The sequence below is a fragment of the Achromobacter sp. GQ309 genome, assembly GCF_059759315.1.
Window position 1 is genome coordinate 950,572 of sequence record NZ_JCAXDP010000001.1, and the last position, 112,782, is coordinate 1,063,353.

A 112,782-nucleotide genomic window follows, 5' to 3' on the forward strand; every position below is an offset into this window, starting at 1 on the left:
CCGGTCGAAGTAGGGCGCTTTTTCCAGTTCGGCCAAGGTCGATTCAAGATACGCGTGGATCAGCGGGAAGCGAGGACCGTGCTCGGCTTCGCCCGCCGCCATCTTGATGGCCAGCAGTTCATTGATCTCGGCGCGCAACGCGGCGTCGGTGATGATGACGTCGGCCAGATCGGCAAAGCGCATCGGCGGAACGCCCCGGCCTCTGTCGATCCATTGGGCGGCCAGCACCGGCCGCAGGACGTACAGATACTTCTTCAGGCGAACCGTGTCGCCCTGCAGCGATTCGCGGAAGTTGCGGCCGGCCATGGCAACGTAGTGCCAGCGCCCCTTGGTGCTGGAGAAGTACGCGCTGCGGAAATGCCGCAGCCACGCGCTGACGGCGTCGTCCTGGCGATAGATGATGGGCGAATCCAGCCACTCGAAAAGCGTGGGGTTCGAGCCGCGCAAGAGTTGCAGAGACTTGCGCAGCTCCCAGCCCGAGACGTCCAGTTCGTCGTCAATCGGCAGCTCGATAACGTCGCGTTGCGGCGCCACGCGCAGATACCAGTCCAGCTTGTGTACGTACAGAAAGCGCACGTCGTAGTCGCTGTCGGGCGAGGCAAAGCCCCAGCCGCGGCTGCCGGATTCGCAGGCGAGCAGGACGCGCACGTCGTGGCGCTGCTCGATGTCTTGCAGGGTCGCCATCACGCGTTCGCGGACGGCGGGGTCGATGGGGTGGGCGTGCAGGATCGAAGTCATGCCCCGCATCCTAGCACCGCCCGGCCATCGGCCCGGCGCCGGTTCAAAGCTGGCTCATCCCGCCGTCCGCAATGATCTCCGTGCCCACGATGAAGGCCGATTCGCGCGCAGCCAGATGCAGGACGGTTGCGGCGATTTCCTGCGGCGTACCGAAGCGGCCCAGCGGAATCTGCGACTGGATGCTGGCGGCTGTCTTCTCAAGCGTGTCGGCGTCCAGGCCCAGCTTGCCGTAGATCGGCGTCGTGACCGGACCGGGGCTGACGACGTTGACCCGGACGCCTCGCGGCAGCCATTCGGCCGACAGCGTTTTCGCCAGCGAGATCAGCGCCGCCTTGCTGGCCGCGTAGATCGACGACGCCGGCATGCCGATATGGGCATTGATGGACCCGTTGAGCACGATGGACGCGCCCGCATTGAGCAAGGGGTCCAGCGCCTGCAACTGAAAGAACACGCCCTTGACGTTGGTGTCGAACGTCTGGTCCCACAGGTCTTCGGTGGCGTCGGCCAGCGTGGCGAACTTGGCGATGCCTGCATTGACGAAGACGGCGTCCAGGCGCACGCCTGCCGAGGCCAATGCGTCCGCCAGGGCCGCCGCCGCGCCGGGCGCGCCAGCGGTGTTCTGGATGGCCAAGGCGTTGCCGCCCAGGGTGACGCGGGTCTTTTCCAGCGCCGCGGTGTCGCGTCCGGTAACGATGACGCGGGCGCCTTCGGCGGCGAAGGCTTGGGCGGCAGCGAGGCCGATGCCGCTGGTGCCACCGGTGACCAGGACGGTCTTTTGTTGAAAACGGTTCATGACGGGTTCCTTTGGTGTGGAGGTGAGGTGTAGCCATGTTGCGCCTGGCCCGGTGGTTTGTCGTACGATCTGACGCACAAACACGTTCGAAGAAATTGCACATGTTTGGCCCGGAACGTGTATCCCCAGAGGTACAGCCCACTATGTTGAGCCCGCGATGCTGACTGCCAATGAACTCTCGCTGCTGGAAGCCATCCGCGATAGCGGCAGCCTGTCCCGGGCGGCCGCCCGGCTGGGCAAGGCGCCGTCTTCCGTGTCGCACGCCGCGCGGCAACTGGAGGAACGCTTCGATGCCCTCTTGTTCGACCGCCGCGGGTATCGGCTGCAACTGACGCCCGCCGGCCAATTGCTGGCGGACGAAGCCGCGCGGCTGGCGCAGGATGTCAGCCGGCTCACGCAGCGCGTGCGGCAAGTGGCCAGCGGCTGGGAAGACCGCCTGCACATCGTCAGCGACGAGATCCTGGAATTTGAACTGATGGCGCCGCTGGTCGGGGCCTTCGACAAGCTGGATTCAGGCGTAAGGCTGCGCTTCACGCACGAAGTGCTGGGCGGCACGTGGGAAGCGCTGCGCGAGGGACGGGCAGACCTGATTGTGGGCGCGACCAACGAGCAGCAGACCATGCCGAACCTGCAATGGGCGGCGTTGGGCGAGATGGAATGGCTGTTTGCCGTATCACCGCGCCATCCGCTGGCCAAGGCAAAGGGGCCGTTGCGCCAGGACCAGATCCAGCAACATCGCGCCGTCGTCGTCGCCGACACGGCGCGCGGCTCGTCGGCGCGCGGGTACGGCAGGGTCGGCGGGCAGGCGACATTGGCCGTGCCCAGCATGCGCGCCAAAATCCTGGCGCAACGCGAAGGCCTCGGCGTGGGCTGGGTGCCGCGCCACCGCGTGGCCTCGCTGCTGGCGCGAGGCGAACTGGTCGAGATGGCCACCGAGACGCCGCGCGAGCCCAACCTGCTGTATCTCGCCTGGCGCGGCGATCACGACGGGCGGGCGCTGCGCTGGTGGTTGGACCAGTTGCGCCAGCCGCGCATGGCGGCGGCGCTGATGCGGGGCATCGACGGGTTCGCCTGACGCGTTGTAGTCTTGACCGCGTGCGGCAACGCAGGCCTTCGGCCGACCAGACCGCAAACAACAGTCCAAAGGACGAACATGGAAGAGACAAGGCAGGAAACCGCGCTCGACTGGGCGGCGCTGGTCGACGACCTGAACCGGCTGCTGCGGCTGAAGACCACCGTCATCGGCATGAAGCTTTACGAGCACGAAGCCGACATGGCGGGGGTGAAGGGCCTGCGCCGGCCCAAGGCCACGCACACCACGGACCAGATCGTGGGCATGGCGGCAAGGCTGGGCTGGACGGTCGGCATTACGGGCGACGATCTGGTCGGCGCGCAATGCCGCGCGGTCATCGGGCTGGGGCCGCAGGACGAAGATTGGAAGCGCGGCAAGGAATATGTGGGGGTCTGGCACGCGACCGAAGCCGATGCCCGGGCGCGCCAGGAGGCGCTGACCTGTGTGCCGGCGGGCAAGTACCGCGCCATGGTGGTGTCGCCGCTGGCGAACGGTCGCCTCGACCCGCCGGACATCTGCCTCGTGTACGCCACGCCGGGCCAGATGATCATCCTGATCAACGGCCTGCAATGGAAGAACTATCAGCGCTTTGACTGGAGCGTCGTGGGGGAAACCGCCTGTGCGGATTCCTGGGGCAGGGCGCTTGCTACGGGCGAACCCAGCCTGTCCTTGCCCTGTTTTGCCGAACGCCGCTATGGCGGCGTGCCCGACGAAGAAATGCTGATGGCGCTGCCTCCCCGCTATCTGCCGATTGCCATCGAAGGCATGAAGGCGCTGGCGGCCAATGGCCTGCGCTATCCCATCGCGCCCTATGGCATCCAGAACGACGTGCGCGCCGGCATGGGGGTGAGCTACGCGCAGCCGCCCAAGGCTCAGGGGTGAATGCCAGCGTGCAGCGCCGCGGCCAGCGCGCGCGCGGCCGGTCCCAGCGGCCGGTCGATGCGGTGCGCAAGATAGGTTTCGGTGGTGACCTGGCTGTCGCGGCCCAGGCTGGCGGTGGGCACGCGCAGCAGGCGGCCCTCGGCCAGGTCGCGCTCGACCTGCCACAGCGGCAGCCGGCCCCAGCCGAGCCCGGACAGGATCAGCGCGTGCTTGGTGTCCTGGCCGCTGACGCGGCAGGTCTGCGGCGACAGCACGGCAAAGTCGCGGCCCTCCGACAGCGACGAGGGATCGGATTGCACGATCTGAAGGTGATCCGCCAGGTCCGCCGCGGTAAGCGCGCGGCCGGCGCGCGCAGTCTGCGCCAGGGGATGCGAAGCGCCGACCACGGCCACCATCTGAATGGCGCCAAGCGCCTGCACCGCAATGCGCGGATGCCGGAAATGCTCGCCTGCAAGAATGCCCAATGTGTGCGTGCCGGCCAACAGCGCGTCGACCGGTCCGCCCAAGGGCAGCACCGAGACGCGCATCGCCACCGAGGGATACGCGGTGCGCATGTGGTTCAGCGCCGCGCCAGCCCGTTCGATCGGAAAGAGCGTATCCACCACCAGCGAAAGCTCCAGCTCGACGCCTTCGCCCAGGCCCTGCGCGCGAGCGCGCATCGCATCGACCCGCAGCAGGATGTCGCGGGCGTTGGCAAGCAGCGCCTGGCCCTGCGGCGTCATGACGGGACGATGGCCGGTGCGGTCGAACAGCGGTACGCCCAGTTGCGCCTCCATGTTGGCAATGGCGTGGCTGACGGCGGACTGCACACGGGACAAGCGCCGGGCGGCCGCGCGAAAGCTGCCGGTATCTGCGACGGCGGCGAACACACGCAGTTGGTCCAGGGTCAGCGCGTCAATCATGGGACGGTTGATCTATTTGTTCGATCAAGATCGTCGAAAGGTTATCACTTCGCGGAATCAATTTTGCGAGGCATGATGCCGGAATCTTGGCGATAGCGAGGGACGGGATGGACAAGGTTGAAGGGGCGGAAGGCGCCATCGGGCACCCGCATTGGGGCGCGGTGCTGGCCATCGTGGGCGCGGGCGTCGTGGCGGCGTTGCAGGTGGGCAAGGTCATCATCGCCGCGCCGCTGCTGCGCAAGGACATGGGGCTGGACCTCGCGTCCATTGGCACGCTGACGGCGGTGTTTTCGATATTGGGCATGGTGGGCGGCATCGCGGCGGGCGGGGTGATCGCGCGCTTTGGCGCCCGGCGCATGCTGATCCTGGGCCTGGCGGCGACCGCGGCGGGCACGGCGGTGGGCGCGCTGGCGCCCGGCTATGGTGTGCTGCTGGGCTCCCGGGTGATCGAGGGACTGGGTTTCCTGATGATTACGGTGGCGGGGCCTGCCGCGCTGCAGCGCATCGTCACTGGCGGCAGGCGCGATTTCGCCTTTGCACTCTGGAGCTGCTACATGCCGGCCGGAATGGCAATCGCGATGCTCGCCTCGCAGGCGTTCGATGACTGGCACGCCTATTGGTGGTGCGCGGGCATCGCTGCAGGCGTGGCGCTTGCCAGCATCGCCGTGCTGGCGCCGCCCACGCCTCGCGGCGCGGCCCTGTCGTGGCAGGGGCTACGACAGGACACGGTCGACACCATGGCCGCGGCCGGCCCGATGTTGCTGGCGCTGTCATTCACGCTCTACAGCCTGATGTTCTTCGCGTTGTTCACCTTCCTGCCGGTGCTGCTCATGGAGCAACTGGGGCTGACGCTGGCGGCGGCCGGGCTGTACAGCGCCATCGCCAGCGCCGCCAACGTGGTGGGCAATCTGGGGGCGGGCGTACTGCTTGCACGCGGCTGGCGGCGGTCCACGCTGATCGCCTGCGCCAGCGCGGTGATGGCGGCCGTGTCGCTGCTGATCTTCGGTTCCGCACTGCCGGCCATGACCACCTTTCTGCTGTGCGTGCTGTTCTCGGCCGTGGGCGGGCTGATCCCTGCGACGCTGCTTGGCACCGCGCCGCAGGCGGCCCCGCGTCCGGCGTTGACCGCGGCGTCGGTGGGGCTGGTCATGCAGGGCAGCAATCTGGGGCAGGTCATCGGACCCGTGGCGGTGGGCGGCGCGATCGACCGCTTTGGCTGGTCCTCCGCGTCGTTCATCGTGGCGGCGGCAGGACTGGCGGGCGTGGCCGTCGCCTGGCGGCTGCGGCGCGTCGGGGGCACCAACCTTTGACAAGGCCTGGCAGCGCGCGCCGTCGGTCACTCGGTGCCGGTCATGAGGCGGGCGCTTCGCTGTAACCGGGCTGGCCTATCATGGAGCGGCCGAACACGTTGGAGGTTACATGCACACGCCCGCCCCGCGCCTGGTCATCTTTGATTGCGATGGCGTCCTGATCGACAGCGAAATCATCGCCGCGCGCGCCCAATCCAGCGCCCTGGCCGAACACGGCATCGCCATCACGCCCGAAGAGGCCGCGCTGCGCTTTGCCGGCATTCCGGATGCGGACATGTGGCGCACGTTGCAGGAAGAGCACGCCTGCGCGTTGCCCGAAGGCTTCGCGCGCCAGTATGCCGATCGGCTGGATCGCACGTTCCGCACCGAACTGCGCCCCTTGCCGCACGTGCACGAGACGCTGAAGGTATTGAAGGAACGCGGGCTGGACCTGTGCGTCGCGTCCAGCAGCATGCCGACCAAGCTGGAGGCGGCGCTCAAGATGGTGGGTCTGTGGGAGACGTTTGCACCGCATGTGTTCAGCACTGCGCAGGTGGCCAAGGGCAAGCCGGCGCCGGACGTTTTTCTGTACGCAGCGCGGCAGATGCGGGCCGCGGTGCTGGATTGCGTCGTGGTCGAGGACAGCGTGCCGGGTGTGCGCGCTGCCCGTGCGGCGCGCATGCGGGCAGTGGGGTTTGTGGGCGCCTCGCACAACGGACCGCAACAGCGGCAGCGGTTGCTGGACGAGGGCGCCTTTGAAGTGATCGATGATCTGCGGCGGCTGCCGGAGATCATCTGAGAGGGGCTGCTGATCTATGCCGCGGCGGGCATCTCGCCGTGCAGCAGGTAATCCATCAGTTCGCGCACGGAACGCATGGCATTGCCGAATGGCAGTTTGGACGCGCCGCGGAAGAAAAGACCGCGGCTGACTTCGCCACGCATCGCGGCCGCGAGTTTCAGGTCGATGCAGAATTGGCCGAACTTGGCGATGCCGTCGCGCAGGCCGCATTGCGTCAGGCAGTCCATACGCTGGCTGCAGCGGCGCGGGTCGGCACGGGTGTTGGCTTGCAGCGTGCCTTCCTGGCGCAGGTAGCGCGTCAGCCACGGCGTGGCGACCGCACGTGCCGGCAGGCCGGCCACGCTGGTGAATTCCGCCAGTTCGGCGGGGTCGGCGTCGATCAGGACGCGCTTGAAGTTTTCGTGGGCGTCGCCTTCGTGGGTGACGGCGAACGCGGTGCCGACCTGCACGCCATCGGCGCCGTTGCTGAGCCAGTGGCGGACCTGTTCGTGGCTGCCGACGCCGCCCGCGACGATCAGGCGGGGGGCGTCACGGCCCAGTTGCAGTTCAGTGAAAAGGGCGTGGCAATCGGCCAGCACCTTTTTGAAATCGAAGCGTTCGCTGTGCAGGTCGTCGATTCGTGCCGCGCCCAGGTGGCCGCCCGCGTAACCCGGGTGTTCGATGACGACGGCGTCGGCCAGACGGCCCTTTTTCATCCACTTTTTCAGCACGGCTGCAACGCCGCGCGCTTCGGAGAGAATGGGCACCAGCGCCACTTTGGGGAAGTCGGCCGTCATTTCAGGCAGGTCGAGCGGCAGGCCTGCACCCATGACGATGGCCTCGGCGCCGCTTTCGCAGGCTTGGCGCACCAGCGCGGGATGGTCGCGCACGGCTTTCATGACGTTTACCGCCACCAGGCCGCGCCCTTGCGCCGTATCGAGCGCGGCGCGGACCTCCCGATGCAGGGCCTCGCGGTTGGCGGTGTCGATCGTGTCGCGGTCATTGCATTTTTCGGTTATTTCCACGAGATCGGCGTGGTGATGGCGCAAATCGACGCTGGCAATGGTGCCCACGGCGTTCTGGCTGGCAACCGCGCCGGCCAGGCGATGGGCGGATACGCCAACGCCCATGCCGCCCTGCACGATGGGCAGCAACTCGCGTCCGGCGAGGGTGAGTGATTTGAACCACGTCATGATATGAGTCTTTCCTCTGGTCAAGAGAGCAGAGGCTAGAGCAACGTGGGGAGCGCCGCCTTGCGAAGGATCAATTGGTGCGGCAATGGGCGGGGGCCAGACAGATCCCGCCCATCCGTCACGTTTTTATCCCAGCAGCTTGATGATCGCCGGCCCGGACAGCACGGCGGTGTAGTAGCCCATGAACTGCACGCCGGTATTGAAGCCGAACAGGCGCGACAGCAGGCCGCCGATGAGGCCCATGGTCAGGATGACGAGCAGGCCCAGGAATTGGCCTTCCCAGACGCTGATCACGATGATCAGGCCGACAAACGTGGCGATGATGGCCTCGTGGCTGACGCGGCGCGACACGAACAGCGCGGCGCGGCGCGCGAAGTTCATGGCGAAGGGATAGGACACCACTGCCGCCAGCAGCACCGCCAGCATGCCGTAACCCAGGAATTCCCAATGGTTCAGCAGGTTGTGCAGGTTGTGCGTCTGGCCGGTTGCCGAATCCACCGTGAACCGCGGCGGCGCGTTAAAGAGCGGCGCGGCCGGTCCCGCCGCCACGGGGCTCAGGGGCAGGCCGAAGGCGATCAGCGGAATCAGGGCCTCGGCGATGTAGGTGGCCTCGGTCACGCCGTTGCGCGCGCTCAGCACCGTCGTCAGCCGGTGATAGGCGTGCTTGACGCGCGAGCCCACCAGCTCGCCCAGCACGACGGTCATGGCGACCGGGCTGAACACGAAGGTGGCGCTGGACACGGCTGCGGTGGCAAGCGTCCAGCGCGTCTGCACCCGGTCCATGACTTTCAGCGGGTTCGGAAAGTAGCCCGACCAGCCTTTTACGTCAGGCGCCAGCGAGAACGTGCGCACCTTGTCGCGCATCATCTTGCCGCGGCCTTGCGGCGACAGCACGGTGAACAGGTCGGCGATCAGCGGTCCGATGGCGATGCCCAGGAAGTAGCTGATGCTGAGCTTGACGCCGTACTTGGCCGTCAGGCTTTGCAGCGCAATGATCACCATGACGAACGGCACCAGCAGCGCCACCGCCGCCCAGCGTCCCGCGGAAAAATACGCGATCAGCAATGCGGCGGCCAGGAAGATCCATGGGGCGGACTTGGTGATGGCGGCGCCGAACGGCGCCAGCAGCACGGCGAACAGCACCGCCAGCGGCACCGCGACAAAGGCGGCGACGATGGCGCCGGACACCATCTTGCGCAGCGCAATGTGCGGCACGCCCAGCTTGCGCAGCATGTTCGCGTCCTGCAGCAGCGGCGTGGCCAGGGTGTCGCCCGGGATGCCCAGCAGCGCGGTCGGCACGGCGTGCGTCATGTGCTTGGCCACCGCGCCCGCCAGAAAGAACGTGAAGACGCCGGCGGGCGGCACGCCCAGCAGCACGACCAGCAGCGTCAGCGGCGCGAGCGTCGTGGTTTCATCGGTGCCGGACACCAGGCCGATGGCCGCAAACACGACCGCGCCCAGCAGGCCCATGCCCGCGGCCACCATGATTTGTTCAAGCAGTTCGGGGCTCATGCCAAGGCCTCCTTGGCGGCGCCGCGCCGGGGGTCGGCAACATCGGCGGCAGCGGCAGAGATGGCGGGCGCCGCGGGCTGCGCGAACAGGTCGTACAGGTCCAGTTCCTTCAGCTCGCGCACCACGGCCTCGGGCAGGTCCGCCAGCGTGCCCAGGCCGCCGGGCTGTTCGGCCAGCTCGGCCAGCACTTCGGCGCGCCAGGCAGGATCGTGCGTGGCGCTGTGCTCGACGACCTCGCGTTTGGGCGGGAACAGTCGGGCGCAGATCACGCCAGCCAGCACGCAGCCGGCCAGCCCGGCCAGCATCGCGTATGCGTGCGCGAGCTCGGGTGACGCCACCACGCCGCGCAGCCAGCGGCTGGCGGCAAAGAAGCCGGCCACGCTGACCGAGATCCCAATGCCGATGGCCCAGGCCAGATGCCTGAGATCCACGGTGTCGCTCCAGACTTCAGCCAGGCGCGTGGACGGCGCCTGAGGGCTTTGTTTCATGTCTCTCTCCTGTGTTTATCGGACGGCGCGCGGGGTGACCGGCGCCGCCTCGGGTACTCGCCGTGCGGGTTATCGGGACGCGCGCAGCTCCTCCAGCAAGGCCAGCGCGCGGTCGGTGCGGACGTCTTTTTCCGCGGCCATGCGCTTGGCGACCTCGTCGATTTCCGCGCCCGTGGCGCCGGCCACCAGCGCGATGTTGCGGGCGTGCAGCGCCATGTGGCCGCGCTGGATGCCTTCGGTGGCCAGCGCCCGCAGCGCGCCCAGATTCTGCGCCAGGCCGACGGCCACGGCGACTTCGCCCAACTCCTGCGCCGAGCGCACGTCCATGATCTTGAGCGCAAGCCGCGCCAGCGGATGGGTCTTGGTGGCGCCGCCGACCAGGCCCACAGGCATGGGCATCTCGATGCTGCCGACCAGTGCGCCCGACGTGTCCTTTTCCCAGTGGGTCAGCGACGTGTAGCGGCCCGACCGGGCGGCGTAGGCGTGCGCGCCGGCCTCGACCGCGCGCCAATCGTTGCCGGTGGCGACGATGACCGGGTCAATGCCGTTCATGATGCCCTTGTTGTGCGTCGCGGCGCGGTACGGGTCGATGGCGGCGAACGTGTACGCGTCCAGCACGCCTTCGATGATCTCGGCGCCGCTGCGCTCCCTGGTGTCCAGCGTCTGCGGCGTCAGGCGCACGCGGGCGCGGGCCAGCCGCAGGTCGGCCAGGTTGGACAGGATACGCAGGCGGACCGAGCCGCCGACAATTTCCTCGACCAGCGGGGCCACGGCCTCGGCCATGGTGTTGACGGTGTTGGCGCCCATGGCGTCGCGCACGTCGACGATCAGGTGCATCACGATCATCGGGCCGCGCGGCGTGTCCGGGAACACGTGGACCTCGATGTCCTGGCAGCCGCCGCCCAGTTCGATCAGCACCTTGTCGCGGCTGTTGGCCAGCGTCAGGATGCGTTCGCGTTCGCGCAGCAGAGCAAGGCGCGCGCCATGCGGGTCGGTCAGGCCCAGGACCTGCACCTGTGCGCGCATCAGCGGGCGGGTGCTGGACGTCTCGAAGCCGCCGCCTTCTCGCGCCAGTTTGGCCATGAACGAGGCGGCCGCCACCACGGACGGCTCTTCCACGGCCATCGGCACGAGCACGTCGCGGCCATTGACCTGGAAGTTGCCCGCCACGCCCAGCGGCAGCTCGAACGTCCCCAGGACGTTTTCGATCATGCCGTCGGCGCGGGCCAGGTTCAGCGCGCCGGGCTCGGCCAGCATTTGGCGCTCTTCATCGGTAAGCGAGGCGGCGTCGGCAATGAAGGCCAGGCGTTGGGCGGGGGTGAGGGCCCGGAAGTTGGGCAGGCGTGAATCGGCCACGATGGCGTGTCTCCGTATAAGAATCGAGTGGCCTGATTCTAGGTAAACTGTACCGCTATTCAGAGGTACAGTTTGGGCAAACAGTACCATCGCACTGCACCAATTTTGGCAACGACAAGACGGGGATCGCAACGTGGATGACGCCAATTCGCCGGGCAGGCCGCAGCGCGCGGCGCCCATCGCCGAGAGCCTGGCCAACCTGATCGGCCAGCAGATCGCCGACGGCGTCTACCGCGCGGGCGACAAGCTGCCGTCCTTGCGCGAGCTGGCGCAACTGCACCGCTACGCCAAGAACACAGTCGTGGTGGCGTTTGAAATGCTGGTGGCGCGCGGGCTGGTCGAACCCCGGCGTGGCTCGGGCTTTTACGTGCTGGACGTCGATCACGCGCGCCCGGCCGCGGACGAAGAGCCGGGGCAATTGAGCCGGGCGATGGACATCGTGTGGCTGATGCGCGAACAGCTCAAGACCCAACCGGATGCGGTCGCCGTGGGCGACGGCTTTCCGCCGGTGGAGTGGCTGGCGGACATGCGCATGGATCGGTATCACCAGAAGGTGGTGCGCACGGGGCTGGGCGCGCTGTTCCGCTACGGCAGCCGATTTGGCTATGCGCCGCTGCGCGAAAGCCTGGTCCGCAAGCTGGGCGACGTGGGCATCAACACCACGCCGTCGCAACTGGTGCTGACGCATGGCGCCAACGAGGCAATGGATCTGGTGATCCGCTACTTCCTGCCGCCGGGGTCGACGGTGCTGGTGGACAATCCCGGCTACTACCCGCTCTTTGGCAAGCTGAAGCTGGCCGGCGTGCGAATGCTGGGCGTGCCGCGCCTGCCTGACGGGCCGGACGTCGTTGCACTGGAATCGTTGCTGCAGCGCGAAAAGCCGCGCCTCTTCTTTACGCAGTCGATCGCGCACAATCCCACCGGCTCGGACATGTCGCCCGCCAAGGCCTACAAGATCCTGCAACTGTCAGAGCGCTACAACCTGATGGTGGTCGAAAACGACCCCCTGGCGGACTTCAAGCCCACGTCGTCGGTCAGGCTATCGGCGCTGGATCAGCTTGAGCGCACCATCTACATCGGCAGCTTCTCGAAGTCTTTCTCGGCGGCGTTGCGCGTGGGTTTCATCGCGTGCAACGCCGCGCTGGCAAGCGACCTGGCCGATCTGAAGGCGCTGGTGCACGTCAGCAGTTCTGAATATTGCGAGCGCATGGTGGACGTGATGCTGCGCGAGGGCCATTACGAGCGGCATCTGGTGCGTCTGCGGCAGCGGCTGGAAGCTGCGACCGGCCAGGCGTTGCAGGTGCTGGATTCGCTGGGCGCGCAGGTGTTCACGCGGCCGACCAGTTCGTTGTATCTGTGGGCTGCGTTTCCCGGCGTGGCGGATTCGCTGACGCTGGCCGCGGCGCTGATGCCCGAGAAGGTCATCATGGCGCCGGGTCGCGTGTTCAGCGTGGATCCCACGGCGGTGTCGCCGTGGTCCCGCTGCAATGTGGGCGCCGTGGTGTCGCCGCGCTTCCACGCCACCCTGGCTGCGCATCTGGATCAGCGATAGGAGAATTCCTGAAAGGCCTGCCGCAGCTCGCCCTGCGCCTGGTTGCTGAGCGCTCGCGCGACGGGTGCGCCGGGCGCGGCGCGCGCGGCCTGCACCGCAAATTGGCGCACGCCGCGGCGGGCCAGTTCCCGCGCCAGCGCCATCAGCCGCGATTCGTCCAGCCAGTCGGGATGCCACGTGATGCGGCATTCGAAATCCAGTCCGGCGGACAGCAACTGCGTCAGGCACGCCAGCGCCGGTCGCTGGGAATCGCGCCGGCCCGTGATGTCGTCGTAACCCTTGGCGTCCGCCTTGATGTCCATGCCCACCCAGTCCAGATGACGCAGCACGTCGGCCAGCCGTAGCGGGTAGATGCCCGCGGTGTGCAGGCCCACGCGGTAGCCCATGCGTTTGACGTCGCGGATCATGGCGGGCAGGCGCGGCTCGCTCAGCGGCTCTCCGCCTGAGAACACAACGGCGTCCAGGAGGCCCTTGCGGGTTTCGAGGAAGGCGCGGACCTCGCGCCAGTCATAGCGGGCGGCGCGCGTCTGGAGTTCGACGTTGTGGCAATAGTGACAGCGCCACGGGCAGCCCGAAATGAAGACGACCGCGGCCAGTTGGCCGGGCCAGTCGACGGTGGAAAAAGGCACCAGCCCGCCCACGGCGGGCGAGTGCCGGGGCAGGGGCTGGATAACCGGCTGCGGCGGTGCGGCATAGGCCGGCCGATCCGCCAGCAGGCGAATGGCCTGGGCGGCGGGCCGGCCGGCGCCGCCGGCCTGCGAGTTGCCCTGGGGCGATCCGCCTTCAGGCACTGCGTTCGACGAAGAAGCGGCGCTCATTGAATTCGCCCTGTTTGCCGGTGTTGAAGGAAGAAACCGGGCGGTGGTAGCCCATCACCCGGGTCCAGACTTCGCAGCGCACGCGCTGGCTGTCGTCCAGTTGGACAGCGGGAGCGGACGCGGCGACGGGAGCGGTCAAGGTTTGCATAGGTTTTCCTCGGAAAGTGATGCCGGACGCTTGCCCGGCGGGTAAAGGACGGCGCGCGCCGGAAGGTTGCGCACCGCCCCGGATCCCGGCAACGCTAGGCCGGGGTGCAGCAAGACGATTGCTTGGCCAGCAGTTCGGCGTCGCACTTGGGGCAGAACTCGTGGTGCCCGGCCAGGTAGCCGTGATTCGGGCAGATGGAGAACGTTGGCGTGACCGTGATGTAAGGCAGGCGGAAGTTGGTGAGCGCGCGGCGCACGAGTTGCTTGCAGGCCTCGGCGGTGGACACGGCCTCGTTCATGTACAGGTGCAGCACGGTGCCGCCCGTGTACTTGCTTTGCAGCGTTTCCTGCAGTTGCAGCGCGTGGAAGGGATCGTCCGTGTAGCCCACCGGCAACTGGCTGGAGTTCGTGTAGTAGGGCTGGGCGTCCGTACCCGCTTGCAGGATGCCGGGGTAGCGCTTGCGGTCTTCGCGGGCGAAGCGGTACGTGGTGCCCTCGGCCGGCGTGGCTTCAAGGTTGTAGAGGTGGCCGGTTTCTTCCTGGAATTCGGTCATGCGCTGGCGCACGCGGTCCAGGAGGCGCACCGCAAAGGCGTGGCCGGCGGGCGTGGTCACGTCTTCGGCATCGTCCGTGAAGTTGCGGATCATCTCGTTGATGCCGTTCACGCCCAGCGTGCTGAAGTGGTTGCGCAGCGTGCCCAGGTAACGGCGGGTGTAGGGGTAGAGGCCCTGGTCGATGTAGCGCTGCACGACCTTGCGCTTCGTTTCCAGCACGTCGCGGCCCAGCGCCAGCAGGTAGTCCAGCCGCTCCAACAGCCGGGCTTCGTCGCCGCGGCAGGTATGGCCCAGCCGGGCGCAGTTCACGGTCACCACGCCGACCGACCCGGTCTGCTCGGCCGAACCGAAGAGGCCGTTGCCGCGCTTGAGGAGTTCGCGCAGGTCGAGCTGCAGGCGGCAGCACATGGAGCGCACCATGTGCGGCTCCAGGTCGGAGTTCAGGAAATTCTGGAAGTACGGCAATCCGTAGCGCGCCGTCATTTCAAAGAGGCGCTCGGTATTGGGATGGTCCCAGTCGAAATCGGGCGTGATGTTGTACGTGGGGATGGGGAACGTGAACACGCGGCCCTTCGCGTCGCCGGCCATCATGACCTCGATGTACGCGCGGTTGATCATGTCCATCTCGGCCTGCAGGTCGCCGTAGGAAAACGGCATTTCCTCGCCGCCCACGTAAGGGATCTGGTCCTTCAGGTCTGCCGGGCAGGTCCAGTCGAACGTGAGGTTGGTGAAGGGCGTTTGTGTGCCCCAGCGGCTGGGCACGTTCAGGTTGAAGATGAGTTCCTGGATGGATTGCTTGACGTCCGCGTAGGTCATCGCGTCGCGGCGGATGAAGGGCGCCATGTAGGTGTCGAACGAGCTGAACGCCTGCGCGCCGGCCCATTCGTTCTGCAGCGTGCCCAGGAAGTTGACGATCTGGCCGATAGCGGCCGACATGTGCTTCGGGGGCGTGGACTCGACCTTGCCGGGAATGCCGTTGAAGCCTTCGGTCAGCAACTGGCGCAGCGACCAGCCGGCGCAGTAGCCGCTGAGCATGTCCAGGTCGTGGATGTGGATGTCGCCTTCGCGGTGGGCCTGGCCGGCTTCCGGCGTGAAGACGTTGGAGAGCCAGTAGTTGGCGGTGACCTTGCCGGCGACGTTCAGGATCAGGCCGCCCAGGCTGTAGCCCTGGTTGGCGTTGGCGTTGACGCGCCAATCGCGCTGTTCCAGATACTCTTCCATGGCGCTTTCGACGTCGACCAGCGTATGGCGAAGCGAACGCAGGCGGGCGTGCTGCTCGCGGTGGACGATGTAGGCGCGCGCCGTGCGCCAGTGGCCTGCCTGGACCAGCACGTCTTCGACGCGGTTCTGAATGGTTTCGACGCCGGGGCAGACGTTGCCGTCCAGCTTTGCGATGACGGTGCCGGTCAGCGCGCGTGCGCCTTGCAGGTCCAACTCCCCGGTGCTTTGGCCCGCCGCCGCCATGGCTTGCGCGATCTTCTCGCTATCGAATGCAACGACGCGGCCGTCACGCTTGAGGATGTGTTGGATTTCCATTGTTGGCACCATATGTAGTGGAGTGCGAAGACTCTATCACCACATATGGTGCTGGAACCGCTGGATCTGGATGCCGGTTGACCCGCATCAAATGGCCGAAAACCGTCGTGAATTTGCGCAATGCGGCGATCGGTCGCACCCGGCGCCTGCGGCCGGCCCGGCCGGATCAGAAGCCGATGCTCACGCCCAGCAGGGAAATCGCCACCGCGACCGCCGCCGTGCCGGCGGCCGGCCGCGGGGCCCATGACAGCAGGCCGAACCACAGCAGCGCGCCTGCGGACAGCCAGCCCAGCCAGACCACCATCCCCAGCACGTCGCCCCACAGGCCCACGCAGGGAAGGATGGCCAGCCCCATCAACAGGACCCCGGCGCCGCGCAGGACGCGCGTGTGGCCGGCGTGCGGATTGCGCGTCCAGACCTGGTGATAGTGACGGGGGGTGGCAAGCGCCAGGCAAGCCATGCCGGCGTAGGTCAGCAGCAAGGCCATCGCGATGGCGCAGAGGTCGTTCATGGTCATGCGGCTGCTTTGTTGCGCGGGTCGCTGTGCCTGCCGGGTGGCGCGAAGCCCTTGCGCTGTTGTGGGTAATGCCCCCGATTCTACGGGAATCGGCGCGGCGTCCGGCTTTGGAGCGCTTTGTATTTTCTGCACAGCTTCCGGGCCGCCACTGCTCTCACGGCGGCAATCGCCTGCCCGGTTCGGCGGACGCAGCCTCGGGAACGCGAATTGCTGTGTTCGCGCCTCCATCGGAAGCGATCGCCCGCCGTGCGCATCGTTGATGACCTACGACAAGGAGCCCAACCATGAAACGCAAAGCCGGAAACGCCCGCCAGATCAAGGAGCTGCTGTACCAGGCGCTGGAAACCGAGATCGGCGGCCTTGCCATTTACGAGACTGCGGTCAGCTGTGCCATCAATGAAGACCTGAAGAAAGAATGGCTGGGGTATCTGGAAGAAACCCGCACCCATCGCCGTGTGTTGTTGACGGTGTTCGAACAACTGAAGCTGGACCCGCAGGCCAAGTCGCCGGGCCGCGACGTGGTGCGTCACCTGGGCGAATCGCTGGTGCGGGCGATGAAGATGGCCATCAACGCCGGCGACCCGGCCGCGGCTCAACTGGTGGCGACCGAATGCGTGGTGCTGGCAGAGACCAAGGACCACGCCAACTGGTCGCTGATCGGGCTGATTGCCGAGCAGCAATCGGGCGAAGAAGCCAAGATCCTGAAACAGGCCTATGACGCCGTGGCTACCGATGAGGACCATCACCTGTATCACACGCAAGGCTGGTCGCGCGAGCTGTGGATCGAGTCGCTGGGCTTCCCGGCCGTGCTGCCGCCGCCCGAAGAGGTAAAGAAGGTGGAAACCGCCATTGGTGCGTCCCGTGCCGAGCAGGCGCGCGAAACGATGCTGACCCATTAAGGAGAAAAAAATCATGGCAAGCAAGAAGCCAGCAAAGGGCGGCGCGCTCGACACCGCCTACATGAATACCGACAGCGGTCCGGCCACCGGTCCCGCCGGCAAGCCGACCCACCCCGCGCTCCAGCGCGCGGCTGCCGTGGGCGCCACCACAGGCGCCATCCCCCATAACGCCAACAAGGAAGCGGAGTACGGCGAGCAGGCCGCGCGCTGTCCCTACGCTGGCGCACACGTGGGCACGGTGGACCCCGCCGTGGGCGCAAGCTCGCTGTCCGAGAAGGAAGTCTCGGACAAGACGGGCGACGCCGCCACGCCGGGCGTAAACCAGAATGACGGTACGTTGCCCCGCGTGCGCGCGGACGGCGGCGGCCAAGCCCTGACCACCAACCAGGGCGTGCGCATCAGCGACAACCAGCACTCGCTGAAAGCAGGGCTGCGCGGGCCGGCGCTGCTGAAGGACTTCATCCTGCGTGAAAAGATCACGCATTTCGACCACGAGCGCATCCCCGAGCGCATCGTGCACGCGCGCGGCTCGGCTGCCCACGGCTACTTTGAGTGCTACAAGCCGCTGACGGACCTGACCGCTGCGTCGCTGTTTGCCGAGGCCGGCAAGCGGACCCCGGTCTTCGTGCGATTTTCGACCGTGGCTGGCGAGCGCGGGTCCAAGGATACGGCGCGCGACGTGCGCGGCTTTGCCGTGAAGTTCTACACGGACGAGGGCAACTGGGATCTGGTCGGCAACAACATGCCGGTGTTCTTCATCCAGGACGCAATGAAGTTCCCGGACCTGGTTCACGCGGTCAAGCCCGAGCCGCACCATGGCATGCCGCAGGCGGCTTCCGCGCACGACACCTTCTGGGACTTCGTGTCGCTCATGCCCGAATCGACGCACATGCTGATGTGGGCGATGTCGGACCGCGCCATTCCGCGCAGCTACCGGATGATGCAGGGCTTTGGCGTGCACACGTTCCGCTTCGTCAACGCGCAGGGCGAATCGCGGCTGGTGAAATTCCACTGGAACCCGATCCTGGGCACGCATTCGCAGGTGTGGAACGAGGCGGTCAAGGTGTCGGGCGCGGACCCGGACTATCACCGGCGCGATCTGTGGGAAGCGATCGACGCGGGCCATGGCCCTGAATGGGAACTGGGTGTGCAGGTCTTCACCGAAGATCAGGCCGAAGGTTTCAGCTTCGACGTGCTGGACGCCACCAAGATCGTGCCCGAGGAACTGGTGCCGGTCGTGCCGATTGGCCGCATGGTGCTGGACCGCAACCCCGACAACTTTTTTGCCGAGACCGAGCAGGTGGCGTTCTGCGCCGCGCACGTGGTGCCCGGCGTGGACTTCACGAATGACCCTCTGCTGGCTGGCCGCATCCATTCCTACGTCGACACGCAGATCTCGCGTTTGGGCGGCCCGAACTTCCACGAGATTCCCATCAACGCGCCGCTGGCGCCGGTGCACAACAACCAGCGCGACGGCATGCACCGCCAAGCCATCCATCGCGGCCGGGTGGCCTATGAGCCCAATTCGCTGGCCGGCGGCTGCCCGTTCCAGGCGGGCATGGACGGCTTCGTGTCGTTCCCGGAACCGGTGACGAGCGACGAATTGCGCGGGCATCCCGAAAAGTTTGCCGAGCACTACAACCAGGCCACGCTGTTCTACGACAGCCAGACCGCCTGGGAGCGCAAGCACATCGTCGATGCCTTCGCGTTCGAGCTCAGCAAGGTGACCGTGCCGCAGATCCGCCAGCGCATGGTGGCGTCCCTGCGCAACGTGTCCGACGAGTTGGCCCAAGGGGTGGCCGATCAGCTCGGCATGGCCCTGCCGGACCCGTTGCCGCGCGCCATAAAGAACCCGCCCAAGCCCGAAGTGCAGGTGTCGCCATCGCTGTCCCTGACCGCGCGGCCGGGCGACGGCAGCGTAGCTACGCGCAAGGTCGCCATCCTGGCGGCTGAAGGCGTGGATGGCAAATCCGTATCCGCGGTGGCCGACGCGCTGATTCAGGCGGGCGCCGTCGTGCGGCTGGTGGGTCAGCGCATTGGTCCCGTCCAGACCGCCGACGGCGGCGCGTTCGATGCGGATGCGTCGCTGGACAACCATCCGTCCGGCGTGTTCGACGGGGCGGTGGTGGCGGGCGGCGCGGATGCCGCGGCGCTCCTGGCTGCCGACGGTCGGGCGCTTGAGTTCCTGCGTGATGCCTACCGGCACGGCAAGACGCTGATGGGTATTGGCGACGGCGTGCAGGTCTACGCGGCCGCAGGCATCGATCCCGATCCGAACGATGGCGGTCTGCTGCTGGGCGGGGAAGATCCGCAGGCGTTCATCGCGGCGCTGGGCAAACACCGCCATCCGGAGCGGGAGACCACGCCTCCGAAGGTATGAGGACGCGCCCGCACGGGTAAGAACGGATCATTGACACGTGCGGGGCGGCTGCGAATACTGAGCCGGCAGGTCGGACGCGCGCAATCGGCGCGCGTCCTTCTTAACCGGGGAGGCCGTATGAATCGCGCGTCCGTGTTGCCTGTGAAGTTCCTTGGCTGGCTCTGCGCCAGCCTTTTGACTTTTTCCGCCCTGGTCAGCGTCTCACCGTCCGCGCGGGCCGCGTCGGCGGCGGAGATCGGCGCCGACGCGATGGCGGCGCTGGAGCAGCTTTACTCCCAGGATCCACGCATGCGTGAACTGGGCAAGCAGGCTGTCGCGGTGCTGGTGTTTCCCGACATCATCAAGGGCGGCTTCCTGGTCGGCGGCGAGCGCGGCTCGGGCGCATTGATCCGCCGCGGCCAGGTAGAAGGGTTCTATTCGATATCTGCACTGTCTTTCGGGTTCCAGGCCGGCGCTCAGCAGTTTTCGTACGCGCTGTTCTTCATGAATGAGCCGGCGCTGGCGTACCTGGATCAGAGCGACGGGTGGAGTCTGGGGGCGGGGCCCAGCCTGGTCGTGGTGGATCAGGGCTACGCCGCCAGCATCTCGACCACCACCTTGACGCAAGACGTGTACGCGGTGCCGTTTGGCGAGCAGGGCCTGATGGCGGGGATGGGTCTGCAAGGATCGAAGATCAGCCGCATGGATCCGAACTGAGTCATTTGCAGAAATGGGGGCGGGACCCCGGTTGGCGTCCCGCCGGCCGTCATTCCAGCGTTATGCCGGCACGCTGGGCGATGGCGCTGAAAGTTGCGATTTCTATCGCAATCTGCTCGCGGAAAGCCTGACCTGGCAGGAAGACCGGATTCAGTGACAGTTCCGATACGCGCTTGCGCACCTGAGTGTCCTGCATGATTTCCGCCATTACCCGGTTCAAGGTGTGCATGACCGGAGTCGGCGTGTTCGCCGGCGCGACCAATCCGTACCAGCCGACGAACGACACCTCCGGCATGCCCGCTTCGGCGAAGGTCGGCACGTCCGGCAATTGCGGCATGCGTTGCTCGCCGGTGACGGCCAGTGCGCGGATCTTGCCGGCGCGCACGTGGGCGGCGGACGCCGACACCGTATCGACGGCCAGCGCGATCTCGCCGCTGATCAGCGCGGTCATGAGTTGCGCGCTTCCCTTGTACGGCACTGGCGTCATCTTGGCGCCGGCAGCCTGCGCGAACATCTCGCCGGTGAGGTGGGGGGCGGACCCGGAGCCGAACGTGCCGTACATCAGTCCGCCTTTGGCGCTTTCCTGTCGGGCGAGCTCCGCCGCCTGTTGTGGCGTCGCCGCGGGCAGCGCGTTTTTCGCCAGCAGCACGACGGGCGCCATGGCGACGATGCCGATGTGCTCGAAGCTGCGCACGGGATCGTAGGGCAGCGACGGTTTGAGTGCGGGCAGGACGCTGTACGTGGTGCTGCCCGACAGCATGAGCGTGTAGCCGTCGGGCGCTGCGCGGGCGACGGCCTCGGCGCCGATAAGCGTGGAGGCGCCGGGGCGATTCTCGACGATGACGGGCTGCCCCAGCTTGCCCGTCAACTTGGTGGCGAGCAGGCGCGCCACCGCGTCGGTGGCGCCGCCCGGCGTGAACGGGACGACGATCTTGATGGCCTGGTCCGGATACGCGGCGTGGGCATTCGCGGCGGCAAGTGTCAACGCCAACAGGGCGGTGCGAAGTCTGGCGGTCATGATGGGGCTCGGTCGGATCAGGCGTAGGTGGACGATTGGGAGCAGGCTTGTTCGAGCAAGTCGGCGCCCTGGGTGCCGAGGTCCCAGAAAAGGCCGGCCATGATGGCCAGGCCTTCCCGGGCGACGCTGCCCAGCAGGTGTTCATTGGGCGCGTGCTGCGCGCAAGCGGGATAGGAGTGAGGCACCCACAGGGTGGGAAGGCCAAGTTGGTCGGCAAAAATGTCGTTGGGCAGGGAGCCGCCCAGGTTGGGCAAGAGGGCCGGCCGTTTGCCGGTGGTGCGCTCCAGCGAGGCGGCGGCCCAGCGCACCCACGGGGTGTCGGGCGACAGGCGCGTCGCGCCCGCCTGCATGCCGACACGAACCTCGACGTCGTCGAAGCCGCCCTGATGCAGGTGTTCGACCACGTGTTCCTGCAGGGCACGCCAGTCGGTGCCGACCACGAAGCGCAACTGGCACCAGGCCGACGCTTCCGGAGGAATGGCATTCACGGGCTTGGCGGGGTCGCCGGCGCCGAATGTCAGGACGTCGAGACTGTTCCAGCCGAATACCTTTTCCGGCGAGGTCAAGCCGGGTTCGCCCCACCAGTCGTTGATGTCCGGATCGTCGTCGCCACCACCGACTTCCAGGTCTGCCAGCGCCAAGGCGACCGCAGCGGGGATGGGCGGGGGGCGCAACCCAGGCACGGCGATGCGGCCGTTCGCGTCCACCAGCGAACTGATCGCATGCGTCAGCCGGATGGCCGGGTTGGAAAGCAGTCCGCCCCAGTTGCCGGAATGGTAGCCGCGTTCCCGAGCCCGTACCTTGAGTTCGAAATTGACCGCGCCGCGCGAGCCCATGAACAGCGTGGGCCGCGCGGCGTTCAGGCGCGGCCCGTCACTGGCGATGAAGACGTCGGCGGCCAGAAGATTGCGGTGCGTCTTGCAGAACGCGGCCAGGCCGGGCGAGCCCGCTTCTTCGCCGGTTTCAATGAGCCAGATCGTATTGAACCCCAGCACGCCGCCGCGGACGGCGATGACGCGCGACAGCGCTTCAACGTTGATGGAGTGCTGGCCCTTGTTGTCGGCCGTGCCGCGCCCGTACCAGCGGTCGCCCTCGACCTGCAGGCGCCAGGGGTCCCGGCCGGCGTCCCATTTGGCGGCGTTGCCTCGCACCACGTCGCCGTGACCGTACATGAGGACGGTCGGCAACTCGGCCGCTTCGATGCGGCGTGCGACCAGGATCGGCAGGTCCACCCCGGCAGGGTTGCGATGCACTTCACAGGAAAAGCCCAGTGCCGACAGGCGCGGGACCAGTTCGATCGACAGGTAGGCATGCTGGGCCGGGCCCTGGGTGGAGACTTCGCTTTCGGTGGTGTACGCGATGCGGCGCGCGAGGGTGTCCTGAAGGACGCCGCTGTCATACGCTTCTGTCGCGTGGAGAATGGCTTGTTCGCGGGTCATGGCGGTTCTCGGGGCAGTACGGAAAAACAAAAGTATTACGGTTCTACGCGTGCCACAATTAGATATTTCGCACCTTTGCGTTGCCATAAAGGCATCTCATCCAGGAGCCATCCATGATCTCCCTCGGCCTCAGATATTTCCTGGAAGTCGCGCGCTGCGGTTCGATCGCAGGCGCGGCGGCCAGCCTGCACGTGGCGGCATCCGCCGTCAGCCGGCAGATCGCCAAGCTGGAAGACAGCCTGGGCATCGTGCTGTTCGAACGCCAGGCGCGCGGCATGGCGCTCAGCGAGGCCGGGCTTCAACTCGCGGCATACGCCCGGGCGGCCGCGCTGGAGGCCGAACGCGTCACCAAGGAGATCCGGCGGCGCAGCGCGCTAGGCGACGTCACGATCCGGCTGGCCTGTAGCGAGGGATTCGCACACCGATTCCTGCCGCTATGCATGGCCGACTTCAAGCAGGTCCGGCCCGAGACGCGTTTTCATCTTCAGGTGGACCGGCCGGAGGAGGTGATTCGCCGGATTCTCGAGGGAATGTCCCAGATCGCGCTGCACTACACGGTGGCGCAGGACGATCGCCTGAAGACCGAACTGCTGACGCGCGCGCCGGTTTACGCGGTGATGTGCCGGCAGCATCCGCTTGCCGCGCGCCGTGCGATCAGCCTGCGTGACCTGGCCGAAGTGCCCGTATCGGTTGGCGATAAGGGCACCACCGTGCGGCAGCTTTTCGATACCGCGTGCGCCAATGCCGGCTTGCATATCGAGCCGGCCTACGTGTCCAACAATTCGGCGGCCTTCCTGCCCATGCTGCCGGGCAGCCGGATCGTGGCGCTGACGGGCTACCTGACGTTGATGGGGGATCCGCAGGGCACCGCGCTGGCCGCAGTGCCGTTCAGCAACCCGGAAATGCGCCAGCGCAGCATCCAGGCCGTGACGCTGCAAGGGCGCACCTTGCCGCCGCTGGCCAAGGAGTTTCTGGAATTCATGGCGGCGCGGCTCACTGCGGCGCCGCGCGCGCCGGATCTGGACAAGGGCGGCACGTGACGGCTGATGACTAGACCGACCGCACGAACAGTGCGCGCAGCTTGTTCCAGAAATCGCCGCCCAACACGAAGAAGCTGGCCACCAGCATGACGTCGCCCAGCAGTTGCGCCTGCCACAGCCGCGGCCGGAACCCGGGCCAGATCTGGTCGACATAGGGTTCCAGCATCGATGTGAGCAGCGGCAGGATGAACATCACCATGCCGATGGCGTGGCGCACGGGGCCGACCTTCTGCACGGGCGCCAGCTTCCTCGCGTGACCGCCGATGATGGCCTTGAGTTGCTGGAATCCCTCTTTGCCCATGACGGCGATGCAGGTAATGAGCAGCACCTTGTTGGCGATGAAGATGGCGCCGGTCAGTGCCGCGATGCGCGATCCGGGGATGTCCATCGCGGCGCCGATGGGAATCAGGAACCAGAGCGCGAAGGCCAGGATGAAAATTCCGATTCCGCACTTGAAGCGCCAGCCCATTGCCGGCGCGGGTTGGGTTGGCAGGTCTTGGACACTCATGGCGGTCTCCTTGCAAGGGGTGGAATATGAGGCGGGGGAATTCAAGGCATGTGAATCAAGTTCCGGAAATACGGCGGCGTGAGGAAAATACGCCCGGCTTGCGGGGCGCACGCGGCCGGGGTTCAAGCAACTGCAGCATCAGGCAGGCATACAGGGTGACGGCGATGAACAGCCCCATGCGCACGGCGAAGGCGGTGTAGACGTCCTTGCCCGCCACGCTGTCCTGCACCGACTGGCCCAGCAGGATGATGAGCGTGATCAGGGTGTTCAGCCAGAAAGTGGGCGCATGCGGCGTGGGACTCAGCCGATACAGCTTTCTGGCCATCATCAGCCCGAACAGCAGCATCCACAGGAAGTACATCCACAGGCTGGGAAAGGGCCGCAGGGCGATCCAGAAGCCCACCGCAAGCACGCCGGCCAGCAGCGTCGATCCCAGGATCTCGCGCGCCGCGCCATGCGCCGCCGTGACGCAGCTTTGGCGGCCCAGGCTGACTGCCTTCAGGATGATGGGCATGTAGCCTAGCGGATCGGTCATCGCCAGCAGAAAGGCCGGCAGCACGACCAGCGCCGCGCGCAGGGCCATGCGGCTTGCCTCGGCGGCCGGCAAAACAGGCGGGGGCGGTGGCGCGGGCAGGCCAGGCGGTTCGGGAAACAGCGCGTGGCAGACGCCCAGCACCAGGGCGGCCAGCAGCAGCGCTTTGACCAGGGCCTCGATCACCGTTACCGCCAGGCCGAAGTCCAGTGTGCCTGCCGCAGAAATCATGGTCAGGCCGATGATCAGGAACGTCGACACCAGATTATTGCCGCCGCGCAGCCCGTGGCGAAACGCCAGAAACAGGCACAGGCCGACGATCAGCACCCCGCCGGCCGGGTAGTAGCGAAGCAGCGGAATCAGCAACAGCCCACTGCCCGTGGTGAACATCGCCACCAGGGCCAGGCCCAGGCCGGCTTTCAACGAAAGCGGCCGGTTCATCTGCGCCAGCAGGAACACCCCGAGCACCGGCGCGATCATCGGGATCGGCATGTCCAGCCCGAAGCTGATGGCCAGGCACAGCGCCGTCCCCACGCCCAGGCGCAGGGCGCGCTGGCCGCGGGGGTCGCGAGGGGCGGGGGCCGTGTCAGTAAGCATAGGACAGCCAGCTCATCAGCCGCAGGTACAGGCGGCCCAGGGGGTTGAGCGGATTGCCGGGGTTGGGAAACGCCATGACTTCGGCCTGGCCGCCCACCCGGATGCCGCGCAGGGACGGAAGCTGTCCGGGATCGAGGTCGATGGCGACCGGGAAGCGTTGGGCGGGCCGCAGCCAGTCGCGGCTGTTCTGCACTGTGGGAAGGCTGCCGGGCTGCGTGGGCGTGCCGACGTTAACGCCATAGCCCACGCTGCGCACGCGGCCCTCGAACACCTGCCCGGGCAGCGCGTCCAGGATGATGGCGACCGGCGTGCCGGGGTCGACGTGCCCCAGGTTGTTCTCGGTCATTTCCGCGTTGATCCACACGTCGTGAATGGCGATCAGCGTCATCACGGGCTTTCCCGCCGCGGCGAATTGGCCGGCGTCGGTCCGCAGGTCGGTGACGAGGCCCGCAGCGGGGGCGCGCACCTGCGTGTTGGCCAGGTCCAGTTCAGCCTTTTCCACGGCGGCGGCGGCGCTGCGCAGCTTGGCATTGTCTTCCTCGCTGCCGCCTTCCTGTTCGCGCGCCCGCTGCACCTCGGCACGCGCGGCCGCCACCTGGCTGACCGCCTGCGCCAGATTGGCCCGCGCAATCTCCAGCCGGCGCAGCGATATCGTGCCCTGGTCGTCGCGGTACAGGCGCTCGAGCCGGGTGCTGTCCTGGCGCGCGCGGACTTCATTGGCTTGCGCCGCGCGCAGGGACGCCTGCGCCGCATCGATGCCGGCGGTGCTGGCGCCAATCTGCCGGCGTGTGGCGTCCAGGTCCGCCCGGGCGCGGTCGAGCGCAATCCGGTAATGCTCCGGGTCGATGTCGAACAGCACGGCCCCCGACTTCACGTCCTGATTGTTGCGCACATGTACCTGCGTCACCCGGCCCGCCACTTCGGACGCCACGGGCACCACAAAGGCCTCCACCCGCGCCTGCTGCGTGTACGGCGTGTAGCGGTCCGCCAGCAGATACCAGACCAGGCTGATGACGATGACCACGAGGACCCAGCGGACCCCCTTTTTGGCGGGATCCGCGGGGGGCGGCGGGGCGGCCGGCGGGGCGGGCGGCGGCGGCTCGGACGGCGCGGGGCGTGCCGGCGTATCGCGGGCAGGCGAGCCAGGGCTCGCGGCGGGCGCAGCGCTGGCCGTCGGGGGCGCGGGCCTGGGACTAGTCATCGGATCGCCTCGTGGTCTTGGGAAGCGCCGGCGCGGGCCGCCCGGCCTCGGACAGCAGGTCGCCCCAATTGGTGCGCCGCTGCATCTGTTCTTGCGTGGCCGGATCGATGACCGGCTGATCGCTGTACCAGCCGCCGCCCACTGCCTTGTACAGGGCGATCAGGTCGCGCACGGCATTGCCCCGGTTCACCAGATAGGTGTCCTGCTGCGTTGCCAGCGCGCGCTGCGCATCCAGCACCCGCTGAAAGTCGGAATAGCCCTCGCGGTAGAGCGCAGTGGCCAGCGTCAACGAGCGCTTGGCCGCCAGCGCCGAGTCGTAAAGGATCCCGTCGCGTTCCAGCGCCTTGACCAGTCCCGTGGCGGCGTCGTCGGCCTCGCGCGCGGCCTGGCGCACGGCGTCCTGGTAGATGACGATGAGCTGCTGCAGCCGCGCGTCCTGCAGGCGTACCGTGTTGGTGATCCGGCCGTGGTCGAACACGTTCCAGGTCAGGCTGGGGCCGGCAAGCAGGGCTGCGCCGCCGGACGTGCCGGCCAGCGACGTGGCGGTCCAGGCGATGCTGCCCAACAGCGTCAACGAGGGGTAAAGATCCGCCTTGGCCACGCCCACCTGCGCGGACTGCGCCGCGATCCGCAGCTCGGCGGCACGGATGTCCGGTCGCCGCAGCAGCAGGTTGGCCGGCACGTCCTGCAGCACCGCCCGGTCGATCAGCGGAATCACGGCCTCGCGTGGCGCCAGGTCGGGCAGCTCCGGCATCGGGCCCGGCGGCTTGCCGACCAGCACCGCCAGCGCGTTGCGGGTGCGCGCGATCTGGCTTTCGAACTCCGGAATGGTGCTGAGCGTGCCAAGGTATTGCGTGCGCGCCTGCTGCAGGTCCAGTTCGTCGGTCTCGCCGCTCTTGAAAAGGCGCTCGGTGATCTCATAGCTGCGCTTCTGGATGGCCGTATTGTCGCGGGCGATGCGCAGCCGGGCTTCGGCCGTGCGCAGCGCGTAATAGCTTTCGGCGACCTGCGCGTGCAGCAGCACCAGCACGTCTTCGCGGTTGGCCTCGGCCGCGAAGTAGGCGGCATCCGCGGATTCGATGGCGCGGCTGAAACGGCCCCAGAAGTCCAGTTCCCAGCCGATGTTGAACCCGGCGCTGTATTGCCAGAAACTGCTGGGCCGCGGATTGCCTTCCGAGGAGCGCGATGACCGATGCTGATAAAGCGCGTCCGCGCCGACGACCTGCGACTGCGGATACAGCCCGCTGCGGGCAATGCCAAGCTGGGCGCGCGCCTCCATGATCTGCAGGCCGGCCACCTGCACGCCGGGATTGTGCGCGTCGGCCTGGGCGATCAGGGATTCAAGAACGGGGTCGTCAAAGATACGCCACCACTGCCGGGCGTCCGGCTGCGAGGTTCCCACGGTGGCCTGTTGCAGCGCCGGCGTGTCCCATTGGCTGGACCAGTCGACACGCTGGGGCGCGAAGTCGGGTCCCACTTGCACGCAACCGGTCAGGCACAGCACGCCGGTCAGCAGCAGTCGATTCAAACAAGTCATCGGCCACATTGGGCACCAGGTCTGTCAGAGGCCAAACTGCAAGTCCCCGGTGACGGCCCGATGGTGCCCGCACCGCGAACGCCGGAAAGCTCGGCAGCGACAACGTGTTGTGTGGTCGCGCCGGCATCGCGGGCAGCAGTCGCGTTCCCGGCGGCGCGAAAAAGCGCCGGACCGGATCGGGCGGTTTGCGTCAGCGTGCCAACCGATTCTATTGAGCTTTTTATTTTCCGGCTAGCGGGAAGATACGGGGGGCGGCCCGGCAGGCCGCGCCGGTCAGGCGGTGCGGCGGCGCCAGCCCAGGCGGCGCAACCGCTCCAGCGCCAGATACACGATCGGCGTCGTATACAGCGTCAGGAACTGGCTGATCATCAACCCGCCGACAATGGCGACACCCAGCGGGCGGCGCAATTCCGACCCTTCGCCCATTCCAAGCACCAAGGGCAGGGCGCCCAGAAGACCCGCCAGGTTTGTCATGACGATGGGCCGCAGGCGCAGCATGGCGGCGCGGTGGATGGCCTGCTCGGGCGTCAGGTTCTCGCGCCGCTCCAGACTCAGGGCGAAGTCGATCATGAGGATGGCGTTCTTCATGACGATGCCCACCAGCAGGAACAGCCCCAGCAGCGCGATCAGCGTGAACTCGATGCCGGCCAGCCGCAGCGCCAGCAGCGCCCCGACGCCGGCCGACGGCAGCGTGGACAGGATGGTCAGCGGATGCAGCGCGCTTTCGTACAGGATGCCCAGCACCAGGTAGATGGCGACCAGGACCCCCAGGATCAGCCAGGGCTGGTCCTGCAGGCTCTGCTGGAAGTTGCGTGCATCGCCGCCCAGGCGGGTCTGGATGTAAGACGGCACCATCAGCTTGGCCGTTGCCGCGTCAATGGCGGCCAACCCCTGTTCCAGCGACACACCGGGCGCCAGCGAGAAACCGACCCACACCGCGGCAAACAGGCCATCGTGAAACACCCGGTCGTTGACCAGCCCGTTGTCGTAGGTGGCAAACGCGGTCAGCGGAACGCGGTTGCCATCGGCGGCCACGACGTGCACCTGTTCCAGGACTTCCGGGTCTTCGGTGTAGCGCGGGTCCAGTTCCAGCACGACGCGATACTGGTTCATCGCGTCGTACAGCGTCGCGACCTGCCGCTGGCTGAACGAATTGCTCAGCACGCTGCTGATGGTGTCCATGTCGACGCCCAGCCGCTGCGCCGCGCTGCGGTCGATGTCGATCACGACCTGCTGCGTCGCGCCGTCGCCTTGCGCGTCGACGTCGCGCAGCTCGGGGATCTCCTGCATCGCCTTGGAGATCTTGCGCGACCATTCCCGCAGCGCCGGCACGTCGCTGGCCATGATGGCCAGTTCATGGTCGCCGGAATTGCCGAAGCCGCCGGGCATGCGCAGGTCCTGGTCCACGTTCAGGAAGAACATGCCGCCCGGCACCGCCGGCGCGTTCGTGCGCATCCAGTTGATGACCTCGGGGGACGACGCCTCGCGTTCGGCGGCGGGTTTCAAGCGGATGAGGAACAGCGAATTGCTGATGCCCAGGCCGCCGCCGTTGTAGCCGATGACGTCGTCGACGGCCGGGTGCTTGAGGACAAGTTGCCGGTACTGGTCGATCTTGGGCTGCATGACCTGAAACGAGAACCCGTCGTCGCCGCGCACGAAGCCCATGAGCTGGCCGGTGTCCTGCACCGGCAAAAATCCCTTGGGCGCCTGGACATACAGGTAGACGTTCAGCCCGACGACGCCGGCCAGCAGCAGCAACGTCAGGCGCGCGTGGCCAAGCACGCGCGCCAGCGACACGCCATACCAGTCGTGGATGCGGGCAAACACCGCCTGTATCCGCGAGGGCTTGGCCGCAACATGGCTGACAGGCCGCAGCCAGCGCGCGCACAGCGCCGGAATGATGGCCACCGACACGACCAGCGAGATGACGGTGGCGGCCACCAGCGTGATCGAAAATTCGCGGAACAGCCGCTCCACCAGACCGCCCATGAACAGGATCGACACGAACACGACGCTCAGCGCCACGGTCATGGCCACCAGCGTAAAGCCCACCTCGCGCACGCCGCGCAGCGCGGCCTTGGCCGGCGTGAGACCGCGCTCCAGATGGCGCGAGATGTTTTCCAGCACGACGATGGCGTCATCCACCACGAGCCCGGCGGCGACGATCAGCGCCATGAGCGACAGGTTGTTCAGCGAAAAGCCCCACGCGTACATGACGGCAAAGGTGGCGATCAGGCAGACCGGAATCGCCACGCTGGGGATCGCGGCGGCACGCGCATTGCCCAGAAACAGCCACACCACCAGGATGACCAGCCCGGCGGCCAGCGCCAGGGTGATATGCGCTTCGCGCAGCGTCGCCTTGATGCCCGGCGAGCGGTCCAGTGCGACGGTCAGGTCCACGTCGGCGGGCATCAACTGGCGCAGGCCCGGGAGGGCCTGGTTGATGGCGTCGATGGTTTCGATGATGTTAGAGCCCGGCTGCCGGCTGATGGTCAACACCACCGCCGGATTGCGGTTGTGAAAGCCGCTGCTGTAGCGGTTTTCGACCGAATCGCTGACGCGCGCCACCTGCGACAGCCGGATCACGGCGCCATCCTGGTAGCGCACGATGAGACTCTCGTAGTCCTGCGCGCGGCGCGGCTGCTCGGGGGTGCCGACCTCCCAGCGCTGGCCGGCCGAATCGAGCTGCCCTTGCGGGCCCATCGGAGCGGCGTTCGAAATTGCCTCGCGCACGTCGTCCAGCGCCACGCCGTAGTGCGCCAGCGCGTTGGGATTGACCTGGACCCGCACGGCCGGCAGTGAACTGCCGCCCATCGTCACCTCGCCCACGCCGCTGATCTGCGAGAGCTTCTGCGCCAGCACGGTGGAACCCAAGTCGTAAAGCTGACCAGCTGGCCGCGTGGCGGAACTGAGCGCCAGCGCCATGATGGGCGCCTGCGACGGATTGACCTTGCGATAGCTGGGATTGCCCGGCATGCCGGCGGGCAGTTCGGCGCGTGCGGCGTTGATGGCGGCCTGCACGTCGCGGGCGGCCTCGTCGATGTTGCGATCCAGTTCAAACTGGAGCTGCACGCGGGTCGAACCCTGGTTGCTGGACGAGCTCATCGAGCTGACGCCCGCAATGCTGCCCAGCGCCCGTTCCAGCGGCGCGGCGACTGTGCTGGCCATGCTTTCGGGGCTGGCGCCGGGCAGATCGGCGCGCACTTCGATGGTCGGAAAATCCACCTGCGGCAACGGCGCCACTGGCAGCAGGCGCCACGCCACCGCGCCCAGCAGCGTCAGCGCCAGCGCCAGAAAAATGCAGGCGACCGGCCGGTGCAGCAACGCCCGGATCATTTCACCGGGCCTTCGGCGTTGGGCGCGGGTGCGGCATCAGCGCGGCGGTGGCCCAGCCGGTGAAAGAACAGGTACACGGCCGGCGTGGTGAACAGCGTCAGCACCTGGCTGACCAGCAGCCCGCCAACCATGACCCAGCCCAGCGGCTGGCGCAGTTCGGCGCCGGAGCCGGTCGCCAGCATCAACGGCAGCGCGCCAAACAGTGCGGCCAGCGTCGTCATCAGGATGGGGCGCAGGCGCAGCAGCGCGGCCTCGCGGATGGCGGCTTGCGGGTCCAGACCGCGCGTGCGCTCAGCCTCCAGCGCAAAGTCGACCATCATGATGCCGTTCTTCTTGACCAGCCCGATCAGCAGAATGATGCCGATCACGGCAATCAGGTCCAGCGGCCGGCCGGTGATCAGCAGCGCCAGCAGCGCGCCGACCGTGGCCGAGGGCAGGGTGGACAGGATGGTGACCGGGTGGATGGCGCTTTCGTACAGCATGCCCAGCACCAGGTACATGGTCACCACCGCGGCCAGCATCAGCCACAACGTGTTGGACAGCGACGCCTCGAACGCCGACGCCGCGCCTTGCAGCCGCAGCTCGACGCTTTCGGGCATGCCGATTTCCTGCTTGGCCGCTTCGATGGCAGCGATGGCTTCGCCCAGCGAACCGCCCGGCGGCAGGTTGAAAGACAGATTCACCGCGGGGAACTGCGACAGGTGATTCACCGCCAGCGGTGCGGCGCGTTCACTGACCGTGGCCAGTGCGGACAGCGGAATGGCCTGCCCGTTTTCCGTCTGCAGATGAACGCGCTCCAGCGCCTCGGGGCTGGTCGCCATTGTCCGGTCCACCTCCAGCACTACACGGTACTGGTTGGATTGCGTGAACAGCGTGGCGACCTGACGCTGGCCGAATGCGTTGTACAGGGCCTGTGCCACGTCGTCCATCGTGACGCCCAGACGCGCGGCGGCGTCGCGCGAGACTTCCAGATAGGCCTGGCGCCCGCCGCCCTGCAAGTCGGAAGACACGTCGGCAAGCTGGGGCGCCTGCGCAAGCCGCTGCATCAGCGCCGTAGTCCAGCGCGTCAGCAGGGCGCTGTCGGGCGAAGTCAGGCTGAACTGATATTGCCCGCGGCTGACGCGGTCTTCGATGTTCAGTTCCTGCACAGGTTGCAGGTAAAGCGAGATGCCGTTCACCTCGCGCGCCCGCGCGTCCAGCCGCGCCATGATGTCCGCCAGCGGCGCGCTGCGTTCGTTCCAGGGCTTCAGATTGATCAACAGACGCCCCGTGTTCAGCGTGGCGTTCATGCCGTCGATGCCGATGAAGGACGACAGGGTGGCGACGTCGGGATCTGCCAGCAGGCTTTCCGCGACCGCCTGCTGACGACGCGACATGGCGTCAAACGACGTGCTCTGCGCGGACTGCGTCACGCCTTGCAGGACGCCGCCGTCCTGCGCTGGAAAGAAGCCCTTGGGCACCGCCAGATACAGCAGGCCGGTCAGCACCACGGTCGCCAGCATCGCCAGCAGCGTCAGCCGCTGGTGGCGCAGGGTCACGTCCAGCCAGCCGGCGTAGCGCACTTGCAGGCGGTCCAGCAACCCGGGGCGCGACGGCTCGTGCGCCGGCAGCAGGCGCGCGCACATCATGGGCGTCAGCGTCAGCGAAACCGCCAGCGAGATCAGGATGGCGACGGCCAACGTAATGGCGAACTCGCGGAACAACCGGCCCACCACGTCTTCCATGAACAGCAGCGGAATCAGCACCGCGATCAGCGACAGCGTCAGCGACACCAGCGTGAAGCCGATCTGCCCCGCGCCCTTGAGCGCGGCCGCCATCGGGCTGTGGCCTTGTTCGCGGTAGCGCGCAATGTTCTCCAGCATGACGATGGCGTCGTCCACCACGAAACCTGCGCCTATGGTCAGTGCCATCAGCGTCAGGTTGTTGGTGGAGAAACCGGCCAGGTACATGAAGCCGAACGTGCCGATCAGGGACAGCGGCACGGCCAGGCTGGGGATCAGCGTGGCGGGCAGGTTGCGGAGGAACAGAAAGGTCACCAGGACGACCAGCCCCACGGCGAAGGCCAGCTCCCATTGCACGCCGCGCACCGAGGCGCGGATGCTCTCTGTCCGATCGGTCAGGATGCGTACCTGCACGGCGGCGGGCAGGCTGGCCGTCAGTTGCGGCAGCAGCGCCTTGACCTGGTCCGCCACCGCAATGACGTTGGCGCCCGGTTGGCGCTGGATATTCACCAGCACCGCGGGCTGCTTGTCCACCCACGCGGCCAGATAGCGGTCTTCGGCGCCGTCCTCCACCGTTGCGATCTGACCCAGCCGCACCGGCGCGCCATTCTTCCAGGCGACGATCAGGTCGCGGTATTCCTCGGCGCTCTGCAATTGATCATTGGCGTCCATGATGACGGACCGCACGGGGCCATCAAAGCTGCCTTTAGGCTGATTGGAGTTGGCCTTGGCAATCGCCTCCTGCACGTGCGACAACTGCAGGCCGCGCGCGGCCAGCGCCATCGGGTTGACCTGCACGCGCACGGCGGGGCGCTGCCCGCCCGCCAGGCTGACCATGCCCACGCCCGAGAGCTGCGACAGCCGCTGCGTCATCCGCGTATCCACCAGATCGTAGACCTTGGGCAGCGGCAGGGAATCCGACGTGACGGCCAGCGTCAGGATCGGCACGTCCGCGGGGTTGACCTTGCGGTAGACGGGCGGGGTGGGCAGATCGTTCGGCAGGAGCGAATCGCTGGCGCTGATGGCTGCCTGCACCTCCTGTTCGGCCACGCCCAGCGGCACGTCCAGCGCAAACTGCAGCGTGATGACCGAGATGCCGCTGCCGCTGGTGGACGACATCTGCTTTAAGCCCGGTATCTGCCCGAAGCGCCGCTCCAGCGGTGCGGTGACCGCGCGCGCCGTCACGTTGGGACTGGCGCCCGGATACTGCGTGGTGACCTGGATGATGGGATAGTCGACCTGAGGCAATGCGGCCACGGGCAGCAGGCGCCACGCCAGGATGCCCGACAACAGCAGGGCGATCATCAGGAACGATGTGGCGACCGGGCGCAAGATGAAGGGGCGTGACAGGCTCATGCGGGCTCCTTGTCCTGATCGTGCTGCTCCACGATCTGCACATCGCGTCCGTCATGCAGCCGGTCCACGCCCTCGACCACGACGCGCTCGTCCTCGGCCAGGCCCGCCAGCACGACGATGCGACCCGCGTTGGCCGGACCCAGTTCCAGCACGCGGCGGGTGGCGCGATTGTCGTCGCCGATGACGAAGACGAACGATCCTTCAGAACCGAACTGCACGGCGGCGGTGGGTATGGTCACGACATCATCCTGCTGCACGACGGCCAGCCGGATGTTCACGAACTGGTTGGGAAACAACGACTCGTCGGCATTGTCGAAGCGCGCGCGCAGCCGCACCGTGCCGCTGGCCGCCTGGATGCGGTTGTCCAGCGCTTCGAGCGTGCCTTCGGCCAGAATGCGGCGCTCGTCGGCGTCCCAGGCCTGCACGCGCAACACGGGCGTCTTCGCCTGCGCCTGACGCAGGATGTCCAGGCGGGTCTCCGAGATGCTGAACAGGGCCGACGTGGGCGCCATCTGCACCAGCGTGGTCAGCCCGTCTGCGTCTGTCGTGCGCACGTGGTTGCCGGCATCCACGCGCCGCAAGCCCACGCGGCCGGCGTTGGGCGCCACGATACGCGTAAGACTGAGCAGGCGGCGGGCGTCGGCGACCTGCGCCTGGTTCTTCTGGCGCTGCGCGGTGTACATCCGCACCTGCGCCTCGGCGGTATCGAGCTGCTGCCCGGCCACGGCCTCCTGCCGCGCCAGCTTCCGATAGCGGCGCAGGTCCGCTTCGGCGTTGTCCAGCAGCGCCTGCGTTTGCGCCAGCTCGCCTTCGGCGGACGCCAGCGCAGCCTGGAAGGGGCGCGGGTCTATTTCGGCAAGCAACTGACCCTGCGAGACCGCCTGGCCTTCGGTGTAGTGCAGCCTCACCAACTGGCCATCGACCTGGCTGCGCACGGTCACCTGAGCCAGCGGCGTGATGGTGCCCAACGCATGCAGGTCCCGCTGCAGCGGGCCAGTGCGCGCGGCGGCGACGCTCACTGCGACGGGAAGCTTCCCATAGTTGGGGGGAGGAGGGGCGGCCGGGCCTTTATTGCCCGCCAGCCAGACCGCCGCACCGATCAGCAGGGCCAGCGCCAGGGCGGCCGCGATCAGGATCAGGCGTTTGCGTGAGGGGGTAGGGCCCGCAAGGAAGCGCAGGGACATCAGGGCTGCCGGGCAAGGGATAGCGGACAGCCGAGATTCTATATTAATAATAATGATTAGCGTTATTGACGCTGATTTTCCAGAAGGGTTTGCGCGTATCGTTTAGAGTGGCGGCTGTTTTCAATACCCCGGTTTGCAAGAGGAGTGGGTCATGAGCAAAGAATCCTTCGAAAGTCAGCGGGAATTATTCGAGCGCCTGCAGGAACGGCTGGCGTCCGAACGCGACCGCTTGGCGCAGTGGCAGTCGATCGAAGCCGATTACCAGCGCAAATACACCGAGACGCTGCGGCCCCTCGAAGAAAAGCTCAACCAGCTTCGTTACAAGCTGGTGCTGTGCTTTGATCATGCGTACAAGGAAATGGGCCTGTCCAAGGCCGAGCGCGAATTCGTTTCCGAACTGGTCACGGAGTTTTCGGAAGAACTGCTGGTCCTGGCAACCAAGAGCGAGCTGCCTGCCGGTTGCGACACCGCGCGTCTCAAGACGCTTTACAAGAAGCACCGCGGGTCGGATTACGACGCCAACCTGGCCGAACTGACGGAAAGCGCGGGCCAGGAACTGGCCGATGCGCTGGATCTGGACGTTGCCGATCTGGCCTCGATGTCGCCCATGCAGTTGCTGCAGATCATCCAGGACCAGTATGACGACGAGGACGCGGAAGAACTGCTGGAGTACGCGCGCGTCGTCAAGATTCCGGCCGTGACGAACGACGTCGCGTGGCAGGCCTTGCAAGAGGCCGAGCGCGCGCGCCAGGCCCAGTCCGCCCAGAATCCCGCCCTGCGTACCGAGGTCCAGGCCGTTGCCGACATCCCGGACGATCGGCTGCAAGAGACCAACACGGTGCTCGCCGCCCAACTCGATGAAGTGCTGAGCCAGCTTCAGTTCGCGGAAGAAGGCTTCAAGCTGCGCTACGAACTGGACGTGTTCGCCACGTTCGATCCCGATACGGTAATGGGCGAACTGGACGACGACATCAAGGACATTCAGGAGTACATCCAGGAACTGGAGCACGAGATCATGCAGTTCTCGGATGAATCCCTGCTCAAGGCGTGGATCAAGGCGATGCGCCGGGAAGTGGCCGCGATGGAGCGGCGCGAAGATCGGTCCTGACGCGTCTCAGCCTTTCGGCCGCGACACCGGCATCACCCGCATGACCGGCGCGGCCTGCTTGGCCGCCGCATCCGCGCGCGGCCGGATCATCATCGGGAAGAACCGCCACAGGTACAGTCCCAGCGCCAGCGCCCACGCGGTGGCGGACGCATGCAGCAAGCCCAGCGTCGCGGCGGTCGGCAACAGCGCCGCCAGCCGTAGCAATGCCGCCAGGATCATCAGCGCGTAGCTCACGACCATGCTGCGGTCCGTGTGCAGCGGCCGGCCAAGGTGGCCCAGCGCGGTGCGCGTCACCATGCCCAGGATCAGCACGGAGAACCCTGCCACGCCAATCACGTGCGCCGGCCACGCCTGCCGGACGACGAAGCCCGCCAATTGCGCCGCGCCGACCAGCAGCCCGATGCCCAGGCCCAGATACCCGGCATAGAGAATCCACAGAAGCGGCACGCGCCGCACGGCCCACGGCTTCCAGGACACCCACTGCACCAGCGCGATCACGCCGCTGGCCGCCAACGCCGCCGCGGCCACTTGCTGCACCCCGGCCAGCAGGCAGGCGATGGCAATGACGCCGAACCCAAGCTGCCAATGGCCGCTCTTGGTATGGGGAGGGATGTCCAGGCCCGCGACGGCGCGCTTGGCGAAGAAGGGCATGACCCGCCGGGCGATCAGCAACGTTAGCAGGGCCATCGACAGCAGTCCGGCGTTGAAAAAGCGCATCAGCGTGACGTAATCGCCCTGTACCGTCGCCCACAGATACAGCCCGTTGGTCGCGCCGAGCGCCAGCAGCAGCAAGGGAACGCCATAGTTGCGCTGGTTGCGTGTCACCGCGACGGCGCGTCCCAGCGCCCCAGCCGCCCATAGAAAGAAGAGCAGATCGGCAGCCGCCGCAACGGCGAATGCCGGGCGGCCCGGCACCAGATAGCCCACCCGCGCGACGATCCATAACCCGCACAGGGCCGCCAGCGGGTTGCCGCGCAGCGGATTCTTGCCCGTCCAGTTGGCGCCCGCCGTCAGCAGAAACCCCACGGCAATGGTGGCGACAAAGCCCCACAGCATTTCATGCGCGTGCCAGAACATGCCATTCAGCACGCCGGTCAGGCGCGCCGGCGCATGCACCCACAGCAGCACGGAGAACAGGCCCCAAAAACAGCCCGCCAGGTATAGCGGGCGAAATCCCATTTCGGTGAAAGCGCGCCATTCGGGCGGTGCGGGGCGCGGCTTCTTTGCGGGTTCTTCAATGGAAAGCAGGGTGCTCATGATGTAGCCAGTGCGCGCAGGGTGCGCCGCGTTGCGGGTTTGAACGTGTATTTGAAATACATATTACTGCTGGCGGCATCCGGGCGCGACTTGCCTGCTTGATCCAGCGCAAGGCTGTCCGGAACACCCGCATGACTAGGCACTTCGGAAATGGCCCTTTGGTCGGCTGGGGAATGGTGAGTGAAGGGTGGCCTCCTTAGGCTACCCACATACGCATTTGTCAGCAAAAAGCGAGACCAACCATGGCAGCACATCAATTCTCGGCCGGCGCGCCGATGCGGGTCCTGATATCCAGTACGTTTGCCTTCACCATCTGTTTCGCGGTGTGGATGATCTTCGCCGTGCTGGGCATTCCCATAAAAACCCAGCTCGGCCTGTCTGAAACGCAATTCGGCCTGCTGGCCGCCATGCCGGTCCTGACCGGTTCCCTTGTGCGCGTGCCGCTGGGCATCTGGACCGACCGCTACGGCGGCCGTCCCGTGTTCTTCGTGCTGATGCTGCTGGCAGTGGTGCCGATCTGGCTGCTGTCGTACGCCACGGAATACTGGCAGTTCCTGGTGCTGGCGCTGTTCGTCGGCCTGACCGGCGGCTCGTTCTCGGTGGGTACGCCCTACGTGGCGCGCTGGTTCCCGCGCAACAAGCAGGGCCTGGCCATGGGCGTCTTTGGCGCCGGCAACTCGGGTTCGGCCATCACCAAATTCGTCGCGCCCGCACTGATCGCCGCGGCCGCCGGATCCTGGGTCATCGTGCCGCAGGTGTACGCCGTGGCGCTGCTGGTCACCGCGATCCTGTTCTGGATGTTCTCGTCGTCCGATCCCTCGCACCGCGTTGCAGGCGGCGCATCCTTGTCGGCCCAGTTCGCCATGCTGAAGGACCCGCGCGTCTGGCGCTATTGCCAGTACTACTCGGTCGTGTTCGGCGGCTACGTTGCCCTGGCGCTGTGGATGACCAAGTACTACATCGGCGAATACGGCTTCGACATGAAGCTGGCCGCGCTGTTGGCCGCATGTTTCTCGCTGCCCGGCGGCGTGCTGCGCGCGGTCGGCGGCTGGATCTCCGACCGCTACGGCGCCTACAAGACCACGTGGTGGGTGATGTGGGTGTGCTGGGTCGCGTTCTTCCTGCTGAGCTACCCGCAAACCGAATTCACCGTCATGACCGCCGGCGGCCCGCGTTCCTTCGGCATCGCGCTCGGTCCGGTCACCTTCACCATCCTGCTGTTCATCGTCGGCATCGCCATGGCGATCGGCAAGGCCTCCGTCTTCAAGTTCATTTCTGACGAGTTCAGCGACAACATCGGCGCCGTGTCCGGCATCGTCGGGCTGGCCGGCGGCCTGGGCGGCTTCATTCTTCCCATCATGTTCGGCGTCCTGCTCGACCTGACCGGCATCCGCTCCAGCGCCTTCATGCTGCTGTACGGCACGGTCTGCGTCTCGCTCATCTTCATGCACTTCAGTTTCCGGCCCGAAAGCGCGGCCATCGCGCGGCAGCAAGCCGCCTGACCCACCCACCATCCTGAGAGAACCTCATGTCCACTCAAGTCCTTGCGCGCTGGGAGCCGGATAATCCCGGCTTCTGGAAACAGACCGGCGCGCGCGTCGCCAACCGCAATCTGTGGATCTCGATCCCGGCGCTGATGCTGGCGTTCAGCATCTGGATGCTGTGGAGCGTGGTCGTGGTCAACCTGGACCGCGCCGGCTTCATGCTGTCCAAGAACCAGTTGTTCTGGCTGACGGCGCTGCCCGCGCTGTCGGGCGCCACGCTGCGCATCTTCTACTCGTTCCTCGTGCCCGTCTTCGGCGGGCGCAAATGGACAGCCATCTCCACCGCCTCGCTGCTGATTCCGGCGCTGGGCATGGGCTTCGCGCTGCGCGACCCGACCACCTCGTTCCCCACGCTCCTGATCCTGGCGCTGCTGTGCGGCCTGGGCGGCGGCAACTTCAGCTCCAGCATGGCCAACATCAGCTTCTTCTTTCCCAAGGAAAAGAAGGGCCTGGCCACGGGCCTGAATGCCGGCATCGGCAACCTGGGCGTGTCGCTGGTGCAGTTCGTGGTGCCGGTTGTCATCACGATGGGCGTCTTCGGCGTCGCCGGGGGCGATCCCCAGGTCATCAACGCCAATGGCACCCAGCAGCACCTGTGGCTGCAGAACGCGGGCTTCATCTGGGTGATCCCCATCGCGCTGGCGTCCATCGCCGCGTGGTTCGGCATGAACGACATCGCCGACGCGCGCGCCTCGTTCGCCGATCAGGCCGTCATCTTCAAGCGCAAGCACAACTGGCTGATGTGCTGGCTGTACGTGGGCACGTTCGGGTCGTTCATCGGCTTCTCGGCGGGCTTCGCCATGCTGACCAAGACGCTGTTCCCCACGGTCAATCCCATGGCATACGCCTTCCTGGGACCGCTGGTCGGATCGCTGACGCGTCCCGTGGGCGGCTGGATCTCCGACAAGCTGGGCGGCGCCCGGGTCACGCTCTTCACCTTCGCGGCCATGATCGCCGCGGTGGCGGGCGTCATGGTGTTCCTGCCTGGCGAAGGCCGCCTGGGCGACTTCAACGGGTTCCTCGCCATGTTCATCGTGCTGTTCGCGCTGACCGGCCTGGGCAACGGTTCGACGTTCCGCATGATCCCCGTGATCTTCCTGCGTGAGCGCACGCAGGCCGCGCAGGGCAAGGGCCCGGCCGCGCAAAAGCAGGCAATGACGGAAGCGGCCAAGGAATCGGCCGCCGTGCTGGGTTTTTCCGGCGCCATCGGGGCCTACGGCGGCTTTTTCATCCCGCGCAGCTTCGGCACGTCGCTCGACATGACCGGCAGCGTCCAGACCGCGCTGGTTTGCTTCATCGGCTTCTACGCCACCTGCATGCTGATCACCTGGTGGTTCTACGCGCGCCGCAATGCGCCCGTGCCGTGCTGATCTGCCCGATACGCCGGCCGGTCCGTGCTTTGCGCGCGGTGTGGCCGGCGGCGCGCGACTAGTTCGGTCTACGCGGATAACTAGTCACTCTGCCGAACCCGGGTTGTGCCACCGGCGAATGGTCCGCCAGACAGCCCAGTCCTAAAGTTGCTTCAACAGCATTGATCGCAGTACGCGCCGGCCAGGCCGGCGTTCTTGGAGAAACACAATGAGTCATTTTCTGGACCGGTTGAAGTTCATGTCGCGGGTGAAGTCCACCTTCGCGAACGGTCACGGCGAAACCGTCAACGAGGACCGCAAGTGGGAAAACGCGTACCGCGCCCGCTGGCAGCACGACAAGGTGGTGCGTTCCACCCACGGCGTGAACTGCACCGGCTCCTGCTCCTGGAAGGTTTATGTCAAGAACGGCCTGATCACCTGGGAAACCCAGCAGACCGACTACCCCCGCACCCGTCCCGATCTGCCCAATCATGAGCCGCGTGGCTGTCCGCGCGGCGCCTCGTACAGCTGGTATGTGTACTCGGCGCAACGCGTGAAGTACCCCATGATCCGCGGCCGCCTGATCGAAATGTGGCGCGAAGCCCGCAAGACCATGGATCCCATCGCCGCCTGGGAATGGATCAGCCAGGATCCCAAGCGCGCCAAGCGCTACAAGTCGGTGCGCGGCCTGGGAGGCTTTGTCCGCGCCGATTGGGACACCGCCACCGAAATCATTGCTGCCGCCAACGCGCTCACCATCAAGAAGTACGGTCCCGACCGCGTGATCGGCTTCTCGCCGATTCCCGCCATGTCGATGGTCAGCTACGCCGCCGGCGCCCGTTACCTGAGCCTGCTGGGCGGCGCCTGCCTCAGCTTCTACGACTGGTACTGCGATCTTCCCCCCGCCAGCCCCCAGATCTGGGGCGAACAAACCGACGTGCCCGAATCGGCCGACTGGTACAACTCTACCTACCTGATGGTCTGGGGCTCGAACGTCCCCCAAACGCGCACCCCCGACGCGCACTTCTACACCGAAGTCCGCTACAAGGGCACCAAGACCGTGGCCGTGTCCAGCGACTTCGGCGAAATGGTCAAGTTCGGCGACATCTGGCTGGCGCCCAAGCAGGGCACCGACGCCGCGCTCGCCATGGCCATGGGCCACGTCATCCTCAAGGAATTCCACCTCTCGGGCAAGTCGGCCTACTTCACGGACTACGTGCGCCGCTACACCGACATGCCGATGCTGGTGCAGCTCAAGGAACGCGACGGCTTTTACGCCCCTGACCACTTCCTGCGCGCCTCGCAGCTCAACAACGCGCTCGGCGAACAGAACAACCCCGACTGGAAGACGCTGGTCCTGGACGAGTCCACCGGCGATCTGGTCGCGCCCAATGGCAGCATCGGTTTCCGCTGGGGCGAGGGCGCCGTCAACGACGGTGAAAAGGTTGGCCGCTGGAACCTCGAATCCAAGGATGGCGGTTCGGGCCGCGAAATCGTCCCGACGCTGACCCTCCTGGGCCAGTCGGACGACGTGGTCGGCGTGGGCTTCCCGTACTTCGGCAGCGAACACGACGAACTCCTCGTGCGCAACGTGCCCGCCCGCCGCATCCGCCTGGCCGACGGCACCGAGGCGCTGGTCGCCACGGTGTATGACCTGCAAATGGCCAACTACGGCCTCGATCGCGGCCTGGGCGGCGGCAACGTCGCAACTTCGTACGACGACGACGTTCCCTACACGCCCGCCTGGCAGGAAAAGCACACCAGCGTGCCGCGCGCGCAGGTCATCCAGGTGGCGCGCGAATTCGCCCAGAACGCGCACGACACCGAAGGCAAGTCCATGGTCATCGTCGGCGCCGGCCTGAACCACTGGTACCACATGGACATGATCTACCGCGGCATCATCAACATGCTGATGATGTGCGGTTGCGTCGGCAAGAGCGGCGGCGGCTGGGCGCACTATGTCGGCCAGGAAAAGCTGCGTCCGCAGTTCGGCTGGGCGCCCCTGGCGTTCGCCGCGGACTGGGTCCGCCCGCCGCGCCAGATGAACGGCACCTCGTTCTTCTACGCCCACACCAGCCAATGGCGCCATGAAAAGCTGAACGTGCAGGAAGTGCTCGGCCCCACCGCCGACCGCGCCAAGTACGGCGAACTCAGCATGATCGACCTGAACGCCCGCGCCGAGCGCATGGGCTGGCTGCCGTCGGCGCCGCAGCTGCGCACCAATCCGCTGGACGTGGTGGCGCAGGCCGACAGCCTGGGCAAGGATCCCATCGCCCACGCGGTCGAACAGATGAAGTCGGGCGACCTTCGCATGTCCTGCGAAAACCCGGACGATCCCGCCAACTTCCCGCGCAACATGTTCGTGTGGCGCTCCAACATTCTCGGCTCCAGCGGCAAGGGCCACGAATATTTCCTGAAGTACCTGCTGGGCACGCAGAACGCGGTGTTCGGCGATGAAGGCGATGCCATCAAGCCCACCGAAGTCACCTACGAGGAAGACGCGGCCGAAGGCAAGCTGGACCTGCTTACGGTGCTGGACTTCCGCATGAGCACCACGTGCCTGTACGGCGACATCGTGCTGCCCACGGCCACCTGGTACGAAAAGGACGACCTCAACACGTCCGACATGCACCCGTTCATCCACCCGCTCAGCGAAGCCGTGCAGCCGCTCTGGGAAAGCAAGACCGACTGGGAAATCTACAAGCTGCTCGCCAAGAAGTTCACCGACATCGGCGGTCCGTACCTCGGCAAGCGCCGCGATCTGGTGCTGACCCCGCTGATGCACGACACCCCGGGAGAACTCGGCCAGGCCTTCGAACCCAAGGACTGGAAGCTGGGCGAATGCGACCTGATCCCCGGCAAGACCGCGCCGTCCATGACGGTGGTTGAACGCGATTACAACGACATCTACCGCAAGTTCACGTCGGTGGGTCCGTTGCTGGACAAGCTGGGCAACGGCGGCAAGGGCATCAACTGGAACACGCAGCACGAGGTCCACGAGCTGGCCGGCATCAACGACAGCGTCACCGAAGCCGGCGTCAGCCAGGGCCGTCCGCGTCTGGACACGGCCATCGACGCCGCTGAAATGATCCTGACCTTCGCACCGGAAACCAACGGCCACGTGTCGGTCAAGGCGTGGGAAGCGCTGGGCAAGATCACCGGACGCGACCACACGCACCTTGCCGTCGGCCGCGAGCACGACAAGATCCGCTTCCGCGACATCCAGGCGCAGCCGCGCAAGATCATTTCGGCGCCCACCTGGTCTGGCCTGGAAAGCGAAGAGGTCAGCTACAACGCCGGCTATACCAACGTCCATGAACTGATCCCATGGCGCACCCTGACGGGCCGCCAGCAGTTCTACCAGGATCACCGCTGGATGCTGGACTTTGGCGAAGGCTCGTGCGTGTACAAGCCCGCCATCGACACCAAGACGGTTGCGCCCATGCTGGGCAAGTACCCCAACGGCGAAAAGGAACTGGTGCTGAACTGGATCACGCCGCACCAGAAGTGGGGCATCCACAGCACTTATTCGGACAACCTGCGCATGCTGACCCTGAGCCGCGGCGGCCCCCACGTGTGGGTGTCCGAAGCCGAGGCCAAGCAGGCCGGTCTGGTCGACAACGACTGGGTCGAAGTCTTCAACGTCAACGGCACGCTGACCGCCCGGGTGGTCGTGAGCCAGCGCGTGCCGGTCGGCATGTGCCTGATGTACCACGCCCAGGAAAAGATCGTGAACGTGCCGGGCGCTGAAACCAGCGGCAAGCGCGGCGGCATCCACAACTCGGTCACGCGCACGGTGCTCAAGCCCACGCACATGATCGGCGGCTACGCCCAGCAGGCCTACGGTTTCAACTACTACGGCACCGTGGGCGCCAACCGCGACGAATTCGTGGTCGTGCGCAAGATGAAGAAGGTGGACTGGCTGGAAGGCCCGCTCGTCGAAGAACTGCAACAAGAAGAGAAGCAATCATGAGGATACGCGCCCAAATCGGCATGGTGCTGAACCTGGACAAGTGCATTGGCTGCCACACTTGCTCGGTCACCTGCAAGAACGTCTGGACCAGCCGCGACGGTGTCGAGTATGCCTGGTTCAACAACGTGGAAACCAAGCCCGGCATTGGCTATCCGAAGGAATGGGAAAACCAGGAAAAGTGGAAGGGCGGCTGGAGCCGCACGGCCGCCGGCAAGCTGGAACCGCGTCAAGGCGGCAAGCTGCGCATCCTGGCCAACCTGTTCGCCAACCCGAACCTGCCCGCCATCGACGACTACTACGAGCCGTTCACCTACGACTACGAGCATCTGAAGAACGCGCCGCTGTCGCAGACGCCGCCCACCGCGCGTCCGGTGTCGGTGCTGACGGGCAAGAAGATGGACAAGATCCATTGGGGCCCCAACTGGGAAGACGACCTGGGCGGCGAATTCAGCTCGCGCAGCCGCGACGCCCTGTTTGAAGGCGTGCAGAAGGAGATGTACTCGACCTTCGAGAACACCTTCATGATGTACCTGCCGCGCCTGTGCGAACACTGCCTGAACCCGGCCTGTGTCGCCAGCTGCCCGTCCGGCTCCATCTACAAGCGTGAAGACGACGGCATCGTCCTGGTCGACCAGGACAAGTGCCGCGGCTGGCGCATGTGCATCTCGGGCTGCCCGTACAAGAAGATCTACTACAACTGGAACAGCGGCAAGGCCGAGAAGTGCACGTTCTGCTACCCGCGCATCGAGGCCGGCCAGCCGACCGTGTGCTCGGAAACCTGCGTGGGCCGCATCCGCTACCTGGGCGTGCTGCTGTACGACGCCGACCAGATCGAGAACGCCGCATCCACCGCGAACGAGCAAGACCTCTACCAGTCGCAGCTCGACCTGTTCCTGGACCCGCACTCGCCCGAGGTGATCGCCGCGGCCCGCGAGCAGGGCATCCCGGAATCGTGGCTGGAAGCCGCGCGCAATTCGCCCGTCTACAAGATGGCCGTCGAATGGAAGGTCGCTTTCCCGCTGCACCCGGAATACCGCACGCTGCCCATGGTCTGGTACATCCCGCCGCTGTCGCCCATCCAGACGGCCGCTGAATCGGGCAAGATGCCCCAGCGCACCGTCGGCAAGAGCGGCATGATCCCCGATGTGTCCACGCTGCGCATCCCCGTGCGCTACCTGGCCAACCTGCTGACCGCCGGCAAGGAAGCGCCGGTGCTGCAAGCGCTGGAACGCATGCTGGCCATGCGCGCGTTCAAGCGGTCCGAGACCGTTCACGGCGAACGCGACACGGCCCTGCTGGACCAGGTAGGCCTGACCGAGGAAACGGTGCAGGACATGTACCGCATCATGGCCATCGCCAACTACGAAGACCGCTTCGTCGTGCCCAGCAGCCACAAGGAAGTGGTCGAGGACAGCTTCAACGAGAAGGGAAGCTGCGGCTTCACGTTTGGCAACGGCTGCTCGGGCGGGGTGTCGGAAGGCACTCTGTTCGGTCGCAAGCCCCAGGGCAGCGAAATCTTCATCGAGATGCCCAAGTCGCGCAAGAAGGCCGTTTCGGCTTAAGGAAAGGAAAACATCATGAGCCTGTACCGACTGCTTTCCGCCATGCTGTGCTACCCCGAGCCGGAGCTGCTGGACTACCTGGGCGAACTGGAAGAGGCCCTCGCGGCCTATCCGGACGCCGAAGAGACCCTGCAGCCCCTGGTGAGCTACCTGGCCTCGAACGACCTGATTCCCCTGCAAGAGAACTACGTCGCCACCTTTGACCGCAACCGCTCGCATTCCCTGCACCTGTTCGAACACGTGCACGGCGAAAGCCGCGACCGCGGCCAGGCCATGGTGGACTTGCTGGAGACCTACCGCCAGCACGGTTTCGAACCCGTCGTGTCCGAACTGCCGGATCACGTGCCGCTGTTCCTGGAATTCCTGGGCGTCATCGACCCCGACACGGCCCAGGAACTGCTGGACGAAGCCATCCACGTGCTGGCAGCCATTGGCGCGCGCCTGGCCAAGAGCGAAAGCTCCTATGCCTGCATCTTTGCCGTGCTGCGCGCCCAGTCCCGCGTGATTCCACGCGTGCAGACCGAGGCGCCCGTGCGCGACATGGACGAGGCGATGGAGGCCTTCGGGGCCGGCCCGGACGGCGTGGAACCGCTGCTACGGCCGTTCTCGGGAGGCGGCGCACAGCCCGTGCACTTCCATCCCCGTTCCGCCGCGACTCATTAATGCTCAGGACGACGCATCATGAACTCCCTGAATCAGTTTCTTTTCGGCATCTATCCGTACATCGCGCTGACCATCTTCCTGCTCGGCAGCCTGGCGCGCTTTGAACGCGAGCAATACACCTGGAAGTCCGACAGCTCGCAACTGCTGCACCGAGGCCAGTTGCGGCTGGGCAACATCCTCTTCCACATCGGCATCATCGGCCTGTTCTTCGGGCATCTGGCCGGCCTGCTGACTCCGGTCATCGTGTGGGACACGCTGGGCGTTTCGCACTCGCTCAAGCAGATGGTCGCCATGGTGGCCGGCGGCGTGATGGGCGGGCTGTGCCTGATCGGCCTCCTGATCCTGATCCACCGCCGCCTGACCGATCCGCGCATTGCACACGCCACGCGGCCGGGCGACAAGATCCTGCTGCTCTGGATCCTGGTGACCCTGCTGCTGGGCCTGTCCACGATCGTGCTGTCGGCCGGCCACATGGACGGCGAAATGATGGTGCACCTGATGACCTGGGCGCAGCACATCGTCACGTTCCAGGGCGACGCCGCCAGCTACATCGCCGGCGTGCCGCTGCTCTTCAAGGCGCACCTGTTCATGGGTCTCACGCTGTTCGTGATCTTCCCGTTCACCCGCCTGGTGCACGTCTGGAGCGGCTTTGCGTCGATCGGCTACCTGGGCCGGGCCTGGCAACTCGTCCGTCCGCGCTGATCCACTGTCTTAGGAGCCGAACATGCCTGTCATCGTCAATGGCGTCGAACTGAACGACGCGGATCTGGAACGTGAACTTCCCTTGCACGCCGAGGCCGGCAATCCCATGCGCGAGGCCGTCACGGCCCTGGTGCTGCGGCGCGTGCTGCTGGACGAGGCCGGCCGGCAAGGTCTGGACGTGTCCGACGAGGAAAGCGCGATCGGCGCGCTGCTCGCCAGCCAGGCGCCGGCGCCCGAAGCCGACGACCAGGCGTGCCGGCGCTTCTATCAGATGCACCCCGAGCGCTTCATGGTGGGTGAACTGGTCGAGGCGGACCACATCCTGTTCCAGGTCACGCCCGACGTGAACCTGGACATGTTGAAGGCGCATGCCAACGTGGTGCTGACCGAGCTGCTGGCCGATCCCTCCCGGTTCGCGGAGGTTGCCCGCGAGCAGTCCAATTGCCCGTCCGCTGCGGTGGGCGGCAATCTGGGTCAACTCGGCCGCGGCGACACCGTGCCCGAGTTCGAACGCGCGGTGTTTGCATTGCCCTCGGGCGGGCTGCTGCCGCAGTTGCTGCAAACGCGGCATGGCCTGCACATCGTGCGCGTCACGCGCCGCGTTGAAGGCCGCCTCTTGCCTTACGAGCACGTCGCAAAGCAGATTGCGACGGCGCTCACCACCATGAGCCGCGACACCGCCTGGCGGCAATACACCAAGCTGCTGGTCGGGCGCGCCAAGATCTCCGGCATTGACCTGGACGACGGCGAACCCGAACGGGTCTTCGCCGGGAGCGCCGCATGATGGACGAGCCAGCCCCTGCCGTATTGGCCGACGGCTTCGGCCGCCGCATCGACTACCTGCGCGTCTCCGTCACCGATCGCTGCGATCTGCGTTGCAGCTATTGCCTGCCCAAGGACTTCAAGGGCTTTGAGACGCCGGCCAACTGGATGTCCCACGACGAAATGGCGCGGCTGGTCGGGTTGTTCGTGGGCCTGGGCGTGGCCAAGGTCAGGCTCACCGGCGGCGAACCGCTGCTGCGCAAGGGCGTGGCCGGGCTGGCCGCCACCATCGCCGCCATGCCCGGACTGCGCGACCTGTCCGTGTCCACCAACGCCACCCAGCTTGTGCGCCATGCCCAGTCGCTGCGCGCGGCCGGCGTGAGCCGCTTGAACATCAGCCTGGACACATTGGACGCCGCGGCGTTCTCGCAGATCACCGGGCGCGACTGTCTGGATTCCGTGCTGGCCGGGCTGGCGGCCGCGCGGCAAGCCGGCTTTTCGCCGATCAAGCTCAATAGCGTGGTGCATGCGGCCACGCCGGAATCCGAAGTCCGCCGCCTGCTGTCGTATGCCGTGGAGCAGGGCTTCGTGCTGCGGCTGATCGAACCCATGCCCATGGGCGAATGCGGTCGCGGCTATACGCATACCGACCTGAGCGCGATGGGCGCCCGTCTTGCGGCCGATGCTGGCCTGGTGCCGTCGTTGTCCGAATCCCGCAACGGCCCGGCGCGCTACTGGACAAGCGGGCAGGGCGCGCCGGTGCTGGGCGTCATCACACCCATGTCGCGCCATTTCTGCGCCACCTGCAACCGCGTGCGGCTGGGCGTGGATGGCACCTTATATCTGTGCCTGGGCCAGGAAGACCAGGTGCCGCTTGGACACCTGCTGCGCGCGGGCGCCAGCGACGCCGAGCTTATCCAGGCCATCCGGGTAGGCATCGCGGCCAAGCCGGAGCGCCATGACTTCAACGCCCGGCCCGAACGCATCGTGCGCTTCATGGCGCAAACGGGAGGCTGATATGCAAGATCTTGAACGACTCGTCGGCGGCTTCCAGCGCTTTCAGCAGCAATACTACGAAGACGCACCAATGCTGTACCGCAATCTGCGCGACGGCCAGCATCCCAGCACGCTGCTGATCGGCTGTTGCGATTCCCGGGTGGATCCGGCCATGCTGCTGGGGTGTGATCCCGGCGACATCTTCACCGTGCGCAATGTGGCGAATCTGGTGCCGCCGTGCAGCAAGGACCGCGGCCTGCAGGGCGTCCTGGCGGCCATCCAGTTTGCGGTCGAGCAATTGCAGGTCAGCCGCATCATCGTGCTGGGCCATGCGCAATGCGGCGGCATCCGCGCCCTGATGGAACGGCGCATCCGCCGCGACGGTGAAACCGACTATTTGGGACGCTGGATGGACATCGCAGAACCGGCGCGCGAGCAGGTGTTGCGGCAGATGCCGGATGCCTCGAAAGAAGAGCGCCGGCGCGCCTGCGAACAGGCGTCCATCCTGATTTCCCTTCGCAATCTTGAAGACCTGCCTTTCGTGCGGCGGGCGGTCGACGCGGGCAGCCTGTCACTGCATGGCTGGTACTTCGACCTGGTGGCGGGCGCTTTGCTGGCATACTCCCCGCGGGCAGACACGTTTTTGCCCATCGTGTGCCCCTTGCTGACGGAACCTGCCCTCGTATGACTCCTGTATTCGGTATCGCCGGCCGCTCCGGCAGCGGCAAAACCACCCTGATCGAAGCGATGCTGCCGCTGCTTGGCGCCCGCGGCCTGCGCGTGAACGTCATCAAGCACAGCCATCACGACTTCCAGATGGAGCCGCCGGGCAAGGACAGCGCGCGATTCCGCACCGCCGGCGCGCAGGAGGTCATGATCGCTTCGCCGTACCGGTATGCCATCGTGCACGAGCTGCGCGACGCGCCGGAACCCACCCTGGAGGCGCAACTGGCGCGCCTATCGCCCGCCGATCTGGTGTTGGTCGAAGGCTTCAAGCAGGCCGCGATCCCGCGCATCGAGGTCTACCGCCCGGCGTTGGGCAAACCGCCCCTGCACACGGAAGACCCTGCATTTCTGGCGGTCGTGACCGACGCGCCGTTGGACATTGACTTGCCCTGCCTGCCGCTGAACGATCCTGCCCAGGTGGCGGATTTTCTGTGCCGCACGCTTGGACTGCGTTGATCGCGTGAGTGACGCAATGGGCACGCGTGCGCCGGATTGCTGGCGGGAAGCGACTACACTGACACCCGAACTGCGCTTCCAGCCCTGACATTCATGAAGTCCACCGATACCGCCGCCCAACCCGACGCGCTGCCTTCGCCCCGGCACCGGCTGTCCACGCGCATCGTGGCAAGTTCACTGCTGGCGCTGATCGTCGTGCTGTCCATGGTCAGCTGGACGCTGTGGCTGTCCTGGCAACTGGAAGGCGCGGGCGCGGCCATCAACGATACCGGCAGCCTGCGCATGCGAGCCAACCGCGTCGCCGTCGAGCTGATGCGGCCGCAAGCCGGGCGCGAAGTGCGCACCACAGAACAGATCGCGATTCTGGACGAGACCATCGCGCGGCTGGCGCGGGGCAATCCCGCGCGGCCGCTTTTCATTCCCAACGACAACGCCATCCGCGCCCAGTGGCACGACGTGGCTGCATACTGGCGCGACATCATGAAGCCGGCGGCCCTGCGTTCCATCGGCCAGCCGGATGCGTCAAGCTACCTGGAAACGCTGCCCGAGTTCGTGGCCCGCGCCGATACCCTGGTGCGCATGATCGAACAGGACAACGCCGGCAAGACCACGTCGCTGCGCCTGTCGCAGGGCGTGCTGGCGGCAATTGCCAGCGCGGGCACGCTTGCCATGATCTACCTGCTGTATCTGTGGATCATTTCACCCGTGTTGCGCCTGCGCGACGGCCTGCAGCGCATGGCCGACCGCGAATTCAGCACCCGCCTGCCGGTGGAAAGCCAGGACGAGTTCGGCGTGCTGGCGCGCGGCTACAACCGCATGGCAGACGAACTTCAAGACCTGTACACCAGCCTGGAACAGCGGGTGGAACAGAAGACGGCGCAGCTTGCCGCGCAGAACCGCGACATCGGTGCGCTCTACGACATGGCCGCGTTCCTGAATCAGCCAAATGAAATCGAGGCCATGTGCGATGGCTTTCTGCGCCGCGTCATGCTGCAGTTCGATGCGGAAGCGGGCAGCATCCGCGCGCTGGACCCCAACAACGAAAAGCTCAACCTCGTGGTGTCGGTGGGCCTGTCCGACGATCTGGTCGAATCCGAACACTGCATGAAGGTCGACGACTGCTATTGCGGCGTCGCCACCCGCCAGGCTGGCGTCATCGTCATCCAGGACTTCCGCCAGTCGCCGCCCGACATGGATCTGAACTGCCAGCGCGACGGCTTTGCCAGCGTGGCGGTGTTCCGTATCGTGACGCGCGACGAAGTCCTGGGGTCGTATTCGCTGCATTTCCGCACGCAGCGCCGCCTGCTGGCGTCGGAGTCGCAGCTGCTGGAAACGCTTGGGCAGCACCTGGGAGTGGCGCTGGACAACCGGCGCCTCAGCGCGCAGGCACGCCAATTGGCCGTGGTGCAAGAGCGCGGGCTGGTGGCGCAGGGCCTGCACGACAGCCTGGCGCAAGGGCTGAACTTCCTGAATCTGCAATTGCAGATGCTCGATGCCGCCATCAAGCGCGGCGACGAAGAAGAAGTCAGCGAAATCCTGCCGCTGCTGCGCACCGGCGTAGACGAAAGCTATCAGGACGTGCGCGAACTCCTGACCAACTTCCGCAGCAAGCTGTCGCAGGGCGACCTGCAGGCGGCCATTGAAGACACGGTGGCGCGTTTCCGCCGCCAGACCGCCATCGACACGGATCTGACATTCAGCCAAGGCGAAGGCGCGCCGCTGCAGCCCGAGCAGCAACTGCAGGTGCTGTTCATCCTGCAGGAAGCGCTGTCCAACGTGCGCAAGCATTCCGAGGCCAGCCACGTGCGCATCGCCGTAAAAAACGGCCGCGATTTCACTCTGCTGATTGCCGACGACGGGCAGGGGTATGATCCCGCCGACGTCGCCGAGCGCGGCGAATCCCATGTTGGCCTGCACATCATGCGCGAGCGCGCCGCTCGTATGCGCGCCGTGATAAAACTCGAATCGCAGCCCGGCGCCGGCACGCGCGTGGCGCTCACCTTGCCTGGCGCCGAGCGCCAGGCCGCCTGACATCCTTGCCCATCATGACCATCCGCATCCTGCTCATCGACGACCACACCCTGTTCCGCTCCGGTGTCCGCCTGCTGCTGCAGCGCCAGCCCGACTTCGAGGTCGTTGCCGAGGCCGGGGACGGCGTCGAGGGCCTGAAGCGCGCCAAGGAACTCAAACCCGACGTCGTGCTGCTGGACCTGAATCTGCCCGGCTTGTCGGGGCTGGAAACGCTGCAGCTCCTGACGCAGGATCTGCCCACCTGCGCGGTCATCATCCTGACCGTGTCCGAAGAAGCCGACGAGCTTGGACAGGCGCTGCGCGACGGCGCCCGCGGCTACCTCGTCAAGAACATCGACGCGGACGCCCTGGTGTCCGCCATCCGCCGCGCCGCCAACGGCGAAGCCGTCATTGCGGACAGCATGACGGCCAAGCTGGTCGAGCAGTTCCGGGGACAGGCCAGCCAGACGCCGCCGCCACCCGGCACCGCGGAACGTCACCGCCTTACCGCACGCGAAACGCAGATCGTGCAATGGCTGGCGCGCGGGGCCAGCAACAAGGTCATTGCGCGCGAACTGGATGTCAGCGAAAGCACCGTCAAGATCCATGTGCAGAACGTGCTGAAAAAGCTCAATCTGACCAGCCGCGTGCAGGTTGCGGTGTATGCGGTCGAGCGGGGCCTGTACACCGAGGAATAGTCCTATAAAAGCCGCCGCGCGCGCCGCGCGGTTTGATTTTCGACAAGGCCCGGGGGACGGGCGGCCCATAGACTGGCCGTCATGCAAACTCGAACCTCTCCCATAGAGCTCGTGGCCCCGGCAGGCAGTCTGGCCGCCTTGAAAGCGGCGATTGAAGCGGGCGCCGACACCGTCTATCTCGGGCTCAAGAACGCCACCAACGCCCGCAACTTTGCCGGGCTCAATTTCACCGAAGCCGACATCCGCGCAGGCGTCGAACTGGCGCATCGCCACAACCGGCACGTGCTGTTCGCCATCAATACATTTGTGCAGGCCGGCCGCATGGCCGAATGGCAAGCCGCCGTCGATGCCGCCCACGACCTCGGCGCCGACGCCGTCATCATGGCTGATCCGGGCCTCCTGGCCTACGCCAGCGACCGCTATCCGGACCTGCGCCTGCATCTGTCTGTACAGGGCTCGGCCACCCACACCGACGCCATCGAACTCATGAAGGAACAGTTCGGCATCCGCCGCGTGGTGTTGCCGCGTGTGCTGACACTGACGGAAATCGCGCGCATCTGCGCCAATGTCAGTGTCGAGGTCGAGGTGTTTGGTTTTGGCAGCCTGTGCGTCATGGCCGAAGGCCGCTGCCTGCTGTCTTCATACGCCACTGGCGACTCTCCCAACAACAAGGGCGTCTGTTCGCCCGCGCACGCGGTGCGCTGGGTCGAAGAAGACGGACGCATGGATGCGCGCCTGTCCGGCATTCTCATCGACCGCTACGAACCCGGCGAACCGGCCGCGTACCCCACGCTGTGCAAGGGCCGGTTCGAAGTGGACGGCCAAGCCGACCACGCACTGGAAGAACCCACCAGTCTGAACGCCATCGGCCTGTTGCCCAAGCTGGCCGAAATGGGCGTATCCGCCATCAAGATCGAAGGACGCCAGCGCAGCCCGGCGTATGTCACGCAGGTGGTGTCCACGCTGCGCGCCGCGCTGGACAGCGTGCATGCGGACGCGTCGCGCTTTTCTCCGCGCCCCGAATGGAACGCCATGCTGGCGCGCCATGCCGAGGGTTCACAAGTCACACAAGGCGCTTTCGAACGCCCATGGAAATGACCCAAATCCCCTTTCAGATTTCCGTCGGCCCCTTGCTGTACTACTGGCCGCGCCAGCGCACCATGGATTTCTACGCCGCCGTCGCCGAAAGCCCGGCGGACATCGTCTACATCGGCGAAACAGTCTGTAGCCGGCGGCACGAGCTGCGCGCCGACGACTGGCTTGAACTGGCGCGTGATCTGCGCGCGGTGGGCAAGACCGTGGTGCTGTCGGGCCGCACGCTGATCGAGACCGGCGCCGAGGCCAGCGCCTTGAAGAAGCTATGCGAACAGCAGGACTTCATGGTCGAGGCCGGCGAACTGGGCGCAGTGCGCCATCTGAGCGGCCGCGGCTTTGTTGCCGGCCCGCACGTCAATGCCTATCACGGCGGCACGCTGACCTGGCTGGCGAACCGCGGCGCCGTGCGCTTTGTCGCGCCACTTGAAATGGACGGTCCTACGTTGGAACGGCTGCTGTGCGAGCGTCCCGCCGGCATGCAGGCCGAAGTCATGGTGTGGGGCAGGATGGCGCTGGCGTTCTCGGCGCGCTGCTTCACGGCGCGGCACTTCCGCCTGAAAAAGGACGACTGCGGCTTCCGCTGTATCGAGCACCCTGATGGCCTGGACATGCGCACCCGCGAATCGCGCGAATTTCTTGGCATCAATGGCATCCAGGTGCAATCGGCCGCATGCCTGGACCTGTTGGCCGAAGCGCCGGAATTGGCGGGCATGGGCGTCGACGTCCTGCGTGTCAGCCCGCAATCGGCCGGCACACTCGAAGCGATCGCCGCGCTTGACGCCACGCGCCGCGGCGTCAAGCCCGATGCGGTTTCGCCGCCCGCGGGCATCGGCCGCTGCAATGGTTACTACTACGGGCAGGCCGGTATCGGCCTGCAGGAGGCCACCGCATGAGCGCAGCCCTGACTCTACCGCCCATGCTGGCCAAGCTGGGCAAGCGCGTGCCGGGACCTTTCGTGTCCCTGCATTTTGTCGCGGGACTTGAACTGGCCCGCCGCCTGAAGTGGCTGGAGCCGCCCGCCGAACTGAACGGACGCACCTTTGCCATCACCGTCGAAGACCTGGGGCTGCGCAGCAGCTTCGTGGTGCGCGACGGCGCCTTCCGGCCGCTGTGGAACAAGGGCCCGCAAGCCGCCGCCGAACTGGAACTTGGCGCGAAGCTGGCCGACTTTCTGGCGCTCATGCGCGCGGAAACAGATGCAGATACCTTGTTCTTTCAGCGCCGTCTGCGTATCGCTGGCGATACGGAACTGGGATTGATCGTCAAAAACTGGCTGGATGCCGCGCCGCGGCCGGCATGGCTTCAGCGCATTAGCGTGGTGCATGGGGGGATCGGGAGCGGGGCGGGCGGCTGATCTTTCTGCCGAGCCGGTTTCTCTGCCCGGCTCGGCATCCCGTCATTTTCCAGCGCGCCCCTCCATGCGGCGCGCGACGCGCGACAGCGCCAGGCTGGCGGCCAGATACAACAGCGCCACCGCCAGATACACCTCAACGTGATAAGGCCGCCAATCGGTGCCCGCGACCACCGCCTTGGCCGCGCCCAGCACGTCGAACACGCCGATGATGCTGACCAGCGATGTGTCCTTGACCGCGCCGACAAAGACGCCCAGCGCGGCTGGCGCGGCGATGCGACGGGCCTGCGGCCAGATCACGCAGGCATAGGCCAGCGCGGGCCGCATGCCCAAGGCGCGTGCGGCCATCATCTGGCCGGGCGGAATCGCCTGCAACGCGCCGCGCAGCACTTCGGCCAGCACACACGCGGTATGCAGGGTCAGCGCCGCCAGCGCCATGCTGAATTTGGAGACGCCGCCGCCAAGCAACATGGGCAGCACAAACGATGCGAACAGCAGCTGGGTCACCAGCGGCACGCCGCGCACCGCTTCGATCAGACCGGCTGCGGCCAATGAACCGCCGGGGCTGCCGGACCGGCGAAGCAGGGCCAGCGCGAAAGCCAGCGGCACGGCCGCCACCAGCGCGGCGATCGCCAGGACCAACGTGACGAGCAGTCCGCCCCAGCGTTGCGGTCCGATGAAATCGCCGCCCCACGGCCAGCCGGTCAGCGCGGCCACGGCAACGCCAAACAGCGCGGCCAACAAGACAACACGCATGCGCGCGGGTACGCGACGCGCGCCCAGGGCGACAGCGATGGCGGCCAGAAGGGCCAGGGACGCGATCAGCGCGGGCCCCCGGTGCACGTCGGACATGGTGCCGTAGAACAACAACGGCAGGTTCTCGCGCACGGCGGCCCAGCAGGCGCCCGCCGCATTTGCGCAGGTCATCGGGTCGCCTGACCACACGGCTCGAAGTACCGCCCAATCGAGCAGTGACCAGGCCACGGCGGCCAGCAGCAAAGACAGAACGGCCGACATCGCTTTGCGCCGAAGGGTCCTGGCCTTACGAACAGCGCCATCCCGGAATGCGCGGTCACCCAGGCGCGCGCCGTGCGTGTCGCCGGGGCCGTGCCGCGTATTGCGCGCGTTCCACGCGGAGAACCCGCCGCCCAGGCAGAGCGCCAGCGTCAGGTAAATGCTTACGGCAAGCGCAATGCCTTCCAGCGCCAGCCCGGTTTGCGTGATGGCCGTGTTGATGACGGCCATCAGCTCCTGGTAGCCGATTGCGATGGCGAGCGTGCTGTTCTTGATGAGCGCCAGGCATTGGTTGGAGTAGGGCGGCAATGCGACGCGCGTGGCGTAGGGCGCGATCACCAGCCGCAGCACCTTGACGGGCGTGAGGCCCAAGGCCTGGCCGGCTTCGACCAGGCCCACGGGAACAGCACGGATCGCGCCGCGCACGATGTCGGCGATGTAGGCGGCGTGAAAGACGACGAGACCGAGGGTCAACGCGGCAAATTCGATGCTGGGTTGCCAGCCGCCCTGCAAACCGAGCCCGCGCTTGACGGGGAGGTCGAGCTGCATAGGGGGCAATAGCGCCCACGTGATCGTGGCGGCGGCCAGTATTGCAGCCAATATTGCGGCCAGTGCGGCGGCAGACGAAGCGGGCAACGCGGTATTGCGCCAACGGCGGCGGGCGTACCAGGCCACCGCTAGCGCAGCCACTGCCACGCCCGCATAAGGCAGCCAGCCATGCAAGGCGGGCAAGGCCAACCCGCGATTGGACAGCAGCACGGAAGGCAGCGGCGACCAGGCTTGACGCAGATCCGGCAGCCGCAACAGCAAGCCATACCAGACGAATAGCTGCAACAGCACCGGCGTGTTGCGCAGCGGTGCGATGACCAAGGCGGCAGCGCGGGCCGCCAGCGGGTTTGACGACAACCCCAGGAATCCCAGCCCCACGCCCAGGACAGTGGCCAGCGGTATTGCCACGAAGGCGACGGTCAGCGTATTGACCAGTCCCGCGGCCAGGGACATCCAGTAAGGATCCTCCGGCGTGACGTTGAGCAGGCTCTCAGAGATGCGGAAGCCCGCCGGCTGAAAGAGAAAGCCGAACCCGCCCTGGATACCTCGGGCGGCCTGCACCGATTCGATGTGCAGCACCAAAAGGGCCGCCATGCCGCCCACTCCCAGGATCCACGCCAGCGCAGGTAGCCAGCGGCGCCACGGGGCAGTCAACGGGAAAGGAAGCGAGGTGGCAGTCATGGCGGGCCGGGCGGCATCAATCAAAAAAGAAGAAGGGCGGACCCGGTGGCCCGCCCGCGAATCATCGAGAAATGCGCATCAGGCGATGCGTATCAAACGATCTGCATCGAGCGATCTGCATCGAGCGATCTGCACTAAGCGATCTGCACCGAGCGATTCGCACGAAGCGATTCGCACCAAGCGATTCGCACCAAGCGAAGCGCATCACTGAAACGGCGGCGAATACAACAAACCGCCCTTGTTCCATTGCGCATTCAAGCCGCGTTCCAGCTTGAGCGGCGTGGCGGCGCCCAGGTTGCGGTCCCACACCTCGCCGTAGTTGCCCACGGCCTTGATGGCTTGCCTGGCCCACGTTTCGTCCAGGCCGAAGCTCTTGCCGATGCCGGGGTCCACGCCAAGCAGGCGGCGCACCTGCGCATCGGTGCTCCGCGTCTGGCTGTCGGCATTCTGAGCGGTGATGCCCAACTCTTCCGCGGCGACAAGTGCGTTGACCGTCCAGCGCACGATGGCGGCCCAGTTCGGGTCGTCCTGGCGTACGAAGGGGCCGAGCGGCGACTTGTTGATGCGCTCGGGCAGGATGACGAAGTCGTCGGGCTTGCTGGCGCGGGCGGCGCGGCTGGCGGCGAGGGTGGACGCATCCGACAGATACACGTCGCAGCGGCCGGCGTAAAAGGCCTGCTCCAGCTCGACCAGGTTCTCGATGACGACGGGGCGATAGCTGAGCTTGTTCTTCTTGAAGTAGTCGACCAGGTTCTGTTCATTGACGGTGCCGGGCTGCACGCAGACCTGCGCGCCTTCCAGTTCGGTGGCGCTCTTGACGCCCAGCTTGCGCGGCACCAGGAAGCCTTGGCCGTCGTAGAACACGATGCCGGCCGACGCGATGCCCAGTCCGGCGTCGCGGCCCGACGTGATGGTGGTGTTGCGGTTCAGCACGTCGATCTCGCCGGACTGCAGCGCCGGAAAGCGTTGCTGCGAGCTCAGCGGCACGAAGCGGGTCTTTTCCGGATCGCCCAGCACGGCGGCGGCCAGCGCGCGGCACAGGTCGGCGTCAAGGCCGGTCCAGCGGCCTTGCTTGTCGGCAATCGACAACCCTGCCGACCCCTGGCTGACACCGCACACCAGTTCACCGCGCTTCTTGATGGTGTCCACCGTGCCGGCCTGCGATGCGCCGGCAAGCGCCATCGCGGCGGCAATGCCCGCGGCCTTGAATAGATGATTCAAACGCATGCTGTTCCCATGATTGTTGTGTGCAAGAGAGGCACGAATTCTATGGGCGCGTAGTGGTTTGCCGAGCGACTTAATACTCATATCAATATGAAAACTAAGCCTTATCCAGATGCGCGTCATATACCTAGAATGCCCGCATGCCAGATGGTCTGGCGGAGTAGGTTGCGCATGGCTTGGCAGGACGAATTCAGACAGCTGTTTCCCATCACGCGCGATAAGGCTTACGCCAACATCGCGTACACCAGCCCCTTGTCGCCGCATGTGTCATCCGCGGTGGCCGGCTTTTTCGACAGCATCACGCATGTGCGCAGCGACAAGCCGCAATGGCTGCGTAATGCCGACGCCCTGCGCGTGCGGCTGGCCCGTTTGATCGGCGGCGACGCGCGCCGGCTGGCGTTCACCAAGAACACCACCGAAGGGTTGAACACGGTCGCGCAGGGGCTGGCCTGGAAGGAGGGCGACAACCTCATCGTCGACGATCAGGAACATCCCTCGAACGCCTTGCCGTGGCTCAATTTGCGCCGGCGTGGCGTACAGGTGCGCGTGGCGCAGGCGCGCGCGCATCGCTTCACGGTCGATGACCTCTGGCAGCACGTGGATGCCCGCACGCGATTGATCGCGGTGTCGTGGGTGCAGTACGGGACGGGGCTGCGCACCGACATCCAGGAGCTGGGGCGCCGCTGCGCGGAACGCGGCATCTGGCTTGTCGTCGACGGCATCCAGGGCGCGGGCTTGCTGCGCGCGCAGGTCGATGACTGGCACGTCGACGCCTTTGCGTGCGGCGCGCACAAGGGCATGCTGGGTCCGCTTGGCGTGGGGCTGCTGCACGTGTCGCCGCGGCTGCTCAATGCGCTTGACCCGTTCTACATCGGTCCGTCTGGCGTGACCACGCTGGACAAGTCCGGCCTGCAATGGCAGACCGCGGTGTCGGACGCCAATGACGCGCGGCGGCTGGAGACCGGCAACCTGAACTATCCCGGCATCGCCGGCTGGGCGGGCGCGCTGGACCTGATCGAACAGGCGCGGCCCGAGCGCATCGAGCCCTGGGTGCTGGAACTGTCGCAGGCGCTGAGCGACGGACTGCGCAGCTTGGGCGCGCAAGTCGTGTCGCCGCCGGGTGATGACGTGCGCAGCACCAGCACGGCGCTGCGCGTGGCGGATCCTGCGGCGGCGCTGGCGCATTTGACGCAGGCCGGTGTCGTGGCAAGCGTCGTGGAGTATGGTTACGTGCGCCTGTCCGTGGGCGCCTATAACAACCATGAAGACATCGAACGCATTCTGCGCGCCGCGCGCGCATTTGCGGCCTGATCTGAATTTTCAATCACGTATTGACCGGAGAGACTGATGACTGAAGCGAAGAAGCCCAACTGGCGCCTGGAAACCGTGGCCGTTCATGGCGGCTACCGCCCCGATCCGACCACACGCGCGGTGGCGGTGCCCATCTACCAAACGGTGGCCTATGCGTTCGATGACACGCAGCACGGCGCGGACCTCTTCGATCTGAAGGTCGCGGGCAACATCTACACCCGCATCATGAATCCGACTACCGACGTGCTGGAGCAGCGCGTGGCGGCCCTGGAAGGCGGCATCGCCGCGTTGGCGCTGGCGTCGGGCCAGGCCGCCGTCACGTACGCGATCCTCACCATCGCCGAAGCGGGCGACAACATCATTTCGTCCAGCACGCTGTACGGCGGCACCTACAACCTGTTCGCGCACACGCTGCCGCAATACGGCATCACCACGCGTTTCGCCGACCCGTCCGATCTGGCCGCCTTCGAGGCGCAGATCGACGACCGCACCAAGGCCATCTTCGCGGAATCGGTCGGCAATCCACTGGGCAACATCACCGACATCGGCGCGTTGGCCGAGATCGCGCATCGCCACGGCCTGCCGCTGATCGTCGACAACACCGTGCCGTCGCCGTACCTGCTGCGTCCCATCGAGCACGGCGCCGACATCGTGGTGCAGTCGCTGACCAAGTATCTGGGCGGACACGGCACCAGCCTGGGCGGCGCCATCATCGACTCGGGCAAGTTCCCGTGGGCCGAGCACAAGGCCCGCTTCAAGCGCCTGAACGAGCCGGACGTCAGCTACCACGGCGTGGTCTATACCGAAGCCTTCGGTCCCGCCGCGTATATCGGCCGTGCGCGCGTGGTGCCGCTGCGCAACACCGGCGCGGCGATCTCGCCGTTCAATTCATTCCAGATCCTGCAAGGCATCGAGACGCTGGCGCTGCGGGTGGACCGCATCGTGGAAAACGCAGTCAAGATCGCCAGCTACCTGCGCGAGCACCCGAAGGTGGAATGGGTGAATTACGCGGGCCTGCCGAATCATCCGGACCATGCGCTGGCCAAGAAGTACCTGGGCGGCAAGGTGCCGGGACTCTTTACGTTCGGCGTGAAGGGCGGCCGCGACGCCGGCGCGCGCTTCCAGGACGCGCTGCAGCTCTTCACGCGTCTCGTCAACATCGGCGACTCCAAGTCTTTGGCAACGCACCCGGCATCCACCACGCACCGCCAGTTGAACGCCGAGGAACTGAAAAAGGCCGGCGTGCGCGAGGAAACCGTGCGCCTGTCCATCGGCATCGAGCACATCGACGACCTGATCGCCGATCTGGAACAGGCGCTGGCACAGGTGTAAACGCGCGAGCCGACGCTCGCACCGGGCTGGAAACCGATCAGACCGATGCGGGCCGGCGCCGTCGCAAGGCGGACGGCGCCATGCCTTCCGTGCGCTGGAACACCCGGCTGAAGGCGGCCTGGGACTGGTAACCCACGCGTTCGGCGGCCTCCTGGATGCCCATGCCCTGATCCAGCAACCGCCGCGCCACACGCATGCGCAGCAACTGCAATAGCTGCGCGGGCGTGGTGCCGCTTTGCAGCGTGAAGCGGCGGTGGAAGGTGGCCTTGGACATGTGGACGCGGTCCGCCATGTCCTGCATGCTCCAGGGCGCGGCGGGCTCGGCCAATATCGCCTGCAGCAGTCCGGCCATTGCCGGATCGCGCGCCAGCACGAAAAGGCCGTGCGCCTGGCGGTCCTGAATCGCCAGGTGGCGCAGCATGAAGAAGATCAGCAGGTCCGTCAGCCGCTCCAGCACGACGGGCGAGGCGGATGGCTCCCTTGTGGTTTCGTCCAGGATCAGGTCGAACACACCGCGTGCGGCGCGAAAGCGGTCGTCGTCCGCGCGCAGCAGCAGATAGTCGGGCAGGGTGTCGGCCAGCAAATCGGCGAGCCCCGGGCGAAACTGGAAGAACCCGCAGGCAAGGCCCGTGCCGTCAGGCTGACGCGGCGATAGCGGTTGCATCGGGCCGCACACGGCGCCGGTGCTGGCGGACGGCTGCAGGGGCGTCAACACATGGGCGATGTCTCGCAGGAAGAAGATGCCGTCGCCCGCCGCCAATGTGTGCGATTCCTGGCGCGATGCAATGTCCGCGCGGCAACGGCCGTGCAGGATCAGGTGAAAACTGGCGCGGGCGCGCCCGCTGGTGCTGGCGGTCCAGTTGCCGCAGTATTGGCCCAGATGATAAAGACTGGATTGCACCTCCAGGCTGGAGAGCAGCACGGCGTCCACGGCGGCTTGATCGGTGAGGGCGGAATCGAGGGTCAAGGTGGCGTTCGGTTATAAGCGCATAGCTGAAAGTCGATAAGATCTAGCATCAAGTTGCGATCCTCGTGCATTGTCGCTTGCGGGGCGCTGCACGCAAAATGGTGTTTTCAATCGATAGCCCAATGGAGATCTTCATGGCCCGTCTGACCGTGCACACCGCGCAAAGCGCGCCCGAACCCACCCAGGCGGCGTTGGCCGCAGCCGAGAAGGGCGCAGGGTATCTGTCCAACCTGCTGGGCGTGCTGGCCAGCGCGCCCGCCGCGCTCGAGGCCTACCAGACGCTGTCGCAGATCAATGCGCGCGCCGGCCTGACGCTGCAGGAGCGCGAGGTCGTGCAACTGGTTGCCGGCACGCTGCACGGCTGCACTTTCTGCGTGGCGGGCCACACCGCGCTGGCGCGCAACAAGGCCAAGCTGTCTCCCGAAGTCGTGGACGCGCTGCGCGCGCAGGGCACGCTGCCCGACGCGCGTTTGCAGGCGCTGGCGGCATTTACGCAAGCGGTGATCCGCACGCGCGGCCGCGTCGACGATGCGGAACTCAAGGCCTTGCGCGATGCGGGCTTCACCGAGGGCAATGCGCTCGAGGTGATTCTGGGCGTGGGCCTGGCCACGATCTGCAACTTTGCCAACAACCTGGCGCAGACCCCCTTGAACGAACAACTTAGCGAATACGCCTGGAGCGGCGCGCAATGACGGCGCAGACCGCGACCCGGCATCCTGACGCGACCGACCTGGCCGGCGGCGCGATCCTGCCGCAGGACCTGCAAGATTGGCTTACGCAACATGCCGAGGCGCTGGACGACGGCAGCCTTGACGCCGCCACGGTGCTGCCGCGGCTGGCGTCGGCGGGGCTGTTCCGCATCGGCGTGCCCGAGGCGCAGGGCGGCCTGGCCGGCACCGATATCGGCGATGCGATCGAGGCGGTGTCGCAGGTGGCTGAACGCTCGGTCGCCAGCGCGTTCGTCGCGTGGGGCCAGCGCGTCTTCATCGAGTATCTGCTGACCAGCCCCAATGCGGCGCTGGCCGAGCGCTGGCTCGCGCCGTTGCTTGCCGGCGAACTGGCGGGCGCCACGGCGCTGTCCAACGCCATGAAGTTCCTGAGCGGCATCGAGTCGCTGCAGATTGCGGCACGCGATGTCGACGGACAGTGGACGCTGGACGGCCGCATGCCCTGGGTGACGAATCTGCGGCCGCAGGGCTTTCTCGTCGCGGCGGCCGTCACTGCGCCCGACGGCACGCCCGCGGTTGTCGCGCTGCCGCACGATATTGCCGGACTGGAACGCAGTGCGGACCTGTCGCTGCTGGCGCTGCAGTCCAGCAACACTGCTGCGCTGGATGTGCGCGGCGTGCGCATCGGTCCTGAATGGCTGATCCACGCCGACGCGCGGCAGTATCTGCCGGGCGCGCGTCCGGCGTTCGCCGGCCTGCAATGCGGCCTGTCAATTGGCCTGGCCCGCCGGGCCTTGCAGGCGGCCGGGCAAGTGGGGCAGGGCCAGGCGTCGCGCGGCATCCTGGGCCAACCGTTGCAGGCGCTGTCCGCGCAACTCGACGAGTTGACGGCCAGCCTCATTGCAGGCGTGCGCAGTCAGCGTTTTGTAGCCGAACCGTGGGCCTTGTTCGAAATCCGCATTGCGCTTGCAGAAGTGGCGAACGCGGCGGTGCAGCTTGAACTGCAAGCCAGCGGCGGCGCGGCCTACCTGAAGCCTGGTGGCGCCGGCTTTGCGCGGCGCTGGCGCGAGGCGGCGTTCCTGCCCATCGTCACGCCGAGCCTGGTGCAGTTGAAGACCGAACTGGCCAAGCGCCAGGCCCGGCTCGCCGCGCAGGCCGCCTCATGACGGTGGCTCCGCTGCCGGTGTTGCAGGCCCGGGGCCTGGCGCTGCGCTACCCCGGCGCGGACGGCGCCGTCTTTGACGGCGTCGACCTGGATCTGGCGCGCGGCGAAGTGGTCGCGGTGCTGGGCGCCAGCGGTGCGGGCAAATCCAGCCTGCTGCGCGTCCTGGCCGGCCTGCAGCCCGCCACCGCCGGGACGCTGCTGATGGAAGGCGCGCCGCTCACCGGCGTGCACCCGCGCGTGGCGGTGGCGTTTCAGGATCCGAGCCTGTTGCCCTGGCTGTCGCTGGAACGCAATGTTTCCTTCGGACTGGACTTCAAGCATCAGCCGGCGCTGACGGATGCGCAGCGCCGCGCGCGCGTGACGCAGGCCATCGACGAAGTGGGACTGGCGCATGCGCGGCATCTGCGTCCGGCGCAATTGTCGGGCGGCATGGCGCAGCGCACGGCGCTGGCGCGATGCCTGGCGCGCCAGCCGTCGGTGCTGCTGCTGGACGAACCCTTTGGCGCGCTGGACGAGGTCACGCGTGGCGACATGCAGGAACTGCTTCGCAAGGTGGTCGCCGACTTCCAGACGGCGGCCGTCCTGATCACGCATGACATCGATGAAGCGCTGCTGCTGGCCGACCGCATCGTGCTGCTGGGCGGCACGCCAGGGCGCATCCTGGGCGTGTGGCAGGTGGATCTGCCCCAGCCGCGCGCCGATCTGCTGCCGGAAATGGGCGCGCTGCGCCTGGAGATCCTTACCCGCCTGCGCGCCGCGCTGCGGACCTCGCGCGGCGCTGCCGTGCCTGCCTGACCCACCTCGCTAGGAGCTTTCTGATGTGCCTTGAACACATGTCGCGTCGCGACTGGTTGAAACTCTCGGCCCTGCTGACCGCCGGCGGCGCCGCATCTTTGCTGTCGGCCTTCAATGCCCGGGCGCAGTCGGAGCCGGACGCGCCCGTGCGCATCGGCTATCTGCCCATCACCGACGCCGCGCCGCTGCTTGTGGCGCACAACAATGGCTTGTTCGACAAGGCGGGCGTCAAGGCCGAAAAGCCCGTGCTGCTGCGCAGTTGGGCGCAGGTGATCGAAGCCTTCATCTCGGGCCAGGTGAACGTGGTGCATCTGCTGTCGCCGATGACGGTGTGGGCGCGCTTTGGCAGCAAGGTGCCCGCCAAGGTGGTGGCCTGGAATCACGTTGGCGGCTCCGGCCTGACCGTCGCGCCCGCCGTCAACAGCGTGAAGGAACTGGGCGGCAAGACGGTGGCAATCCCGTTCTGGTATTCCATCCACAACGTCATGCTGCAGTACCTGCTGCGCGAAAACGGGCTGACGCCGGTGGCGCGCAAGGACGGCGCGCCGGCCGCCAACGAAGTGAACCTGGTCGTCATGGCGCCCGCGGACATGCCGCCCGCTTTGGCGCAGCAGCGCATTGCGGGCTACATCGTGGCCGAGCCGTTCAACGCGGCGGCTGAAACCCTGGGCGTGGGCAAGGTGCTGCGCTTCACCGGCGACATCTGGCGCAACCATGCTTGCTGCGTCGTCTTCATGCACGAGCGGGACCTGACGCAGCGGCCGGAATGGTCGCAGAAGGTGGTGGATGCCATCGTGCAGGCGCAGCTCTGGATCCGCGACAACCGGGCCGAGACGGCGCGGCTGCTCTCCAAAGAGGGCATCAACCGCTACACCCCGCACACGCTGCCGGCGTTGTCCAAGGTGCTGGCGCCGCCGCCCGAGGACCGCGAGCAGTACCTGGCCAGCGGCGCGATCCGGCATGCCGATTGGGACGAACGCCGCATCGACTTCCAGCCGTATCCGTTTCCCAGCTACACCGAGGAACTGGTGCGGCGGCTGCGCGACACGCTGATCGAGGCGGACCGCGGATTCCTGGCCGACCTGGATCCGGCGCGTGCGGCGGCCGAACTGGTGGACGATCGCTATGTCCGGCGGGCAATCGAAACGGCCGGTGGCCTGACGCGCTTCGGCTTTCCCGACGCGTACAGCCGGACCGAGCTGGTGCAGGCGTGACGGGGCGCGAGTCCGTGGCACAGGCGCCGCCCGACGTGCAGCGGCAGGCGGCGGCGCCTGCCCGTCGCACAAGGGCGTCTGGCCTGGGTCTGGGCGCGCGCTACGCGCTCGGCTTGGGCGGGTTGGGGCTCCTGCTGGCGCTGTGGTGGCTGGGCACGGAAGTCCTGGCGCCGGCGGGCGGCATGGCCCGGCGCTTTGCGCCCGGACCCACCTTCGTCAGCCTGGGCGAATTGCTGTCCGGCTCGGACCTGCCGCACCACATCCTGGTCAGCCTGCGGCGCATCGCGGTGGGCTTGGGGCTGGCCTTGGCGATCGGCGTGCCGCTGGGCCTGGCGATCGGCAGCTGGCGCCGGCTGGAGGCGGCCGCATCGCCCGCCATGCAATTCCTGCGCATGATCTCGCCGCTGTCGTGGATGCCGATCGCGGTCATGGTATTTGGCGTCGGGGACGATCCCGTTTACTTCCTGCTGGCGTTCGCGGCGGTCTGGCCGATCGTGCTGAACACGGCTGCCGGCGTGCAGCAGCTTGATCCGCGTTGGCTGCAATTGGCGCAGAGCGTGGCAGCGACCCGCTGGGAGACGCTGCGCAGCGTCATCCTGCCCGGCGTGATGGGCCACATCCTGACCGGCGTGCGGTTGGCGATCGGCATCCTGTGGATCGTGCTGGTCCCGTGCGAAATGCTGGGCGTGTCGGCCGGCATGGGGTATTTCATCCTGGACACGCGCGACCGGCTGGCGTATTCGGAACTGATGGCGATGGTGCTGATGATCGGCGTGCTGGGGTTCCTGCTGGACGCCGGCGCACGGGCGTTGTACCGCTACTGGCGCGGCCAGTAGCGACCCGGGGTGGCTACCCCGTGCCACCCGCTACTTGCGCGCGCTTTTGCCGTTTGCTGCGCACACCAGGTCTCGCAGCCGCCGCTGCACCGGGTCGCGCGTGACGGGCGCGTTGCGGATGCCCGCCACCGGGATGGACTCCACGATCGCCCCGGTGGCGTCGTTGCCCGCGTGGTGCAGAACCTGGGTGACGGTATAGGTGTCGGCCGCGCAGTTCAGCGTCACCGGCTGGGTCACCGAGCCGTAGGGTTGGCCATTGGCCTCGGAGATGCGCGGCTGCGCGTAGAACCAGGCCACCGTCACCGCGCGTACCGTTGGACTTTCGGACACGGTGCGGATGGAATTGCTGTCGTAGAACACGCCCGGCATCGTCTGCGGGTCGACCGGCACCCAGGCCGGATCGTTGGCGGCGGCGCCATGCGCCATCGGGCCGCCGCTCGCCCCGACAAACAGGGCCAGGGCGAGGAGGGCAGAAGGGGGCCTTGCGGTCATGGGCGATTCCGTGGTGTCGGGGCAGGGGCGCGCGTCCGGTAAGACGTGAGCATGCGTTACGCCAGTATAGAGAACCGGGCGCAACGCGCTATAGTTCCGTCCGTTCGATAAATGTGGCTGGCGGCGTGGGGGGCTGGCATTATGCCCGGCATGCCTGGACCCAAGACCATCAGACTCGTGGCCGCTGGCCTGGCGGTCATCACCGCCGCCGTGCTGGCGCGCGGCATCTACCAGATCATCCCGATGGGCGATCCGCTGCCGCGCAGCGAGGTCGTGGGTGAACTCAATGGCCCGGCGCTGGCGTCTTACTCGCGCGTTGCCATCCAGCGTTACGGCGAACGCCAATTGCTGACCGGCCAGCTTCTGGTCACCGCCAAGGACATTGACGGCCTGGCGCAGGCGCCCGTGCTGGACACGCAGATCCCGGCGCTGAAAGACAGGCTGCAAAAGCAGCGGATCCAGCTCGCGCAGACCGGCGCCATCACCGCCATGGCGCATGGCCACGGCGATCTGGCCCTGACCATGCTGCAGACCGGCCGGTCCACCACCGATACGCGCAACCTGATCTACGGAGGACGGGGCACCGGCGTATTCGAGCTGCTGGGCTCCATCAGCGGCGATACCGGCGTAACGTTGATCGGTGCGCCCGGCGGCGAGCCGCTGTACCTGATCACCAGCACCCTGCGCAGTCCGGGCGAAGGCGATCAGCCCGCGGCCTGGGATGCGCTGCGTTCCGACGACCTGGGCGTCACGTGGACCTACGACCCCGACGTGACGCTGGGCGTGCCGCAGATGCACACGGCCTTTCTCACCGACCGGCTGGCGATTGCCCTGGAAAACCACGAGACCGGCGTGCGCCTGCTGCATAGCTGCGACGGCGCCAAGCACTGGTCGGCGACGCGGCTGAAAGAGCAGGTGTGGCCGGATTCGGCCGCGTTCGAGCGCAAGTTCGCCGAGATAGCGGAGCGGGATCGCAAGGCGTACGGCACGGAGCAATTGGGCTATGGCTGGTCGCTCTACCCGCTGGACGACACGCGCGCGGTGGGCTGGAGCTGGCGCACCCGCGTGCGGCCGGAAGGCCAGGACGCGCCCGAATTGATCGAGACGCGCCGCTTCGAAGTGCAATTCCAGGAAGGCGCGTCGCCCGCGTTCCGCATTACGCCGGACGTTGCCCGGGTGCCCGCCCAGGACGCCCATGCGCTGCTGACGCGCGATCAGCCCGTCTTCGAAACCGAAGGCGACACCATCTACCAACTGGACAAGACCGGCATGGCCTGGGTGAAGCGATCACGCTCGCCGAACGTGCGCGGCGCGGCGTCGTGGATCGGGCAGGCGTGGTTCGGGCGCAATGCGTGGGTCATCAAGACCTACGCCGAACAGCTGTTCTCGGGCAACGAATACACGAAAACCTACTTCTACAGCCGCGACAAGGGCAGGTCCTGGCGGCCATTCCAGTTGTCGCACGAGCAGGAGCGCGGGCTGCTAGGCCTGGACCAGACCGGCGACGGCTTGCTGTCGCTTGCGGAACGCAACGGCAAGACCGTCATTCAGCGGTATCCGCTGGATTGAGTCCGCGATAGCGGCACGCCACCGCGTTCGCCAGCAGGCGTCCGCCAATCGGCCGTCGGTTCATCCTTCAGCCGCAGCGCGCCCCCGGCTAATCGGTCACCACATATTCCGGATAACGCTTGCAGATTTCAGCCACCTGGCTGAGCGTGCCCGACAGGTGCTCGCGCAGCACCTGTTGCGCCCGGGCAGGATCCTGCGCGGCGATGGCGTCCACCAGCCGCTGATGATCGTCCAGGATGCGTTCCGCCTTGCCGGCTTCCGGCAGATGCAACCGCCGCAGCCGATCCAGGTGGCCGCTGTAGCGCTGCGCCATTTCCCACAGGCTGGCCACGCCGGCGGCTTCATGCATGTCGCGGTGAAACGCCTGGTCGGCGTTGATGAATTGCTGGTATTCGCCGGTGGCGTGGGCGGCGCGCTGCAGGTCGATGGAGGCCTGCAGGCGCTGGAGCAGCATCGGGTCGGGCCGCTGCGCCAGCAGGTGGACGATTTCCAGTTCCAGCGAGCGGCGCAGGAAATGCGCCTGCCGGGCGGCCGCGATGTCGACGCGGCTGACCACCGTGGTGTGCTGCGGGTAGATTTCGACCAGGGCTTCCTCGGCCAGCCGCATGAGCGCATCGCGGATGGGCGTCTGGCTCAGACCGTAGCACTCGGCCAGGGTGACGCGCGATAGCGGTGCGCCAGGTACGAGTTCGAGCGAAATGATCTGGCGCCGCAGGTGTTCGAAAACCTGTGGGGCCGCGTGGCGGGAGCGATCCAGTCTGAGCTTCTGGCTTTGCATCGAGTAAACATGTCGAGGTTCCGCGCAGGAATGGGCGGATGGCGAATGCCGCAGTGTAGCGGGTTTTCACCTAGCTGACGCACTAATGTATTAGTGTTTAAATGCTTTGACTCTTACTCCGCATCCTCGTATCCCCATGAAACGCACCTACGAAAGCTTGCGCAGCGCTGCCTGGATGGCCAAGGACGATCTGCGCTCCTTTGGTCACCGTTCCCGCATGATGCAGATGGGCTACGGCCCCGACGATTGGGCGGGACGCCCGGTCATCGCCATCATCAACACCTGGTCCGACCTGAATCCCTGTCATAGCCACTTCAAGCAACGCGTCGAAGATGTCAAGCGCGGCGTGTTCCAGGCGGGCGGCTTTCCGGTGGAGTTGCCCGCGATCTCGGTGTCGGAGTCCTTCGTCAAGCCGACCACCATGCTGTACCGCAACTTCCTGGCCATGGAGACCGAGGAGCTGCTGCGCAGCCATCCGGTGGACGGCGCCGTCCTGATGGGCGGCTGCGACAAGACCACCCCCGGCCTCATCATGGGCGCCATCAGCGCCGGCCTGCCGTGCGTCTACGTGCCCGCCGGCCCCATGCTGCGCGGCAACTGGAAGGGCAAGATTCTGGGTTCCGGGTCGGACGCCTGGAAGCTCTGGGACGAACGCCGCGCCGGCAAGATCACGCAGGAACAATGGACGGAAGTGGAAGGCGGCATTGCCCGCAGCTACGGCACCTGCATGACGATGGGCACCGCCAGCACCATGACCGCCATCGCCGAGGCCATCGGCATGACGCTGCCCGGCGCCTCGTCCATCCCTGCTGCGGATGTGAACCACATGCGCATGTCGGCCGAGTGCGGCCGGCGTGTGGTCGAGATGGTCTGGGACGACCTGACGCCGCAGCGCATCCTGAGCGTGGCGTCGTTCAAGAACGCCATCAACGTCGCTATGGCGATGGGCTGTTCCACCAACGCCATCATCCACCTGGTCGCCATGTCGCGCCGGGCGGGCTGCGCCGTGGGCCTGGACGATTTCGACGCGGCCAGCCGCAAGGTGCCGGTCATCGCCAATATCCGGCCCAGCGGCGACACCTACCTGATGGAAGACTTCTATTACGCAGGCGGCCTGCCGGCGCTGATGTCGCGCCTGCAGGACGCCCACCTGGACCTGTCGGCCATGACGGTCACCGGCAAGACGCTGGGCGAGAACATTGCGGGCGCCGAGGTCTACAACGACGACGTGATCCGCAAGCTGGACGAGGCAATCTACGACGAGGGCGCGCTGGCTGTGCTGCGCGGCAATATTGCGCCGGACGGCTGCGTCATCAAGCCCAGCGCCTGCGCGCCGCAATACCTGCGCCACACCGGTCCCGCGCTGGTCTTTGACGACTACCCCAGCATGAAGGCCGCGGTCGAGGACGAGAATCTGGACGTCACCGCCGACCACATCATGATCCTGCGCAACGCCGGTCCGCAGGGCGGTCCCGGCATGCCGGAGTGGGGCATGCTGCCGATCCCGACCAAGCTGGTCAAGCAGGGCGTGCGTGACATGCTGCGCCTGTCGGATGCCCGCATGAGCGGCACCAGCTACGGCGCCTGCATCCTGCACGTCGCGCCCGAAAGCTACATCGGCGGCCCGCTGGCGCTGGTCAAGACCGGCGACACGATCACCGTGGACGTGCCCGCCCGCACCATCAACCTGAACATCAGCGACGAGGAAATGGCCGCGCGCCGCGCCGCCTGGACGCCGCCGCCCAAGCGTTACGAGCGTGGTTACGGCTGGATGTATTCCAAGCACATCCTGCAGGCCAACGACGGCTGCGACCTGGACTTCCTGGAAACGGAATTCGGCGCGCCCGTGCCCGAACCCGCCATCTTCTGATTCCCGTCATTTTCAGATCCCCGATCACATACCCGGAGCCATCGTGTCCCAAATGAATCCCGAAACCCGCGCCCGGCTGGCCGGCGTCAGCACCGCCACCCTGTGCACGGCCCTGTTCAAGCGCGGCCTGCGCAACCAGTTCATCCAGGACGTGCGCCCGCTGAACGCCAACCTGCCCAACATGGTCGGCCCGGCCTTCACGCTGCGCTACATCCCCGCGCGCGAAGACCTGAACACGATCAAGGTGTTCGAAGACCGCGCGCATCCACAGCGCGCCGCGGTTGAGACCTGCCCGGAAGGCGCGGTCTTCGTCATCGACAGCCGCAAGGATGCGCGCGCCGCGTCCGCAGGCTCCATTCTGGTCACCCGCCTGATGAAGCGTGGCGTGGCGGGCGTGGTCACCGACGGGGGCTTTCGCGATTCCCCCGAAATCGCCGAGATGGGCTTTCCCGCCTATCACCAGCGTCCGTCCGCACCCACCAACCTGACGTTGCACCAGGCGCTGGACATCAATGCACCCATCGGCTGCGGCGATGTGGCCGTGTGGCCGGGCGACATCGTCGTGGGCGACCGCGAAGGCGTGGTGGTGATTCCGGCCCATCTGGCCGACGAGATCGCCCTGGAAGCAGTCGAAATGACCGCCTTCGAGGATTTCGTGACCAGCCAGGTGCAAGGCGGCGCGTCCATCCTGGGCCTGTACCCGCCCACCGATCCGGGCACGAAGGACAAATTCGCCGCCTGGCGCAAAGAGCAGGGCCGTTGAGCCTTGCCGCCGGCTCGGCCGGCACCCCGATACATACCTATAAAACAAGGCAGGAGACAAATCATGAACACGCAACGACGGGGCGCGCTGGCCGCGCTTCTGGCCGGCGCGGTCTTCGGGACGCTGGCGTTGCCCGCCAGCGCCGCCGACTGGCCCACGCAAAAGCCGATTTCCTATGTGGTGCCGTTCACCGTGGGCGGTTCGACGGACGTGGTGGGCCGGGTGCTGGCGCAGAAGCTGGGCGACCGCCTGAAGCAGAACGTCGTCGTCGAAAACAAGCCGGGCGCCGCCGGCGGCATCGGCGCCACCTACGTCGCCAAGGCGCCGCCCGACGGCTACACCTTGTTCGGCGGCACGATCAGCACCCATGCCATCAACGCCAGCCTGTACAAGAACCTGAAGTACGACCCGGTTAAAGACTTCGAGCCGGTGTCGCTGATCGCCTTCCTGCCCAACGTGCTGCTGGTGGATCCGAATCTGGGCGTGAACTCGGTGGCCGACCTGATCGCGCTGCTCAAGCGCGACCCCACCAAGCGCACGTTCGCGTCCTCGGGGGCCGGAACCTCGACGCACCTGGCCGGTGAGCTGTTCGCCGGCATGATCGGCGTGCCGCTCACGCACGTGCCGTACAAGGGCACGCCGCCCGCCATGGTGGATGTCTCGTCCGGCGCGGTGACGTTCATGTTCGACCAGATGACGGCGGCGCTGCCGCTGCTGCAGACCGGCAAGCTCAAGCTGCTGGCCGTCACCACCAAGGACCGCATCGCCCTCGCGCCCGAGGTCCCGACCATGCAGGAAGCAGGCGTGCCGGGCTTCCAGATGGCGTCCTGGCAGGCGGTGTACGCGCCCAAGGGCACGCCCAAGCCCATTTTGGACAAGCTGGCCGCCGAGATCGCCCTGATCCTGAAAGAACCCGACGTGCAGGAAAAGCTGGGCAAGACCATGGGCATGGAACTGGTCGGCAGCACGCCCGACGAGCTTCGGGAGCTGATGGCGACCGAGATTCCGCGCTGGGCGGAAGTGGTGAAGAAGTCGGGCGCGTCAGTCGAGTAACACGACGCTAGTGTGAGCGAGGCCGCGCAGCGCTAAGCTATATGTTTGGGTCTGGTCGACCGCCAGACCCAACGCGGAGCCTCCCTATGACCGATTTGACTGCCCTGGCAGGGGCCACCATTGCCTTCGATCTCGACGGAACTCTGGTCGAGTCTGCCCCCGACCTGATCGGATCGGTAAATGCCGTGTTGATCGCGCACGGCTATCAGCCCTTGCCCTACGAGCGGGGCCGGCCATTTGTCAGCCGAGGCGCCCGGTGGTTGTTGGAGTTTGGGCTGACAAGCGCTGGCGAGCCCGAACCGGCGGCGCGCGCGGCCGCGCTGTTTGGCGGCTTCATCGCCTACTACAGTGACCATATTGCGGACGAGACTCGGCCGTTCCCCGGGGCGATAGACGCCCTGAAAACGCTCCGCTCGGCGGGCGCCACATTGGTCGTGTGCACCAACAAGCCCACCGGTCTGTCGCGCAGCCTTCTGACCAAGCTTCATATGGCAGGTTTGTTCGACGGCGTGGTAGGCATCGACGCGGAGTCTGCGGCCAAGCCCAATCCCGCACACTTGATCGAAGCCGTGCAGGCCGTGGGTGGCAATCTGGCTCGCACCGTCATGGTGGGTGATGCCGACACCGATGCGGGCGCCGCGCGCGGGGCCGGCACGCCGCTGGTGCTGGTCGACTTTGGGTATACGGAAATCCCTGCCGCGGAACTTGCGCCGGACGTGCTCCTGCATGGCTTCGACGACCTGGCGCAAGCCTGCGCGGCGTTGCTCGACTCTCCATAGGCCGGCGCGCTGACGGCGCGCGGGGTGTTCAAGGAGTAGCACCATGACCGACTTCGACAAGGCATTCATCGGTTCGATTCCGAAGCTTTACGACTCCCTGATGGTCCCCATGATCTTCGCGCCCTATGCGGCGGGCATGGCGGAGCGGGTAGCAGGGTTTTCGCCGCGCGCGGTGCTGGAAACGGCGGCGGGCAGCGGAGCGGTCACACGGGCGCTGGCGCCGCGGTTGGGCGCCGGGACGCGCTATGTGGCCACCGACCTCAATCAGCCTATGCTCGATTACGCAGCCGCCCGCCAGGTAGACGGCGACCGTATCGAATGGCGGCAGGCGGATGCCATGCACCTGCCGTTCGAGGACGAAACCTTTGACGTCGTGTGCTGCCAGTTTGGCGCGATGTTTTTTCCTGACCGAATAGGCGCCTATGCCGAGGCGCGCCGGGTCCTGCAGCCCGGCGGGCGCTTTGTCTTCAGCGTGTGGGACAGCGTTCAAGAGAATGAATTTGCTGCCGTTGTCGCACAGGCGGTCGCCGAGATGTTTCCGGAGAACCCCCCGGTCTTCATCGCTCGCACGCCTCATGGTTACTACGACAAGGCGCGAATCCAGGATGACCTGCGCCGGGCGGGCTTTGAAGACGTGCAAATCGAGACGCACGAGGAAGTCAGCCGTGCGCAATCCGCGCAGGAAGCGGCAACCGCCTACTGTCAGGGCACACCCCTGCGCAACGAAATCGAAGCGCGCGACGCAAGTCTGCTGATGCCCACCACGGAGCGAGCGGCGCAGGCTCTGGCCGACCGCTACGGCGCCGGTCCGATCACAGGAAAGATCCAGGCGCACGTGGTCACCGCAACAAAATAGGGCAGTCCAAATCCTATTTTTCAGGGGGGCGTGCGTGTTTCACCATGTTCACGATGATCCGGAACAACTCGGCCCGCGCGGCTTGCTGCGTGATCTCGCCTGCGACCGCCGCCTGCGAGAGCGCGTCGGCCGCGCCCAGCATGCCCCACAGACTGGCCAAGGAAACCCCTTGGGAGCCGGCGAACGGCGCCAGGATGTCCTGGCATTTCCTGATGAACGCGTGCTGATATTGCGTCTTTACCGCGGCCAGTTCCGGTGAGCCATTCAACGCAGCCAGCACGCCCGGGATTTCACGCCCCTGCGCCGACACGCATTCCACGTACCGGGTGGCGATGACGTCTGCCTTGTCTTGCAGCGTGGGTTTGCTGGCGGCGATGGCGTCGTCGATGATCGCCGTCTGCCGTTGGTCGAAATCCTGATACAGCGCCGCCAGCAGCCCGTTGCGGGTGCCGAAGTGGTCATAGACGACCGGCTTGGATACGCCGGCCTGTTCAGCAAGCCGGCCCAGCGTCAGCGCGTCCGTGCCTTCGTCGCGGATCAGCGCCCAGGACACGTCGATGAGCTGGCGTTGCCGCGCGTCCTTGGACAACCGGCGGCGGGGAGAGGGGGCGGATAGGGACGTCATCAAGGGTCTCTTCAAGGTCAAGCTCACAACTGCGGGGCAAAGATCCGCTGGCCGATGGCCTGCGCGGCGGTCAGGTGCGCTTCGGGGTATCCGGCGTCGGACGCGACCAGCAGATCGGATGTTGCCACGCGCGCGCCGCAGTAGCCGAAGATGCCGTGATCAATTTGCGTCTTCATCGCGCCGAAATAGCCGTGCCGGGCATAGGTGCGCATATCGGCGCCGCCGCTGGCGACCAGATGCACCTGCAGCCGCTGCAGGCGTTTGACGACCTTGCCGGCGGGCGGGGCGTCGTAGGCCCAGCCATTGGTGAAGACGCGGTCGATCCAGCCCTTCATCAAGGCGGGAAACGACCACCAATGAACGGGATACACCAGCACCAGCGCATCGGCGCGGTCCAGGCGCGCGTGCTCGGCGGTCACGTCCGCGGACGGGTTGGAACGGGTCAGGTGCAGGTCGACGTCGGCCTGAGTAAAGCGCGGGTCGAAGCCTTCGGCGGCCAGATCCGCCACCTCGAAAGAATGCGGCGGCCCTGACCGCGGGCCTGCCTGCGCAACCCCTTGCGCGACATGGTGGGCGATGGCGTGAGTCAGGGACGCCGGGTCGGGATGAGCAACAACGATAAGCGCATGCATGGCGAATTCCTTTGATCGGACGATTTAACCTACGAAAAGTAGTCTACGAATCGTAGCCTACGTTTAGTAGGTAACGCCAGAAGAATCTTCCGCTCCCACAGGTTCCGCTGAACCCAGCCATGCACCGCCCGCGGATCTATACGGTTATCGTGTCGCCAGATCAGTCCCCCACGGAGGAAGCATGACCTCACGAACGGCATTGTTCGACCTGCGCTCGGAGCAGGGCGTGTTGCGGATATCCATCGCGGTCACACTGTGCATCGCCGCCATCGGTATCGGCTTTGGCGTGGCCTCGGGATCGTTTTCCATCGTCTTCGATGGTGTCTATTCGCTGGTCGACGCCAGCATGAGCGCGATGTCGCTGGTTGTCGTGCGGCTGATTACCTCTTACGCCACGTCCTGCCGACTGCCGCGCAAGCTGCGAGAGCGCTTCACGATGGGGTTCTGGCATCTGGAACCCATGGTGCTGGCCCTGAACGGCATTTTGCTCAGCGGCGTGGCGATCTACGCCCTCATCAACGCGATCAGCAGTCTGCTCAAAGGTGGGCGCGATCTGGAGTTTGGCTTGGCGCTCATCTATGCCGTGCTTACGCTGACCGCCTGCGTGGCAATCGCGCTGGCCGAGGCGCGCGCGAACCGGCGGATCCGGTCGGCATTCCTGCACATGGACCTGAAGGGTTGGATCATGTCGGCCAGCATCACGGCCGCGCTGCTGGTGGCGTTCTGCATCGGGTTTGGCGTGCAGGGCACCCGCTGGGAATGGATTTCGCCCTACATCGACCCGGCCGTGCTGGCCGTGGTGTGCGCGGTGATCATCCCCTTGCCGCTGTCGGTCATCCGCCAAGCGTTGTCCGAGATGCTGCTCGTCACGCCGGCCGACCTGAAACGGCACGTGGACTCGGTGGCGCAGGCCTTCGTGCAACGCCATGGCTTCGCGTCGTACCGCGCGTACGTGGCAAAGGTCGGCCGGTCGCAGGAAATCGAGCTGTATTTCATCGTGCCGGCCGACACGCCGGCGCGCGGCATTAAAGCGTGGGACAGCCTGCGTGATGAGATCGGGGAGGCGCTTGGCGCGGACAGCCCGGATCGCTGGCTGACGGTGGTCTTTACGGGTGACCCGGAGTGGGCGGAATAGCGTCAGCGGCGGTGTGTGGTTTCAAAGACACGCCGCCATCAGGAATACCGGCAGCGTTTCCCAGACGACGGCCACGGCCGACAGCCCGCACAGCGCGGCACAAAGCCAGGCGTGAAATGGCGGCGCATGCTGCGCCCGCGCCCGCGCATGCTGGCGCCACGCGGCCAGCGCCATTCCGGCCAGTGCGGCCACGCTACCGGCCACAATGATCCACGACGACACCGGCAGTCCAAGCCACAGGCCGGTCAGCGCCGAACGCGCGCAGGCCAGCGCGTTGACGATGTAGATGAACAGAAAGTGCACCAGCCAGATCAGCGGGCCGGCGATAAGGTACAGCAGTTCTACCGAGAAGCGCGTCTGCATGCCTTACCCCGTCAGCCGCGGAAAGGCGTGCAGCAGCGCCAGCGCGATCAGCCCCTGCGCCACGGTGTAGAACAACATCGCCCGGGTGGTGTCGAACGCCGCGCGGCGCGTGGGGCTGAGCCGTCCGGCAAGCGACCGCGCCACCGTAAAGATGGCCATCACGGCCGAAATTCCGCCAAAGAGCGCCTGCAAGGCCGCGACGGCGTAGGTCGCTGCCGTGTAGGCGGAGGTTTGGGGGCGGAGCCCCGCCTGCCATTGCGCGGTCAGGTCAAGCGCAGGCGCTGCCGTCAGCAACAGCGCCGCGCCTGCGACGCACCAACGCAGCGCGGCTTGCCGGTCCTGCGTCATCAACCGTCCGGCGGCCGCTGCAATGGCGCCGGCCGTCAACAGCATGACGGTCGACAGTATCGGCCACCCGGCCGAGGGTAGCGCGCGGGCAGAGGGCCAGGCCTGCGGATTCGTGGTCCACAGGAACAGATAGCTGAACAGCAACGAGCCAAAAATGCTGGCGCAGACGATCAGCAGCAGCACCATCGCCCACGACGCATGCGACGCGCTGCCCGAACACATCATGGGCAGCCGCAGGCCGCCGCCGATCTCAACCGGGGGGTAATCCGGCCCGGTATCCGCGTCCCACAGCCAGCGCCACAGCGAGACGACGGCCAGCACACCAAAGGCCGCCGCCAGCGGCATCAGCTTGAAGGTCAGCAGCAGGAAGAATCCCGCAGTGCCCACGGCCGCCAGCAGCGGCGACCACGCGGGGCCGGGCAGCGGCAGCACGTAGTCGGGCCGGGCGTCCAGCGCGCTGGTCACCAGCGTGGTGCGCAGGCCAGCCGGCGAATTGGGCAGGTAATGCTGGCCATCGGTGACCTGCCGCGCGAGGCCGGGCTGGTCCCACAACGGCTCGCGGCTGGTGACCGTAGGCACGCTGCGCAGCCCGTAGCTGCCGCTGGGCAGCCACTCCAGCGTGCCGGCTTCCCAGACGTTGCCCGCATTGTTGTCGATGGTCGGCCGGAAGTTGCGCGCCAGATCGATCAGGAAGACGAGCACCCCGGCGGCGATCAGGTAGGCGCCCACGGTCGACAGCAGATTCAGCGGACCCAGGCCCTGGCTCTCGGCGTAGGTGTAGACGCGGCGCGGCATGCCGGCCAGCCCGGTGAAGTGCATCGGAAAGAACGCGACGTTAAAGCCCACGAACATCAGCCAGAAGGCCCAGCGGCCCAGCCGTTCAGACAGCCGCCGCGCGCTGATGAAGGGCGTCCAGTAGTAGAACGCCGCGAATAGCGGGAACACCATCCCGCCGAACAGCACGTAATGCAGGTGCGCAACGACGAAGTAGGTATCGTGCGCCTGCAGGTCGAACGGAATCACGGCCACCATCACGCCCGTCAGCCCGCCGATCACGAACACGAAGAAGAATCCCAGGATGAACAGCGTCGGCGTCTTGAGCGGGCGCAGCCGGACGGCGGCGGCAAGGGTGGCGATCCACGCGAAGATCTGGATGGCGGTCGGGACCGACACCGCCATGCTGGCGGCCGACGCGAAGCTGAGCGACAGCTGCGGAATGCCGGTCGCAAACATGTGGTGCACCCAAAGGCCGAAGCTGAGGAACCCCGTGGACACGACGGCCAGCACCACTAGGCGATAGCCGACCAGCGGCGTGCCGGTCATCGCGGGAATCATCATCGACACCATGCCGGCGGCGGGCAGGAAGATGATGTAGACCTCCGGGTGGCCAAAGAACCAGAACAAATGCTGCCAAAGCAGCGGATCGCCGCCGCGTTTCGCAATGAAGAACGGCATGTCGAAGGCGCGCTCGAGCTCAAGCAGGGCCGTGGCGACGATGACCGCAGGAAACGCAATGATCACCATGCCGCAGAACACCAGCATCACCCAGGCGAACACCGGAATCTTGTCCAGCGTCATGCCGGGCGCGCGCGTGCGCAGGATGCCGACGGCCAGCTCGATGGCGCCCGCAATTGCCGAGATCTCAATGAAGCCGATGCCCAGCAGCCACAGATCGGCGTTCACCGCGGGCGAGTATTGGGTGCTGGTCAGCGGCGGATACATGAACCAGCCGCCATCGGGCGCCAACCCCACGAAGATGCTGCAGAAGAACACCAGCCCGCCGATCGCATAGGCCCAGTAGGCGTAGGCCGACAACCGTGGAAACGGCAGGTCGCGCGCGCCCAGCATGTTGGGCAGCAGCAGCACGGCCACGGCTTCGACGGCCGGCACCGCGAACAGGAACATCATCACCGTGCCGTGCATGGTGAAGAGCTGGTTATAGAGTTCGTGGCCGATCAGGTTGCTGTCTGGCGCAGCCAACTGCGTGCGCATCATCAGCCCCAGGACGCCGGCCAGGATGAAAAAAAGCAGCGCGGTGGCGATGTACAGCAGGCCGATGGACGTGTTGTTCACGACCGTGAGTGCGCGCCATCCGGTGGGACGCTTCCAGGCGCGTTCAAGCTGCTCGAGTTCGCCTTCGGGCCGCGGCAACGCGTTGGGAAGCTCGGTCGGGGATGTCGGGCGCGTCATTTCAGGCCTTCCAGGTAACGGGCCACGGCGCGCAAGTCCTCGCCCGGCCATTGGTCAAAGGACGGCATGCCATTGCCGGGCTTGATCTGCTGGCTGCCGGCGATCCACCCGCCCATCGCGCCCACGTTGTTCGGCAATACGCCCGCCGCAAGGGACGGGCGGCTGCCCACATGGGTGAGGTCCGGTCCCAGCGTGCCGCGTGCCTCTGTTCCGCGCACCGTGTGGCATTGCGCACAGGCCTGATTGAATAGCTCGGCCGCCGGTTTCAGCGCGGCGTCGGGCGCGGCTGCCGGCTGCCGTTGCGCCTGCACCCAGGCGTCGAAGGCCTCGGCGTCCACCGCCTGCACGTCGAACAGCATCTGCGCGTGTTGCGCGCCGCAATATTCGGCGCAGTGGCCGCGAAATGTGCCCGGGGTCCGAGCCAGCGCGCGCATCCGGTTCACGCGGCCGGGGACCATGTCGAGCTTGCCGCCCAGTTCGGGAATCCAGAAGCTGTGGATCACGTTGTCGGACTTGAGCAGGAATTGCACGGGCTTGCCCGTGGGGATGCGGATCTCGTTGGCAGTCTCGAAGATCACGCCGCCGGACGCATCCAGATAGCGCACGCGCCACCACCACAATTCGCCGGTGACTTCGATGCGCGCGGCAAACGATGCAGCGTCCCGGGCCGCCGATGGGGAAGGCGTCAGCACGTAGACGAGCAGGGCGGTCAACGCCACGACGGGAAACGCGATGCCCGCACCGATGATGAGCCCGGGCCGGGACAGCCGGCGGCGCAGCGTCACCGGACCGAACATCGCGAGCGCCAGCAGCGCGGCCACTACGACGAAGATCGCCGCCGCACCCACGTAAAGGACCCAGCCGATCTCGGCGATGCGCGCGGCGTCCTCGCCGCTGGGTTGAGCCGATGCGGCAAAGGGCAACGCGGCGGCGAGCACGATAAGAAGGATTTTCGCCATGTTCTTGTAGTGGATGACCCGGCGCGCGTTGGCCGACAAGGCCGACGGGCCGCCGGCCCGCGAGAGGCATCGTCAGCATCTTTCGTGCCCGCGTCCGCAGCCGAAGCGCAGGCACAGGAGTTGCTGGCAAGTCCAGGTTCTGCGCCAATCAGCGCGATTCAGGAGACGGCATTGCGCCGGCTAGCCCGACCCAACCGCCTGCTACCAGCCCTGGCTGCGATGTTGCTGCTGGGCGCGTGTCAGGAAGACAAGCCGCCGCTCTTTCCTGCGGACGCGGCGGGCGGGTTGCGCGAACGGGCTGACCCAGACCGAGGCCGCCGGTTGATTGCCGAGCACGGCTGCACCGCGTGTCATACCGTGCCCGGCGTCAGCGGTCCGGCGTCCCGCGTCGGGCCGCCGCTGGGCAACATGGCGCGGCAGGCGTACGTTGCCGGTCTGCTGCCCAACACCCCTGAAAATCTGGTGCGCTGGCTGATGGATCCGCCTGCCGTGAATCCCCGTACGGCTATGCCCGACACCGGCCTGCAAAAGGCCGACGCCGAGGACATTGCCGCCTATCTGATGCAGCGCGCGGACCGCAAGGCGAGGGCGCCATGAAGCGCTGGAAGCGCACTGCCGCACTTACGCTCGTTGCCGCTGCCGCCACCGCAGGCGCGGTTGGCGGCGGTGTGGTGTATTTCGGCATGTACGACGTGACGGCCACGTCGCCGCACACCACGCCGGTGCACCACCTGCTGGATGTCGCGTTGACGCGGGCCGTGAAGATGCGGTCAGCGGATATCGTGCCGCCTGAGCTGGACGCCGCCGAGCGCATCCAGAACGGTTCACGTCTGTACCGCGCCCACTGCGCCCAGTGCCACGGCGGGCCGGGGGTGGCGCCGCAGCCCTACGCGCTGGGGCTGAATCCGGCGCCCGCCGCGCTCGTCGCCACCGCACGCGCGCGCACGGCGGCCGAAATTTTCTGGGTCACGCGACAGGGCATCAAGATGACCGGCATGCCGGCGTGGCAGTATCGGCTGACCGACGACGAGATCTGGGACGTGGTGGCGTTTCTGCGCGTGTTGCCGGGCCTGTCCGCCGACGCCTATCGGCGTGGCGGCGATGGACAACCGCCGGAAAAGCCGCAGGCAAACGCGCAGCCGTCGGCCCGTGTGGGAGACGCGCGGGCTGGACGCGATGCGCTGCAACAGTATCTTTGCGTGACGTGCCATGCAATCCCGGGCGTGCCTGGCGCCTGGAACTACGTGGGCCCGGCGCTGGATCAGATGGGCGAGCGGCCGTACATCGCGGGCGTCTTGCCCAATACGCCCGCCAACATGGAGCGATGGCTGCGCAACCCGCCGGCCGTCAAACCGGGCACGGCCATGCCCGACCTGGGCGTCAGCGAACAGGATGCAAGGGATATCGCGGCGTTCCTGCGCACATTGAACGAGGGGCCGTGAAGCGTTTGCCCCGTCATGGGGCGCCGCATGCAGGAACGGCACTTGCTCGCCTACCAATCACCTTGATGCACCGGAGCTTTTCCATGACGCAACCGAAATCCGACAACGCCCGAGAATCCATTCCCGGCCAGCCCGACGTCAACAAAGGCGCGTTGCGCCCGTCCGGCCATGCCACGACGCCGGAGCGGGTGCCCGACGTTGACCACCCGCCGCGCGCGCGCAGCCATGACCAGCCGGGCTTCGATCAGGCCGTGGCGCAGGAAGAAGCCGAGGCGCGAACCGGCACGCTGCCTGGCAGCAACGACACGCGTCCCGCGCCGGATCGCGACGAGGAAGAGAAATGATCGTCGAAGTCTTTCAACGCGCGGATGGCCACTGGGGCTTTCGGGGCATCGCCTTGCTGGGCGTCCAGGAGGATGCCGGGTCGTATCCGACGCGCGACGACGCCGCGGCTGCGGCCCGCGTCGCTTACCCGGGCGAGACGATCTCCGAGGTCGATGCCTCGATGGACACCCCGCCGCAGCCACACTCGGACTGACGCCGCGCCAATAACGTGGGCCCGCGTCCGTACCGCGCGCCCCGCGTCAATATCGCCCGGCGGCCAGCATGTCGTGCAGATATCCGTCCGCGTCTGGCCGTTCGGTAAGCATGTGCCGCACCCACGCGTCGCGTTCATGCGCGATCACGGCCAGTTCCCACACACAAGCCAGCGCGGGCGCGTTGACCGGCGCAAACGCGTCCGGCCGGGCCAACGGTGCGGAGAGCATGCGCTGGCACACGATGCCGCCGGAGATCCACCAGTCCACGAGCAGCCACACGGCCTCCTCGCCTACGTGCGCAATGCAGTAGCCAAGACCATGGGAGCGCGGACCGCCAGCGTGTTCGTCCAGGACGTCGCGCACGGCGGCGCGGACTGACGCGTTGACGGGATCGGACAGGATCGGACCCGCAGCGGTCGGGTCTCGATGGATGCCGTACGCCTTGATCGAATGACCTGCCTCGCGCCACACGCCCAGCGTGGCAATGCGGCGGGGGGAATAGGGTTCTGGAGGAAGCGTCATCTCGTACGTTGCGGTGGGAAGATTGCGCAATTCTACTGGCGCCCGCGCGACCAGCCCAGCCGCCGCGCGCCCAGCACGATGCCGGTGGCGGACACGGCCAGGCCGCCGAGGCTCAAGAGGATAAGCGCCAGGTCCCGGCCCACCCCGGCATTCAGCAGGGCGGGGGTGTCCCAGCTATGCAGGAAGTAAAAGAGCCAGCGCCCGACCCGTTGCGCGCGGGGCAGGCTCAGCGCCACCTCGCCCGTGCGCAGGTCCACGTAGACGCGGTCACCGGCCGGGGTGTCGAAATCCATTCGCAGGACTGGCAGGCCCCGTGGTGCGCCGCCGTTCATTGCTTCGGCGTGGCGCGCGTAGTAATAGGCGTCGTAGTGATCGAGCAACGTCGCCTGAACGGCCGCGCCGGGAAACAACGCGCGCGCGGCGTCAAGCACCGCATCAGGCTGCCACATCGACTGCACCAGCAATGCACCATCCTCCCGGCGAACGATGCGGCTGCCGGCCGTCGCGTCGCGGGCCAGCACGTACGGCTGGCCTGCCATCCGCCGCCATTCGAGCTGAACCGGTTCAAAGCCCGCGGCGTGCAACGCCTGTAATACCGGCTGCGGGTCCGCAATCGGCGCGGCGAGCTGCGCACCCGCCATGGCTTGCCGGTCGGGGCCGGGATCGGAGCCGGCGAATAGCCCGCCCGGGTTCATCGACATCAGCCCGCTGAAGATCCACGTGCAGACAAACGCGCTGAAGGCGAGACCGATGATGTGGTGCCAGCGCATCCAGGCCTCACGGTAGGGCGTGCGCGCGCCCGTCTTGTAGCGGCCGCGAAAGCGCCAGCGCCAGACGCCGACGACCGTGCCGCTGACAGCCAGCACGGTGCAGACGGCCGACAGTGCGATCACCATCCAGCTCCACACCGGATCGACGGAGCGGTCGCGCGCCATGTACAGCCAGTGCAGCCACGCGCCGACGTAGTTCCAGCGCTGTTGCGCGATCGGCGCGTCCAGCACGACGTCGCCCGTCGCCGAAGACACATACAGCGTGCCCGGCGCGTCGCCTTCCATGTTCACCTTGTGCAGGGGGCGATGGCGGTCCAGCCCGCGCGAATGCGTCCAGCGGTCCTCGTCGATCAGGCCCGCATACCGGGCCGTGCCCGCAGGCCAGAACGCGTGCGCCGCGGCCACGGCCATGTCCGCTGTCACGACGCCGTCAGGCCGGCCGGTGCGCGCGGACCAGGCGCGCGGGCCGTCCGGGGTTGGGACGATGTAGGTCGGCTCGCCGCGCACCGACGTCAGAACGGCAAGCGCGCCGCCGGGCCGCGCTGCGTCCATCGGCAGATACGCGTCTGCGGCCAGCACAGGCAGGCTGGCAAACCGCTCTTCGGGCGTCAGCTTCGGGTAGCCGACATACAGCATGACGATGCCGCTGAGAAACCACACCAGCATCAGCAGGCAGCCGCCAACCCCCAGCCAGCGATGGGCCAGGTAGGTCAGCCTGCGCAGGCGCGCCTTGGCGTCCATGGTCGCGCCCGCCTCAGAAGCGGTGGTTCAACGTCAGTTCGAACCGGCGGCTCGGCCCATACATCCATTGCGTGTTGGTGTAGTAGGCCGTGGTGAAGTACGCGCGATCAAAAACGTTGAAACCCCGGGCCGTGATGGCGGTGTCCTTGTTCACGTCCCAGCGCAGCGCCAGGTCGGTCGTGGTGTAGGACGGCAGTTCGATGGTGTTGGCGCTGTCCGCATAGCGCTTGCCCACGTAGCGCATCCCACCCATCGCGGTCCAGCCCGGGTGGAAGTTCCAGCTTAGCCACAGATTCGCCAGGCGTTGCGGCACGTTGGGCGGCACATTGCCCGCGCGCGACACGACCGCCCCGCCCACCGATTCGGAGAAATCGTCGTACTTGGCCCGCAGCACGGTGGCATTGGCGTCGATCGTCCAGCCGGGCGCAACCGCCAGCGACAGCGACGTTTCCAGGCCGCGGGACGATTGTTCGCCGACCTGCACCCGCAGGCTCGGGTCGTCGGCGTCGCGCGACAGCAGATTGGTCTTGCGGATTTCGTACGCCGCCAGCGTCCACTCGCCGCGTCCGTCCATGAAGTTCTGCTTCAGGCCGACCTCGATCTGCTTGCCGCGCGACAGGTCGAACGACGCGTTGGACGGGCTGATCATCAGCAGCCCGCTGACCGGATCGGCGGCCTGCGCGTACTGCGCGTAGACGGCCAGATCCGGCGTCACGTCGTACACGGTGCCCATGCGCCAGCCCACGTCGGAAAACGTCTTGGACAAGGCGCGCTGATCGGTGACCAGGTCGTCGCGCGTGACCTTCGCGTGGTCGTAGCGCAGGCCGCCGATGATCGACCACTTGCTGGTCAACGCCAGGCGGTCTTCCATGAATAAGGCAAACTGATCGGCCTTGTTGCGGTAACGCGGAATGAACGGCACGTCGCTCTGGTAGTGGCCGTGATCCGGGTCATACGGATCCACCGGCCCCGAACTGCCTGTGTACGTGTTGTTGATGTGCTTGAACGTGGCGTGGTTGACGTCAAAGCCCACCGATACCGTGTTCTCCAGGCCGGCCAGCGTGCCTTTGAAGACGGCGCTGGTGGTCAGGCCGGTCTGGGTCTGGTCATGCGTGATCTGCGTGTTGTCAGATCGGTCGATCAGGCTGGTTGCGGGGTTGTATACGTAGCGCTCGGCGTTGCGCCAGTCGCGGTCGCTCTGCACGTGATAAAGGCGTGCCCGCACGGTGGTGGCGTCGTTCGGCGTCCAGACGGTGTCCAGCTGGGTCCACTGGTCGCGAAAGCGCATGAAGCTGTCGGCGACGTTGTAGTTCTGCTTGCGCACGGCGTCGTCCTGCTCGCCGTTGATCATCGGGGTGCCAAAGTACCGCATCGGGCGCTGGTAGCCGTAGGCGTAACTCAACGTCATGTTCAGGTCCGGCGTGGCGTCCCAGCGCAACGCGCCCGAAAACGTCGCATCGCCCGACTCGCCGCGGTCGACATAACCATCCGTGTAGTTGCCGCTGACATCCAGGCGATACGACAAGGTGTCGCTCAGCGCGCCGCCGCTGCCCAGTCCCAGCCGCGCCGTATCCTGCGTGCCGATCGTGGCCTGCACTTCGTTCTGGATCGGCCCGCGGGTGGGGCGCTTGGGGATCACGTTGACGACGCCGCCGATCGCGCCGTCGCCATAGATGACGGACGCGGGTCCGCGCAGCACCTCGATGCGCTCGACCGACCACGTGTCGAACGGAAACGTCAGGCCGACGCCGCCATATTGGCGCAGTCCGTCGTACAGCCGCATGACCGACGTGCTGTCGGTGAAGCCGCGCACCGACAGGGCGCTATTGCCGTTGCCAGGGTGGGGCGCGGCCGAGAAACCGGGCGCGCGGGTAATCGCTTCGATCACGCTGGCGTCGCCGCGGGACTCGATCTGTTCCCGCGAAATGATGTCGACGCTGGCGGGCGTCTGCATGGGCGTGAGGCCGAGGTTGGAGCCGGTGGACGCCTCGGTGGTAAGCGCCGTCTCGGATCCGCCGACCACGGTGATGGGGGCGAGGGTGGCGGGAGCGGTCTGGGCGGCGGCGTTGAAAGCGGCCAGGATCAGCGTCGTGCCGAGGCACGCGTGCGTACGAACGATGGTCAAGATGACCCCTCTTCTTTTGTCTTCGACTGAATCTGCCGCCGGCCTGAAGGCCGGTCGGCAAAGCGCGGGCGAAGAGGGGATGGCCGTGCAGGCAGCGCCGATGCGATGGCGCCATGAAGCTGGTCTACGGGGTTCCCGCTCTTCGCTGCCGTGCGCGGCGTCAGGCGCGCGCGCGGCGGATCAGGAAGACAGGGAAGGCGGGGCGCGTGACCCCAGCGGCGGCCCAAGGGCCGGCAGCGGCGGCGTGGCGCGGTGGACGGGAATCTCGGGCGCGGCGTAGGCGGCGCGCGCCGACAACACAGGTGCGAGCCCGGTGTCCGGCAGAATCGCGTGCGCGGCGAGGGCGCCGAAGGCGCAGGCCTCCGCGGCACCGTGCTTGGCGTCCGGCTCGGCCGGCAGGTCGAACGTCACGTTCATCGTGCCGCCGGCTTCGCACAGCGTCAGCATCAGCGAGGTCGTGGACGGCCCCGCCATGTAGCCGGTCGGGATGAAAGCGCGCAGCACAAAGGCGGCCATTGCCAGGCAGACGAGCAAACGCCAAGGCAGGCCGCGGGGCTGAAACGCAGAGTCCCGATGAGTCGACATGGGCGGGATTCTATTACAGAACCTCACGCATTCTGTCCGAATGGAAACGCATGCGGCGTTCGGTCGCAGGGCGCTTACTATCGATCGGGTGTGTGCATTGGAAACCCGACAGGAGTTCGCCAGGATGATGCCCCCATCGAACGACAGCCCGACCGGCACGCCGGATGGCAGGACGCAGTCAGGCTTCCCGTCTCCTTATCCGCAGGCCCCCTGGAAACTGCACGGCCATGCACTCCTGAGTGCATGGCGGGTGCCGCTGGCCGATCTGCCGCAGCAGGCGCCCGGTGATGCCCGTGTGGTCACGTTGGGACGCCATGCCATCTGCACCACGGTCTGGACCGCTTACGAGCCGGGCGGCACGCTCGCCTACAACGAGCTGCTCTTTGCGACGGCGGTGCGTCACGCGGGATTGCTGGCGCCCGCGTGCACGGTTGGGCCGATCTGGGTGGACGACGAGGCGGCCGCAGAAGGTGGCCGCAAGCTGTGGGGCATCCCGAAGCGCATCGGCGATTTCGAGCCGCTGCCCGCCTTGGGCGGGCCAGGTGAGCCGGCCGCGTTGGCGCAAGCGTCGCTCGTCGCGGAAGGCCGGCCCGCCGCCAGCGTGCAATTCCGACCCGGCCTGCGCGTTGCCTTGCCGCTACGTTTCGCGGTCTGGACGGTCCAGGACGGACCGGCAGGGCTGATCCGCACGCGCTGCACGCTGCGAGGAACGCTGCGTTTCGGGACCGCGCACTGGCGCATGGCCGAAGCGGGTCCGCTGGGATTTCTGGCACGGCGGCAACCGGTGGCCAGCGCATGGTTGGAACGGATGTCGGTGTCGTTCGGGGTGTAGCCGTGCGCTATGCACGCCGGTCGAACACCACGCACGTGGTGGTGGCGTGCGCATATAGCTTGCCGTTCTCGTCCTCCACCCGCGCCTGCGCGGTGGCGATCTGCTTGCCGCTATGTATCAGCGTGGCGGCGGCGCGAAGCGGGCCACTGGATGGCGCCGCCGCACGCACGATGTTGACACTGAGTTCGACCGTCGTGTAGCCACTGCCTTCCGGAAGCGCACTTTGGATCGCGCAACCCAATGCCGAATCCAGCAGCGTCGAGAACCAGCCGCCGTGGACGGTGCCGAACGGATTGCAATGCCGCCGTTCGGGGATGCCAAGGAACACGGCCCAGCCCGAGTCCGCTTCCACCAACGTCATGTTCGCGGTGTCGTTCATGGGCGGGTAGGGCAGCTCGCCGGCCATCATTGCGTGCAGGATCTGCAAGCCTGTCATGCCTGCGATCTGATCCGGACTGGCGATATCGGGCTTGCCCCCGCCCGTGCGCAGCCTCGCGAGTGCAGCCTGGTGCTGGGCCGTCCAGCACGTCTGTTGATTTCTGTACATACGACCCCTCGTTGTGAAGCCCCGGCGGGCGAGTGCCACGCCGCAGGCGGCGTGAATCAACCCGTCGTTACCCGGGCCGCAACAGGTTGGGAAGCGTCCTGCGCGACGTCTGGCCGGATCTTGAACCAGATGGCGTACATGGCGGGCAGGAAGACCAGCGTGATGATCGTGCCGGCGAACGTGCCGCCGATCAGGGTGTAGGCCAGCGTTCCCCAGAACACCGAGTGCGTCAACGGGATGAAAGCCAGTATCGCGGCCAGGGCAGTCAGGATCACTGGCCGCGCCCGCTGCACCGTCGCTTCGACCACCGCGTCGTAGGGCGTCAGGCCTTCCTGTTCGTTATGGTGGATCTGGCCGATCAGAATCAGCGTGTTGCGCATCAGGATGCCGGACAGGGCAATCAGCCCGACCAGCGCGTTGATGCCGAACGGCTGCTGGAACAGGAGCAGTGTCGGCACAACACCGATCAGGCCGAGCGGGCTGGTCGCAAAAACCATCACCATGGCGGCGATGGATCGCACCTGCAGGATGATGATCAGCAGGGTGATGGCAATCATGATCGGAAACAGCGGCAGCATGGCAGTGCTTGCCTTCCCAGATTCCTCGATGGAGCCGGCCTGTTCGATGCGATATCCCGCCGGCAGGTCGTTGATGACCGGTTGCAGTTGCTTGAAGATCGCGGCGGAAACGTCAGGCGGCTGAAGGCCTTCCGCGATGTCGCCGCGCACCGTAATGGTCGGCGTGCGGTCACGGCGCCGCAGGATCGGATCCTCCATTCGCACATCCACCGTGCCAACCTGCGACAGCGGCACGCGTTGGCCGTCGGCCCCGACCAGCGTCAGGCCGGCGATCTTGGCTGGATCCAGGCGGACGTCACCGGCCGCGCGGCCGACCACTTCAACCGAGCGGATGTCCTCGCGAACGTTGGTGAGGGGTACGCCACTCAACAGGAACTGCAACTGTAGGGCGACCGAGCTGGAGGTCAGTCCCACCGCCTGAAGCCGGTCCTGGTCCAGCGTAAAGTGCAGAGCGGGAACCCGCGCGCCCCAATCGGTGTTTACGGTGCGCATCATGGGATCGGCGTGCATGATCGACTGGACGCGCGCGGCAATCGCGCGCAACTGGCCGGCATCAGGCCCCATGACGCGATAGGCCACCGGGAACGGCGAGGGCGGTCCGAACACGATCTGAGTGACGCGGACCTGCGCCTGCGGCGCCAGGCCGTCGGCGATGGCCTGGCGAAGCCGGAACTTGAGCGCTTCACGTTCCTTGTCGTTGCCCGTCAGCACGACGATCTTGGCGAATGACGGGTCCGGCAGCTCGGGCGCCATGGCCAGAAAGAAGCGCGGCGCGCCTTGTCCGATGTACGCGGTGACGATCCTGGCTTCCGCCTGCTTGGCCAGCCACGCTTCGACTGTCGCAGCGGCCTCGCTGGTTTGTTCAATGGACGTGCCGTACGGCATCTGCACTTCAACGAGCACCTCGGGCCGATCCGAAGTGGGAAAGAACTGTTTGTTGACCAGGCCCATGCCAACCACGGCCAGCGCAAAGACCGCGACCACCGTGCCCGCCACCAGCCATTTGCGGCCGATGACGTGCCCCAGCAGACGCCGGAACCGGTTGTAGTGGCGGGTGTCGTAGATGGCGTGGTGTCCGCCTTCGACCTTCTTGATGTCCGGCAGCATCTTCACGCCCAGATACGGCGTGAAGAACACCGCCACCACCCAGGACGCGATCAGCGCAATGCCGACGATCCAGAACATGTTGCTGGTGTACTCGCCCGCGGTGGAACGCGCGAAACCGTTCGGCATGAAACCAACCGCGGTGACGAGCGTGCCGGACAGCATGGGGGCGGCCGTGTGACTCCACGCATACGCCGACGCTGCGATCCGGCTGTAGCCTTCTTCCATCTTGACCACCATCATTTCGATGGCAATGATGGCGTCGTCCACCAGCAGGCCGAGCGCCAGGATCAGCGAGCCAAGCGTGATGCGGTCGAAATTCTTGCCCGAGGCCGCCATGATCACGAACACCGCCGCAAGGGTCAGGGGCACGGCGGCGGCCACGACGATCCCGACGCGCCACCCCATGCTGACAAAGCACACCAGCATCACGACAAGCAGTGCGACGAAGAACTTGACCATGAACTCGTCCACCGCCGCGCTGATGTTCACGGCCTGGTCGGTGACCTTGGTCAGGCTCATCCCGAGCGGCAATGCGGTGTTGATCTTGCCGACCTCCTGCTCGAGCGCGCTGCCCAGATCCAGCCCATTCCATTCGTCGCGCATGACCACGCCCAAAAGCAGCGCGGGCTCGCCGTTATTTCGCACCAGAAACGTGGCCGGGTCTTCATACCCGCGTTCCACGGTCGCCACGTCGGCAAGCTTCAGCGTGCGTCCCCGGGCGGTGATGGGCGTCTGGCGAATCTTGTCCAGGCTGTCGAACGCGCCGTCCACGCGCAGGAACACCTGGGGACCCTTGGTCTCGATCGACCCGGCAGGCGTCAGGACGTTCTGCGCGTTGAGTGCGGCAAAAATGGCCTGTGGATCGACGCCGAGCGTAGCCAGGCGGTCATGGGAGAACGACACGAAGATGCGCTCGGGCTGCTCGCCGATGATGTTCACTTTCTTGACGCCCGGCACGTGCAGCAGTTGCTGGCGCAGCGCTTCGGCATCGCGGGCGAGCAGACGCTGGGGCTCGCCTTTTGCCTTGAGCGCGTACAGGGCAAACGTGACGTCCGCGTACTCGTCATTGACCATGGGCCCGACTACGCCGGGCGGCAGACGTCCGGCTTCGTCGGCAAGCTTCTTGCGCGCCTGATAGAACTCTTCCTGCACCGCCTGGGGCGGTGTGCTGTCCAGCAGCGACACCATGGTGAATGCCAGGCCGGGCCGCGTGAAGGTTTCGGTCCGGTCGTACCACCGCAACTCCTGCAGCCGCTTCTCCAGCGGTTCGGCGACCTGGTCCTGCATCTCCTGTGCGGTCGCCCCGGGCCATGCGGTGACGACGGTCATCTGCTTGATGGTGAAGGGCGGATCTTCAGCACGGCCCAATTGGAAGAACGCGAGGATTCCGGCGACAGAGACGAGAAGAATAAGGAACAGCGTGATCGAGCGCTCGCGCACGGCGAGCGCAGACAGATTGAAGCGGCCTTCGCTCATCAACGCGCTCCCACGAGGTCGGCAGCGTTCTGCGCCCCGAGCCTGACCGGCTCGCCTTCATGCAGCAGATGCGCGCCCAGGGACACGACACGTTCGCCGGCCTTGAGGTCGCCGGCGACACGCGCTACATCGTCGCTCAGGCCGTGGATCTGGACGTGCCGCCGCGCCACCTGGGCCGGGGCGCCATCCACCACCACCCAGACGCCCGGGCCGGCGCCGGTGTCGAAGACCGCGCCTATCGGCACCTGCAGCAGGGGCGTGCCGTCCGGCGACTGCGGAATGTCGATCGTGACGGTGGCCCCCAACGGGGCGCGGGCCAGCGCGCCTTCCAGCACATACCTGGCCTCGAACGTCCGCGTGACCCGATCCGCCGCATCCGACAGTTGCCGCAGCGTGGCCGGGGCGGGGGACTGGCGGTCCCCGTACAGCATTGCCCGGGCGGCGGAGCCCACGGATGGCCGTAGTGTTTCGGGAAGGTGGACGATGGCTTCGCGCTGGCCGGCGCGCGCCAGCCGCACGACGGATTGCCCGGCGGCAACGACCTGTCCGGGTTCGGCCAGCGTGTCCACGACGACGCCGTCCGCGTCCGCCACCAGCACCGCATAGCTCGACGCGTTTTTCGCGACGTCGGCCCGCGCTTCGGCCGCCTTCAGGTCGGCACGCGCCGTGTCGGCCGCGGCCTTGATCTGCGCATAGGCCGAAGCGGACACGGCGCCTTCTGCCACCAGGCCGCGATAGCGGGCATCGTCGTCGACCGCCTGTTTTGCGCGCGCACGCGCCGAGGCCACGGCTTCAATCTGCGCACGGGCCTGCAGGCCCAGATCTTCCGGATCCAGCCGCATGAGCGGCTGGCCGCGGGTCACCGATTGACCGATGTCTACCAGTCGCTCCAGCACTTTCCCGGACACGCGGAATCCCAGGTCGCTTTGAACGCGCGCCGCCACGACCCCCGAAAAGGAGCGTGCGGGCGCGGATGCGGTTTGCGCCACGCCGACTCTGACAAGGGGCGGGTCGACGCGGGGATCTGACGGGGGGCTATCGCCGCATGCCGCAAGGGCGACAGGCAACAGGCAGAGGGCAAAGGGGGCAAGCGGACGCCGAAGCATGGGAGACCATCCTCACAAAGAAGGTCCCCATTTTATACAAGTGACCAATAAGGTCAATGGTCACAAAAGAAAATTTACGGCGCCAGACTACGCAGGATCAGGTTCGACAACTGCACCGTGGCTTCCGCGCCATTGGCCAGGTTGTGCTGCAGGAGCAAAGGATTGATGTACGGCCGCATGACGAGATAGATGGCGTCGGCCGTTTCATCGAGGGGCGTCTTGCGTTCGAAGTCGCCGGCTTCCCGACCTTCGCGGATTACCTGCAGGATGAGGCCCTTGATGTGCGCCTCATAGGCTTGCGCGGAAGGCCACGACTCGCTGGCCGAGGTTCGCGCAATGTCGTACAGCTTGCTGTCGTGGAAGAAGAGCTGGCTGCCGGCTTCCACCAGGGCCTTGAACATGCGCCGCAGCCGGTCCGGCGCGGACCGCGCGTCGGCGATGGCCGCGTCGACGGCCACCATGATCGTGTTCAGGCGGTTGGCGCAGATGACCTCGCCGATCGCCTGCTTGGAGTCGAAGAACTTGTAGATATAGGCCTTGGAGAATCCGATGGCCTTGGCCAGGTCCGAGACGGTGGTCTTGTCGAAACCGTACAGGCCGAAGTATTCGGTGGCGGCTTCGACGATCTGATCGCGGACGTCGTGATCGGAGGGGCCTCGCGGCTGAAGGGCGGGGGATGTTGCTTTCGTCATGGGTGCAGCTTAACCCGGCGCACTTTTGTTGACAACGAGTGACCAAAACGTATTATAGTCACCCAAAATTAATAGCCTGAAGGATTCCCATGCTCGCCCGTCATTCCTTTGTCTTGCTCTGCGCCGGCGTGCTGGCCGGGTGCGCGGCAGGCCCTGATTACCACCGGCCGGAGGCGCCGCTTCCCAGCCACTACTCGCAGGCCCCCGGCCGGCAAGCCGGATCCGGGGCCGTGCAAGGCCTCGATACGTGGTGGCGCCAGTTTGACGACCCGATGCTGGCGCGATACGTGTCGTTGGCAATCGCGCAGAACCTGGACCTGGCGCAGGCGGCGGCGCGCGTGACGCAGGCGCGTGCGGGGCTGGGCGCGGCCAACGCGGCCTTGCTGCCGTCGGCTTCGGTGCGCGGCCTGGTTGCGCGGTCGCATCAGTCGCGTGAGACGCCACTGGGGCAAGTGGCCAGCACGATGCCTGGTTACGACCGCTGGGGCAACCAGTACGAAGCCAATCTTGAGGCCAGCTGGGAAATCGATCTGTTCGGCGGCCTGCGGCGTGGCCGTGAGGCGGCCATCGCCGATTTTCAGGCCTCGGAAGCGGCAGCGATGGCCACGCAGCTCGCGGTGGCCGCGCAAACCGCGGACACATACATTGTGATCCGCAGCCTCCAGGCGCGTTTGGACATCGCACAGCGGCAGGTCAGAACGCAGCAGGATCTTGTCGCCAAGGTCGCGCTGCTGCACGAACGCGGGCTGGCTGCGCAATACCAGGTGCGTCAGGCGGATGGCGCGCTGTCGCAAGTACAGGCAACCGTTCCGGTGTTGCAGAGTGGGCTTGATGCGGCCATGAACGCCTTGGACGTCATGCTGGGGGCCGCGCCCGGCACGCATCACGCCGAACTGGCGGCGCACGCGCCGATACCTGCCGCGCCTCGGATCGAGGAAATGGGCGCTCCCGCGGATCTGCTCCAGCGCCGGCCCGATCTGATCGCGGCCGAACGCCGGCTGGCGGCCGCCAACGCCCGTATCGGCGAGGCCATCTCCGAGTTCTACCCGAAGTTCTCGTTGAGCGGCTTGCTGGGCAGCGCCACGGCCGTGTCCAGCGGGAATCTGTTCTCCGCCGGCGCAAGCCAGTCCGCGGGCGTGTTGGGACTGCGTTGGCGGCTGTTCGACTTTGGCCGCATCAACGCGCAGATCGACGGGGCAAAGGGCCAAGAGGCCGAGGCGCTGGCGGCATATCGCCTGGCTGTCCTGCATGCCACGGAAGATGTCGAGAACGCGTTTTCCGCACTGATCAACCGTGCTGAACAGTCGGCGGTGCTGACCCGCGGCGAAGAAGCGCTGACGCAGGCGCGAGCGTCGTCGTTTGCGGCCTACAAGCGCGGCGCCGCCAGTCTGGTCGACGTGCTGTATGCGGACGCCTCGCTCCTGCAGGCTTCTGACGACCGGGCGCAGGCCGAAGCGGAAACCGCTCGCGCAGCGGTGGCGGCATACAAGGCGCTGGGCGGAGGCTGGCGTCCGGACGCACCGACGCAGATCGCCACGCGCTGAACCGAAGCGCGCGGGCCTCGACCCGGACACAGGAACACGACTTGCTGCGCTGCGCTTCTCGGGCATCTGCTCGGGCCCGCAACTCACGAGGCGATCCAGTGACCCAACTCATCGAAAATCGGTACGCCCTTACCGTGCGCCCCATGCCGGCGGTATTCCTGGCCGGGATGTTTCCCTTGTTTCTCGGCACGGCACTCGCGGATGCTGCCTATGCGCAGACTTTTCACATCCAATGGAACAATTTCGCGTCCTGGCTGCTGGTCGGCGGACTGCTGTTTGGCGCGATTGCGCTGCTGTTTGCCATCGTGGACCTGTTCAGGGCTACGCAGCGCGCGCGCGGAATCGTTCCTTATGCCGTCGTGCTGCTGGCGGCCTGGCTGGTAGGCCTGTTCAATGCGTTTATGCACGCCCGCGACGCTTGGGCAAGCATGCCCACCGCACTGATTCTGTCTGCAGTCGGCACCGTGCTGGCACTTGTGGCGCTCTGGCTGGGCTTCCGCACCCCGCACATCAGGGGGCCGCTATGAATCACCTACGACTGATTGCCGGAATTCCGTTGCTGGTGATGGCAGGGGTGTGCAGCGCGCAGGCGGGAGGCCAATATGGACCTTCGCCTGATCTGCCCAAGCCCGAACGCGGCCTGCTGCCCGATATGGTCATTGCCAAGCCTGCCCCGTGGGGCGATAAGGTGCCGACCGTGCCCGAGGGCTACAAGATTTCGGCCATCGCCACGGATCTGAAGATTCCCCGGCAGACGCTCGTGCTGCCCAATGGCGACATCCTGGTGGCCGAGGGGCGCGGCGGCAGCGCGCCCGACCTCAAGCCCAAAGACGTGATCGCGGCCGTCATCAAGGCCCGCGGCACCAGCCCGGTCAAGGGCGGCAACCGCCTGACGCTGCTGCGCGACCCGGAAGGCGATGGCACCTACGAGGCCTCTGTCTTTGCCGAGAATCTCAACGCGCCTTACGGGCTGGCGCTGGTCGGGAACCAACTGTATGTCGCCAATCAGGACGCATTGGTGCGGTTCGACTATCAGCCTGGGCAGACCAAGGCTAGCGGGCCGCCCGAAGTCGTCACGCCGCTGCCGTCGGAGATCAACCATCACTGGACGAAGGCGCTGACCGCCAGCGCCGATGGGCAGTATCTGTACGTGGGCATCGGCTCGAACAGCAACATCACCGAACGCGGTATGACGGCTGAAGCCGATCGCGCGCGGATCTGGCGCGTGAATGCCAGCACGGGTGAATACAAGACGTATGCGACCGGTCTGCGCAACCCGACCGCGCTCACGATCCAGCCCGACACCGGGCAACTGTGGGCCGTGGTCAACGAGCGCGACGAAATCGGTCCGGACCTGGTGCCCGACTATCTGACCACGGTCAAGGAAGGCGCCTTCTACGGCTGGCCTTATAGCTATTGGGGCAAGAACGTGGATGATCGCGTCCGGCCGCAGGATCCCGCAAAGGTCGCGTCGGCCATCGCGCCGGATTACGCCTTGGGCTCGCACGTCGCGGCGCTTGGCGTCGATTTCTCAGACGCTTCGATGGGGGATCGTTTTGCCAACGGCGTCTTCGTCGGCGAGCACGGAAGCTGGAACCGCAAGGACCCCGTTGGGTACAAGGTGGTCTTCGTGCCGTTCACGGACGGCCGGCCCTCTGGCCCACCTGTGGACTTCGTCGCAGGCTTTCGCGACAGCGACGGCACGACGCGCGGCCGTCCGGTTGGCGTGACGGTAGATCCGAAGGGCGCGCTTATCGTGGCCGACGATCTGTCGAACACGATATGGCGAGTTACCCCGGCGCAGCCGGCGCAGCCGCCCAAGCCGGTCGCTGCGGCGCGGCCCTGACAAATCATCCCCCAGGCCTCCCGCGCGACGCATCGCATCGTCGGGAGGCCACGCAACAGGAGCACACATGGCAACACTTCAAGACGTCAACATCGCCATTCTGGCCGTCGATGGATTCGAGCAGGTCGAACTCACTGGCCCGCGTCACCGTCTGCACGAGGAGGGCGCGCGTACGGTGCTCGTGTCCGCCCGCACCGATCCGATCCAGGGCTTTCATCACGACAAGCCGGGCGACCGGTTTCCGGTGGATCTGACCTTTCTGCAGGCCGCCTCCGAGCCGGAGGTCTTTGACGCCTTGCTGTTGCCCGGCGGCGTGGTCAATGCCGATGAAATCCGCATGCAGCCCAAGGCGCAGGAGCTGGTGCGCGCTTGCTTTGACGCGGGCAAGCCGGTCGCCGTCATTTGCCACGGCGCCTGGCTGCTGATTTCCGCCGGCGTGGTCAAGGGTCGCAAGATGACCAGTTGGCCATCGCTGCAGGACGACCTGCGCAATGCGGGGGTTGAGTGGGTGGATGAAGAGGCCGTCGTCGACGGCGTATTGGTGTCCAGCCGCAAGCCCGATGATATTCCCGCGTTCAACGAGGCCTTCATCGGTGTGCTGCGCAAAGCTGTCGAAGGGCGTGATCGCAAATAGGCTGGCCTGGCGAGCGCGCGGGGTTAACAGAAGGCGCATCGGGAGGCGCCTCGAAAGGGGCCCTCGAAGCCGCCCCATAAGCTGCCCCGGCGGATGACGCTACGTACGCTTCAAAGCAACAGTCACCAGTACCGACGCGTTCTCCAGCGCAAAAAGCGAATGCGGCGCTCGGCCGGGCAGGTACATCAGGCGGCCGGCGTCCAGGACATGCGTGGCGCCGCCGGTCGAGACCTCCACGCTGCCCTCCAGGCATTGAAGGGTGATTTCGCCCTCGACGTCATGCGAGGGCATTGTCTTGCCCGCCAGCAGCACCAGCCGCATGACCTCCAGATCCTCGGACTTGAAAAGCGCCACCGACTGCTTCTGCGCAAGCGCCGCGCCATAGGGCTTCAGATCGATGACCTGTCCGGGATCCGCGTGTTTCAGGGCCATGATGACTTCCTTCGCTGGGAGATGGATGGACCCACGATACCCCGGGCGAGCGCAGCGCGGCCGATCAGTTGATCTTGATGCCGCGTTCCTTGACCAGGTCCTTCCATTGCGCCGTTTCCTTGGCCAGGTGGTCGCGCAGTGCGTCTGGCGTGCTGCCGATGGACTCGGCCCCGATCGAATCGAGCGTCGCTTTCACCTTGGGATCTGCCAACGCGGCGCGCATGGCATCGTTCAGCTTGGCCACCACATCCGGTGGCGTGCCCGCAGGCGCGAAGGCGGCGAACCAGGGCATCAGCTCATAGCCTGGCACGCCCGCTTCCTGCAGGGTCGGCACGTCGGGCAGGGCGGCCGAGCGCTTGGTGGTGGTGACGCCCAACGCACGCAGCTTGCCGGTGGCGATGTGCGGTTTGGCGGACGTGATGCTGTCGAACATGTAGTCCACCTGCCCGCCCAACAGGTCCGCGACGGCCGGGCCGCTGCCCTTGTACGGCACGTGCAGCATGTCCACGCCCGTCATCGATACGAACATTTCACCGGCCAGATGGATCGACGTGCCGACCCCGGCGGAGGCGTACGTGTAGTGCTTGGGCTGCGCCTTTGCCTTGGCGATCACGTCCTGCACGCTCGTCGCGCCGGTGCGTTCAGGATTGGTGACCAGCACGTTCGGCACCACGGCCAGCAGCGAGATCGGCGCGAAGTCCTTGATGGGGTCGTAATTCAGGTCTTGGTACAGCGCGGGATTCACGGCCATGCCGTTCGCCACGATCAGGATGGTGTAGCCGTCCGGCTTGGCGCGCGCCACGGCCGCCGCGCCGATATTGCCGCCCGCGCCCGCGCGGTTTTCCACTATGAACGACGTATTCAGCTGCTTGCCCATGGATTCGCCCAGCGTGCGCGCGATGCTGTCCATGGCGCCGCCCGGCGGGAAGGGCACGATCCACTTCACCGGGTGGTCGGGATAGACATCGGCGTGCGCCGCCGCGCCAGCCAGTAGCGACGCGGCAAGCAAGGCGCGGGCGAAGGGTTTGAAGGCGGGGCGCAGGCGCATGAAAGTCTCCGTGTTCTTGATTTATGGGCGGCGATGCGGAACCGATTCATACTCTGGCCGGCCGCGCTTGAACGATGGAGGCAGTATCGCTTGCCTTTTTCTAAGGCGTCCAAGACTATATGGGTTTCAATTGATACCTTCAGGGTCTTAATCGTCATGGAACTCAGGCACTTGCGCTATTTCCAGGCCGTGGCCGAGGCCGGCAGTTTCACGCAGGCGGCCGCGCGGCTGCACATCGCGCAGCCGCCGCTCAGCCGCCAGATCAAGCAACTGGAGGAAGAATTGGGCGTGCTCCTGTTCGAACGCACCACGCGCGCCCTACGCCTGACCGAGGCTGGCCGCTTTCTGCTCGAGCAATCGCGCCTGTTGACCGCGCGGCTGGATGAAGTGCTGGAAGGCACGCGCCGGCTGGGTCAAACGGAGCGCCGCTGGTTCGGCATCGGCTTCGTGCCGTCCACGCTGTACGGCTTCGTACCGGAACTGATCCGGTTGCTGCGCAGCGCGGACGAGCGGGTCGAAGTGGGCCTGATGGAAATGAACACGCTGCCGCAGCTCGAAGCGCTGAAGGCAGGCCGCATCGACCTGGGTATCGGCCGCATCCTGCTGGACGACCCGGCGATCGAACGCCGCGTGCTGATGACCGAACCCTTGATGGCCGCCGTGCCGCTGCATCACCCGCTGGCGGGCCAGGGCAGCGTCTCGGTCGACCGGCTGGCGCGCGAGCCCTTCGTCCTGTATCCGGCGCGGCCGCGGCCCAACTACGCGGATCACGTGCTGGGACTCTTTCGCGCCGCCGGCCATTCGCTGCAGGTCGCGCAAGAGGCCAACGAGCTGCAGACCGCCATCGGGCTGGTTGCGGCGGGGCTGGGCGTCACGGTCGTGCCCGCGTCCGTGCAGCGCCTGCAACGCCAGGACGTGGCGCATGTGCGGATCGAAGCCGACGCGTTTGTGTCGCCCGTGATCGTCAGTTATCGCAAGGATGATGCGTCGGTGTTCCTGGCGCGGGCGCTGGAACTGGCGGGGGAGCTTGCAAAGGGGTAGGGGCCCGAATCCTGTACGCCACTGTATATTGCCCCCATGAAAAAGCTAGACATCCCAGCGTTGGAAATCTTCGTCGCGGCCGTCGAGGAGAAGAGCCTGTCCAAAGCGGCCGAACGGGAAAACCTGGTGACGTCCGCCGCCAGCAAGCGCGTGGCCGAACTGGAGCGCCACCTGGGACGCACGCTCCTGCACCGCCATGGACGCGGCGTCGAGCCTACGTCGGCGGGCGCCTTGTTGTATCAGCGGGCGAAGGCCATTCTTCGCAGCGTGCAACTGACCGAGCAGGCCATCAACGGCTATTCGCTTAATGGCCAGGCCAAGATCCGGCTGGCGTCAAATCCCTCGACCATCCTGCAGTTCCTGCCCGGCGTGATGGGCCGGTTCCTGGCGGGGCGCAGCGATGTCAGCGTAGATTTGCTGGAAGGCCACAGCTACGACATTCCGCGCATGGTGTCTGAGGCTTCGGTGGACATTGGCATTTATCACGCCGATCATCCGGTGCCCGGCGTGGCCTCGTTTCCGTTCCGGCGCGATCGCGTGGGGCTGGTGGTGCCAGTGGGGCACGCGCTCGCGGACCGCGCCGAACTGTATCTGGAAGAGGCGCTCGACTACGACTTGCTCGGTTACTTCCCGCGCCATTCGCTCGACCAGTTCCTGGCGTATGCCGGGCAGACGCTATCGCGGCCGCCCAACGTGAAGCTGCAGGTGTCGAACTTTGAGACGCGCTGCCGCATGATCCGCGAGGGACTGGGCATCGGTGTGGTGCCGGAAGGTATCGCGCGGCACTATCTGGCCTCCATGGGCCTCGTCCTGCTGCGGTTGCGCGATGACTGGGCGGAGCGCCAGTTCTATGTGTGCGTTCGCGACACAAGTCAGCTGGCGAGACCCGTGGACGAACTGCTGAAGGCGTTGACACAGGCGGAATAAACGGTCGCCTGGCGTCTTGCCGACGCAATGCAGTGCACTGCCTGTCGCCACAGGCAACGCAAAATGACGGCCACGCGCGCATTCCGGCGCGGGACCGTCAAGTGTCAACGGCTTACCTGCCGCGCCGCGCCTGCGCCGCTTGCGCCAGCACCGGCCGCAAGTAACTGAGGAAGCGGTCCGGATCCTCGCTCATGGGAAAGTGCCCCATGCCCTCCATGATCTGCCATTGCGATCCCGCAATGCGGCCTGCCAGGAATTCGGTGTCCTGCGGCGTGCAGGAATAGTCGTATTCGCCCGTCAGCAGCCACAAGGGGCAGCGCTGCGTGTCGATGCCGGCGACGCGATCGCGGATGTCGCCGTCCGCAGTGTAGAAATGCAGGTCTCCCTTGAACACGCCGGGCCCTCCCTGCATGTAATGCCACAGGGTTTCCCACCGATGCCTGTCGGGACTGGCCGGACCGACCAGTCCGGACACGATGCCCGCGCAGACTTCGCCGCCGTGCACGTCGGGCCGGTTCAGCCATTCAAGGTCATAGTAGGGGTCGACATGCGCGCCGGATTGCAGCCCGATGGCGCCACCAAAGCGGTCTGCATGCTCCAGTGCAAGATGCAATACGATGCGCCCGCCGATCGAGCAGCCCATCACCAGCGGCCGGTCGAGGTCAAGCGCGTCCGCCACGGCGATGATGGCGCGCGCGTAATCCTGAGATGTCAAGCGGTAGGTCTCCTCCTGCCAGCCTTCCGGTGGCGACGACTTGCCATGCCACGGCAGGTCAAAGGCGATGACCCGAAATGATTCCAGAATGGCCTGGTCGTTCATCACCGCGCGGTATTGGCGCGAGTCCGCGCCTGCCGTATGCAGGCATAGCAGGGGTGTGCCGCTGCCGGCCTCCTCGACATAGACGCGGTGCTGGCGCCCGCCCAACGGCAGTTGAAGATAGCGGCCGACGATCGGCTCGAAGACGGCGTGGCTGGTGGTCACAGGGAGGCTCCTTCGGCGCGCGGGCAGGCCAGCACGTCCTTGAAGTACAGCAGGTGGGACATCAAGGGATAAAGATCCCCCTCGACGCGCAGGCGGCGGAATTTCACGAGCGCCATCAGGTCGTGAAAGCCGGGCGGCGGCTTGGGGCTCCAGAACTGCGCCCAATCGGCGGCAGCGGCGCGCAGGGCGAACTGCCAGCGCGGCATGACAAAGGGGCCGCGGCACACGCCGGTGATGCGGCCCGCCTGCACGGTGATGAGATAGGCAGCCTCGCCGCATTCCAGCAGGAACACCGTGTCCAGATGGCGGCCGCGCCACACCAGCCGTTCCTGCCGGTTTACGGCGTCGGCCAGTTTGTGGAGGATGAAGTCGTCTTCTTGCATTGCAAGGTCCTTGTCACAAAGGCGGAACGTCCAGGCGGAAAATGCCGTCTCCGTCGTCGGCGCGCGGGTAGCGCTCGGCGACGGCCGGGTCGTGGCCGGGCACGATGTGCGCCTCGGAATCCGCCAGAGTCCGGATGCGTGCGTAGCCCTCGAGCATATCGCCAAGATGGAAGATCGCGGGAAATGGGTTGTTGTCCCGAAAATTGCGGTAATAGTGCAGGGCGTCCGAGGCCAGCACCACCCAGCCACGTGCCGTATGCACGCGCACGACCTGCAGGCCTTGTGTGTGGCCGCCGACGCGATAGACCTCCAGCCCGGGCGCCAGCCGCGCATCGCCATCGTGAAACTGCACACGGCCCGCATACACCTGCCGCACGACGGCCTGCACGTCGTCCACCGAGAAGAAATGCCGCATCGATTCAAAGCACATGTATCGGCCGGTGGCGTATTGCATTTCGGCGTCTTGCAGATGCACCCGGGCGTTTGGGTAGCCCTCGACGTCGCCCGCGTGGTCGTAATGCAGGTGGGTGAGGACGAGGTCGTTGATGTCCGCGGGCGTCAGCCCCAGACGCGCCAGCGCCGCCTCGGGATGCAGCGTGAAAGCGCGCTTGCGGGCCCGCGCCGAGCAGTTGCTGAAGCCCGTATCGACAAGCACGTTGCTCGCCGGGCCACGCAGCAACCAGCAATAGAAGTCCAGCGGCATCGGTCCGTCATGCACGTCCGCGCGCGAAAGGAAATTGTCGACCGCGCGCCGCGTCACGCTGGCGTAACGGATTGCGTAGACCTCGTAGACCGGTAGGCCTGCCATTTCAAGCCGCGTCTCGGTCATTGCTTGACCAGCTTGCATTGGCTTTCGGACAAGGGCATGAACGCTTGGTCGCCCGGCACCGTGCGCACGATCTTGTAGTAATCCCATGGCGCTTTGGAGTCCTTGGGGGACTTGACCTCCACCACGTACGTGTCGTGGATCAGCTTGCCGTCTTCGCGCAGGTGTGCGTTGCGTGCGAAGGCGTCATGGATGGGCATCGCGCGCAGCGTCTTCATAACGATGTCGACGTTGTCCGAGCCGGACTTCTCGACAGCGCGCAGGTAATTGAGCACCGCGGAATATTGGCCCGCCTGCAGCGCCGTGGGCATCTTGCCGGACGCTTTGTGGAAGCGCTGGGCGAATGCGCGGGTCTCGTCGTCCATGTCCCAGTAGAAGGTTTCCGCGAAGGTCATGCCCTGGCCGGCGTCCAGACCCACGCCATGTACGTCGGTAATGCTCATCAACATGGCTACCAGCTTCTGCTTGCCGGCCAGGCCGAACTCGCGCGCCTGCTTGATCTCGTTCTGCAGGTCGGCACCGGCGCTGGCGAATGCCACGGCGTCGGCCTTGCTGGATTGCGCCGAAAGCAGGAACGACGCGAAGTCGTTGCCGGGGAACGGGTAGCGCGCCGATCCCGCAACCGTGCCGCCGCCTTCCTTCACGAACCGCATGCCATCGCTTTCCAACGAGTGGCCGAAGGCATAGTCGGCGGTCACGAAGAACCACTTCTTCGCGCCGGCCTCGACCAGTGGCAGCGTGCCAACCTTGGCGAGCGCGTAGGTGTCGTAGACCCATTGGACGTTGTTGGGTGAGCAGTCCTCGCCCGTGATGCGGGTGGCGCCGGCGCCAGTCACCATCGTCATGCGGCCTTTCTCGCGCGCAATATTCATCACCGCCAGCGCGACGGCGCTATTGCCCAGCTCCGTCACGACATCGACCTTCTCGCGGTCCATCCATTCCCGCGCTCGGCTGGCGGCGACGTCGGTCTTGTTCAGATGATCGGCCGACAGCATTTCAACGGGCTTTCCCAGCACCTTGCCGCCGAACTCCTCGATGGCCAGACGCGTGGCGAGCACCGAGCCCGGTCCGACGTTGCCGGAATAAGCGCCCGACATGTCGGTCAGCACGCCGATGCGCACAATGCCGTCCGAAATGCCATCGGACGGCTGGGCGTGCGCCGCGCCGGCCAGGGCTGCAACGGCGATTGCGGCGGTGATGTTCTTGTGCATGGTTTTCTCCTTTGGTTGGGATGGCGGCGCGGTCTATCGCCACGCCGCTCGCGTAAGCGCAGGCGGACTACACCTGACTCACGTACTTGACCTGCATGAACTCCTGCAGGCCTTCCACGCCACCTTCCTTGCCCAGGCCGCTGTCCTTGAAGCCCCCGAAAGGCGTTTCGGGCAACGAGGCTTGGCAGTGGTTGATGCAGACGACGCCACTTTCGATGCGTTCGGAGGCGATGCGCGCGGTGGCGGCATCGCGGGTGAAGACGTAGGACGCCAATCCGAAGGGCAGGCGGTTGGCCTGTTCCAGCGCCTCGTCCATGCCGGTGAACGGCTGCACCAGCGCCATGGGGCCGAATGGCTCCGTGTTCGCGGCCAAGCATTCGGTGGTGACATCGCTCAGCACGGTCGGTTCCCAGAACCAGCCGGGTAGGTCCAGCCGTTGGCCCCCGGCCGCCAGCCGCGCCCCATGATCGAGGGCATCGGCCACCATCGTCTCCATCGCGGCGAGCCGCCGGGGATTGGCGAGCGGTCCCATCTGCACGCCGGCTTCCAGCCCGTTGCCCACGCGCCAGCCACGTGCACGTTCGGCCAGCCGCTCGACGAAGCGTTCGTACACGCTCTCATGCACCATCATGCGGGTGGGCGACGTGCAGATCTGGCCAGAGTTGCGCAGCTTGGCGGCCAGGATGGTGTCGGCTGCGTGCAGGGGATCGGCATCGCCGAACACCAGCACGGGGGCGTGGCCGCCCAGCTCCAGCGTTGCGCGCTTCAGGCTGGCGGCAGCCATCGTCGCCAGTTGCCGACCGATGGCGGTCGAGCCGGTGAAGGTCACCATGCGCGTGATCGGCGATTCGATCAGTTGCCGGGAGATTTCGCCCGGGTCACCGAACACCATGTTGAGTACGCCCGCAGGCAAGCCGGCATCGCTGAGCGCTCGGCCGATCTCCAGGGCGATCGCCGGCGTCTCTTCGGACGGTTTGATGACGATGGAGCATCCCGCCGCCAGCGCGCCGGCGATCTTGCGCGATGGGGTGATGGCCGGCGCGTTCCAACCCGAGAACGCCGCAACGGGGCCGATGGGTTCAGGGATAGCCATCTGCCGGATGCCCCCCGTGCGGCCCGGAATCAGCCGGCCGTAGGTGCGTCGGGCTTCCTCCGCTCCCCATTCGAACATCTCGGCGGCGGTCGCCACTTCCTTTTCGGATTCCGCCAGGGGCTTGCCCAGTTCGCGAGTGATCAGCCACGCCAGCCGGGGCGTACGCTCGCGCATGAAGGTGGCGGCGCGGCGCAGTATCGCGGCGCGCTCCATCGGCGCCGTGTCGCGCCAGCTGGGAAAGCTGCGGCGTGCGGCTTCCAAGGCCTCGTCGACATCTTCCGCCGAGGCCATCGGCAACTGGCCAAGCACTGCCTGCGTGGCGGGGTCGATCACTTCCAGGCCCGAGCGTTGGCCGGCGGCGACGGCGCGTCCGCCGATGAGCAGAGTCAGTTCGGGGTATTCCATCTAGTCCGCCTTTGCAATGTGGCTGGTCTGCATGACCTGCGCCCAACGTTCGGTTTGCGAGCCGATGTGCCGGGCGAAATCTTCCGAGGTGCCGGTCATCGGGAACTGGCCCAGCTTGAGCAGCGCGTCGCGCGCGTCGCTGGCGCTCATCACCTTGTTGATTGCGGCGTTCAGGCGTTGTGTGACTGCGGGTGGGACGCCAGCCGGCGCCAGGACGCCGTTCCAGGGTTCGGCCGTGAAGCCGGGGATACTCGCGGCCTGAGCCACCGTGGGCACGCCTGGCGCCACCGCTGACGGCTGCGACGCGGCGATTCCCAACGCGCGCAGTTTGCCGGCCTGAACCTGCGGCATGGCGGCGATGGCGCTCAGGAAGGCCATGTCCACGCGCCCCGCGACGAGATCGGCAATGGCGGCCGAATCGCCCTTGTAAGGAACGTGCGTTATGTCGACATCGGTGGCGCTCTTGAACCATTCGCCCGCAAGGTGGTTCACCGCGCCGCTGCCGGCAGACGCAAAGGTCAGCGCCCCGGGCTTGGCGCGCGCCCCGGCGATCAATGCCTGCACGCTGTCAAACGGCGAGTTTGCCGGCACCACCAGCAGGTACGGATAGCTGGCGACCAACGCGACAGGCTGAAAGTCCTTTAGGACCTGGTAGTCCACCTTCTGCTTGTAGACGGGTTCGATAGACAGTGTGCCGCTGCTGCCCAGCATCAGGGTGTAGCCGTCGGCCGGCGCGCGCTTGACCGCCTGGACGGCCACGACGCCGTTGGCGCCTGCGCGGTTCTCCACGACGACGGGTTGGCCCAGTTCGGCCTCCAGGTGGCGGGCCAGGTAGCGGCCAACGGCATCGGTTGGGCCGCCGGCGGTAAAGCCAATCACAAGCGTGATGGGCTTGGTCGGATAGTCCGCGGCGGTGGCATTGAAGCCGATCGCGGCGGCGAGCAGGGGCAGGGCCCATCTGCGTAGCAGGGGTGTCATGAAAACCTCGAGTATCAGGAGGCGGCGCGGAGCGCCGCGGGCGGGTTACGCGTAGCCGCGCTCAATCAGCTTGACCATCACCGGGTAATACTCCTTGACGAAGCCGGCGGCGCGTGTGCGCTCCAGAAGGTCGTGCGTCAGTTTGGCGGCGCGGGCGTCCACGTCGCCTTGATTCGCCAACTCGAGCGCCAGCAGAATGTCCTTGATGGCGTATTCAGTGGGAAACGTCTTTTCCGGAAAGGCTTGCGGCGCCAATGCCTTCTGGCCTGGGTTACGCAGCACGAAGCTATCGGCCGAGCCCTTGCTGAGCGCGTCAAGCAGCAGAGTGCCGTCCACGCCCGCGCTGCGGCCGATGGTGATGGCCTCGGCTAGCGCATGCACCGTCATGAAGACCACCATGTTGTTCATGATCTTGACGACCTGGCCATTGCCGATGCCGCCGCACAGGAGCACGTCGCTGCCCATGCAGGACAGGTAAGGCAGGACAGCGTCGTAGTCTTCCCGCGTGGCGCCAACGGTGATCATCAGCGTGCCAAGCCGGGCGGCCTCGCGCATGCGCGCCACCGGCGCGTCGATCAGCAGGATGCCGTGGCCGCGCAGCACTTCGGCCAAGCGGCGGGTCCGCGTGACGTCGCTGGTGCTCATGTCCACCACGATGCGCACGCGGCCTGCCGCCTCGACAAGGCCACCCGGTCCGGTGCACACCTGTTCCACCTGCACGATGCTGGGCAACGACAGGAAGACGATTTCGGCGCTTTGCGCCACTTCCACCACCGACGCGCAGGCATGTGCTCCCAGTGCGCCGATGCGCGCCACCGGATCGGCGCTGATATCGGTCACGTAAACCGGATGCCCGGATTTACGGACCAGATTGACGCACATGGGCTCTCCCATCACGCCCAGGCCGATGAAGCCCAGCGGGGTCTTGGTCTCGCTCATTACTTCCTCCTTGGTCATGCGTTGTTTTTCTCGTCTTGCCCTGCAGCTTACGGACGGCGCCGGCGCGGCGGTATGAAAAATTGGCAAAGCAACTTTCACGAATTCCGGCCCCTCCCAATCAAGAAAGCTCGTGTTCCTTTTTATCAACACTCGAGCGCGGGGCCCGCCTAGAGTGATCGGCAGAAGCGAACGGCGCGGCTGTTGCGCCGCAATAACCGCGGAGACCCCATGCTGCTACACAACATTGCCGCTTATGGCGCGACAGACGCCGTAGCCCGGCTGCCCGATGAAGTCATCCATTTCGCCAAGCGGGCATTCCTGGACTGGCTGTCGGCGCTGTATCCCGGCACGCGTACCGCGCCATGCCAGCAACTCCTTGGCGCGCACGGTGCGGAACTGGGGTCGGGCGCGTCCAGCCTGCCAGGTTGCGCGACCACCGCATTTGCCGCCACGGCGGCCTGGATCAATGGCAGCGTGTCGCATGCGGTCGAGTTCGATGACATCTTTCGTGATGCGGTCTATCACCCGGGCTGCCCGACCATTGCCGCGGCCTTGGCATTGGCCGAAGAGCACGACGCCAGCGGCCTGGCACTACTGCAGGCGATCGTCGTAGGCTACGAGATATCGACCCGGATCGGCGCGGCGGTGCAGCCGACGCATTACCGCTATTTCCATACGACAGGCACGGTCGGCTGTTTCGGCGGTGCGGCCGCCGCCGCAGCCCTGTGCGCGCCCGGGGATGCACACGTCATGCTGCACGCGCTTGCCACTGCCGGCACGCTGGCCAGCGGCCTGCAGCAGGCCTTCCGCTCCGACGCCATGAGCAAGGCGTTGCACGCGGGCCATGCAGCCGAAGTCGGCGTGCGTGCCGGCCAGGGCGCCGCGCATGGCATCACGGGCGTGTCTGACATCCTCGAGGGCGAGGTTGGATTTGGCGCCGCATTGGCAAGCGATCCGGACTGGTCCGTGGCAGTCTCCGGACTGGGCGAACGCTACAACATCCTGTCGATCACGCAGAAGAACCACGGCTGCTGCGGGCACACCTTTGCCGCAATCGACGCGGCGCTGGTGCTGCGCGAACGCGGACTGCGGCCGGACGACATCGCCACCGTGTGCGTTGAGGCATACCAGACCGCGCTGGACGTGACCGGCAACTTCCAGCCCGCGACCGCGTTCGAGGCGAAGTTCAGCCTGCCGTATGTCGTGGCCCACGCGCTGATGCACGGGTCGGTGCGCCTGGACGCATTTGGCGAGGAACGCCTGCGCGATGCGCGCGTGCGCGCGCTGATGCAGCGCGTGGACCTGCGCTCCGCGCCCGACCTGACGGCGGGCTTTCCAAAGATGCGCGCCGCGCGCCTGACCGCCACGACGCATGGCGGCGAGGTGCTGGAACACCACGCCCCGTATCGCAAGGGAGATCCCGAAGCGCCACTGTCGGACGCAGAACTGAACGACAAGTTCGCGGAACTGGCCGGCCCGGTGCTGGGCAACGCGCGCATGCAGACGCTTCGCGACGCCGTCTGGCGCCTGGACGCCATGCCGGTGCGTGCGCTGCGCCTGGCGGCGGACATGCCTCAGCCCTGAACGCTCACCTTTCCCATATGACAACAGCCAACTCCATGCCTTCTTCTTCCTTTGCGGACGCATTGCTGTCTCCCCGTTCGGTCGCCCTGGTGGGCGCCTCGGGCGACACACGCAAGAACACGGCGCGCCCGCTGCGGTTCATGCGCAAGCACGGCTACACCGGCGCCGTCTATCCCATCAACGCGGGCCGCGCCGAAATCCTGGGTGAACCTGCTTATCCGTCGCTCAGCGCGCTGCCCAGTCCAGTGGATCATGTCTTCATCATGATCCCCGGCGACGGCGTGGCCGCCTTGCTGCCCGAGTGCGCGCGGGCGGGCGCGCGGGTGGTCACGATCTACTCCGACGGTTTTGGTGAGGCCGGGCCCGAAGGCAGGGCGCGTCAGACCGAACTGGTGCGGCAGGCCCGAGAATTGGGGCTTCGACTGCTCGGTCCCAACAGTATTGGCCTGGCGGACCTGCACAGCGGCGGCATCCTTTCCGTGAACGCGGCCTTCGAGGCCGACACATTGCTGCCCGGCGGGATCAGCCTGGTGTCCCAAAGCGGCTCGATGATGGGATCGCTGCTGTCGCGTGCCGCCGCTCGCGGCTTCGGCTTCGCCAAGTCGGTATCGGTGGGCAATGAAAGCGACATTACCGTGGGTGAGGTGGTGGACGCGCTGGTGGACGATCCGCAGACCGAAGTTATCCTGCTCTTCCTGGAAACACTGCGCGCCGCGCCGACGCTGGCCCGCGCGCTGCTCCGGGCGCAGGCCGCGCGCAAACCGGTCGTGGCCTACAAGCTGGGACGGTCAGAACAGGGCGATGCCCTGGCGCAATCCCACACCGGCGCCATGGCGGGCAACGACGTGGCGGTAGACGCGTTCCTTAAGGCGCACGGCGCGCTGCGCGTTCAACACCTGGAAACCCTGTTTGAGATCGCGCCGCTGGCGGCGCGCTATGCACGGGGCGGGGGGAGCGGGCGGCCCGGAGAGCCGATGGCGCGGGTGGCGGTCATCACGACAACCGGAGGCGGCGCGGCTACGGTGGTTGATAACCTGGGTCTGCGGGGGCTGGCTGCCGTGGCGCCACCGGCGGATTTCGTGTGCAAGATCGCGCAAGGCGGTTTGAAGATCCGCGAGACACCGGTCATCGACTTGACTTTGGCGGCGAGCAGCGACCAGTACAAGATGTTGCTCGAGGAGCTGCTGCACGCGGACTGGTGCGACGCAGTGCTGAGCGTCGTCGGGTCGTCGGCGCAGTTCCATGCAGGGCTGGCGGTACAGCCCTTGCTTCAGGCCGTCAAGCCCGCCGGCAAGCCGCTCGCGGTATTTCTGGCGCCCGAGGCGCCGGCGTCGCTGGCGCTGCTGCAAGCGGCCGGAATCGCGGCGTTTCGCACGCCGGAATCCTGCGCTGACGCGCTGGCCGAGTTCTTCAGCCCGGAAGGCCGTCCGCCTTGTGGGCGCGAACCGCTGCCGTGGCCGGACGAACTGCCGCGCAGCGGCATGCTTAGCGAATTTGAAGCAGGATCGCTGTTCCGCGGGCTGGGGGTACCAGTTGCGCAAGGACAGTTGCTGGCGCCGGGACGGCTGGATCATGGTATCCCATACCCGCTTGCCGCCAAGGTTTGCTCCCGAGACCTCGCACACAAGACCGAGCTGGGTGCGGTCCGCATCAACATCCGTGACGCGCCGGGCCTGGAAGCCGCCGTGCACGAGATGTTGGACGCGGTCCGGCGGCACGCGCCGCACGCCGAGGTAGACGGCATCCTCGTGCAGCCCATGGAGGAGCGCCTGATCGAGCTGATCCTGGGCTATCGAAACGATCCGCTGGTGGGGCCGACCGTGCTGCTGGGCGCTGGCGGCATTGCAGCCGAACTG

100 protein-coding genes (2 of these 100 cut by a window edge) are annotated in these 112,782 nt (G+C 66.5%); 52 read left to right on the forward strand and 48 right to left on the reverse strand.

Features of this window, described 5'->3' with window-relative positions:
- A protein-coding gene (locus AC6CIE_RS04415) for a nucleotidyltransferase domain-containing protein (protein ID WP_498091333.1) crosses the window boundary here: on the reverse strand, positions 1-738 show its 5' portion. Its footprint begins 72 nt before the window's first position; the window shows 738 of its 810 coding nt (coding positions 1-738); it begins with the start codon at positions 736-738; its stop codon lies beyond the left edge, outside the window.
- A 43-nt stretch (positions 739-781) separates the two neighbouring features.
- On the reverse strand, positions 782-1,531 hold the full coding sequence (locus tag AC6CIE_RS04420) for an SDR family oxidoreductase (RefSeq protein WP_175136295.1): 750 nt from the start codon (positions 1,529-1,531) through the stop codon (positions 782-784).
- A 157-nt stretch (positions 1,532-1,688) separates the two neighbouring features.
- On the opposite strand from AC6CIE_RS04420, the gene AC6CIE_RS04425 reads away from it, so the two are divergent.
- Positions 1,689-2,606 (forward strand): LysR substrate-binding domain-containing protein, encoded by a 918-nt coding sequence (locus AC6CIE_RS04425; protein ID WP_498091335.1) that lies wholly within the window; start codon positions 1,689-1,691, stop codon positions 2,604-2,606.
- A 78-nt stretch (positions 2,607-2,684) separates the two neighbouring features.
- Positions 2,685-3,485: a DUF169 domain-containing protein gene (locus AC6CIE_RS04430; protein WP_175183659.1), complete on the forward strand. Its 801-nt coding sequence runs from the start codon at positions 2,685-2,687 to the stop codon at positions 3,483-3,485.
- Here the strand turns inward: AC6CIE_RS04430 and AC6CIE_RS04435 are convergent.
- Positions 3,476-4,387, reverse strand: coding sequence for a LysR family transcriptional regulator (locus AC6CIE_RS04435; RefSeq protein WP_175183658.1), 912 nt, complete (start codon positions 4,385-4,387; stop codon positions 3,476-3,478). The two genes, AC6CIE_RS04430 and AC6CIE_RS04435, sit on opposite strands and share 10 nt — an antisense overlap.
- A 107-nt stretch (positions 4,388-4,494) precedes the next feature.
- Here AC6CIE_RS04435 and AC6CIE_RS04440 point away from each other — a divergent pair, with 107 nt between their 5' ends.
- Positions 4,495-5,697: an MFS transporter gene (locus AC6CIE_RS04440; protein WP_498091337.1), complete on the forward strand. Its 1,203-nt coding sequence runs from the start codon at positions 4,495-4,497 to the stop codon at positions 5,695-5,697.
- Between the two features lie 109 nt (positions 5,698-5,806).
- Entirely contained in the window at positions 5,807-6,475 is a 669-nt protein-coding gene (locus AC6CIE_RS04445) for an HAD family hydrolase (protein WP_498091339.1), read from the forward strand.
- Between the two features lie 14 nt (positions 6,476-6,489).
- Here AC6CIE_RS04445 and AC6CIE_RS04450 read toward each other — a convergent pair whose 3' ends face one another.
- The 4 genes from AC6CIE_RS04450 to AC6CIE_RS04465 all read right to left on the reverse strand — a co-directional run bounded on the left by AC6CIE_RS04450 (position 6,490) and on the right by AC6CIE_RS04465 (position 11,006).
- Entirely contained in the window at positions 6,490-7,647 is a 1,158-nt protein-coding gene (locus AC6CIE_RS04450) for an NAD(P)H-dependent flavin oxidoreductase (protein WP_175136301.1), read from the reverse strand.
- Positions 7,648-7,773: 126 nt separating this feature from the next.
- On the reverse strand, positions 7,774-9,159 hold the full coding sequence (locus AC6CIE_RS04455) for a tripartite tricarboxylate transporter permease (RefSeq protein WP_498091341.1): 1,386 nt from the start codon (positions 9,157-9,159) through the stop codon (positions 7,774-7,776).
- Complete coding sequence (locus AC6CIE_RS04460) at positions 9,156-9,647, reverse strand: hypothetical protein (RefSeq protein WP_498091343.1); 492 nt, start codon at positions 9,645-9,647, stop codon at positions 9,156-9,158. Before AC6CIE_RS04460 ends, AC6CIE_RS04455 begins: the two co-directional genes overlap by 4 nt.
- 69 nt (positions 9,648-9,716) lie before the next feature.
- On the reverse strand, positions 9,717-11,006 hold the full coding sequence (locus AC6CIE_RS04465; RefSeq protein WP_218344306.1) for a hydroxymethylglutaryl-CoA reductase, degradative: 1,290 nt from the start codon (positions 11,004-11,006) through the stop codon (positions 9,717-9,719).
- Between the two features lie 130 nt (positions 11,007-11,136).
- On the opposite strand from AC6CIE_RS04465, the gene AC6CIE_RS04470 reads away from it, so the two are divergent.
- Positions 11,137-12,555, forward strand: a complete 1,419-nt coding sequence (locus AC6CIE_RS04470) for an aminotransferase-like domain-containing protein (RefSeq protein WP_498091345.1) — start codon at positions 11,137-11,139, stop codon at positions 12,553-12,555.
- On the opposite strand, the gene AC6CIE_RS04475 is transcribed toward AC6CIE_RS04470, so the two are convergent.
- The 4 genes from AC6CIE_RS04475 to AC6CIE_RS04490 all read right to left on the reverse strand — a co-directional run bounded on the left by AC6CIE_RS04475 (position 12,546) and on the right by AC6CIE_RS04490 (position 16,127).
- Positions 12,546-13,373 (reverse strand): anaerobic ribonucleoside-triphosphate reductase activating protein, encoded by an 828-nt coding sequence (locus AC6CIE_RS04475; RefSeq protein ID WP_175121276.1) that lies wholly within the window; start codon positions 13,371-13,373, stop codon positions 12,546-12,548. The two genes, AC6CIE_RS04470 and AC6CIE_RS04475, sit on opposite strands and share 10 nt — an antisense overlap.
- The gene (gene nrdD / locus AC6CIE_RS04480; RefSeq protein WP_175121277.1) at positions 13,339-13,521 is read right to left on the reverse strand and encodes an anaerobic ribonucleoside-triphosphate reductase; all 183 of its coding nucleotides are present in this window, start codon (positions 13,519-13,521) and stop codon (positions 13,339-13,341) included. The genes AC6CIE_RS04475 and nrdD overlap by 35 nt, the downstream gene beginning before the upstream one ends.
- Before the next feature lie 94 nt (positions 13,522-13,615).
- Positions 13,616-15,610: a ribonucleoside triphosphate reductase gene (locus AC6CIE_RS04485; RefSeq protein ID WP_498091346.1), complete on the reverse strand. Its 1,995-nt coding sequence runs from the start codon at positions 15,608-15,610 to the stop codon at positions 13,616-13,618.
- 166 nt (positions 15,611-15,776) lie between these two features.
- Entirely contained in the window at positions 15,777-16,127 is a 351-nt protein-coding gene (locus tag AC6CIE_RS04490; protein ID WP_175121279.1) for a DUF3325 domain-containing protein, read from the reverse strand.
- Positions 16,128-16,411: 284 nt separating this feature from the next.
- On the opposite strand from AC6CIE_RS04490, the gene AC6CIE_RS04495 reads away from it, so the two are divergent.
- From AC6CIE_RS04495 to AC6CIE_RS04505, 3 genes are all read left to right on the forward strand, one after another.
- On the forward strand, positions 16,412-17,026 hold the full coding sequence (locus AC6CIE_RS04495; protein WP_175136306.1) for a hypothetical protein: 615 nt from the start codon (positions 16,412-16,414) through the stop codon (positions 17,024-17,026).
- A 13-nt stretch (positions 17,027-17,039) separates the two neighbouring features.
- Positions 17,040-19,406, forward strand: a complete 2,367-nt coding sequence (locus tag AC6CIE_RS04500) for a catalase (protein WP_279971126.1) — start codon at positions 17,040-17,042, stop codon at positions 19,404-19,406.
- 117 nt (positions 19,407-19,523) lie between these two features.
- Positions 19,524-20,102, forward strand: coding sequence for a lipid-binding SYLF domain-containing protein (locus tag AC6CIE_RS04505; RefSeq protein WP_175121282.1), 579 nt, complete (start codon positions 19,524-19,526; stop codon positions 20,100-20,102).
- 49 nt (positions 20,103-20,151) lie between these two features.
- On the opposite strand, the gene AC6CIE_RS04510 is transcribed toward AC6CIE_RS04505, so the two are convergent.
- Both AC6CIE_RS04510 and AC6CIE_RS04515 read right to left on the reverse strand, forming a co-directional pair.
- Positions 20,152-21,120, reverse strand: a complete 969-nt coding sequence (locus AC6CIE_RS04510) for a Bug family tripartite tricarboxylate transporter substrate binding protein (protein ID WP_498091347.1) — start codon at positions 21,118-21,120, stop codon at positions 20,152-20,154.
- A 17-nt stretch (positions 21,121-21,137) separates the two neighbouring features.
- The gene (locus AC6CIE_RS04515) at positions 21,138-22,559 is read right to left on the reverse strand and encodes a M20 family metallopeptidase (RefSeq protein WP_498091348.1); all 1,422 of its coding nucleotides are present in this window, start codon (positions 22,557-22,559) and stop codon (positions 21,138-21,140) included.
- A gap of 113 nt (positions 22,560-22,672) precedes the next feature.
- Here AC6CIE_RS04515 and AC6CIE_RS04520 point away from each other — a divergent pair, with 113 nt between their 5' ends.
- Entirely contained in the window at positions 22,673-23,599 is a 927-nt protein-coding gene (locus tag AC6CIE_RS04520; RefSeq protein WP_498091349.1) for a LysR family transcriptional regulator, read from the forward strand.
- Between the two features lie 10 nt (positions 23,600-23,609).
- Here AC6CIE_RS04520 and AC6CIE_RS04525 read toward each other — a convergent pair whose 3' ends face one another.
- From AC6CIE_RS04525 to AC6CIE_RS04555, 7 genes are all read right to left on the reverse strand, one after another.
- Positions 23,610-24,107, reverse strand: a complete 498-nt coding sequence (locus tag AC6CIE_RS04525; protein ID WP_498091351.1) for a transporter suffix domain-containing protein — start codon at positions 24,105-24,107, stop codon at positions 23,610-23,612.
- 55 nt (positions 24,108-24,162) lie between these two features.
- A complete protein-coding gene (locus AC6CIE_RS04530; protein WP_239212676.1) occupies positions 24,163-25,236 on the reverse strand; it encodes a DUF2955 domain-containing protein in 1,074 nt (357 codons plus the stop codon).
- Positions 25,226-26,437 (reverse strand): HlyD family secretion protein, encoded by a 1,212-nt coding sequence (locus tag AC6CIE_RS04535; protein ID WP_483068554.1) that lies wholly within the window; start codon positions 26,435-26,437, stop codon positions 25,226-25,228. Before AC6CIE_RS04535 ends, AC6CIE_RS04530 begins: the two co-directional genes overlap by 11 nt.
- Positions 26,430-27,983, reverse strand: coding sequence for an efflux transporter outer membrane subunit (locus tag AC6CIE_RS04540; protein WP_498091353.1), 1,554 nt, complete (start codon positions 27,981-27,983; stop codon positions 26,430-26,432). Before AC6CIE_RS04540 ends, AC6CIE_RS04535 begins: the two co-directional genes overlap by 8 nt.
- Positions 27,984-28,247: 264 nt before the next feature.
- Positions 28,248-31,310, reverse strand: coding sequence for an efflux RND transporter permease subunit (locus tag AC6CIE_RS04545; protein ID WP_498091354.1), 3,063 nt, complete (start codon positions 31,308-31,310; stop codon positions 28,248-28,250).
- The gene (locus tag AC6CIE_RS04550) at positions 31,307-34,387 is read right to left on the reverse strand and encodes a multidrug efflux RND transporter permease subunit (protein WP_498091356.1); all 3,081 of its coding nucleotides are present in this window, start codon (positions 34,385-34,387) and stop codon (positions 31,307-31,309) included. The genes AC6CIE_RS04545 and AC6CIE_RS04550 overlap by 4 nt, the downstream gene beginning before the upstream one ends.
- Positions 34,384-35,571 carry an efflux RND transporter periplasmic adaptor subunit gene (locus AC6CIE_RS04555; RefSeq protein WP_498091357.1) on the reverse strand — a complete coding sequence of 396 codons (1,188 nt, stop codon included), beginning with the start codon at positions 35,569-35,571 and terminating at the stop codon, positions 34,384-34,386. Before AC6CIE_RS04555 ends, AC6CIE_RS04550 begins: the two co-directional genes overlap by 4 nt.
- A gap of 151 nt (positions 35,572-35,722) precedes the next feature.
- Here AC6CIE_RS04555 and AC6CIE_RS04560 point away from each other — a divergent pair, with 151 nt between their 5' ends.
- Positions 35,723-36,679: a molecular chaperone DnaJ gene (locus AC6CIE_RS04560; protein WP_218344100.1), complete on the forward strand. Its 957-nt coding sequence runs from the start codon at positions 35,723-35,725 to the stop codon at positions 36,677-36,679.
- A gap of 6 nt (positions 36,680-36,685) precedes the next feature.
- On the opposite strand, the gene AC6CIE_RS04565 is transcribed toward AC6CIE_RS04560, so the two are convergent.
- On the reverse strand, positions 36,686-37,936 hold the full coding sequence (locus AC6CIE_RS04565; RefSeq protein ID WP_498091359.1) for an NnrS family protein: 1,251 nt from the start codon (positions 37,934-37,936) through the stop codon (positions 36,686-36,688).
- A gap of 242 nt (positions 37,937-38,178) precedes the next feature.
- On the opposite strand from AC6CIE_RS04565, the gene AC6CIE_RS04570 reads away from it, so the two are divergent.
- The 15 genes from AC6CIE_RS04570 (at position 38,179) to ubiT (ending at position 55,826) form a co-directional block, all read left to right on the forward strand.
- Positions 38,179-39,438, forward strand: a complete 1,260-nt coding sequence (locus AC6CIE_RS04570) for an MFS transporter (RefSeq protein WP_367352321.1) — start codon at positions 38,179-38,181, stop codon at positions 39,436-39,438.
- Positions 39,439-39,464: 26 nt separating this feature from the next.
- Positions 39,465-40,850 (forward strand): NarK family nitrate/nitrite MFS transporter, encoded by a 1,386-nt coding sequence (locus AC6CIE_RS04575; RefSeq protein ID WP_498091361.1) that lies wholly within the window; start codon positions 39,465-39,467, stop codon positions 40,848-40,850.
- Positions 40,851-41,058: 208 nt separating this feature from the next.
- Positions 41,059-44,802: a nitrate reductase subunit alpha gene (locus AC6CIE_RS04580; protein WP_498091362.1), complete on the forward strand. Its 3,744-nt coding sequence runs from the start codon at positions 41,059-41,061 to the stop codon at positions 44,800-44,802.
- On the forward strand, positions 44,799-46,364 hold the full coding sequence (narH, locus tag AC6CIE_RS04585) for a nitrate reductase subunit beta (RefSeq protein WP_175121297.1): 1,566 nt from the start codon (positions 44,799-44,801) through the stop codon (positions 46,362-46,364). Before AC6CIE_RS04580 ends, narH begins: the two co-directional genes overlap by 4 nt.
- A gap of 15 nt (positions 46,365-46,379) precedes the next feature.
- Positions 46,380-47,027: a nitrate reductase molybdenum cofactor assembly chaperone gene (narJ, locus tag AC6CIE_RS04590; RefSeq protein WP_175121298.1), complete on the forward strand. Its 648-nt coding sequence runs from the start codon at positions 46,380-46,382 to the stop codon at positions 47,025-47,027.
- A gap of 18 nt (positions 47,028-47,045) precedes the next feature.
- Positions 47,046-47,729 carry a respiratory nitrate reductase subunit gamma gene (gene narI, locus AC6CIE_RS04595; protein WP_175183639.1) on the forward strand — a complete coding sequence of 228 codons (684 nt, stop codon included), beginning with the start codon at positions 47,046-47,048 and terminating at the stop codon, positions 47,727-47,729.
- 22 nt (positions 47,730-47,751) lie between these two features.
- The gene (locus AC6CIE_RS04600) at positions 47,752-48,513 is read left to right on the forward strand and encodes a peptidylprolyl isomerase (protein WP_175183638.1); all 762 of its coding nucleotides are present in this window, start codon (positions 47,752-47,754) and stop codon (positions 48,511-48,513) included.
- Positions 48,510-49,508, forward strand: coding sequence for a GTP 3',8-cyclase MoaA (moaA, locus tag AC6CIE_RS04605; protein WP_498091364.1), 999 nt, complete (start codon positions 48,510-48,512; stop codon positions 49,506-49,508). Before AC6CIE_RS04600 ends, moaA begins: the two co-directional genes overlap by 4 nt.
- Before the next feature lies 1 nt (position 49,509).
- A complete protein-coding gene (locus AC6CIE_RS04610) occupies positions 49,510-50,175 on the forward strand; it encodes a carbonic anhydrase (RefSeq protein WP_175121302.1) in 666 nt (221 codons plus the stop codon).
- Positions 50,172-50,669: a molybdopterin-guanine dinucleotide biosynthesis protein B gene (mobB, locus tag AC6CIE_RS04615; RefSeq protein ID WP_175136324.1), complete on the forward strand. Its 498-nt coding sequence runs from the start codon at positions 50,172-50,174 to the stop codon at positions 50,667-50,669. Before AC6CIE_RS04610 ends, mobB begins: the two co-directional genes overlap by 4 nt.
- Positions 50,670-50,762: 93 nt before the next feature.
- Entirely contained in the window at positions 50,763-52,700 is a 1,938-nt protein-coding gene (locus AC6CIE_RS04620) for a type IV pili methyl-accepting chemotaxis transducer N-terminal domain-containing protein (RefSeq protein ID WP_498091366.1), read from the forward strand.
- 14 nt (positions 52,701-52,714) lie between these two features.
- The gene (locus AC6CIE_RS04625) at positions 52,715-53,377 is read left to right on the forward strand and encodes a response regulator (RefSeq protein ID WP_175121305.1); all 663 of its coding nucleotides are present in this window, start codon (positions 52,715-52,717) and stop codon (positions 53,375-53,377) included.
- Between the two features lie 81 nt (positions 53,378-53,458).
- On the forward strand, positions 53,459-54,475 hold the full coding sequence (ubiU, locus tag AC6CIE_RS04630; protein WP_105239174.1) for a ubiquinone anaerobic biosynthesis protein UbiU: 1,017 nt from the start codon (positions 53,459-53,461) through the stop codon (positions 54,473-54,475).
- Positions 54,466-55,365: a U32 family peptidase gene (locus tag AC6CIE_RS04635; RefSeq protein WP_424918463.1), complete on the forward strand. Its 900-nt coding sequence runs from the start codon at positions 54,466-54,468 to the stop codon at positions 55,363-55,365. Before ubiU ends, AC6CIE_RS04635 begins: the two co-directional genes overlap by 10 nt.
- Complete coding sequence (gene ubiT, locus AC6CIE_RS04640) at positions 55,362-55,826, forward strand: ubiquinone anaerobic biosynthesis accessory factor UbiT (protein WP_498091368.1); 465 nt, start codon at positions 55,362-55,364, stop codon at positions 55,824-55,826. Before AC6CIE_RS04635 ends, ubiT begins: the two co-directional genes overlap by 4 nt.
- A gap of 42 nt (positions 55,827-55,868) precedes the next feature.
- On the opposite strand, the gene AC6CIE_RS04645 is transcribed toward ubiT, so the two are convergent.
- Together AC6CIE_RS04645 and AC6CIE_RS04650 are read right to left on the reverse strand one after the other, a co-directional pair.
- Positions 55,869-57,980, reverse strand: coding sequence for an ABC transporter permease subunit (locus tag AC6CIE_RS04645; protein WP_498091370.1), 2,112 nt, complete (start codon positions 57,978-57,980; stop codon positions 55,869-55,871).
- Positions 57,981-58,271: 291 nt separating this feature from the next.
- Positions 58,272-59,294 (reverse strand): amino acid ABC transporter substrate-binding protein, encoded by a 1,023-nt coding sequence (locus tag AC6CIE_RS04650; RefSeq protein WP_498091372.1) that lies wholly within the window; start codon positions 59,292-59,294, stop codon positions 58,272-58,274.
- 168 nt (positions 59,295-59,462) lie between these two features.
- Here AC6CIE_RS04650 and AC6CIE_RS04655 point away from each other — a divergent pair, with 168 nt between their 5' ends.
- Positions 59,463-60,602 (forward strand): aminotransferase class V-fold PLP-dependent enzyme, encoded by a 1,140-nt coding sequence (locus AC6CIE_RS04655; protein WP_498091373.1) that lies wholly within the window; start codon positions 59,463-59,465, stop codon positions 60,600-60,602.
- A gap of 36 nt (positions 60,603-60,638) precedes the next feature.
- The gene (locus AC6CIE_RS04660; protein ID WP_175121311.1) at positions 60,639-61,934 is read left to right on the forward strand and encodes an O-acetylhomoserine aminocarboxypropyltransferase/cysteine synthase family protein; all 1,296 of its coding nucleotides are present in this window, start codon (positions 60,639-60,641) and stop codon (positions 61,932-61,934) included.
- 37 nt (positions 61,935-61,971) lie between these two features.
- Here the strand turns inward: AC6CIE_RS04660 and AC6CIE_RS04665 are convergent, their stop codons facing one another.
- Positions 61,972-62,901 (reverse strand): cupin domain-containing protein, encoded by a 930-nt coding sequence (locus AC6CIE_RS04665; RefSeq protein WP_498091375.1) that lies wholly within the window; start codon positions 62,899-62,901, stop codon positions 61,972-61,974.
- A gap of 134 nt (positions 62,902-63,035) precedes the next feature.
- Between AC6CIE_RS04665 and AC6CIE_RS04670 the strand changes: the two genes are divergently transcribed.
- From AC6CIE_RS04670 to AC6CIE_RS04690, 5 genes are read left to right on the forward strand one after another with little or no spacing between them, the layout of a single operon-like run.
- Positions 63,036-63,593: a carboxymuconolactone decarboxylase family protein gene (locus AC6CIE_RS04670; protein WP_175121313.1), complete on the forward strand. Its 558-nt coding sequence runs from the start codon at positions 63,036-63,038 to the stop codon at positions 63,591-63,593.
- Positions 63,590-64,735, forward strand: a complete 1,146-nt coding sequence (locus tag AC6CIE_RS04675) for an acyl-CoA dehydrogenase family protein (protein WP_498091377.1) — start codon at positions 63,590-63,592, stop codon at positions 64,733-64,735. Before AC6CIE_RS04670 ends, AC6CIE_RS04675 begins: the two co-directional genes overlap by 4 nt.
- Positions 64,732-65,529: an ABC transporter ATP-binding protein gene (locus AC6CIE_RS04680; RefSeq protein WP_239212710.1), complete on the forward strand. Its 798-nt coding sequence runs from the start codon at positions 64,732-64,734 to the stop codon at positions 65,527-65,529. The genes AC6CIE_RS04675 and AC6CIE_RS04680 overlap by 4 nt, the downstream gene beginning before the upstream one ends.
- 23 nt (positions 65,530-65,552) lie before the next feature.
- A complete protein-coding gene (locus AC6CIE_RS04685; protein ID WP_498091379.1) occupies positions 65,553-66,743 on the forward strand; it encodes an ABC transporter substrate-binding protein in 1,191 nt (396 codons plus the stop codon).
- Positions 66,740-67,579, forward strand: coding sequence for an ABC transporter permease (locus tag AC6CIE_RS04690; RefSeq protein ID WP_370633036.1), 840 nt, complete (start codon positions 66,740-66,742; stop codon positions 67,577-67,579). Before AC6CIE_RS04685 ends, AC6CIE_RS04690 begins: the two co-directional genes overlap by 4 nt.
- Positions 67,580-67,609: 30 nt before the next feature.
- On the opposite strand, the gene AC6CIE_RS04695 is transcribed toward AC6CIE_RS04690, so the two are convergent.
- Complete coding sequence (locus tag AC6CIE_RS04695) at positions 67,610-68,071, reverse strand: surface-adhesin E family protein (RefSeq protein WP_175183627.1); 462 nt, start codon at positions 68,069-68,071, stop codon at positions 67,610-67,612.
- A 150-nt stretch (positions 68,072-68,221) separates the two neighbouring features.
- Here AC6CIE_RS04695 and AC6CIE_RS04700 point away from each other — a divergent pair, with 150 nt between their 5' ends.
- Entirely contained in the window at positions 68,222-69,640 is a 1,419-nt protein-coding gene (locus tag AC6CIE_RS04700) for a hypothetical protein (RefSeq protein WP_498091381.1), read from the forward strand.
- Positions 69,641-69,728: 88 nt separating this feature from the next.
- Here AC6CIE_RS04700 and AC6CIE_RS04705 read toward each other — a convergent pair whose 3' ends face one another.
- On the reverse strand, positions 69,729-70,418 hold the full coding sequence (locus tag AC6CIE_RS04705; RefSeq protein WP_175121319.1) for a GntR family transcriptional regulator: 690 nt from the start codon (positions 70,416-70,418) through the stop codon (positions 69,729-69,731).
- A 136-nt stretch (positions 70,419-70,554) separates the two neighbouring features.
- On the opposite strand from AC6CIE_RS04705, the gene araD reads away from it, so the two are divergent.
- From araD to AC6CIE_RS04730, 5 genes are all read left to right on the forward strand, one after another.
- Positions 70,555-72,288: an L-arabinonate dehydratase gene (gene araD, locus AC6CIE_RS04710; RefSeq protein WP_175183625.1), complete on the forward strand. Its 1,734-nt coding sequence runs from the start codon at positions 70,555-70,557 to the stop codon at positions 72,286-72,288.
- A gap of 52 nt (positions 72,289-72,340) precedes the next feature.
- Entirely contained in the window at positions 72,341-73,051 is a 711-nt protein-coding gene (locus tag AC6CIE_RS04715; protein ID WP_056561707.1) for a ribonuclease activity regulator RraA, read from the forward strand.
- Positions 73,052-73,114: 63 nt separating this feature from the next.
- Complete coding sequence (locus AC6CIE_RS04720) at positions 73,115-74,104, forward strand: Bug family tripartite tricarboxylate transporter substrate binding protein (RefSeq protein WP_105239161.1); 990 nt, start codon at positions 73,115-73,117, stop codon at positions 74,102-74,104.
- Positions 74,105-74,190: 86 nt separating this feature from the next.
- Positions 74,191-74,883 (forward strand): HAD-IA family hydrolase, encoded by a 693-nt coding sequence (locus AC6CIE_RS04725; protein WP_498091383.1) that lies wholly within the window; start codon positions 74,191-74,193, stop codon positions 74,881-74,883.
- A gap of 43 nt (positions 74,884-74,926) precedes the next feature.
- Entirely contained in the window at positions 74,927-75,739 is an 813-nt protein-coding gene (locus tag AC6CIE_RS04730) for a class I SAM-dependent methyltransferase (protein ID WP_498091385.1), read from the forward strand.
- Between the two features lie 13 nt (positions 75,740-75,752).
- On the opposite strand, the gene AC6CIE_RS04735 is transcribed toward AC6CIE_RS04730, so the two are convergent.
- Together AC6CIE_RS04735 and AC6CIE_RS04740 are read right to left on the reverse strand one after the other, a co-directional pair.
- The gene (locus AC6CIE_RS04735) at positions 75,753-76,364 is read right to left on the reverse strand and encodes a TetR/AcrR family transcriptional regulator (RefSeq protein ID WP_498091387.1); all 612 of its coding nucleotides are present in this window, start codon (positions 76,362-76,364) and stop codon (positions 75,753-75,755) included.
- A gap of 23 nt (positions 76,365-76,387) precedes the next feature.
- Entirely contained in the window at positions 76,388-76,996 is a 609-nt protein-coding gene (locus AC6CIE_RS04740) for an NAD(P)H-dependent oxidoreductase (protein ID WP_498091389.1), read from the reverse strand.
- A 181-nt stretch (positions 76,997-77,177) separates the two neighbouring features.
- On the opposite strand from AC6CIE_RS04740, the gene AC6CIE_RS04745 reads away from it, so the two are divergent.
- On the forward strand, positions 77,178-78,131 hold the full coding sequence (locus tag AC6CIE_RS04745; RefSeq protein WP_498091391.1) for a cation diffusion facilitator family transporter: 954 nt from the start codon (positions 77,178-77,180) through the stop codon (positions 78,129-78,131).
- Positions 78,132-78,152: 21 nt separating this feature from the next.
- Here the strand turns inward: AC6CIE_RS04745 and AC6CIE_RS04750 are convergent, their stop codons facing one another.
- The 3 genes from AC6CIE_RS04750 to AC6CIE_RS04760 are packed head-to-tail and all read right to left on the reverse strand — an operon-like array spanning position 78,153 to position 81,991.
- Positions 78,153-78,494, reverse strand: coding sequence for a hypothetical protein (locus AC6CIE_RS04750; RefSeq protein ID WP_239212717.1), 342 nt, complete (start codon positions 78,492-78,494; stop codon positions 78,153-78,155).
- 3 nt (positions 78,495-78,497) lie between these two features.
- Positions 78,498-81,032, reverse strand: a complete 2,535-nt coding sequence (locus AC6CIE_RS04755) for a cbb3-type cytochrome c oxidase subunit I (protein WP_498091393.1) — start codon at positions 81,030-81,032, stop codon at positions 78,498-78,500.
- Positions 81,029-81,991 (reverse strand): cytochrome c oxidase subunit II, encoded by a 963-nt coding sequence (locus tag AC6CIE_RS04760; protein WP_218344080.1) that lies wholly within the window; start codon positions 81,989-81,991, stop codon positions 81,029-81,031. Before AC6CIE_RS04760 ends, AC6CIE_RS04755 begins: the two co-directional genes overlap by 4 nt.
- 171 nt (positions 81,992-82,162) lie before the next feature.
- Here AC6CIE_RS04760 and AC6CIE_RS04765 point away from each other — a divergent pair, with 171 nt between their 5' ends.
- From AC6CIE_RS04765 to AC6CIE_RS04780, 4 genes are all read left to right on the forward strand, one after another.
- Entirely contained in the window at positions 82,163-82,588 is a 426-nt protein-coding gene (locus AC6CIE_RS04765; protein ID WP_498091395.1) for a c-type cytochrome, read from the forward strand.
- Positions 82,585-83,433, forward strand: a complete 849-nt coding sequence (locus AC6CIE_RS04770) for a c-type cytochrome (protein ID WP_218344078.1) — start codon at positions 82,585-82,587, stop codon at positions 83,431-83,433. The genes AC6CIE_RS04765 and AC6CIE_RS04770 overlap by 4 nt, the downstream gene beginning before the upstream one ends.
- A gap of 83 nt (positions 83,434-83,516) precedes the next feature.
- Entirely contained in the window at positions 83,517-83,777 is a 261-nt protein-coding gene (locus AC6CIE_RS04775; RefSeq protein WP_481146029.1) for a hypothetical protein, read from the forward strand.
- Entirely contained in the window at positions 83,774-83,971 is a 198-nt protein-coding gene (locus tag AC6CIE_RS04780; RefSeq protein WP_175121331.1) for a hypothetical protein, read from the forward strand. Before AC6CIE_RS04775 ends, AC6CIE_RS04780 begins: the two co-directional genes overlap by 4 nt.
- Before the next feature lie 46 nt (positions 83,972-84,017).
- On the opposite strand, the gene AC6CIE_RS04785 is transcribed toward AC6CIE_RS04780, so the two are convergent.
- The 4 genes from AC6CIE_RS04785 to AC6CIE_RS04800 all read right to left on the reverse strand — a co-directional run bounded on the left by AC6CIE_RS04785 (position 84,018) and on the right by AC6CIE_RS04800 (position 88,715).
- Positions 84,018-84,494: a hypothetical protein gene (locus AC6CIE_RS04785; protein WP_498091397.1), complete on the reverse strand. Its 477-nt coding sequence runs from the start codon at positions 84,492-84,494 to the stop codon at positions 84,018-84,020.
- A gap of 32 nt (positions 84,495-84,526) precedes the next feature.
- Entirely contained in the window at positions 84,527-86,005 is a 1,479-nt protein-coding gene (locus tag AC6CIE_RS04790) for a PepSY domain-containing protein (protein ID WP_498091399.1), read from the reverse strand.
- Positions 86,006-86,018: 13 nt separating this feature from the next.
- A complete protein-coding gene (locus AC6CIE_RS04795; RefSeq protein WP_498091401.1) occupies positions 86,019-88,130 on the reverse strand; it encodes a TonB-dependent receptor in 2,112 nt (703 codons plus the stop codon).
- 180 nt (positions 88,131-88,310) lie between these two features.
- Positions 88,311-88,715, reverse strand: a complete 405-nt coding sequence (locus tag AC6CIE_RS04800; RefSeq protein WP_498091403.1) for a DUF2946 family protein — start codon at positions 88,713-88,715, stop codon at positions 88,311-88,313.
- Between the two features lie 124 nt (positions 88,716-88,839).
- Here AC6CIE_RS04800 and AC6CIE_RS04805 point away from each other — a divergent pair, with 124 nt between their 5' ends.
- The gene (locus AC6CIE_RS04805; RefSeq protein WP_498091405.1) at positions 88,840-89,547 is read left to right on the forward strand and encodes an acetoacetate decarboxylase family protein; all 708 of its coding nucleotides are present in this window, start codon (positions 88,840-88,842) and stop codon (positions 89,545-89,547) included.
- A gap of 7 nt (positions 89,548-89,554) precedes the next feature.
- On the opposite strand, the gene AC6CIE_RS04810 is transcribed toward AC6CIE_RS04805, so the two are convergent.
- The 4 genes from AC6CIE_RS04810 to AC6CIE_RS04825 all read right to left on the reverse strand — a co-directional run bounded on the left by AC6CIE_RS04810 (position 89,555) and on the right by AC6CIE_RS04825 (position 95,053).
- Entirely contained in the window at positions 89,555-90,094 is a 540-nt protein-coding gene (locus AC6CIE_RS04810; RefSeq protein ID WP_498091407.1) for a PaaI family thioesterase, read from the reverse strand.
- A 56-nt stretch (positions 90,095-90,150) separates the two neighbouring features.
- Entirely contained in the window at positions 90,151-93,255 is a 3,105-nt protein-coding gene (locus tag AC6CIE_RS04815; RefSeq protein ID WP_498091409.1) for an efflux RND transporter permease subunit, read from the reverse strand.
- Positions 93,255-94,361, reverse strand: a complete 1,107-nt coding sequence (locus tag AC6CIE_RS04820; RefSeq protein ID WP_498091410.1) for an efflux RND transporter periplasmic adaptor subunit — start codon at positions 94,359-94,361, stop codon at positions 93,255-93,257. Before AC6CIE_RS04820 ends, AC6CIE_RS04815 begins: the two co-directional genes overlap by 1 nt.
- A 74-nt stretch (positions 94,362-94,435) precedes the next feature.
- Positions 94,436-95,053 (reverse strand): TetR/AcrR family transcriptional regulator, encoded by a 618-nt coding sequence (locus tag AC6CIE_RS04825; RefSeq protein WP_218344067.1) that lies wholly within the window; start codon positions 95,051-95,053, stop codon positions 94,436-94,438.
- Between the two features lie 89 nt (positions 95,054-95,142).
- On the opposite strand from AC6CIE_RS04825, the gene AC6CIE_RS04830 reads away from it, so the two are divergent.
- From AC6CIE_RS04830 to AC6CIE_RS04845, 4 genes are all read left to right on the forward strand, one after another.
- Entirely contained in the window at positions 95,143-96,597 is a 1,455-nt protein-coding gene (locus AC6CIE_RS04830; RefSeq protein ID WP_498091412.1) for an efflux transporter outer membrane subunit, read from the forward strand.
- A gap of 98 nt (positions 96,598-96,695) precedes the next feature.
- Entirely contained in the window at positions 96,696-97,124 is a 429-nt protein-coding gene (locus AC6CIE_RS04835; RefSeq protein WP_498091414.1) for a DUF2231 domain-containing protein, read from the forward strand.
- Positions 97,121-98,443, forward strand: coding sequence for a PQQ-dependent sugar dehydrogenase (locus AC6CIE_RS04840; protein WP_239212736.1), 1,323 nt, complete (start codon positions 97,121-97,123; stop codon positions 98,441-98,443). Before AC6CIE_RS04835 ends, AC6CIE_RS04840 begins: the two co-directional genes overlap by 4 nt.
- A 67-nt stretch (positions 98,444-98,510) precedes the next feature.
- A complete protein-coding gene (locus AC6CIE_RS04845) occupies positions 98,511-99,077 on the forward strand; it encodes a type 1 glutamine amidotransferase domain-containing protein (protein WP_175121343.1) in 567 nt (188 codons plus the stop codon).
- Positions 99,078-99,176: 99 nt separating this feature from the next.
- Here the strand turns inward: AC6CIE_RS04845 and AC6CIE_RS04850 are convergent, their stop codons facing one another.
- Positions 99,177-99,509 carry a cupin domain-containing protein gene (locus AC6CIE_RS04850; protein ID WP_239212738.1) on the reverse strand — a complete coding sequence of 111 codons (333 nt, stop codon included), beginning with the start codon at positions 99,507-99,509 and terminating at the stop codon, positions 99,177-99,179.
- 64 nt (positions 99,510-99,573) lie between these two features.
- Positions 99,574-100,557: a tripartite tricarboxylate transporter substrate binding protein gene (locus tag AC6CIE_RS04855; RefSeq protein WP_498091416.1), complete on the reverse strand. Its 984-nt coding sequence runs from the start codon at positions 100,555-100,557 to the stop codon at positions 99,574-99,576.
- 156 nt (positions 100,558-100,713) lie between these two features.
- Between AC6CIE_RS04855 and AC6CIE_RS04860 the strand changes: the two genes are divergently transcribed.
- Entirely contained in the window at positions 100,714-101,598 is an 885-nt protein-coding gene (locus AC6CIE_RS04860) for a LysR family transcriptional regulator (RefSeq protein WP_175121346.1), read from the forward strand.
- Between the two features lie 36 nt (positions 101,599-101,634).
- Positions 101,635-102,525, forward strand: coding sequence for a LysR family transcriptional regulator (locus AC6CIE_RS04865; RefSeq protein ID WP_191577425.1), 891 nt, complete (start codon positions 101,635-101,637; stop codon positions 102,523-102,525).
- Positions 102,526-102,637: 112 nt separating this feature from the next.
- Here the strand turns inward: AC6CIE_RS04865 and AC6CIE_RS04870 are convergent, their stop codons facing one another.
- The 7 genes from AC6CIE_RS04870 to AC6CIE_RS04900 form a co-directional block, all read right to left on the reverse strand.
- Positions 102,638-103,507 (reverse strand): alpha/beta fold hydrolase, encoded by an 870-nt coding sequence (locus tag AC6CIE_RS04870; RefSeq protein WP_218344060.1) that lies wholly within the window; start codon positions 103,505-103,507, stop codon positions 102,638-102,640.
- Positions 103,504-103,890, reverse strand: coding sequence for a hypothetical protein (locus tag AC6CIE_RS04875; RefSeq protein WP_218344059.1), 387 nt, complete (start codon positions 103,888-103,890; stop codon positions 103,504-103,506). Before AC6CIE_RS04875 ends, AC6CIE_RS04870 begins: the two co-directional genes overlap by 4 nt.
- Positions 103,891-103,903: 13 nt before the next feature.
- Positions 103,904-104,737, reverse strand: coding sequence for an N-acyl homoserine lactonase family protein (locus tag AC6CIE_RS04880; protein WP_239212744.1), 834 nt, complete (start codon positions 104,735-104,737; stop codon positions 103,904-103,906).
- Positions 104,716-105,927, reverse strand: coding sequence for an ABC transporter substrate-binding protein (locus AC6CIE_RS04885; protein WP_218344058.1), 1,212 nt, complete (start codon positions 105,925-105,927; stop codon positions 104,716-104,718). Before AC6CIE_RS04885 ends, AC6CIE_RS04880 begins: the two co-directional genes overlap by 22 nt.
- A 67-nt stretch (positions 105,928-105,994) precedes the next feature.
- Entirely contained in the window at positions 105,995-107,425 is a 1,431-nt protein-coding gene (locus tag AC6CIE_RS04890; protein WP_218344057.1) for an NAD-dependent succinate-semialdehyde dehydrogenase, read from the reverse strand.
- Positions 107,426-108,403 (reverse strand): Bug family tripartite tricarboxylate transporter substrate binding protein, encoded by a 978-nt coding sequence (locus tag AC6CIE_RS04895; RefSeq protein ID WP_498091418.1) that lies wholly within the window; start codon positions 108,401-108,403, stop codon positions 107,426-107,428. It lies immediately after the preceding gene.
- 45 nt (positions 108,404-108,448) lie between these two features.
- Complete coding sequence (locus AC6CIE_RS04900; RefSeq protein ID WP_218344055.1) at positions 108,449-109,342, reverse strand: NAD(P)-dependent oxidoreductase; 894 nt, start codon at positions 109,340-109,342, stop codon at positions 108,449-108,451.
- Between the two features lie 228 nt (positions 109,343-109,570).
- Between AC6CIE_RS04900 and AC6CIE_RS04905 the strand changes: the two genes are divergently transcribed.
- Complete coding sequence (locus AC6CIE_RS04905; RefSeq protein ID WP_498091419.1) at positions 109,571-110,926, forward strand: MmgE/PrpD family protein; 1,356 nt, start codon at positions 109,571-109,573, stop codon at positions 110,924-110,926.
- Between the two features lie 35 nt (positions 110,927-110,961).
- Positions 110,962-112,782 carry the 5' portion of an acetate--CoA ligase family protein gene (locus AC6CIE_RS04910; RefSeq protein WP_498091421.1) on the forward strand. It continues 261 nt past the right edge of the window, so only the first 1,821 of its 2,082 coding nucleotides appear in the window; it begins with the start codon at positions 110,962-110,964; the stop codon falls past the right edge of the window.

Bases quoted from the DNA above. Each gene is read 5' to 3' on its own strand.
- AC6CIE_RS04420 (WP_175136295.1), bottom strand. From the start codon at position 1,531: ATGAACCGTTTTCAACAAAAGACCGTCCTGGTCACCGGTGGCACCAGC.
- AC6CIE_RS04425 (WP_498091335.1), top strand. From the start codon at position 1,689: ATGCTGACTGCCAATGAACTCTCGCTGCTGGAAGCCATCCGCGATAGC.
- AC6CIE_RS04430 (WP_175183659.1), top strand. From the start codon at position 2,685: ATGGAAGAGACAAGGCAGGAAACCGCGCTCGACTGGGCGGCGCTGGTC.
- AC6CIE_RS04435 (WP_175183658.1), bottom strand. From the start codon at position 4,387: ATGATTGACGCGCTGACCCTGGACCAACTGCGTGTGTTCGCCGCCGTC.
- AC6CIE_RS04440 (WP_498091337.1), top strand. From the start codon at position 4,495: ATGGACAAGGTTGAAGGGGCGGAAGGCGCCATCGGGCACCCGCATTGG.
- AC6CIE_RS04445 (WP_498091339.1), top strand. From the start codon at position 5,807: ATGCACACGCCCGCCCCGCGCCTGGTCATCTTTGATTGCGATGGCGTC.
- AC6CIE_RS04450 (WP_175136301.1), bottom strand. From the start codon at position 7,647: ATGACGTGGTTCAAATCACTCACCCTCGCCGGACGCGAGTTGCTGCCC.
- AC6CIE_RS04455 (WP_498091341.1), bottom strand. From the start codon at position 9,159: ATGAGCCCCGAACTGCTTGAACAAATCATGGTGGCCGCGGGCATGGGC.
- AC6CIE_RS04460 (WP_498091343.1), bottom strand. From the start codon at position 9,647: ATGAAACAAAGCCCTCAGGCGCCGTCCACGCGCCTGGCTGAAGTCTGG.
- AC6CIE_RS04475 (WP_175121276.1), bottom strand. From the start codon at position 13,373: ATGAGCGCCGCTTCTTCGTCGAACGCAGTGCCTGAAGGCGGATCGCCC.
- nrdD (WP_175121277.1), bottom strand. From the start codon at position 13,521: ATGCAAACCTTGACCGCTCCCGTCGCCGCGTCCGCTCCCGCTGTCCAA.
- AC6CIE_RS04485 (WP_498091346.1), bottom strand. From the start codon at position 15,610: ATGGAAATCCAACACATCCTCAAGCGTGACGGCCGCGTCGTTGCATTC.
- AC6CIE_RS04490 (WP_175121279.1), bottom strand. From the start codon at position 16,127: ATGACCATGAACGACCTCTGCGCCATCGCGATGGCCTTGCTGCTGACC.
- AC6CIE_RS04495 (WP_175136306.1), top strand. From the start codon at position 16,412: ATGAAACGCAAAGCCGGAAACGCCCGCCAGATCAAGGAGCTGCTGTAC.
- AC6CIE_RS04500 (WP_279971126.1), top strand. From the start codon at position 17,040: ATGGCAAGCAAGAAGCCAGCAAAGGGCGGCGCGCTCGACACCGCCTAC.
- AC6CIE_RS04505 (WP_175121282.1), top strand. From the start codon at position 19,524: ATGAATCGCGCGTCCGTGTTGCCTGTGAAGTTCCTTGGCTGGCTCTGC.
- AC6CIE_RS04510 (WP_498091347.1), bottom strand. From the start codon at position 21,120: ATGACCGCCAGACTTCGCACCGCCCTGTTGGCGTTGACACTTGCCGCC.
- AC6CIE_RS04515 (WP_498091348.1), bottom strand. From the start codon at position 22,559: ATGACCCGCGAACAAGCCATTCTCCACGCGACAGAAGCGTATGACAGC.
- AC6CIE_RS04520 (WP_498091349.1), top strand. From the start codon at position 22,673: ATGATCTCCCTCGGCCTCAGATATTTCCTGGAAGTCGCGCGCTGCGGT.
- AC6CIE_RS04525 (WP_498091351.1), bottom strand. From the start codon at position 24,107: ATGAGTGTCCAAGACCTGCCAACCCAACCCGCGCCGGCAATGGGCTGG.
- AC6CIE_RS04530 (WP_239212676.1), bottom strand. From the start codon at position 25,236: ATGCTTACTGACACGGCCCCCGCCCCTCGCGACCCCCGCGGCCAGCGC.
- AC6CIE_RS04535 (WP_483068554.1), bottom strand. From the start codon at position 26,437: ATGACTAGTCCCAGGCCCGCGCCCCCGACGGCCAGCGCTGCGCCCGCC.
- AC6CIE_RS04540 (WP_498091353.1), bottom strand. From the start codon at position 27,983: ATGTGGCCGATGACTTGTTTGAATCGACTGCTGCTGACCGGCGTGCTG.
- AC6CIE_RS04545 (WP_498091354.1), bottom strand. From the start codon at position 31,310: ATGATCCGGGCGTTGCTGCACCGGCCGGTCGCCTGCATTTTTCTGGCG.
- AC6CIE_RS04550 (WP_498091356.1), bottom strand. From the start codon at position 34,387: ATGAGCCTGTCACGCCCCTTCATCTTGCGCCCGGTCGCCACATCGTTC.
- AC6CIE_RS04555 (WP_498091357.1), bottom strand. From the start codon at position 35,571: ATGTCCCTGCGCTTCCTTGCGGGCCCTACCCCCTCACGCAAACGCCTG.
- AC6CIE_RS04560 (WP_218344100.1), top strand. From the start codon at position 35,723: ATGAGCAAAGAATCCTTCGAAAGTCAGCGGGAATTATTCGAGCGCCTG.
- AC6CIE_RS04565 (WP_498091359.1), bottom strand. From the start codon at position 37,936: ATGAGCACCCTGCTTTCCATTGAAGAACCCGCAAAGAAGCCGCGCCCC.
- AC6CIE_RS04570 (WP_367352321.1), top strand. From the start codon at position 38,179: ATGGCAGCACATCAATTCTCGGCCGGCGCGCCGATGCGGGTCCTGATA.
- AC6CIE_RS04575 (WP_498091361.1), top strand. From the start codon at position 39,465: ATGTCCACTCAAGTCCTTGCGCGCTGGGAGCCGGATAATCCCGGCTTC.
- AC6CIE_RS04580 (WP_498091362.1), top strand. From the start codon at position 41,059: ATGAGTCATTTTCTGGACCGGTTGAAGTTCATGTCGCGGGTGAAGTCC.
- narH (WP_175121297.1), top strand. From the start codon at position 44,799: ATGAGGATACGCGCCCAAATCGGCATGGTGCTGAACCTGGACAAGTGC.
- narJ (WP_175121298.1), top strand. From the start codon at position 46,380: ATGAGCCTGTACCGACTGCTTTCCGCCATGCTGTGCTACCCCGAGCCG.
- narI (WP_175183639.1), top strand. From the start codon at position 47,046: ATGAACTCCCTGAATCAGTTTCTTTTCGGCATCTATCCGTACATCGCG.
- AC6CIE_RS04600 (WP_175183638.1), top strand. From the start codon at position 47,752: ATGCCTGTCATCGTCAATGGCGTCGAACTGAACGACGCGGATCTGGAA.
- moaA (WP_498091364.1), top strand. From the start codon at position 48,510: ATGATGGACGAGCCAGCCCCTGCCGTATTGGCCGACGGCTTCGGCCGC.
- AC6CIE_RS04610 (WP_175121302.1), top strand. From the start codon at position 49,510: ATGCAAGATCTTGAACGACTCGTCGGCGGCTTCCAGCGCTTTCAGCAG.
- mobB (WP_175136324.1), top strand. From the start codon at position 50,172: ATGACTCCTGTATTCGGTATCGCCGGCCGCTCCGGCAGCGGCAAAACC.
- AC6CIE_RS04620 (WP_498091366.1), top strand. From the start codon at position 50,763: ATGAAGTCCACCGATACCGCCGCCCAACCCGACGCGCTGCCTTCGCCC.
- AC6CIE_RS04625 (WP_175121305.1), top strand. From the start codon at position 52,715: ATGACCATCCGCATCCTGCTCATCGACGACCACACCCTGTTCCGCTCC.
- ubiU (WP_105239174.1), top strand. From the start codon at position 53,459: ATGCAAACTCGAACCTCTCCCATAGAGCTCGTGGCCCCGGCAGGCAGT.
- AC6CIE_RS04635 (WP_424918463.1), top strand. From the start codon at position 54,466: ATGGAAATGACCCAAATCCCCTTTCAGATTTCCGTCGGCCCCTTGCTG.
- ubiT (WP_498091368.1), top strand. From the start codon at position 55,362: ATGAGCGCAGCCCTGACTCTACCGCCCATGCTGGCCAAGCTGGGCAAG.
- AC6CIE_RS04645 (WP_498091370.1), bottom strand. From the start codon at position 57,980: ATGGCGGCCCTTTTGGTGCTGCACATCGAATCGGTGCAGGCCGCCCGA.
- AC6CIE_RS04650 (WP_498091372.1), bottom strand. From the start codon at position 59,294: ATGCGTTTGAATCATCTATTCAAGGCCGCGGGCATTGCCGCCGCGATG.
- AC6CIE_RS04655 (WP_498091373.1), top strand. From the start codon at position 59,463: ATGGCTTGGCAGGACGAATTCAGACAGCTGTTTCCCATCACGCGCGAT.
- AC6CIE_RS04660 (WP_175121311.1), top strand. From the start codon at position 60,639: ATGACTGAAGCGAAGAAGCCCAACTGGCGCCTGGAAACCGTGGCCGTT.
- AC6CIE_RS04670 (WP_175121313.1), top strand. From the start codon at position 63,036: ATGGCCCGTCTGACCGTGCACACCGCGCAAAGCGCGCCCGAACCCACC.
- AC6CIE_RS04675 (WP_498091377.1), top strand. From the start codon at position 63,590: ATGACGGCGCAGACCGCGACCCGGCATCCTGACGCGACCGACCTGGCC.
- AC6CIE_RS04680 (WP_239212710.1), top strand. From the start codon at position 64,732: ATGACGGTGGCTCCGCTGCCGGTGTTGCAGGCCCGGGGCCTGGCGCTG.
- AC6CIE_RS04685 (WP_498091379.1), top strand. From the start codon at position 65,553: ATGTGCCTTGAACACATGTCGCGTCGCGACTGGTTGAAACTCTCGGCC.
- AC6CIE_RS04695 (WP_175183627.1), bottom strand. From the start codon at position 68,071: ATGACCGCAAGGCCCCCTTCTGCCCTCCTCGCCCTGGCCCTGTTTGTC.
- AC6CIE_RS04700 (WP_498091381.1), top strand. From the start codon at position 68,222: ATGCCTGGACCCAAGACCATCAGACTCGTGGCCGCTGGCCTGGCGGTC.
- AC6CIE_RS04705 (WP_175121319.1), bottom strand. From the start codon at position 70,418: ATGCAAAGCCAGAAGCTCAGACTGGATCGCTCCCGCCACGCGGCCCCA.
- araD (WP_175183625.1), top strand. From the start codon at position 70,555: ATGAAACGCACCTACGAAAGCTTGCGCAGCGCTGCCTGGATGGCCAAG.
- AC6CIE_RS04715 (WP_056561707.1), top strand. From the start codon at position 72,341: ATGAATCCCGAAACCCGCGCCCGGCTGGCCGGCGTCAGCACCGCCACC.
- AC6CIE_RS04720 (WP_105239161.1), top strand. From the start codon at position 73,115: ATGAACACGCAACGACGGGGCGCGCTGGCCGCGCTTCTGGCCGGCGCG.
- AC6CIE_RS04725 (WP_498091383.1), top strand. From the start codon at position 74,191: ATGACCGATTTGACTGCCCTGGCAGGGGCCACCATTGCCTTCGATCTC.
- AC6CIE_RS04730 (WP_498091385.1), top strand. From the start codon at position 74,927: ATGACCGACTTCGACAAGGCATTCATCGGTTCGATTCCGAAGCTTTAC.
- AC6CIE_RS04735 (WP_498091387.1), bottom strand. From the start codon at position 76,364: ATGACGTCCCTATCCGCCCCCTCTCCCCGCCGCCGGTTGTCCAAGGAC.
- AC6CIE_RS04740 (WP_498091389.1), bottom strand. From the start codon at position 76,996: ATGCATGCGCTTATCGTTGTTGCTCATCCCGACCCGGCGTCCCTGACT.
- AC6CIE_RS04745 (WP_498091391.1), top strand. From the start codon at position 77,178: ATGACCTCACGAACGGCATTGTTCGACCTGCGCTCGGAGCAGGGCGTG.
- AC6CIE_RS04750 (WP_239212717.1), bottom strand. From the start codon at position 78,494: ATGCAGACGCGCTTCTCGGTAGAACTGCTGTACCTTATCGCCGGCCCG.
- AC6CIE_RS04755 (WP_498091393.1), bottom strand. From the start codon at position 81,032: ATGACGCGCCCGACATCCCCGACCGAGCTTCCCAACGCGTTGCCGCGG.
- AC6CIE_RS04760 (WP_218344080.1), bottom strand. From the start codon at position 81,991: ATGGCGAAAATCCTTCTTATCGTGCTCGCCGCCGCGTTGCCCTTTGCC.
- AC6CIE_RS04770 (WP_218344078.1), top strand. From the start codon at position 82,585: ATGAAGCGCTGGAAGCGCACTGCCGCACTTACGCTCGTTGCCGCTGCC.
- AC6CIE_RS04775 (WP_481146029.1), top strand. From the start codon at position 83,517: ATGACGCAACCGAAATCCGACAACGCCCGAGAATCCATTCCCGGCCAG.
- AC6CIE_RS04780 (WP_175121331.1), top strand. From the start codon at position 83,774: ATGATCGTCGAAGTCTTTCAACGCGCGGATGGCCACTGGGGCTTTCGG.
- AC6CIE_RS04785 (WP_498091397.1), bottom strand. From the start codon at position 84,494: ATGACGCTTCCTCCAGAACCCTATTCCCCCCGCCGCATTGCCACGCTG.
- AC6CIE_RS04790 (WP_498091399.1), bottom strand. From the start codon at position 86,005: ATGGACGCCAAGGCGCGCCTGCGCAGGCTGACCTACCTGGCCCATCGC.
- AC6CIE_RS04800 (WP_498091403.1), bottom strand. From the start codon at position 88,715: ATGTCGACTCATCGGGACTCTGCGTTTCAGCCCCGCGGCCTGCCTTGG.
- AC6CIE_RS04805 (WP_498091405.1), top strand. From the start codon at position 88,840: ATGATGCCCCCATCGAACGACAGCCCGACCGGCACGCCGGATGGCAGG.
- AC6CIE_RS04810 (WP_498091407.1), bottom strand. From the start codon at position 90,094: ATGTACAGAAATCAACAGACGTGCTGGACGGCCCAGCACCAGGCTGCA.
- AC6CIE_RS04815 (WP_498091409.1), bottom strand. From the start codon at position 93,255: ATGAGCGAAGGCCGCTTCAATCTGTCTGCGCTCGCCGTGCGCGAGCGC.
- AC6CIE_RS04820 (WP_498091410.1), bottom strand. From the start codon at position 94,361: ATGCTTCGGCGTCCGCTTGCCCCCTTTGCCCTCTGCCTGTTGCCTGTC.
- AC6CIE_RS04825 (WP_218344067.1), bottom strand. From the start codon at position 95,053: ATGACGAAAGCAACATCCCCCGCCCTTCAGCCGCGAGGCCCCTCCGAT.
- AC6CIE_RS04830 (WP_498091412.1), top strand. From the start codon at position 95,143: ATGCTCGCCCGTCATTCCTTTGTCTTGCTCTGCGCCGGCGTGCTGGCC.
- AC6CIE_RS04840 (WP_239212736.1), top strand. From the start codon at position 97,121: ATGAATCACCTACGACTGATTGCCGGAATTCCGTTGCTGGTGATGGCA.
- AC6CIE_RS04845 (WP_175121343.1), top strand. From the start codon at position 98,511: ATGGCAACACTTCAAGACGTCAACATCGCCATTCTGGCCGTCGATGGA.
- AC6CIE_RS04850 (WP_239212738.1), bottom strand. From the start codon at position 99,509: ATGGCCCTGAAACACGCGGATCCCGGACAGGTCATCGATCTGAAGCCC.
- AC6CIE_RS04855 (WP_498091416.1), bottom strand. From the start codon at position 100,557: ATGCGCCTGCGCCCCGCCTTCAAACCCTTCGCCCGCGCCTTGCTTGCC.
- AC6CIE_RS04860 (WP_175121346.1), top strand. From the start codon at position 100,714: ATGGAACTCAGGCACTTGCGCTATTTCCAGGCCGTGGCCGAGGCCGGC.
- AC6CIE_RS04865 (WP_191577425.1), top strand. From the start codon at position 101,635: ATGAAAAAGCTAGACATCCCAGCGTTGGAAATCTTCGTCGCGGCCGTC.
- AC6CIE_RS04875 (WP_218344059.1), bottom strand. From the start codon at position 103,890: ATGCAAGAAGACGACTTCATCCTCCACAAACTGGCCGACGCCGTAAAC.
- AC6CIE_RS04880 (WP_239212744.1), bottom strand. From the start codon at position 104,737: ATGCAAGCTGGTCAAGCAATGACCGAGACGCGGCTTGAAATGGCAGGC.
- AC6CIE_RS04885 (WP_218344058.1), bottom strand. From the start codon at position 105,927: ATGCACAAGAACATCACCGCCGCAATCGCCGTTGCAGCCCTGGCCGGC.
- AC6CIE_RS04890 (WP_218344057.1), bottom strand. From the start codon at position 107,425: ATGGAATACCCCGAACTGACTCTGCTCATCGGCGGACGCGCCGTCGCC.
- AC6CIE_RS04895 (WP_498091418.1), bottom strand. From the start codon at position 108,403: ATGACACCCCTGCTACGCAGATGGGCCCTGCCCCTGCTCGCCGCCGCG.
- AC6CIE_RS04900 (WP_218344055.1), bottom strand. From the start codon at position 109,342: ATGAGCGAGACCAAGACCCCGCTGGGCTTCATCGGCCTGGGCGTGATG.
- AC6CIE_RS04905 (WP_498091419.1), top strand. From the start codon at position 109,571: ATGCTGCTACACAACATTGCCGCTTATGGCGCGACAGACGCCGTAGCC.